Origin of the sequence: Serratia sp. JSRIV001 (genome assembly GCF_019968745.1) — a bacterium.
Classification (GTDB): domain Bacteria; phylum Pseudomonadota; class Gammaproteobacteria; order Enterobacterales; family Enterobacteriaceae; genus Chania; species Chania fonticola_B.
This window is the reverse complement of the sequence record NZ_CP074147.1, coordinates 2,472,945-2,588,287: the sequence shown is the minus strand read 5'-3', so window position 1 is coordinate 2,588,287 and position 115,343 is coordinate 2,472,945. Positions and strand designations below refer to the sequence as shown.

Genomic DNA, 115,343 nt, shown 5'->3' with positions numbered 1-115,343 from the left:
CGCAACAGGCGTTCAGTGAGATGGTTGCCGATAAAACCGTTCACGCCCAGGATCAGCACGCGGGTACGGCGCTTCATCACAGAGCTTGGCTTGGCAGCCAGACGTACGTCGCTCACCATGCCCATTTCCGCTGCCAAGCGGCTGCCTTGTACATACAAACCAGATTCGCTCTGGCCAGCCACGATTTCCAGCGCGCCTTCACCACAGGCAATCACCAATGGGGTGGTGCTCAGCACCGTGCCAGGCTGCTTATCATGCGCGGTGTCCAGCACGCGTGCGCGCCAAACGATCACTTTGCGCTGGCCCAGATAGCTGAATGCGCCCGGATAAGGTTCGGTGACAGCACGTACCAGGTTGTTGATTTCATGAGCAGACTTGTGCCATTGGATCTCACCGTCGGCAGCGGTACGGCGGCCAAAATAGCTGGCCTCCGCTTCGTTTTGCACCGTCAGGCTGGCCGTACCGTTTTTCAGTTTCGGCAACTGCTCTTTCAAGACAATCTGCGCCGCTTCCAACACTTTTTTGTGCAGCGTCAGCGCGGTGTCCTGCTCGGAAATCGCCACTTTATGCTGACCTACGATATCACCGGCATCCGGACGTTTGACCATCTTGTGCAGCGTAGCACCGGTCTCGGTTTCGCCGTTCACCAGCGCCCAGTTGATCGGCGCGCGACCACGGTAGCGTGGCAACAGTGAACCATGTAGGTTAAAACCGCCTTTAGGAGCCAGAGAAAGGATCTCATCGCTCAACATATTGCGGTAGTAGAAAGAGAAAATGATATCCGGCTGTAGTTCACGGATACGCTCAACCCACAGCGGATGATTGACATCTTCCGGCGCATACACCGGCAGCTCCAGTTCAGCACCCTGGCGAGCAACGGAAGAGAAGAAGTTGTTTTCACCTGGATCATCGGTATGGGTAAATACGGCCTGTACGTCATAGCCCGCTTCTGTCAGCGCTTTCAAACCTGCGCAGCCGATATCATGGTAAGCAAATACAATAGCTTTCATCATTCTTCTTCCTGATTATTTTGGGTTGGTTTGGCACCGACCACTTTCTGGACAAAATAGCGGGGACGAGCGCGGACGTCGTTATAAATCCGGCCGATGTACTCCCCTAACAATCCCATACCGACAAACTGTGCACCGATAAAGGTGAATAACACCGCAAACAGCGTGAACACTCCGCCTGCCGCCCATTCCGGCCCCAGGACCAAGCGCAGCACGATCAGCAACACCGCCAGCACGAAGCCTGACAGCGCAATCACGCTACCTACCACGCTGAGCAGACGCAACGGCGTGGTAGTCAGGCAAGTGATCAGGTCATACATCAGGTTGATCAGCTTCATCAGGCTATATTTGGAGTCACCGAACTCGCGCTCAGCGTGACGCACCTCGATCTCCGTGGTACGGCGAGCAAAGGTGTTGGCCAGGATCGGAATAAAAGTACTGCGCTCATGGCAGTGCAGCATCGCCTCAATGATATGGCGGCGATAGGCACGCAGCATGCATCCATAGTCGCCCATGGATTTACCGGTCGCGCGCTGGATCATCATATTGATCATGCGGGAAGCCGTCTTGCGGAACCAGGAGTCCTGACGGTTGGCACGCACGGTCCCCACCACGTCATAACCCTCTTCCGCGACGCTGACCAGACGGGGAATTTCCTCCGGCGGGTTTTGCAAATCGGCATCCAGGGTGATCACCAGATCGCCACTGACCTGATTGAAGCCCGCCATGATGGCGGAATGCTGGCCGTAGTTACGGTTCAGCAGCACGGCAATAATGCAACTATCAGGCTGTTCCGCCGCAGCGGTCAGCATGGCGGCAGAGTTGTCGCTGCTGCCATCATCAATCAGAATAATTTCATAAGGTTGCAATAGTTGTTTACAGGCGGCGGTGGTGCGCTCCAACAAGGCAGGTAAACTCTCCTGCTCGTTGTACACCGGGATCACCACCGAAACTTTGCTAATAGGTTCAGCGCGAGACACGGGAAGACTCCAATACGGAAGACAAGGCATTGACCACGCGATCGACATCGGCTTCGGTCATATCTGGGAACAGCGGTAAAGTGCACAGGCGTGCCGAGTTCCATTCGGTATTGGGCAGTGACAGCTGTGGGTAACGTTCGCGGTAGAATTTTTGCGTATGGGCGGCGCGGAAATGCAGACCGGTGCCGACCCCAACTTCTTTCAGCCGTTCCATCAGTTGATCGCGCCCAATGCCGCAACGTTGTTCATCAACACGCACCATAAACAGGTGCCAAGCGTGATCGTGCGGATAATCTGGTAACCCCAACGGCTGGAAAGGCGAATCTTGCAGCGCGGCCAGGTAACGTTCCGCCAGCACCTTGCGCCGGGCGTTCAACTCTGGCAAACGCGCCAGCTGCACCACAGCAATCGCCGCATGAATATCTGACAGGTTGTATTTGTAGCCAGGTTCAACCACTTCTGCCTGCGGCTTACGCCCCTGCAGTTGGCGGTCAAAAGCGTCAACGCCCAGGCCGTGGAACTTCAGGCAGCGGACGCGATCGGCCAGTTCATCGTCATCGGTCGCGATCAGGCCGCCTTCAGCACAGGTCAGGTTTTTGATGGCGTGGAAAGAGAAAATGGCAGTACCCCGCGCGCCCACCCATTCACCATCGAAACGGGTGCCTACGGCGTGAGCCGCATCTTCAATCAGGGGGAGGTTGTGGCATTCAGCCACTGCGCGCAGTTCATCCATCGGTAATGGTGCGCCCGCATAGTGAACGGGAATAATCGCTTTGGTACGTGGGGTGATGGCCGCCTCAACATCGGCTGCACTGACCATCAAAGTGTCCCGGTCAACATCGATCATCACCGGCGTAGCGCCAAGCAATTCGATCATGTTGAGGGTGGAAACCCAGGTTTGTGAAGGGGTAATGACTTCATCCCCTGGCCCGATATCCAGAGCCATCAGAGTGATGTGCATTCCCGCCGTTGCAGAGCAGACGGCAACCGCATGCTTGCAGCCGAAAGTTCGGCAAAACTCGCTTTCCAACTGCTGATTTTGCGGCCCGGTGGTGATCCAGCCAGAACGCAACACCTTTTCTACCGCCGCAATTTCTTCATCCCCAATGGCCGGGCGTGAAAAAGGCAGGAATTGATCCATAATTAAACCCCAAACGTCTCGATTTTCTTTAAACTACTGTAAGACTTTTACATTTAACGAATAGTAAACGTCGCAAAGAATGATCACTGGTGGATTAACTGCCAATGTACTTGGGCAAGCTTAACTAAACCTTAAGGGAGAAATTATTATCAGGAAACCTTCTGTAAAACTTCTTCATCAAGGAACTTATAATTAGTTGCATAATCATTGAGTTATACAGTTATATTTTTTTACTTATTTTTTTTCAACCCGATCAGCGTAGCAGGTAATCGTGGATTTTCCATCTTATTTTGTGAGCTTAACCAGAGAATTTGTCCCCATGCAGGGGAATTATATCGAGCACGTTTACTTTCCGTTTAACTTCTAATTAACCGATTAAAATAGCAGCTAAACATCGCTAGGCCGTTTTGGTCATAATCCAGCGCTGCTCTCCTACCGCCTGCAGATGAAAATCCACGTCATAAACCTTGGATAATAACCCCGGCTCCATGACCTCGTGGGTTCCCCCCTCGGCGACCAACCTTCCGGCTTGCAGCAACCAGACCCGATCGGCCTGTTGCAAGGTATGATTGAGATCGTGAGCGCAAACCAGGGCGCTGCGGCCACTTTGGCAAAATTCGCGCAACAGGCGATCGAGCGCCACCTTTTGCGCCACATCCAGGCTGTTGGTCGGTTCATCCAGCAGCAGTAATTGGCTTAGCGGGTTAACCGTTGGCCAAACCTGTAACAATACTGCGGCCAGCCGCACCCGTTGCCATTCCCCCCCAGAGAGTTGAGTCAACATGCGGGATAATTTATCCGCCAGCTTTAGGCTACGTGCCAAATACAGGATGGCTTTTTCCAGGTCACCTTCGTCCGCCCCGGCGGGCTGATGTAAGGCGAGATATTGAAATACCGGCATCAGCGCAACCGGAGGCTGCTGCTGGCACAGATAAGCCCGGTGTTTTGCCAGTTCATTCCCCGTATACGCTTCCAGCAAACGTCCAGACAGCCGAACTTCGCCAAACCCTGGCAGCATACCCGCCAATCTGGCCAACAGCGTACTCTTACCCGCGCCGTTTGGGCCGATCAGGTGCACCTGCAACCCAGCGGCGATCTGCCCAGAAAACGGCATCAATCGCCCTTCTACCCCTACCTCACTGAGCTGCAGCATGGTTCTGAACGCTCCTTTACTTGGCCAAAGCCTGTTTGATGGCCTCGGACACCTGTGGATCTTCTGGCGTCATATCCGGCGAGAAGCGTTGGATCACCTGACCGTCGCGGCCAATCAAGAATTTCTCAAAGTTCCACAGGATATCGCCGGTCTGCTTCGGCGCACGGCCCTTGCTGCTCATCCGCTCCAGGAAACCACTGCCTTCTGGTGCGACGGCCTGTGGCTGTGCGGCAATCAGTTCCCGATACAGCGGATGACGGCCCTCACCATTGACTTCAATTTTGGCAAACATCGGGAACTGGACGCCAAAGGTGCCACGGCAGAACGCCAGGATCTCCTCATTACTGCCCGGTTCCTGGCCAAGAAACTCATTGGAAGGGAAGCCCAACACCGCAAAACCCTGCTCACGCCAGGTTTCATAAAGCTTTTCCAGACCTTCATATTGCTTGGTCAGGCCGCATTCCGACGCTACGTTGACCACCAGCAGTACTTTGCCGGCATAGGCGTTCAGCGTGGTAGATTGGTTCTCAATGGTTTGCAGGGGAATGGCATAAATGGGGTTGCTCATCAGATGTTTTCCTTTGGTTTTATTTGCAGGTGAGACAGAAAAACGCCGCCGGTCATTACCGGCAGCCGGTTTACCTTACGCTTTTTGTCCGGGCCAGTAACCAGATAAAAAGAGGCGCTCCCAGCGTTGCAGTAACCACGCCGATGGGTAATTCTGCCGAAAACAGCGCAATCCGCGCCACCACGTCAGCCACTAACAGCACGCCCGCGCCCGCCAGCGCGCAGCCAGGTAACAGATAACGTTGGTTGGTCAAACCGCTGAGGCGCAAAATATGCGGGATCACCAGGCCGATAAAGCCAATCACACCCGCCAAGGCCACACTGGTGCCCACCAGCCAGCCGATGGCCAGCACCAGCAGATTACGCCATACGTGCAGGGAAAGACCCAACTGCCGCGCCTGCATTTCGCCAAGCGCCATCAAGTTCAGCACCTTGCCTTGCGCACATAGCCAAAGCAGCGCCGGCAACAGGGCTAACAACAGCCATTTCTGCCGCCAATCCACCCCGCCGAAACCGCCCATCATCCAGTACATCAGTTGCCGCAGGTCGAGGCTCGAACTGAAATACACGGCCCAGGTCATAATCGCGCTGCACACAATCCCCAGCGCTACCCCCACCAGCAGCAAACGTGCGTTGCTCAAGCGGCGACGGCGGGCAAAAATCAGCAACAGGAAGGTCATCACCAAGGCACCTGCGATGGCGTTCATGCTCATCAGCGCCACCGGCAGCAGGCCGTTGCCAAACAGCACCGTCAGCACCAGCGCCACTCCGGCACCGTTGGATACGCCAAGCAGTCCAGGCTCCGCCAACGGGTTCTCAAACAGAGCCTGCATCGCCGCCCCGGCCACCGCCAGGCTTGCCCCCACCAGCATCACCGCCAGCGCTCGTGGCAGGCGCAATTGCCAGACAAACAGCTGTGCAGGCTCCCCCAACCATTGCGCAGGCCAGATCCACAGATCCCCGGCGCTCAGGCTGAAGGAAAATGCCAGTACGACGCCCAGCGTCAGCCAGGCCAAATAGCGTTTATCACGGCGGTGTTGATGCTGTTGTAACAAAGTGAAGGTCTGACTGCTCGGCATAACTACACAACTTCCCTACTGGCCGATAGCGGCCTGAAAATAACGTCTTGCAGCAAATAGTAGGAGGTTCGGGCGTTTAGGGGAAGAACTGAGTGAACGAATGGTGGGGAAAGCAGCGGCTGGCAATGCCGATCATCGAGGTGATGATGGTAATAGATGGGAACAGCATGCAGCGCTGACCAGTTGAGGTTGGTAACCGCCCAAAGAAAAAGGCCGCTTGCGCGGCCTTTTTGGCGTTGTGTAACCTACTCTTTCGGGCTGGCGTTCTCCACCCGGCTTTTCAGTTTCTGTCCCGGACGGAAAGTGACCACGCGGCGCGCCGTAATCGGAATGTCCTCACCGGTTTTCGGGTTGCGTCCCGGACGTTGGTTCTTGTCTCGCAAATCAAAATTGCCAAAACCAGACAGCTTGACCTGTTCTCCGTTCTCCAAAGCTCGACGGACCTCTTCAAAGAACAGTTCTACCAGGTCTTTGGCATCCCGTTTGCTAAGCCCTAGCTTCTCAAACAGGTGTTCTGACATTTCAGCTTTAGTAAGCGCCATAGGTTCAATCCCTCAAGGATGCTTGGAATCGCTGTTTTAGAGCCTCTACACATTTTGCAACGGTAGCGGCAATCTCCTCTTCTTCCAGTGTACGGGCGGTATCCTGCAACACCAGACTGATAGCCAGGCTCTTATAACCCTCAGCTACGCCCTTGCCACGGTACACATCAAACAAGTTTACGCCAACTACCTGATTTGCGCCAACTTTCTTACACTCTGCCAAAATATCTTCTGCGGCGACGTTTTCAGCCACTACAACGGCGATATCGCGGCGGTTTGCAGGGAAGCGAGAAACCTCACGGGCCTGAGGCACGGCGCGGCTTGCGAGCTTGTTCCACTCCAATTCAAATACCACAGTACGGCCGTTAAGATCCAGTTTACGTTCAAGTTCTGGGTGAACCACACCGATGAAACCGACACGTTCGCCGTGTAAATAAATGGCCGCACTTTGCCCAGGATGCAGGGCGGGATTGGACTCTGCCTTGAACTGAATTTCGGATAATTTACCGGTCAGCTCCAATACCGATTCCAGATCCCCTTTCAAATCATAGAAGTCCACCGGCTTTCTTGCCAGATCCCAATGCTCATCATGGGTATGCCCGGCAATCACGCCAGCCAGCATGACATCCTGACGGATACCCAGATTTGCCGCAGTATCAGGCACAAAGCGCAGCCCGCTCTCAAACAGGCGCACCCGAGTTTGCTGGCGATTCTGGTTGTATACCACCGCCGAAAGCAGGCCAGTCCACAGTGACAGACGCATTGCAGACATCTCTACCGAGATAGGGCTTGGCAGGATCAGGGCTTCTTCACCTGGGTGCAGCAACGCTTGCACTTTCGGGTCGACAAAACTGTAAGTAATTGCTTCCTGATAGCCATGATCGACCAACATGGTCTTCACGCGCTTGAGGGTCAGATCGGATTCGCGGTGTTTAGTCATCACCAGATCGGCGCGCACTGGCACATCCGGGATGTTGTTGTAGCCATAGACACGGGCCACCTCTTCCACCAAATCTTCTTCGATCTCCATATCGAAACGCCAGCTTGGTGCCACCGCGAGCCAGTTGTCGCCCTGCTCGGTAACCTGGCAACCCAGACGTCGCAGAATATCGCTCACCTGCTCGCTTGGCACCACGTGGCCAATCAGACGGTCCAGCTTTTCACGGCGCAGCGCAATGGTGGCACGCTTCGGTAAGGTGCTCTCATCGCTAACGTCAATGATTGGGCCAGCCTGCCCACCGCAAATGTCGATCAGCAGGCGTGTGGCACGCTCCATCGCTTTATGTTGCAGTGCCGGGTCTACGCCACGCTCGTAACGATGTGAAGCATCGGTATGCAGGCCATGACGGCGAGCACGGCCAGTAATCGACAGTGGGCTGAAGAAAGCACACTCCAGCAGCACATCCTGGGTTTCATCATTCACGCCAGAGTGTTCACCGCCAAAGATGCCGCCCATGGCCAGCGCTTTTTGCTGATCGGCAATCACCAGGGTATCTGCCTGCAGTTTGGCTTCGTTGCCATCCAGCAGACGCAGGGTTTCACCTTCGTGAGCCATACGCACCACGATACCGCCCTCAATGCGATTGAGGTCAAAGGCGTGCATTGGCTGGCCCAGCTCCATCAGCACGTAGTTGGTCACATCAACCACGGCATCAATCGAGCGAATACCGGCGCGGCGCAGCTTCTCGCGCATCCACAGCGGTGAAGGTGCCTTCACGTTGATGCCTTTCACTACGCGGCCAAGGTAACGTGGGCACGCCTTAGGGGCTTCTACACGGATTGGCAGAGTATCGGTGATAGTGGCTGCTACCGGGCTCATATCCGGCTCGCTCAGCGGCAGTTGGTTCAGCACGGCAACGTCGCGCGCGACGCCAATGATGCCCAGGCAATCGGCACGGTTCGGCGTGACGCTGATTTCAATCGCGCTATCGTTCAGTTGCAGATAGTCACGGATATCGGTGCCGATCGGCGCATCTGCCGGCAGCTCAATGATGCCGTCATGATCGTCTGAAATCGCCAGTTCGGAGAACGAACACAGCATACCTTCAGAAGGCTCGCCACGCAGCTTGGCAGCCTTGATTTTAAAGTCACCTGGCAACACGGCACCGACGGTAGCAACGGCTACTTTCAGGCCAGCACGGCAGTTTGGCGCACCACAAACGATGTCTAACAGGCGTTCACCGCCCACATCGACTTTGGTTACGCGCAGTTTGTCGGCGTTCGGGTGTTGACCGCACTCCACCACATGACCCACGACCACGCCGTTGAACACGCCAGCCACCGGCTCAACGCCGTCTACTTCCAGGCCGGCCATGGTGATTTGATCGGATAATGCTTCGCTGCTGATGGCCGGGTTTACCCACTCGCGCAACCAGAGTTCACTGAATTTCATGTGATATTCCCGCCTTACTTAAACTGTTTGAGGAAACGCAGATCGTTTTCGAAGAACGCACGCAGGTCGGTGACGCCGTAACGCAGCATCGTCAGACGCTCCATACCCATACCGAAGGCAAAACCGGAATAGATTTCCGGATCGATGCCCACGTTGCGCAGTACGTTCGGGTGCACCATGCCGCAACCCAACACTTCCAGCCACTTGCCGTTTTTGCCCATGACATCCACTTCGGCAGAAGGTTCGGTGAACGGGAAATAGGAAGGACGGAAACGAACCTGCAGATCTTCTTCAAAGAAGTTGTTCAGGAAATCGTGCAGCGTCCCTTTCAGGTTGGTGAAGCTGATGTCCTTGTCGACGATCAGCCCTTCCATCTGGTGGAACATCGGGGTATGCGTCTGATCGTAGTCGTTACGATACACACGGCCCGGCGCGATGATACGGATCGGTGGCTGCTGGTTCTTCATGGTGCGGATCTGCACGCCAGAGGTTTGGGTACGCAGCAGGCGCGTCGCGTCAAACCAGAAGGTATCGTGATCTGCACGGGCTGGGTGATGCCCTGGGATATTCAGCGCGTCGAAGTTATGATAATCGTCTTCGATTTCCGGGCCGGTCTCTACCGAGAAGCCCAGTTCGCCAAAGAAGGTTTCGATACGATCGATGGTGCGAGTAACCGGGTGCAGGCCACCGTTCTCCAGGCGACGCCCCGGCAGCGAGACGTCGATGGTCTCCGCCGCCAGGCGAGCGTTCAGCACCGCAGACTCCAATGCGTTCTTACGCGCGTTCAGCGCATCCTGAACTTCCTGTTTTGCCTGGTTGATCACCGCCCCGGCTGCCGGGCGATCTTCCGCTGGCACTTCACGCAGGGACTGCATCTGTAAGGTAAAATGACCTTTCTTGCCAAAATATTCGACGCGTACCAAATCCAACGCGGCAACATCTTGGGCATCTTCTACGGCTGCCTTGGCGTTGGCAACCAGCTCTGCGAGATGTGACATTGCTTTCCTCTTCCTCTGGCCTTGTGGCCCTAAGTAATTGTTATCTATTATTCCAACACGCCTTTGGTTGATCTTCAAAGAATTTCAAGCCGTAGCCAGGCAAGTGCCGTGGGCCTGAAAGGCGCTGAAGGTGGCCAAAAACAAAAAAGCCTCCACTTGGGAGGCTTGGGCGCTACTTTCCGTTTCTTTTCTTACGCGCAAAGCCTCCTGAAGTCAGGCGCTAAAGTAAAAAAAGAAGCGGAAAATAACAGCGTTCATGTTGGTAGTACCTTGTCGATGGATTGGCAACCAGTGTGATAGCGCCAGCCGATAAAAGTCAATATCCGTATTGGGAACAAACAGTAAAAGAGGGAGCAAGCTCCCTCTTTTCAACCAGCTTACGCCAGTGCTGCTTTCGCTTTTTCAACCAGTGCGCCAAAGGCCACTTTGTCGAATACTGCGATGTCAGCCAGGATCTTACGGTCAATTTCAATAGAAGCTTTTTTCAAGCCGTTAATGAATTTGCTGTAAGACAAGCCGTTCTGACGAGCAGCTGCGTTGATACGTGCAATCCACAGCTGACGGAACTGACGCTTACGTTGACGACGGTCACGGTAAGCATACTGACCTGCTTTGATTACTGCCTGGAAGGCAACACGATAAACGCGCGAACGGGCACCGTAGTAACCTTTCGCTTGTTTCAGTATTTTCTTGTGACGTGCGCGTGCAATTACACCACGTTTTACGCGAGCCATATGCTCTCTCCTAAAGTCTTATTCTAGATTCAAAAAATATGGCTTATGCGTACGGCAGGCACGCAGTAACCAGGACCAGATCGTTTTTAGACACCATGCCTTTCGGACGCAGATGACGTTTACGCTTGGTTGCTTTTTTGGTCAGAATATGACGCAGGTTAGCATGTTTGCGCTTAAAACCACCGCTGCCGGTCTTTTTGAAGCGCTTGGCTGCACCACGTACAGTTTTAATCTTTGGCATGTTAATTAAATCCACTTCGCATTGTTAAACAACGAATCAGTGAGGCGAATAAAACCCACGCACGCTTGCACGGCATGGGTTCGATTACTTGGAAGCCTTACTGTTTCTTCTTGGGTGCGAGCACCATAATCATCTGACGGCCTTCGATCCTTGTTGGGAAGGATTCGACCACTGCCAGATCAATATCTTCACACAGGTCTTTACGGACGCGGTTAAGCACTTCCATACCGATCTGCTGGTGCGCCATTTCACGCCCACGGAAACGCAGGGTGATCTTGGCTTTATCGCCGTCTTCCAGAAAGCGAATCAGGTTGCGTAGTTTGACCTGATAGTCGCCATCATCGGTGCCAGGACGGAATTTGATTTCCTTAACCTGGATAACTTTTTGCTTCTTCTTCTGTTCTTTGGTCGACTTGCTCTTCTCGTAGAGGAATTTGCCGTAATCCATGATCCGGCAAACTGGCGGTTCGGCATTTGGGCTGATCTCTACTAAATCAACACCCGCTTCCTCAGCTTTTTCAAGAGCTTCATTCAGACTGACAATACCAATCTGCTCGCCATCGACGCCGGTTAGGCGAACTTCTTGCGCGCGAATTTCTTTGTTAATGCGATTTGGACGCGCCGGTTGAACTCGTTTTCCGCCTTTAATACTTTATTCCTCCAGTTGATGAAGACTTCGGCTGCGTATCTCATGTAGCAGCTTGTCTACGACTTCTTGTACGTCCAGGCTCCCCAGGTCTTTGCCACGGCGGGTACGAACGGCAACTTTGCCTGATTCGACCTCTTTATCACCGCACACCAACATGTATGGAACCCGTCGTAAAGTATGTTCGCGAATTTTAAAGCCAATCTTCTCGTTTCTCAAGTCCGCTTTTGCCCGAATGCCTGCATCTTGCAGTTTTTTGGTCAATTGCTGGACGTAATCAGACTGGCTGTCGGTGATATTCATCACCACTACCTGCACTGGAGCAATCCAGGTTGGGTAGAAACCGGCATATTCTTCGGTAAGGATACCGATGAAGCGCTCCATGGAGCCAAGAATAGCACGGTGTATCATTACCGGGACCACGCGTTCGTTGTTTTCGCCAACATACGACGCGCCTAAACGGCCCGGTAAGAAGAAATCGAGTTGCACGGTACCACATTGCCATGCGCGATCCAAACAATCATGCAAGGTAAATTCAATTTTTGGTCCGTAGAAAGCGCCCTCACCCGGCTGATATTCAAACGGAATCCCGTTTTCAGTCAGCGCAGCGGCCAGATCGTTTTCGGCTCGAGTCCACATTTCGTCAGTCCCAATGCGCTTCTCTGGACGGGTGGACAGTTTCACCACAATCTTTTCGAAGCCAAAGACACCGTACATATCGTAGACCATTTTGATGCAGTCGTTCACTTCGGAACGCACCTGATCTTCGGTACAGAAGATATGGGCATCGTCCTGGGTGAAGCCGCGCACACGCATCAGGCCATGCAGCGAACCTGATGGCTCGTTACGGTGGCAGCTACCGAACTCACCCATACGCAGCGGCAGGTCACGGTAAGACTTCAGGCCCTGGTTGAAGATCTGCACGTGGCCCGGGCAGTTCATCGGCTTGATGCAATATTCACGGTTCTCTGAAGACGTGGTGAACATGGCGTCTTTGTAGTTTTCCCAGTGGCCGGTTTTTTCCCACAGCACACGGTCCATCATAAACGGCCCTTTCACTTCCTGATACTGGTGCTCTTTGAGCTTCATGCGCACAAAGGCTTCCAGTTCGCGGAAGATGGTCCAGCCGTCGTTATGCCAGAACACCATGCCAGGGGCTTCTTCCTGCATATGATACAGGTCGAGCTGCTTGCCGATCTTGCGGTGGTCACGCTTGGCCGCTTCTTCCAGGCGTTGCAGGTAGGCATTCAGTTGCTTCTTGTCTGCCCAGGCAGTGCCGTAGATACGTTGCAGCATTTTGTTTTTGCTGTCGCCACGCCAGTAGGCACCGGAGGTTTTCTGCAGTTTGAAATGGTGGCAGAAACGCATATTCGGCACGTGCGGGCCACGGCACATATCCACGTATTCTTCGTGATGATACAGGCCTGGGCGATCGTCATGGCTGATATTTTCATCCAGAATCGCCACCTTGTAGCTTTCGCCACGGGCTGCGAAGGTGTCGCGGGCTTCCTGCCAGCTCACTGTTTTCTTGATGACGTCATAATCTTTGTCGGCCAATTCATGCATCCGCTTCTCCAGCAGATCCAGATCTTCCTGCGTCAGGGTATGGTCGAGGTCAACGTCATAGTAGAAACCGTTGTCGATCACCGGGCCAATGGCCATTTTGGTGTCTGGCCACAGCTGTTTGATCGCATGACCCAGCAGGTGCGCACAGGAGTGGCGCATGATTTCCAGGCCTTCGGCATCTTTGATGGTGATGATAGCCAGTTGTGCATCGGCTTCGATGACATCGTTGGCATCGACCAGTTCACCGTTAACGCGGCCAGCAATACAGGCTTTGGCAAGGCCAGGGCCAATATCACGGGCAACATCCATCGGGGAAACGGCATGGTCGTATTGACGCTGACTTCCGTCAGGAAGAGTAATAACAGGCATTCATAATTCCTTATCTACAGTGGTGACCCACACGACAGATCACATGCAGTACAGATATTTTGGTTAGTGTTGAGTCAGTTATGCGTCATATCTCGCCCACAATTGCCAGATTGACGCACAACTTGGTCCGTTAGTCACACGCGAACCTCCAGTGGCTGTTCACAGCCTTGCGAATAGTAACATTAAAACTGTAGAGGATAAATAAAGCGCAGTTTACTCTGCAGCAGAATCGATCTGGGCTTGACTTACCACGATGACTCGGTCAAATTACCCGGGTAAAATAATTTAACCCGGATATAAAACATGAAAACCATCAATACGCCAAGCTGCACCGCATTTTTGCAGCATCAACGGGTAGCCACCGGGTCTTATGCCGAAGTTGCACAAGCACTGGCTGCGCTGGATCTCACTGCCGGGGGGCTGTTAGTGTTTGATGATGCTACCGGCTCCCAAGTGGATTACCCTTGGCCAGCAGGCTACGTTTGGCCCCAGCCTGATGGCGATGTCACTGAGCTTGATGGCGAACCGGCAGCTCAGCCCTCGGTTGGGAGGCCCAAGCTCGGCGTGGTAGCCCGCGAAGTGACGCTTCTTCCCCGTCACTGGGAATGGCTGGCACAACAGCGTGGTGGAGCCTCTGCGGCACTACGTCGTCTGGTTGATGAAGCCCGGCGCACCTCGGTCGAGCAGGATAATGAACGCCGTATCAAAGAGAACAGCTATCGATTTATGAGCGCCATCGCCGGTTCTTTACCAGGCTATGAAGAAGCCACGCGTGCACTGTTTGGCCACGATGGCAAGCTGTTTGCCGAACGCATTGTGCACTGGCCTGCTGATATCCAGGCACATCTGGCCTGGATGACTCGCGATGCCTTCCCCCGGTGATAATAACCCGGCGGGCGCAGCATGCGGCGCCCCTACATATGAGTTTCAGTATCACTAGAGCTCTTTATACGTCTTTCAGGCGCAGGAAAAACGATTAAATGCAAACCCGTCCGCAGCACAAGCAGCCACCGCTTTGGCGCATCTATCTGATCTTTTTGGTGCCTATGGTGCTGTCCAACTTCCTGCAAGGATTTTCAGGCACGCTGAACGGCATCTATATCGGCCAGATGCTCGGCACCCCTGCACTGGCCGCCATCTCTGGCATGTTCCCGGTGGTGTTCTTCTTTATCTCACTGGTGATTGGCGTTGGTGCCGGTGCCTCGGTGCTGATTGGGCAGGCATGGGGCGCGAATGAACCAGAAAAAGTCAAAACCATTGCGGGTACGGCCTTGATGCTGGGCGTGACGCTTGGCTTACTGGCGGCAGTATTTGGCAGTCTGTTCGCTCGCCAGGCGCTACAAGCCCTAGGCACGCCAGCGGACGTGCTGGAAGAGGCGGTTTCTTACGCCCGCATCATGATGATGATTATGCCCTTGCTGCTGGTATTTGTGTTGTTCACCCAGTTGCTGCGCGGCGTCAGTGACACGATCTCCCCACTCTTGGCCCTACTGCTGTCTACCATCGTCGGCTTGCTGCTCACCCCGGCCCTGATCCGTGGCTGGCTGGGTTTTGCCCCCATGGGCATACAGAGCGCGGCTCTGGCGGGTATGGTCGGTAACGCAGTGGCGATGGTGTATCTGACATTGCGCCTGCGCCGCAAAAAACACGTGCTGGCCCCCGATCGGGCCATGCTGGCCGCGCTCAAGCTGGATACGGTGGTGCTACGCAAAGTGTTACGTATTGGCCTGCCCACCGGTTTACAAATGGTGGTAATTTCTATCTCTGAATTGATCATCCTGACGCTGGTCAACCGCCACGGTTCGGATGCCACGGCAGCCTACGGCGCCGTGACACAGATCGTTAACTATGTGCAATTCCCGGCCCTGTCGATTGCCATCACCGCCTCTATTTTGGGTGCTCAGGCCATCGGCGCTGGCAAAACCGAACGCATTGCCCCCATCTTGCGTACCGGGTTGTATATCAACCTCTGGTTGACCGGTTCGTTGATTATTCTGGTCTACCTGCTGTCACATTGGCTGTTGGGTCTGTTCCTGACCAGCCAGGTAGTATTGGCAGAAGCGGAGCATTTATTGCATATCATGCTGTGGAGCATGCTGGTATTTGGTTTCCAGGCGATTGTCGGCGGCATCATGCGCGCCAGTGGCGTGGTGTTGGTACCGGTGACAATATCCATTCTCTGCATCGTGGCCGTACAGTTGCCAGCGGCCTACCTGCTCAGCAATCACTTTGGCTTGGAGGGGGTATGGATGGCATTCCCTATCGCCTATTTGACAATGCTGGCATTGCAAACAACGTTTTATAGGTTGGTATGGAGGAACAGAAAAATTGAGCGTCTAGTCTGACACGGATAGCCACAGTACTTATTTGGGCGTAGTGACTGCGCCCCCATTTCATTCTTTTGCTGGGGTTTGTTATATGTCGAGTATTCTGCAGTTGTTTCAGGCCATCGGGGTTGGGCTGGCCCTACTGTTGCCACTGGCCAACCCGCTAACCACCGTGGCGTTGCTGCTCGGTCTGTCGGGAAATATGACCAACGAAGAACGCAACCATCAGTCGCTGATGGCTTCGGTCTACGTGTTCTGCATCATGACGGTCGCGTTCTATGCCGGTCAGCTAGTGATGAGCACTTTTGGAATTTCCATCCCCGGGTTGCGGATCGCCGGAGGGTTGATTGTCGCCTTTATCGGTTTTCGCATGCTGTTCCCACAGCAAAGTGCCGATGAAACACCGGAGGTAGAAACCAAAAGCAGAGAGCTGCACAAGAAAACCTCGGCCAATATCGCGTTTGTCCCGCTGGCCATGCCAAGCACCGCCGGGCCGGGTACTATCGCCATGATCATCAGTACCTCATCCAGCGTCCACGAAAATACCCTGGGCTTTGCCCACTGGGTGCTGCTGGCCGCACCGGTGGCCATTTTCCTGTCGATAGCGATCATTTTGTGGATCTGTTTACGCAGTTCCACGGCGATCATGAAACTGGTTGGTGAAAGCGGTATTGAGGCCATTTCCCGCCTGATGGGCTTCCTGCTGGTGTGTATGGGCGTGCAGTTTATTATCAACGGCGTGTTGGAGCTGATTTCTACCTACGTACCAATGACCTAACCCTACCGGCCCCGCTGTTGCGGGGCCAACTTGCTCCCTATGCCAAACCGTAAACCAAAGCGGAAAGCGCAATCAGCCCCATCACCAGCACAAAGACATTGCTCAATGCTCGATAACGGCGCATAGCCGGAACCGCGCGCACCGCATACATCGGCAGAATAAACAGGATCACCGCAATCAGCGGACCGCTGATGGTTTCAATGATATGCAAGGCGCTCGGATTCCAAACGGTGGCCGCCCAGGTCAGCAAGAACAGCACCACACCGGAAATACGATGGGTTGTGACTGCAGTGAGTGGCTTGCCAACGGCGCGTGTTAGCCCATCGATCAGACTGGTTGCCCCTTCGGTAACGCCTAATGAAGTGCCAAGATAGGATTTTGCCATCGCCAACATCGCCATCACCGGCCCAAGATAGGCAATCAGCGGGTTGGAAAATTTGTTGGCCAGGGTGGTCAACACCGTGATGTTCTGTGCTTTCGCCTGCTCCATCTCCTGGTGCGAAAGACTCAGCACGCAGCTGAACACGAAGAACAGCACGGTGACGCAAATCAGCAGGTAGCTGTAACGCATAATCCGCGCACAACGGCGCTCAGCGTTGTCACCATATAAGCTTTTCTGGGTGGAAGCGAACGACGAAATGATCGGCGCATGGCTAAAGGAAAATACCATTACCGGGACCGCCAACCACAACGAATGCCAGAGGTCGGGGCTGTCAAATTGGGTGTTGGCCAAACCACTGACAAAGTTCTCGGTCTGCCAGGTGGGTACCAGATACAGCGAAATCCCCATCAGAAACACCAGCAATGGGAATACCAGAACGCCCATCGCGGCCACGATCGTATCCTTTCCACGCAGCAGTACCAAATTGAGCACCACCACCACCGCCAAACTCAGCCAGATGCGGGGTACCGGGGCAAAGTGAAATTGATGGGTCAGAAAGCTGTCCAACGCGTTGGTGATGGAAATACTGTAGACCAGCACGATGGGGAAAAACGCCATCAGGTACAGCACCATAATGATCTTGCCGGCTAACACGCCGAAATGTTCGACCACCACGTCCTGAATGTTGCCATCGCGGCTGGAGCCGGAAAGGACAAAACGGGTTAGTGCCAAATGGGGTAAATAAGTCAGAGGGAAAGCGAACAGTGCCATCAATAGCAGCACCAATGGGCCATTCAGACCGGCATTGATCGGCAGAAACAGGGTGCCGGCACCCACGGCCGTGGCATAAAGCCCGAACATCCAGACGGTGTCGGTCTTGTTCCATTTGGCAGGTTGAGCAATGGCCAACCTGCCATGATCTGGAGAAATCGTACTCATGAGACAGCTTACCTTAATCTACAGCGCCAACGATTGCGCCCGACGGAAACTCCCTTCTCCGTAGAATGTTTATATAAAACAGGATATTAATGGCGAGAGAAATTCACCTACCTGATAAAAGGACGGCAAAGGATAAAGAAAATCTCTGGAATGGTCTATATTTCGGCGGTTAACTGCGCGCTTCGTGAGCAGCCTATGCCGCCCACGAGCCATAGGGAATGAAACAAAGCTTAGGCGCTGGCGGCGGCGACAAACCGGCGTATTTCGCCAATATACTGCGGGCCGTAACTACATTGCCCTACTTCTATTTTTGGCTTGTTACGCCCATGGAAGTCGCTGCCGCAGGTAACAAACGCCGAGCGGCTCAGGGCAAACTCATACAGCTGGCTGGCCAACTCCGGTGAATGATAGCTTGAGAACACCTCGACCCCCATCACACCAATCTTCAGCATGTCATCGATGACTTGAGTATGGTCCTGCTTAACGTTGGCACCGATATGCGCCAGGATCGGTATTCCCCCATTATGGCGGATCACCTCCACCATGCGGTTCATGGCGGGATAGGTGACCGGCATATAGCACACCTTTCCTGGGCCAAAGAAGTCCCAGTAGAAGTTGATTAGTGGCATATCGGCCCTTTCCCCCCCGGGTCGATAAGGCATCAGCAATGGATGCCCATCATTACGTGGATCGTCGAGTATCACCTCGCCCATCTGCTCTTCCTGCGGGATAGCGCCACCGCATACCTGCTCCAGGCGTTGCTCATCCAGATGGAATTTCAACCCGCGCAGCTTGGCAAACTTCTGCGGCGTCAGTTCCCGTTGAATGCTGCTGAAATTGTTATAGATTTCGACAAAGTCATTGCTGGGGGTAAACCCGTAGCCCAACAGGTGGAAGTTGCGCCCAGCGAAGGTGCAGTCGATCTCGATACCAGACAGGACATTGAGGCTGGACGATGCCAGCGCCTTGGCTTCCGGCACCGAATTGGCATTATTATGGTCGGTCACCGCCAACGTACTGATACCGTTGGCCAGGCAGCGTGCAATCAGCGTCTCAACCGGGAAGTCTGCATCATCGCTGTAGTTGGAATGCATATGCAGGTCGATTTTTTCCATGGCAATGTCCTTTGGCGAATGCTCAAACCAAGACCATACTAAAGCCGCCCTTGAATGCATACAGTGGATTTGACACTTTGTATCGTCAGGATCACAAAAGCGTGGGTCTGCTCACGGGATGTAGATCGACATGTTGACGAGATGGATAACGGTGCAGACTGTTAACAGGCATTGACGGTGCCAAATAGCTGTGGCTACTTGGTCATCCATCTAAAATGCCCCACTTTTCCAGGGCATCTCACCTGATGAAATCTGCTTTTTTGCCAAAGATGGCAAACCGCAACGCATCATGTTCGGAAAAGCAGCGTATCGATTAACCTCGCACATTTCCTTTTGAACTTGATGCGCTTTCTGTAGGTATATTTTCGACCAAGACTAATACAGATACGCTTACGCCTATCAACCTCAAAAGCGATGGAAATGTACACCACCATTAATAAAACTATTACCATCACGCCTATAGCCTCCCTTTAGTTTCAACGCTCCCCTGCGATTAACATTAATAACATTAATGAAATTTTTATTCACCAACAAATAAAATCAGAACAACCCAATCAATAACAGTGACATAGAACAAATATGAAGTGCAATATCTCGCAGAAAGGTAAAAAACTCAGGTCAAATAGTTTAAAGACCCAGGAATGGGCTGTTAAAGGTGATTAAAAATCACACACCATGAAATGATTAACAACTCTAACTTATTTAAGGATAATTGAGATAAATAAAGGGCCTCGAACGAGGCCCTTGTGAGGATTACTTGGCACCCACAGGCGCTGGCTCTGGGACAGTAGAACTGCCCATCGCCTTCTCATCGCGGATAATTGAACGATCCTTACGCACGTCAGCTACATCGGAAGCACTGATGGCTTTGGCATTATTACCCCAGCTGGAGCGGATAAAGTTCACCACGTCCGCAACCTGCTGGTCGTTCAAGCGCCAGCCAAACGGTGGCATGGTGAGGTTGGAAACCGCCCCCTTCACTGCTGGCGTGGTATTGCCGACCAGCACAATGTGGATCAGCGAGGTCCCGTCTTCGGTCTGCACCACCGGGTTGCCCTTCAGCGCCGGGAAGGCACGCTTGTAACCAACACCATCGGTACGGTGGCAAGCGGCACAGTTATCGACGTACAGCGCGGCTCCGGGCTTGCTGTCGTTACCACGCCACAAATCTTTGGCGACGCTGTCTTCAACCGGAGCGGCCTGCTGTTTACCGTCTTTCGGCGGCAAGGTTTTCAGATAGCGGGCGATCGCGGTCAAATCCTCATCGCTGAGATATTGCAGGCTATGTTCGACCACGTCGCTCATGCCCCCAAATACCACCGACTTATCGTTGCGGCCGGTTTTCAGGAACTCGGTCAGTTCGCTCTCGCTCCAGGTGCCTAAGCCATCTTTATTATCGCCACGCAGGCTGGATGCTACCCAACCGTCGATCGGCGCGTTACTGCCAGACAGGTAGTCATCCCCTTCCGTGTTGCTCAACGCCTTCTCTTGCATAGTCAGGCTGCGCGGCGTATGGCATGCCCCACAGTGCCCCAGCCCTTCGACCAGATAGCGGCCACGTTCGATAACCGGATCGGCGTTGGCGTTTGCCGCGAAATCGGCCGGTGTTGGTGCAAACATCGAACGCCAGATGTGTAGTGGCCAACGCATGGATAACGGCCAGGGAATATCGGAGTCTTGGTTCGCTTGTTTGACGGGTTGCACGCCGTGCATGAAATAGGCATACATGGCACGCATATCCTCCTCTTTCACCAGCGCAAACGAAGGATAAGGCATCGCCGGGTACAGGGTGCTGCCGCTCTTGGCGACGCCTTTGCGTACCGCATTGTCGAAATCTGCAAAACTGTAATCGCCAATGCCGGTGGTTTTGTCCGGGGTGATGTTGGTGGAATAGATAGTGCCAATCGGCGTTTCCATCGCCAAACCACCAGCAAAGGGCACACCGTTTTTACCATTGGTGTGGCAGGCCACACAGTCACCGGCACGTGCTAGATATTCACCACGTTTGAGCAATTCGCTGCTGACCGCCGCGTCCTGCGCCAAAACGGAAAAACTCAGTGCACTGAGAACCAGTGCGGGAACCAAAGCTTTCATCACTCGCATCCTCATGCCTGCACCAATGGGCCTGGGTTTTTCAGATACTGCTCGCGAATGGCGCGGGCAGACCAATAGGCCAACGCGGCAACGGTGCCGGTCGGGTTGTAGCCCAGCCCCTGCGGGAAGGCCGATGCGCCTATCGAGAACACGTTATGCACGTCCCAGCTTTGCAGATAACGGTTTACCGCGCTGGTCTTGGGATCTTCTCCCATCACCGCTCCGCCGTTCATGTGCGTAGTTTGGTAGCTGGTGGTATCGAAATGGCTGTTGGCGTTTTTCGGGCTGCCGGAAATCAGTTTCGGGTTCATCGCCTTGGCGATCGGGGCCATCTTGTTGAACATAAACTGCGCCATCTTGATGTCGTTTTCCTGCCAGTCGAAGGTCATGCGTAGCAGCGGTTGGCCAAAGACGTTCTTGTAGGTCGGATCGAGATCGAGATAGTTGCTACGATAGGACTGGTGCGCGCCATGCGCATCCATAGAGACATGGTGCGTATAGGCATCCGCCACCGCGGCTTTCCACTTGCTGCCCCAGGCTGGAGTACCAGGAGGCGTTGGCAGGCCGGAGATCGGTTTGGTACCCGCCTGGTTGACCCAGAACGGTGAGCCACCGACAAAGCCCTCCTTGCCGTGGTCAAAGTTATCCGCGTTGAAATCATCCACGCCGACGCCGTTACCGCCCGCGCCAATAAACGGGTTGGTATGGACGTCCTTATCAAAGAACGCCTTGATGGTAGTCATGTTCTGGTAGGCAAAATTACGCCCAACCACCCCTTCACCGGTCTGTGGATCGTAAGGTTTGCCAATACCGGAGAGCAGCATCAGATGCACATTGTGGAACTGGAAGGCCCCGAGGATCACCAGATCGGCAGGTTGTTCAATCTCACGCCCCTGGGCATCGATATAGTTCACCCCGGTCGCCCGGCTTTTGTCAGCTGTCAGGTTAACTTTCAGCACGTTAGCGTTGGTGCGCAGCTCAAAGCGCTTCTCCATCCGCAGTGCTGGCAAGATATTGACGTTTGGCGACGCCTTGGAATACATGTAGCAGGCATAACCGCTGCAGTAACCGCAGAAGTTGCAAGGACCCATCTGCGCGCCATAGGGGTTGGTGTAGGAATCTGACGTATTGGCAGAGGGCAGATTGTAAGGGTGATAACCCACCTCACGCGCCGCCTTTTCAAACAGCTGCGCGGAGAAGGTGTTCTTCTGCGCTGGCAGTGGGAAATGGTCGGAACGGTCTGGTGCAAAGGGGTTTCCGCCTTTGTCTTTACCCACCAACTGCCCCTTCACTGACCAGGCTGTGCCGGAGGTACCGAATACCTTCTCGGCCTTATCAAAGAACGGCTCCAGCTCGTCGTAGCTCACCCCAAAATCCTGGATCGTCATGTCTTTTGGAATAAAGCTTTTACCGTAGCGCTCTTCATAATGGCTGCGCATACGCAGCTCGATAGGATCGATACGGAAATGCACGCCAGACCAGTGCAGGCCAGCTCCGCCCACTCCGGTACCCGGCAGGAAAGCCGCCAACTGGCGATAAGGTACTGCGGTTTGGCTTGTGTTGTGACGGATAGTCACCGTACTTTTTGAAAGGTCCTGGAACAACTTGCGGCGGATATTATAGGTTAGTTCATCGATCACCTGCGGGTAGGAGCCGTCTGGGTAGGTATCGCGCATCGGGCCACGCTCAAGCGCCACCACGTTTAGCCCGGCCTCGGTCAACTCCTTGGCCATAATGGCACCAACCCAACCAAAACCGACGATCACCACATCCTGCTTCTTCATTACCGTTGCCATAATTACCCCCTCTCCCCACGAATCGATACCGGTGGGAAGGGATAACGTTCCCCTCGCTCAACCCAGTCCATAAAGTCGGCGCGCGCGCCCGGAAAATTAATCAGCTTCCATCCCACCATTTCTTTGTTACCGCCATGGATTGGATCGCTGAAAAAACCTTCACGGGTGTTTTGCAATAGGTAAGAGAAGAACAGCTTGGCAGGCAGTTGCGCAAACTCGGCCTCACCGGATTCAAACTTCTGCAACAGCGCATCCTGTTGTGCGCCATCCAGCTCGGCGAATACTTTACCTGCCGTTTTCTTGCTGTAGGCATCCGCGTCGCTGATACCCAGGTTATAAATCTGTTTCGGCACCAACGGCAGTTGATAACCCATTTCCGGTGCAACATCGGGATTGAACGGCCCTTGCATGTACCAGATTGAGCCGGTGGCATAAGGCGTATTCATCTGCCGATCGATAAACTCCGGCACGCCTGCTTCCAAAGCGCCCGGGCCGCGCTCGTCCGCAGGGATCAAACGCGCGACCGCCGCCTGGACAAAGGCCCACTCTTCGGGGGTAAAGAAGGTTGGTTGATAGTCAGCCTGCTTGGGGGTGTCGCTAGCGGCAAGCACGGGTGTGGGCGCCGTCAGGGCACTCACACCGCTGCCACCGATAACGGCTGCGGGGATCAGCGTCATCGACTTCAGCAAGAAATCACGCCGGGAGTTGTTGGTTTTATCGTTCGACATAGCACATTCCTTCCAAAAAAAATCACAACTATTTAACCTCAACCTCGCGTTCCATACGGAGTTTAAACATATATTGTTACGTAATTGTTTATTTTTTGAAGGTCAGAATGTGAGCTTTGGCAGCAATGTTACCGGTAACTATTTGATTGAGCGTAAAGTTTTCTTTGTTAATGTAAAATTAACAATTTGTGCGGTTTTTTAGTTCAAAAGGCGGGAGAACAACGGAAATGGGATGCAGAGCACATTTTTACCGGCAAGAAATAGCAAAACCGGCCCTTTATTGGGGCCGGCTGTAGGCAATCTGAGGCTAGTCAGCCATCGCTTGATAAGCAGTGGTAACCTTCCACAAGTAACGCGGCGCTTGCGGTGCCGGGTGTTTCTTCTGGATATGCTGATAAAACTCGTCCGGGCTCATCTGATTGATGCGGTTTACCGCCACACGTTTATCCGATGAGAAGGTCCGTAACATCGCGCCTGCCCCGTTCACATAGGAAACGATGGTGGCATAGCGTAACGTTTGTGGATTGGTGATCCCGGCTAGCTGCTGGCTTTGAAGAATATTGATATAGGCTGTTCCCAGATCAATATTGACCGCCGGATCCTTCAACTCACGTGAACTTGGCTGCCCGTTCTTTCCCTTCATACGGTAAGCATCGCGTCCAGCGGTTGAGGCTTTCAGCTGCATGAGCCCCACGGCATTCGAGGTGCTGACCACGTTCGGGTTAAACCCGGACTCCACCTGAATGATCGCCTTAATCAGCGTTTCGTCGACGCCATAGTTGCTGGCAGCCTGACGGATATAATCGTTATAAGCGACCGGTGTCCCGGTACGGTTGCTTGGTGTTTGCGGTGGAGTTTTTAGCCAACCGCCCGAAGTGCCACTGCCTGCCTGATTGCCGGTTGTTTGCGGATCTTTCGCACAACCGGCTAATAGTACGATTGCCATCAGGCAACCTATTTTTGTTTTCACAGAATCCCTCACTCCTTTCAATGAGTTGCGTAGCATATACAACGGGTAAGGATACCTGCATAACTTTTTTGGTCTATTCTCAGGCTATCCATATACCAAGAGGTGATTTATGAGTCAATCTTCGTCCATAGGATTTGTGGTGACTTTCACCTATCCGGAACAGAGCTTAACCGATTTAGCCAAATTAACCGGACAAATGACGCTGGCCGGTTTTTCCACCATGCTCAGCGACAGCGAGGGCGTTCCCCATGAGCTGGGGATCAACAGTTTTTCGCTAACAACGCCATTAAATCAAGAAGATGTCAAACAGTTGGCGCAAGGGTTGGGCGAGGTGGCATTGGGGGCAAAACCCGAAGTGGAGATAGTCACTGGCAGTGATTACTTTAAGCGGTTACATCCCGATACATAAAATGTTATAACTCACACGGCGGTACTATTTCATTAACAACAACATAACCCCTTGGCAAAGCTTGGTGATGCTTGACTTCCGCTCAATTGATATTGATAATCATTTTCATTTGAATAAGGAGACGTCATCATGCCAATGAAAAACAACGTATTTACTCGTCGTCGTTTTAGCTTGTCCCACTTTCGCCCCCTTGCCCTGCTCTGCATATGCCTTAGCGTTGTTGCTGTGAGCCAACCGGCTTCGGCAAAGGAAAAGCTGCGCGTGGTGACCACCTTCACCATTATCCAGGATATCGCCCAGAACGTGGCGGGCGACGCTGCCGTAGTGGAGTCCATCACCAAGCCTGGGGCGGAAATCCACGACTATCAGCCCACGCCGCGGGATATCGTTAAGGCACAGCACGCCGATCTGATTTTATGGAACGGGATGAACCTGGAGCGCTGGTTCCAACGCTTCTTCGAAAATATCAAACAGGTGCCCGCCGCCGTGGTAACCGAAGGGATCACCCCGCTGCCGATCCACGAAGGCCCGTATAACGGTAATCCAAACCCCCATGCCTGGATGTCGCCAAGCAATGCGCTGATCTACATTGAGAACATCCGCAAAGCGCTGGTGCAGCACGATCCTGATAACGCCGAAACCTATAACCGCAATGCCAAAGCCTACGCTGAAAAAATCGCGGCGCTGGATGCCCCGCTACGCGAGCGTTTGTCGCGTATTCCGGCAGCCCAGCGCTGGCTGGTAACCAGCGAAGGCGCCTTTAGCTATCTGGCCAAAGACTATCAGTTGCAAGAAGTCTACCTGTGGCCAATCAATGCCGACGAACAGGGCTCACCGCAGCAGGTGCGCCGGGTGATTGATACCGTGCGGGCCAACCACATTCCGGTGGTGTTCAGCGAAAGCACCATTTCGGATAAGCCTGCCAAGCAGGTGGCCAAAGAAACCGGCGCACACTACGGCGGCGTGCTGTATGTCGATTCGCTTTCTGCCGCCGACGGGCTAGTGCCCACCTATATCGATCTGCTCAATGCCACCGTGCAAACCATCGCCAAAGGATTCAATCAATGAGTGCAGAGACCTTTATCCGCCCCGAACTTAGCGTGGATGACGTATCGGTCACCTATAACAACGGCCATACGGCGATCCATAACGCCAGTTTTACCCTTAGCGGTGGTTCGATCTGTGCGCTGGTGGGGGTTAACGGCAGCGGGAAATCGACCCTCTTCAAAAGCATCATGGGCCTGGTAAAACCGACATCTGGCCAGGTGACGCTGAGCGGGCAGCCGGTTGTCGCCGCGCTGAAGAAAAATATTATCGCCTACGTGCCGCAAACCGAGGAGGTTGACTGGAACTTCCCGGTGCTGGTGGAAGACGTGGTGATGATGGGCCGCTACGGCAAAATGAACTTCTTGCGCATTCCTACCAAGGAAGACCGGCTGCGGGTCGATAAGGCGCTGGAACGCGTTGGCCTGACTGAATTACGTAGCCGACAGATCGGCGAGCTTTCCGGCGGGCAGAAAAAGCGCGTATTCCTGGCCCGTGCCCTGGCTCAGCAGGGAACTGTGCTGCTGCTTGATGAGCCTTTTACCGGCGTAGATGTCAAAACCGAGAACGCCATTATCGATCTGTTACGTTCGCTGCGCGATGAGGGGCACCTGATCCTGGTATCGACCCACAACCTCGGCAGCGTACCGGAGTTTTGCGATCGGGTGATCCTGATTAACCGTACCGTGCTTGCCGCCGGCCCGCTCGAGACCACGTTCACGCAAAGCAATCTGGAACTGGCGTTCGGTGGCGTATTGCGCCATATCAACCTCTCCGGGCCCGACCTGCACGATGACAACGATCCCCGCACCGTAACGGTAATCACCGATGACGAGCGCCCTGCGGTGTTTTATGGCCATACCAAGAGCGATCCTCCGGCGCAAAGTCAGCAAAAGGAGAATACTCCCTGATGCTCGAGATCCTGCTGCAACCGTTCAACTACAACTACATGGTCAAGGCGATGTGGGTCAGCGCCATCGTCGGTGCGGCCTGCGCTTTTCTGTCGGCGTATCTGATGCTGAAAGGCTGGTCGTTGATGGGGGATGCTCTTTCCCACTCCGTGGTGCCTGGCGTGGCCGGTGCCTATGCCCTCGGCCTGCCCTATGCAGCCGGTGCGTTTTTCACCGGCATGCTGGCCGCGCTGGCGATGACGTTGGTACGCCACGTTACCCGCCTGCGTGAAGATGCGATTATCGGCTTTATTTTCTCCACCTTTTTCGCCGTCGGCCTGTTGATCATTTCGCTCAATCCTACCTCGGTGAACGTGCAGTCGATCATCTTCGGCAACATTCTCGGCATCGCAGATGAAGACGTGTTGCAGGTGGAGATTATTATCGGCGTTTCGTTATTGATCTTATGCCTGGTGTGGAAAGACCTGCTGGCGGTATTTTTCGATGAAAACCACGCGGTGTCGATCGGGCTTTCGCCACTCAAGTTGAAGATACTGTTCTTTACCCTGCTTAGCGCCTGCACCGTGGCCGCGCTGCAAACCGTCGGCGCCATCCTGGTGATCGCCATGGTGATCACTCCCGGTGCTACCGCCTATCTGCTGACCGACCGTTTTGGCTGGCTAGTGATTATCGCCATCGCGATCGGTGCGTTGACCAGCGGCTTGGGTGCCTACCTCAGCTTCTTCGTCGATGGGGCCACCGGCGGCGTGATCGTCACGTTGCAAACGCTGGTGTTCCTGGCGGCCTTCCTGTTCGCACCGAAGCACGGGCTGTTAGCCTCAAAACGTCGCGTAAATCGTGGCAACTCTCCGGAGGGCAACTGATGGAATTCCTGTTGCAATGGCTCTCTGAGCCGTTCGCCTATCCCTTTATGCAACGCGCCATCATCGCGGCTATCGTCACCGGTGTCGTCTGCGCCGTGTTGTCTTGCTATCTGGTATTGAAAGGCTGGTCACTGATGGGTGATGCCATTTCTCACGCCGTGCTCCCCGGCATTGTGCTGGCCTTTGTGTTCGGTATTCCGCTGGTGATTGGCGCATTTCTTTCCGGCATTTTCTGCGCGGTCGCGACGGGTTATCTGAAAGAGCACAGCCGGGTAAAAGAAGACACGATGATGGGGATCGTATTCTCCGGCATGTTTGCCTTTGGGCTGGTGCTGTTTGCCCGCATCGATACCGATCAACACCTCAGCCATATCCTGTTCGGCAATATGCTGGGGATCACCGACGGTGAGCTACGGCAAACGTTGTGGATCGCCGGGATCACGCTGGCAATCGTGCTGCTCAAGCGCCAGGACTTCATGCTCTACTGTTTCGATCCCAATCATGCGCGCGTTATCGGCCTGCCGGTGAAGTTACTGCACTACGGCTTACTGTGCCTGCTGGCGTTAACCATTGTGGCCTCGCTACAGGCGGTGGGGGTGATCCTGGTGATTGCGATGCTGATCGCACCGGGGATTATTGCGTTCACGCTGTGCCGCAGTTTCAACCGGATGTTGATTGTTGCCACCATCGCTTCGGTTTTTTCCTGTGTGCTGGGTACACTGATCAGCTTTCATATCGACGGCGCAACCGGGCCGTGCATCGTGGTCGTACAGGCGCTGCTGTTTGTCATCGCCCTGCTCTATAGCCACTTCAAACCCGTGCAACGCAACGAAATCACCGTAGTTAAAAACCATTAAGCCGCCCTCACCCTAACCCTTATGTCTTGATCTTCTCCGCCTTAGCGGAGAAGATCCCCGACTGATCATCGGGAGATAGCCGGTGAGCTCCCCCTAACCCTAGTGCCTATGAGCCCGTGGGAGAGATTGTGCCCCGGCTGTCTATTTCCCTGTCGCCTTGTAGACCGAACGGTATCCTGTGCCTATGAGCACCTACATATAAGGATGGTCCGGCGATAAATTTCAGACATGGTTATGGAGTGCCATAATGCGTAGAACCCCTGTCGGCGTTGATATCGCTAAACACAAATTTGATGTCGCCGTACTGCTGGACAATCAGAAGTATAAAACCAAAAAGTTTGCCAATACCCCTTCTGGATGCCGCGAGTTCGCAGCCTGGTTGAGCCGCTTTGGCGACTGTCATGTCTGTATGGAAGCCACCGGGAGCTACAGCACGGAACTGGCCACTTATCTGGCAGACAACAACTACCACGTCAGTCTGATGAACCCGGCGTGTATCCATTCCTTCGGCAATACAGAACTGGCCCGGAACAAAACGGACAAAAGCGATGCAGCGATGATAGCCCGCTACTGCGCACTGCATCAGCCTGCCCCGTGGTTCCCAGCCCCGTTGAGCGAGCGCCAGTTGACCGCGTTGGTCAGGCATCTTAAGAACCTGGAAGAGATGCGTCAGATGGAAGAAAATCGCCTGGAGGTGGCCGAAGCAGTCATCGTCCCTTCACTCAATGAGCACATCGCCACGTTGGATGAACTGATACGAGAAACGAAAAAGAAAATCAGTCAGCACATCGATGATAACCCTGACCTGAAACGGGACAGCGAGTTGCTAAAAAGTATCCCTGGAGTGGGAGAGATGCTGAGCTCCAGCCTGCTGGCCTTCGCAGGAAACCTGCGTCGGTTCACCAGCAGCAAGGCCCTGGTAGCGTACGCAGGACTGAATCCACAGCGATGTGAGTCGGGGATGTTTAAAGGGAAAAGCCGGTTATCGAAAGTGGGGCACGGTGAGCTGCGAAGTGCGTTATACATGCCCGCGGTAGTGGCAGGCCAATACAATGTTGTGGTTAAAGACTTAACAGAAAGGCTGAAGTTGCGTGGGAAGTCGGGCAAAGAAAGAGTGTGTGCGGCGATGCGAAAGTTGCTGCAACTGGCCTATGGTGTGGTGAAATCAGGAAAGACATTTAATGCGGAAATACCGCTTGCCGGATAGCCGACAAGACGGTATCTCTCCCCCAGGAGAGGGAACAGAATGTGCCACTGTTGTGGTCTAGTAATATCGAACACCGATAAAGGTTTTTACGCCACCCGCTCCCTGTGGGAAAGAGAACAAAACGTGCCACAGACTGACTCCTGCACCTATCCCCGGCTCCGCTCCAGCCCCCTGTGGGAAAGAGAACAAAACGTGCCACAGACTGACTCCTGCCCCTACCCGCGGCTCCGCTCCAGCCCCCTCTCCCTGTGGGAGAGGGTTGGGGTGAGGGGAAAATCCCTACTATGACGTTTCCCGTGTAACAAGGAACTCGGCAAGTTAGCCTGAACCAAGCAGCATTCAGCATAAGCGTACTTAAATTAATCAATAGCGTATATACTTTGACCAGACACGCGGCGATGATTTTTTCGTCAATAGATGGCGCAGCTGTGCGCCACATCGTGTTTTCGCAGCAGGAAAGACGCTAACCTAATGAAATCGCAGGCAACACAGAAGGGGATTACTATGTGGCAAGCCGTTAGCCGTCTGTTGAGTGAACATCTTGGCAGCGCAGAAATCCGCGAAAGGACTGAACTGCCCGGGGGAGAAATCCACCCGGCGTGGCGCGTGAGTTACGGTGACAGCGAGGTGTTTGTTAAATGTGATACCCGCGAAATGCTGCCGATATTTACTGCGGAGGCCGATCAACTGGCCTTGCTGGCTCGCAGTAAGACCGTGCGCGTCCCCGAAGTGTATGGGGTTGGCAGCGATCGCGATTACAGTTTCCTGCTATTGGAGTATCAACCCCTTAAGCCGCTGGATGCGCACGGGGCGCACTGCCTCGGGCAACAACTGGCCCGCCTGCACCAGTGGAGCGAACAACCGCAGTTCGGCCTCGACTTCGATAACGACCTTTCCACCACACCGCAGCCCAATGCCTGGCAACGCCGCTGGGCGGAATTTTTTGCCGAGCAACGCATCGGCTGGCAGCTACAGCTGGCGGCGGAAAAGGGCATGACCTTCGGTGATATCGACGAAATTATTGACGTGGTGTATCTGCGGTTGCAACACCATCAACCTCAGCCTTCCCTGCTGCACGGCGATCTGTGGCCAGCCAACTGTGCTCAGGCCGCGGATGGGCCTTTACTGTTCGATCCAGCCTGCTACTGGGGCGACAGAGAGTGTGATTTGGCGATGCTGCCGCTTTATCCTGAATTGCCCGCCCAGATTTATGACGGCTATCAGAGCGTGTGGCCGCTGGAGACCGGGTTTATCGAACGCCAGCCGCTGTATCAGCTTTATTACCTGCTCAACCGCAGCAACCTGTTTGGCGGCCAACATCTGGTCATGGCGCAGCGGGCCATCGACAAGCTGCTCCATCCAGAGACGCTGTAATGTCATGGGCGCCGCATAGGGCGCCCGTTCTTTGCAGATCTACGCCACTCCGGCCATTTGCCCTAGCAGCTTGAGCACAAAATAAGCCACCACGGCGATCACCACCGGCAAGATATACAGCGGGAAGTATTGCAGCAATATGGTGTGGTGCGGCAACGTCACCCGCTCTTCCAATTGCTCACGCGTGTGCCCTTCGCTGCCCTTGGCCTGTTCCAGGATCATCTGATCTTCCAATCCTTCACGGATAAACTTCACCTGACGCGACATGCGCGCACCGGAAGTCTGCAATGCCAGGCCGACAAAAATCAGGAAATAGATAATGATAAACATCAGATTAGCGCCGCTAAACAGGCTCTTATCCACGTCCGGTACCGGTGAGTTGTACCAGAAAATATTCAGGAATGGCGTATTGAAGCGCACCATGTCGACCATGACGTGGACAAAATCCAGCATCACGGCGTTGATCCCTCTGGACTTCTCACTGTGTTGATAAACAAAACCCAGCAGTGAAACCAGCGTTGACAGTAACGCCGGGATGAAAACGACCCATCCGAAAATGCGTTTCAGTATGGCAACGCGCCCAGCCTGTTGATACGTCATGTGTTCCCCTTGTAAGCGACGCAATCGTTGTTGCGCTAAGTCTACCTGTAGTTAATGAAACTCGCCCACCGTTTTCTTTATCTTCCCCCCAGTTCCAGAGAGATCCTGTACTTTGGGAAAACACCCCGGGCCCGAAGGGTGCAGGCGCCTGAACAAAAATGATAGAGTGGCGAAAACATTTTCTTTTACTGGTGCTGCAGGAGTTAATTGTTAATGGCTTATTCGCAACGCATAGCAACCGCAATTTTTGATATGGACGGTCTACTGATCGACTCTGAACCCCTGTGGTTACAGGCAGAAATGGATATTTTCAGCTCATTGGGCCTGGATCTGTCCGATCGTCACAACCTACCGGATACGCTGGGTTTACGCATCGATCTGGTGGTACGAATGTGGTTCCAGGCCATGCCGTGGCAAGGGCCTTCTCAGGAGGAAGTGGCTGGCCGCATTATCGAGCGGGCCATCGAGTTGGTACGGGAAAAGCGCCCGTTGCTGCCTGGGGTGCAACAAGCGCTGGAACTGTGCCGTAGCCTGGATTTAAATATTGGGCTGGCCTCCGCCTCTCCGCTACATATGCAGCAGCAGGTGCTGAAGATGTTCGATCTGGAGAGCTATTTCGATCAGTTGGTTTCAGCCGAATACCTGCCGTACAGCAAACCGCACCCGGAAGTCTATCTGATCGCCGCCGAACGCCTGGGCAGCGATCCACAGCACTGCATTACTCTGGAAGACTCCTTCAACGGTATGATTGCCACCAAAGCAGCGCGTATGAAATCGATCGTGATCCCTGCGCACGAATACAGCCAGGATCCGCGTTGGGCCTTGGCCGACCTTAAGTTGCAAAGCCTAGAGCAGTTAACTGCCGCCCATCTGGCCTGATCTTGACGGCATCGGCCCCACCGGTGCCCTTTTCCCTCCCCCTGCACTCGAAAAATAAATAAAACACCATTTCATTTTTATTGAATTAAGACACCATTCAAATTATGCTAGTCGCATAAAGAAAACACCGGGCCATTAGGTGACACTGTCACTGCCACGCAGTTGCCATCGAAAGCCCGGTGCTTTCTTCCCTCACGGCAAGAGAGCAACGCTATGATTCTGAATTCCTTCGACTTAATGGGCAAAGTGGCGCTGATCACCGGCTGTAATACCGGCCTGGGGCAAGGCATTGCGATTGGGTTGGCGCAGGCCGGTTGCGACATTATCGGCGTGAACCGCAGTCAGCCCGTTGAGACCATGAGCAAAGTTACCCAGACTGGGCGTCGATTCCTGAATTTGAACGCCGATCTCGGCAATATCGACGCCATCCCTTCTCTGCTAGCCACCGCCGTTGAGGCGTTTGGCAGAATCGATATCCTGGTGAACAACGCAGGAATTATCCGCCGTGAAGATGCCCTGAATTTCAGTGAACAAGACTGGGATGAGGTGATGGACGTCAATATCAAGACCCTGTTCTTTATGGCACAGGCGGTGGCCAAACAGTTCATCAGCCAGGGCAGCGGCGGTAAAATTATCAATATTGCTTCGATGCTTTCTTTCCAGGGCGGCATTCGCGTACCGTCTTACACCGCGTCGAAAAGCGCGGTACTCGGCCTCACCCGGCTATTGGCCAATGAATGGGCACAGTACCAGATTAACGTTAACGCCATTGCACCGGGCTATATGGCCACCAACAATACCCAGCAACTACGTACCGATGAAGACCGCAACCAGCAGATCCTCGAGCGCATCCCGGCAGGGCGCTGGGGCACGCCGGATGACTTGATGGGCCCGATCGTCTTCCTTGCCTCGGCAGCGTCCGACTACGTTAATGGCTACACGCTCGCGGTAGACGGTGGCTGGCTCGCTCGCTGATCTCCACTGCGAACATATCCTTCCTCCGAATTTGAGCGGGCGCAGCATTTGCAGCGCCCCTACATTACCAGTCTTCCTGTATACCTCGTCCGTCATAAACACCGTTTCAACCCTTTGTAAAACGGCGTTAAATTAACAACTCGTTACAGGGTAACCGCTTCCGTAACTGTAAAAATTCCCATATACTGGATAAATTAACAGTTTAGTGGCCGGAATTTAGCAACATGACCGCGGAAGGACATCTCATATTCTCTGTTGCCTGCGCGATCTTTGCCAAGAAAGCGGAGGTGACACCCGTGCTCGCCGCTGGCGATTGGTGGCACATCATTCCCGCCGCGCTACTGACGTCACTGCTACCCGATATCGATCACCCTAAATCCATCCTGGGCCAGCGCCTGCGCTGGATAGCCATCCCGATATCTCGCGCCTTTGGTCACCGCGGTTTCACCCATAGCCTGTTGGCGATCGTCGGCGGCATGTGGCTATTTCAGCTAGAGGTGCCGCGCGGTTGGCCCATCCCCGCAGACGTGCTGCACGCCATGATTATCGGTTATTTCAGCCACCTGCTGGCCGATATGCTCACCCCTGCCGGCGTGCCGTTGCTTTGGCCCTGCCGCTGGCGTTTCTGCCTGCCAATATTGAACTCACAAAAAGGCAACCAGCTGGAGCGGGTACTGTGTATAGTTTTGGTGGCTTTCGCCATCTACTGGCAAGGGGATTACACCTTTCCCGTGCAGTCGTATTTTGAGCAAATAAAAAATATCCGGCTGTGATCACAAAAAACCGTCTATTTTCCCGCCTTTCCGCTTATTACATCGACGATTTCAAGCCAAAAGTTATATTAAATTCTTTTTAGATATAAGTGCGCTTCATCGCAAACTGTTACGATATTTACATCGCATTACATCGGTGCTTGGCACCTTTAATTATAAAAAACAAGATTGGAGACATTGGGGATGAATCTACCGCTCGTATTAAACGTGCTGGTTTTTGCCGCCCTCCTTTTGCTGTTGGCGCAAACCCGCCATAAGCAATGGAGCCTGGCTAAAAAAGTGCTGGTCGGCCTGGTACTTGGTGTGGTGTTCGGTTTGGCACTGCAACTGGTTTACGGCGCGGACAACCCGGTACTGAAAGCGTCTATCGGCTGGTTTAACATCGTCGGTAACGGCTATGTACAGCTGCTGCAAATGATCGTGATGCCACTGGTTTTCGCCTCTATCCTGAGCGCGGTAGCCAAGTTGCACAACGCTTCCTCGCTGGGAAAAATCAGCTTCCTGACCATTGGTACCCTGCTGTTTACCACGCTGATTGCCGCACTGGTGGGCGTATTGGTCACCAACCTGTTCGGGCTGACTGCAGAAGGTCTGGTCCAGGGCACACAAGAAACGGCTCGTTTGTCGGCGATCGAAACCAACTACGCGGGTAAAGTGGCCGATCTGAGCGTACCGCAACTGATCCTGTCATTTGTACCGAAAAACCCGTTTGCCGATCTGACCGGGGCTAACCCAACGTCAATCATCAGCGTGGTGATTTTCGCTGCCTTCCTGGGTGTGGCTTCGCTGCAACTGCTTAAAGATGACCAACCGAAGGGCCAGCGCGTGCTGGTAGCTATCGATACCCTGCAAGCCTGGGTGATGAAACTGGTCCGTCTGGTGATGAAGCTGACGCCTTACGGCGTACTGGCGTTGATGACCAAGGTCGTTGCAGGCTCAAATATTCACGACATTATCAAGCTGGGCAGCTTTGTGGTTGCCTCTTACCTTGGTCTGGCGATCATGTTCGTGGTTCACGGCCTGCTGCTGAGCTTCACCGGCGTTAATCCGCTGAAATTCTTCCGCAAAGCGTGGCCGGTGCTGACCTTTGCCTTCACCAGCCGTTCCAGCGCTGCCAGCATCCCGCTGAACGTCGAAGCACAGACTCGCCGTCTGGGCGTGCCGGAGTCGATTGCCAGCTTCTCGGCTTCATTTGGTGCCACTATTGGTCAGAACGGTTGTGCGGGTCTCTACCCGGCAATGCTGGCGGTGATGGTTGCGCCAACCGTAGGCATCAACCCTCTGGACCCACTGTGGATCGCAACGCTGGTCGGCATTGTTACCGTCAGTTCAGCCGGTGTTGCCGGTGTGGGCGGTGGTGCGACCTTTGCTGCGCTGATTGTACTGCCAGCGATGGGCCTGCCGGTAACTCTGGTCGCCCTGCTGATTTCGGTTGAACCGTTGATCGACATGGGCCGTACCGCGCTGAACGTTAGTGGTTCGATGACCGCAGGTACCGTCACCAGCCAACTGATGAAGCAGACCGACAAAGCCATTATGGACAGCGAAGACGAAGCGGAACTGGCTCACCGGTAACCCTAGACTGATTTGCAACTGAACCGGCGCCCAGGCGCCGGTTTTTTTTCGCCAGGACTGCCAATGATATCTCATTAGTATTAGTGTGTAGCAAATAGGATCCGTGGAACCCATTATGATTGAAACCCGCCTGCTACATCAGTTCATCGCCGTCGCCGAGGAATTGCACTTCAATCGCGCAGCGCAACGGCTGCATATGGCGCAGCCCCGTTGAGTCAGGCTATTCGTCGGCTGGAGCATGAGATCGGCGCTCCCCTGTTTGAACGCACCAATCGCAGCGTGTCGCTCACTCCTGCCGGAACCGACTTTCTGGCAACGGCAAGAAAGGTGTTGCGCCTGCTTGATGAAGGCGTCGAACAGACTAGGCGGGTAGCGCAAGGCATCGAAGGCCATCTCACGTTAACCTTCATCAATATCGCCCCCTATAACGCATTGCTAGGTGCATTGCAGCGCTTCCGCGCTGCATTCCCCGCCATCTCCTTCACGATGCGTGAGGCCACGACTCAAGAGCAAATCGAGGCTCTGGAACATGGCCGCGCCGAGCTCGGTTTCATGAGGCCACCGGGAAGGACAGCTCCGGAGCTGCACTTCGAGCGCATTCTGCGCGAACCCATCGTGATCGCTCTGCCAACCACACACCCTCTCGCGTGCCACGAAATCATTCCACTGACCGCACTGCGCGATGACGCCTTCGTATCGTCACCACGCCACCTGGGCCAGGGCTTCCATGACCAACTGGTTGAGCTTTGTGCAGCGGCGGGGTTCATGCCACGCATTGCCCAACAGGCGCGGCAGCTGCACACTCTGGTTGCGTTGGTGGCCAGCGGCTTCGGCGTAGCACTGTTGCCCGCGTCACTGGCGCAGGAGGGTCGCAAAGACGTGGTATTCCGACCAATCCAGGTCAATGCACCAGACGCACTGCGGCATGTGGAATTGCTGATGGCTTGGAACCCGCACAAGCCATCTTCAATTCGCGACAAACTGATCGATGAGGTGCGAGATGCCATGGCATCGGCCCCCCCTTGATTGAAACCTGATAAGTCTTGTTTCGCTACAAATAAGATATTTTACACTCAGGAGCGGTCACTCCATCATCGTGCCATTGCCAAACGGAGGTACATGATGACAGATCGACGCTCAGACGAGCTTTTCAAAGACAAGGTAGCTATCGTCACCGGTGCTGGCCGCGGGCTTGGCAACGCTTACGCCAAAGCCCTCCTGGAGCGTGGTGCAAGGGTGATCCTTAGCGACCTGGGTACCGGCCTGACCGGCGATGGTGCTGACCCAGACGTAATGAGCGAAGCGGTTCATGACTTGCAGGCCGACCCTGGTTCGTTCATCACCCACAACGGGCGCCTGGATAACGAGATGGGTTGCCAGCAACTTGTAGCGCTGGCCATCGAGCAATTCGGCGCGCTGGATATCCTGATCCATAACGCTGGTTGGGTCGGCTATCAGCCCATTGAGACACAGGAAGAGGTATTCCTTGAGCGCTCCCTTGGCATCAACGTGCGTGCGCCGATCTGGTTGAGCAAGCACGCCTGGGTGCATCTCAAACGTTCCCCATCACCTCGGATCGTGCTGACAACCTCTGACCGTGCCATGTATCAACGCTACGCGCAGCCAGGCCTGACGGCCTACGCCGCTGGCAAGATGGCCCAAGTCGGCATCATGAATGCCCTGAGCATGGAAGGAAAACCGGACGGCATCCTGGTCAACGCTATCTCTCCGGTGGCTAAAACCCGCATGTGGGGGATCACGCAGTCTCCCACAGACCTCAAGCCCGAGTGGGTGGTGCCAGGCTTGCTGTATCTGGCCAGCTCGTTATGTCAAGACACAGGCGTGATCCTGCGCGCCAGCAACGGCCAGTTCACCGCGACCCGCTTTTGTGAAAATCCAGACGTAACCTATCCTACGGATCTGGCGCGCATTGAGTGTAGCAGCGTGGAAGACGTCGCCCACAATTGGCAACGCATCAAGGAGTTTGGCGATGCGTGACGGAGGTCATCTGCACAAGATCGCGGAAGTCCGCGCCGACCTTGGCGAGAGTCCTGTCTGGGATAAAGACAACCGCCTTTTGTACTTCGTCGATATCTCTGGTGGCAAGATTAACGTGATGACCCCGCAAGCACGGGTGGCAACCGTTTATCAATCAACGGCACGCATCGGTGCTCTGGCCCTCACGGATAGAGGCAATCTGATCTTCACCGAAGACGCGCGGGTTGCCATTCTTGATCCCAAACAAGGAGTGGTCCGCACGCACTCCAGCGCAGTCCATAACCAAGCCAGTTATCGGTTCAACGATGGGGCCTGCGATCCGCAAGGACGCTTTATCACCGGCCTGATGCACGAGGGGCCGAACCGTGAGGCCGGAGCGCTGTACCGCTATGACAGTGAACTAAACGCCCAAGCGATCCAGAGGAATATCGCACTGCCTAATGGCCTGGCCTGGTCGGAAGATGACCAAACGCTGTTCTTTGTCGATTCCATCGCACAATCAATATTTCGGGCCGCTTATTCGACCTGCGGGGAACTGGAGGCCGTAATGCGCTTCGCCGAAACCTCGGCAGAACTGGGACGTCCCGATGGTATCGCCCTGGATCGAGCCGGAGGGCTGTGGGTCTGTATGTTCAACGGAGGATGTTTGCTGCGCTACGACCGTAACGGCAGCCTGAGCGGGCGCGTCGCCATGCCCGTACCGCGCCCCACCAGTTGCTGCTTTGGCGGGGAAGGTCTGGAAACCTTATTCATCACCACGGCGCGCTTTGCCATGACGGCTTCAGAACTGGCTGAATACCCTGATTCTGGGGACCTCTTTGCTATTCGTCCAGCCATTGCCGGTGTTCCACGTCACTTGTTCAAAGAGTGCAAGATAGGCGGATAGCAGAGTAGTTGGATTTTATAAACCGAGGAGAGATTTCGAAGGCTGGGCGAGAAAGCGTAGGGGCGAAGCTATGCTCAGCCCCCTACAACTTCGGCAAGCTTAAAACGGATAGTCGTGATAACCCATTTGCGCTGAAATCAGACGAGCGGCGGTATGTAACTGCGCCACGTAGCCCTCTTTGCCTTCTTCAGAGAAGCGGATGGTCGGGAAGGAGATGCTCAAGCCCGCAATCACCACGCCAAAACGGTCAAACACGGGCACCGCGATGCAGCGCAAGCCTTCTTCCTGTTCTTCGATATCTTCGCCAAACCCCTGCTCACGTACCTTATCCAATAGCGGCAGTAACTCTGCAGCGCTGGCGATGGTGTGCGGAGTGCTGCGGGTAAACTCGACATGGGACAGGATTTCTTCCACTTCGCCGCGATCGCGCCAGGCTAGCAAGACTTTACCAATCGCGGTGCTGTGCAGCGGGTTACGGCGACCGATGCGTGAATACATACGCAGGTTATACATGGAGTCGATTTTGTGGATATAGACGATGCTGTCTTCATCCAGCGCCCCCAGGTGGATGGTCTCACGCGTCTGGTTAGACAGTTCACGCATCTGGATGTCTGCACTGCGGATCAAATCGACGTTTTGCAGGGATTTGGCACCCAGTTCAAACAGCTTGAGGGTCAGCGAATATTTCTCGGACTCCCCTTCCTGTGAGACATAACCCAGCGACTTCATGGTTTGCAGGAAACGGTAAACGGTACTTTTGGACATCATTACCCGCTGTGAAAGCTCGGTAATGCCGATCTCGCGCTCATCACCCAGTGCCTGCAGTATGCCAAACACTTTCAGCACTGATGAAACGGAATCCGGTTGTTTGTCTAGATCTGCGTTAGCCATGGTTAATACCTTAACTTAACTATTTTTGTTTTAGGAAATTTGAACAAGAGTTTCAGTATAATCGGAACATTTCACCCCATGCAATGGAAGTTGCGCAATATTCGCCATTATTGATGGGATTAGCGGCAGACATCCCACTACTTTTACATTTAGCACAGAAACGGCGGGTGCAATCGGCGGGAAATATGATTAGCATTGTAATATTCCCCCTGTTTAATAACTACCTCCATGACAACGCTTGCAAATTCCGACGGCTTACCGGTCCCGCAACGCTACGGAGCAATCCTGGCCATTGCGCTAGGCATTACCGTTTCAGTGCTTGACGGAGCGATCGCCAACGTGGCCTTGCCGACCATCGCCCGCGATCTTAACGCCAGCCCGGCCAGCTCGATCTGGGTGGTCAATGCCTATCAGTTGGCGATCACCATCTCGCTGCTATCGCTGGCTTCCTTGGGCGATCTGATTGGCTATCGCCGCATCTATCAGGCTGGTCTGCTGGTATTCAGCATTACCTCGTTATTCTGCGCACTGTCCGATTCGCTATTAACACTGACGATTGCCCGCGTGCTGCAAGGGTTTGGTGCCGCGGCGATTATGAGCGTCAATACCGCCCTGATCCGCATTATCTACCCGCAACGCTTTCTTGGCCGTGGCATCGGCATAAACTCGTTGATCGTAGCCTTCTCCTCCGCCGCCGGGCCTACGGTCGCCGCCGCCATTTTATCGGTGGCCTCCTGGCAGTGGCTCTTTGCCATCAACCTGCCGATCGGCATCGTCGCACTGATGCTGGGAATGAAATACCTGCCGGCTAACAGCCAGAAAAGCAGCAATCAGCGCTTTGACCCTACCAGCGCGGTGATGAATGCCCTGACGTTTGGCCTGCTGATCACCGCCATCAGCGGTTTTGCCCAAGGCCAAAGCCTGCTGCTGATTGCCGCTGAAATCGCGGCGTTGCTGGTGATTGGTTACTTCTTTGTGCGCCGTCAGTTGCGGCAGACATCCCCTTTACTGCCGGTGGATCTGCTGCGCATCCCTATTTTTGCGCTGTCGATGGGCACCTCGATTTGCTCTTTTGCCGCCCAGATGCTGGCCATGGTGTCGTTACCCTTCTTCCTGCAGGCCTCTCTGGGCCGTGACGAGGTGGCGACGGGTTTGCTGTTAACTCCCTGGCCGTTGGCCATTATCGTGATGGCGCCGATTGCAGGCCGCCTGGTGGAGCGTGTTCATGCGGGGTTACTGGGAGGGATTGGTTTGGCGACCTTCGCGCTCGGCTTGTTCTTGCTAGCGCTGTTGCCACATAACCCGACGGATCTGGATATCATCTGGCGCATGGTGCTGTGCGGTGCGGGCTTTGGGTTATTCCAATCGCCCAACAACCACACCATTATTTCTGCCGCCCCACGCCACCGCAGCGGCGGAGCCAGTGGCATGTTGGGCACTGCACGATTATTGGGGCAAACCTCTGGCGCGGCGCTGGTGGCTCTGATGTTCAACCTGTTCCCCACCAGCGGCACACACGCTTCGTTGGTGTTGGCGGGGATCTTCGCCAGCGTCGCTGCCGTAGTGAGTTGCCTGCGTATCACTCAACCCCGTGCGAATCTCGCTGAACCTGGCAAATAGCTTATCGGACGCAGCATGCGTGTTATCTGCGGCGCCCGCTTGAATAGCAAAAACCCCGGCGAGCCGGGGTTTTCGTTTGATACCGGGTTATTTCAGATACTGGCCGGAACGCAACGCTTCGATACGCTTGTCCAACGGCGGGTGTGACATAAACAGCTCGCTGAACGACTTGGATTTGCCGTTGATGCAGAAAGCCATCAGGGTGCCCGCTTCCTGCGGTTCATAGCTGGTTTTCAAGCGTTGCAGCGCAGCGATCATCTTCTCGCGGCCGACCAGTTTGGCTGAACCCGCATCGGCGTGGAATTCACGATGACGTGAGAACCACATGGTGATAATGCTGGCCAGAATACCAAATACCAGCTCCAACACCATCGAAACACCGAAGTAAATCATCGGGTTGCCGTTACCTTCGCCTTCCCCATCACGGTTGCCTAGGAAACCGGCGGCCACCTGGGCAATCAGGCGCGACACGAAGATCACGAAGGTGTTCACCACCCCTTGGATCAGCGTCATGGTCACCATGTCGCCATTGGCAACGTGGCTGATTTCGTGGGCGATCACCGCTTCCGCCTCATCACGGCTCATGCTTTGCAACAGGCCGGTACTGACCGCCACCAGCGATGCATCGCGGCGAGCGCCGGTCGCAAAGGCGTTGATGTCCGGTGCCTGGTAGATGGCCACCTGCGGCATGGCGATACCCGCCTGCTGCGATTGGCGACGCACCGTGTCCAGCAGCCAGCGTTCGGTTTCGTTACGCGGCTGCTCAATCACTTCCCCACCGACGGAGCGTAGCGCCATCCATTTGGACATCAGCAGTGAAACAAACGCACCGCCAAAACCGAACAGACCGGCCATGATCATCAGGCCCTGAACGCTACTGGATTGGATCCCTGTCAGGCTAAGCACCAGCCCGAAAACCAACATCACCGCCAGGTTGGTGAGCAGGAACAAAGCTATACGCATCATAGAATGTTTACTTCCTCGTTATTTGTTAACAAAACGCGACCTCAGATACCCAGATCTTATGGGCATTGGTCACAATTTCAAGATTGGCAGGCCATTAAGCCACTAAAAATACGTAACTTTACAAAGTCACGAAGAAACAAGGGTTTTACAAAGTGTAAACGATTTCTGAGCCCAGAGTGGAGACCTCAACAGAAATTTTAGTGCGGGTATGGCAAAAAAAAAAGCGCACCCGAAGGTGCGCTCGATAGCGTTAAACCCGCAAATAACTTACTTGGCGGCGGCCGTCTGTTGCGATGGCTGCTGCTTTTCGTTATTGGCCAGATCCAGTGCAATCTTGACCGTTTCATCCAGATACGGATCCGGCTCCTTGTAGTCCTTTGGCAGATCTTCCAAGGACTTCAACGGTTTCTTACCCTCACGCTCCAGACGCTCATTAATACGCTTCAGGCGCGTAGCATCATCGTCATGGTTCTCTTTCTCACGGGTAGCCAGATTGAGAGAAACGATGTTGCGCTTGTCTTTCAACGCCTTGTAATGGGCAATATCCTGCGCGATGTATTGGAACTCGGGATCCTTGGCGATACGCTGCGCATGGTCTTTCAGCAGTTGCGGTTCAAACGGCTTCAAATCACCGGTTTTGGTGTAGGCAGCTGCATTAATGCTATCCCACGGCATGGCGTTATCTTCGAAGCTCTCGCCGGTTTCTGCCGGATCGATCCCCGTTGGCATCAGAATATCTGGCGTAACGCCTTTACGCTGGGTACTGCCACCGTCAACGCGATAGAACTTCTGGATGGTGTACTGGACAGAACCCAGTGCAGGCCATTCAGGACGCAGCATCTGATCGTAAATCCGGTTCAGTGAACGGTACTGCTGCACCGTGCCTTTACCAAAGGTAGGCTCGCCCACGATCAGCGCACGACCATAGTCTTGCATTGCCGCAGCAAAGATCTCGGAAGCGGAGGCGCTGAAGCGGTCAACCAGCACCACCAGCGGGCCTTTGTAGTAGACTACGCCGTCGTTATCCGCATCTTCGCGGATCTTGCCGTTGTTATCACGTACCTGAACAACCGGGCCACTTGGGATAAACAGACCAGAAAGCGATACCGCCTCGGTCAATGCCCCACCGCCGTTGCCACGCAGATCGATAATCAGACTGTCGACGTTCTGCTTGGCCATCTTTTGCAGCTGGACTTTGACGTCATCGGTCAGGCCGACGTAGAAGCCAGGGATGTCCATCACTGCGACCTTCTGCTTGCCGACGGTCTTGATAGTCATTTTAACTGCGCGATCTTCCAGGCGTATACGCTCACGAGTCAGCGTAACTATCCGGGTTTTGGTGCCTTTACCTGCCGGCAGGATCTCCAGGCGAACCTTGCTGCCCTTCGGCCCTTTGATCTGCGAGACGACGTCGTCAAGACGCCAGCCGATCACGTCCACCATCGGTTTGCCTGCCTGGCCAACGCCGACAATACGGTCGCCCACGGCGATCGCCTTGCTCTTGGCTGCCGGGCCGCCTGCCACCATGGAGTTGATCACGGTGTAATCATCATCCATCTGCAACACGGCACCAATCCCTTCAAGCGAGAGACTCATCTCGGTATTGAACTGTTCGGTATTGCGTGGAGACAGGTAGTTGGTGTGCGGATCGATTTCGTGGGCAAACGCGGTCATGATCAGCGAGAACACGTCTTCGCTGTTGCTTTGCGTCAGGCGTTTGATCGCAAACTGATAACGCTTGGTCAGTGTGTCACGGATCTCTTTATCCGTTTTGCCGGTCAGCTTCAGGTTCAACTGATCGTATTTGACCTTGGCATCCCACAGGCGGTCCAATTCTGCCTTGTCTTTCGGCCACGGCGCTTTGCTGCGGTCGACGTCAATGGTGTCGTTGCCGGTGAAGTTCATCGGCTTGTCGAGCAACGATAGCGCATACTGATAGCGCTCAAAGCGGCGTTTTTGCGCCAGATTGAACAGCGCATAAGGCGTAACCAGTTTGCCGGATTTCAGCTCTTCACCCAGCGTGCTGCGTTTGTCGGCAAATTGCGCGACGTCAGAGGCCAGCAGCACATTGTGGCTGTAGTCCAGCATATTCAGGTAGCGATCGAAGATCTTGCCTGAAAAATCCGCATCCAGAGCAAACTGGCGATAATGAGAGCGAGTGAAGCGCGAGGTTACGCGCTCACTCACGGTTGCATGTTCAGCTTCCTGCTCAAGCTTGGGCAGTTGATCGATGCGGATGTTGGCTGTATCCGCTCCGTAACTGACACCCGCCCACAGCAAAGCCACAACTGCGGTTAATCTGACAAATTTGTTCATGCCTTGGTTGGCCTCCGTATCAGAACTGCAAGTGTTCTGCGCGCACAATCATCGCCAGACCGGAGGAGAGCTGTACACGAACGCCATCTTTGGCGATTTCGAGTACGGTTGCGTCCATCGCGCTCTGACCTGCTCTGACTTTGATTTCCTGGCCAATTTGCAGTTTTGAGATGTCTGTGACTGGCACATGACGCGGCTGGCTAGCCTCTTTGGCTACACGAGGTTCACGAGCTTGCTGTGGGCGTGCTTGTTGTGGGCTCGGCTTGCGGTTCTCTGCAACAGCTCCGCCTTCACGACGTACGGCTGGCTTTTTGCCGGCAGGACGCGGACGACGAGGCTCGGCAGTGGCAGACTCACCAGCAGCTTCACGTTTTTTGGCATTCTGTTCGGCACGCTGTGCCTGAACGCGCGCTTTGGCTTCTTCAAGCTGCTGGCGAGCATGATCGACATGCTGCTGTTCCAGCTCTCCGCACGGGTTACCGTCCAGGTCTACACGCTGGGCGCCAACTTTGACACCGTACAGGTAACGCCAGCTTGAGGTATACAGGCGCAAAGCTGAACGCAGCTGCGTTTTGCTGAGGTTCTCTTCCCCTTGTACACGTTCTACCAGATCCTGAAAAATACCGATTTTCAGCGGGCGTGCTTCGCCTTCGGCGCTAAAGCAGAGCGGGAAACGCTCGGCAAGAAAAGCAATGACTTCTTTAACTGTGTTCAACTTGTGTTGATTTTCCATGAAATTTCCTGATTACAACGGGTTGCCAACAAGCCGCAGGCATGAACAGGCGTCATTATAATGACGCCATCGCTAAATGCCACGTTAACCGTAGATCAACTTGCCGCTACAGTGACATATTTCGCAAAATTGCTCTGTGCCAGCCGTGCGCAAAGCCCCGCCACCACTGCTTTCAGGCCGATTTCGTCCTGTTCATCGAAGCGTTGATAAACTGTGCTGTCGATATCCAGAACACCGATGACCTGACCACTGACGTCTAACGGCAACACAATTTCCGCGTTGCTGGCGGCATCGCAGGCGATATGTCCAGGAAATGCATGAACATCGCCAACGCGCTGCACCTGATTCTGCGCCGCTGCCGTACCGCACACGCCCTTACCCAACAGGATCCGCACGCAGGCAATCTTGCCTTGGAACGGACCTAGCACCAGTTGATGGCCTTCCATCAGGTAAAAACCGACCCAGTTCACGTCATCAAGACGCTCATTGAGTAGCGCACTGGCGTTAGACAAGGCGGCGATAAAATTATCTTCCCCATCCAGCAATGCGCTCAAATCGCGTTTTAATTCCGCGTAGAATGATTCTTTAGTCATGATTAACCGTTCAAATACTCAAATAGCTTCGACTTAACCCGTATAAAATAAGCATTAAATGCGTATAGCCACAAGGTTAATCATCTGTTGCTTCACAAAACACGGTACAACAGGGTATGTTTGCCGTCTAAAAATCATTTGTAACCTGCGATGCTAATCCCTTTTTACCGGTTGATAGCATTGACGGGTTGGTTTTCAAGCTACGCTAAGTAGACCTCAGGTCGCCAAACAGCATTCATGATGAAGATACTCGCCATTACCGGCCCGCTCTCCAAGGCTCGCCACCAACGCTGTTGTGAATGCGATTTGCTGTTCACGTTGCCGCCGTTAACCCGCAATCAGGCCGCCTACTGCCCACGTTGCAACGCCAAAGTGGTGAATGGCCGCGACTGGTCAATGACCCGCCTGACCGCGGTAGCCGTCACCATGCTGTTACTGATGCCCTTTGCCTTTAGCGAGCCGTTGATCAGCATCCGCCTGCTCGGCACGAAGATTAACGCTAGCCTGTTGGAAGGCATCTGGCAAATGAGCAGCCAGGGGGATCCGTTTACCGCCAGCATGGTCGCCTTCTGCACCATCGGCGCGCCGTTGACGCTATCTCTGTCATTGCTGTACCTGTGGTTTGGCCATGCGCTCGGCATGAACCTGCGGCCAGTGCTGCTGATGCTGGAACGCCTGAAAGAGTGGATCATGCTCGATATTTACCTGATCGGTATGGTGGTCGCGGCGATCAAGGTCAAGGAATATGCAGATATTGAACCCGGCAGCGCCCTGATTGCCTATCTGGCATTGACCCTGCTCAGCCTGCTGACGCTGATCCACATGAACCTGGAGCAGATGTGGGAACGCTACTATCCGCAGGAACAGCCAGAGGGCAAACCAGAGGCATTACACGTCTGCCTCGCCTGCCATTTTACCGGTTTTCAGGATGAGCGTGGCCGCTGCCCCCGCTGTCATGTGCCGACGTGTCATCGCCAACCTTACAGCCTGCAAAAAACCTGGGCCGCGCTGATTGCCGCCATCGTGCTGCTGATCCCCGCCAACCTGCTGCCGATCTCGGTGGTCTACGCCAACGGCGCGCGTATGGAAGATACCATTTTCAGCGGCGTCGTTTCGCTGGCCAACTCGGGCAACATGCCAATCGCCGCCATCGTATTTATCGCCAGCGTCTTGGTGCCCTTTACCAAGGTGATCGTACTGCTGGTGCTGCTGTTCAGCATTCATTTCAAAACGTCGCACAGCCTCAAAACCCGCATCCGGTTGCTCCGGCTGGTCACCTGGGTTGGCCGCTGGTCGATGCTCGATCTGTTCGTGATCTCGTTGATGATGTCGCTGATCAATCGCGACCAACTGTTTTCTTTTACTATGGGGCCAGCAGCTTTTTACTTTGGGTCTGCGGTTATTTTAACTATCCTTGCCGTACAGTGGCTGGACAGCCGATTGATTTGGGATGCACATGCAACAGGAAACGCCGAATACGCCGACTGAGGCGCGGGTCAAAAACAAGCGCCGAATCTCGCCATTCTGGTTACTGCCGTTTATCGCCCTGCTGATTGCCGGGTGGCTGGTCTATACCAATTACCAGGAGAGCGGCAATAGTGTCACCATAGACTTCCAGTCTGCGGCGGGTATTGTCGCTGGCCGTACGCCGGTACGTTACCAGGGTGTGGACGTGGGCACCGTGCAAAGCATTTCGCTGAGCAAGGATCTGCGGAGTATCGTGGTTGAAGCCAGCATCAAGAGCGATCTGGAAGACTCACTGCGGGAAGGCACACAATTCTGGCTGGTCACGCCCAAAGCCTCGTTGGCTGGGGTGTCCGGCCTGGATGCACTGGTCGGTGGTAACTACATCGGCATGATGCCGGGCCGTGGCAAACCGCAAACCCACTTCACCGCGCTGGATACGCAGCCGAAATACCGCCTGAATACCGGCGAGTTGATGATCCACCTGCAAGCAGACGACCTCGGTTCCCTGAACACTGGCTCGCTGGTCTATTATCGCAAGATCCCGGTCGGTAAAGTGTATGACTACACTATTTCGCCGGGTAACAAGGGCGTGATCATCGACGTGCTGATCGACCGCCGCTTTGCCAATCTGGTGAAGGACAACACCCGTTTCTGGAACGTTTCCGGTTTTAAAGGCGATTTCAGCCTGTCCGGCGCCAGCGTGCAGATGGAGAGCCTGGCCGCGCTGGTAAACGGTGCGATAGCCTTTGACTCCCCGCTAGACGGCAAGCAGGCCAAGGCCGATCAAAACTATACGCTGTATCCGGATCTGGCCCGTAGCCAGCGTGGGGTTAACATCTCACTGGACCTGCCCGACGGCAATAGCCTGAGCGAGGGCCGTACGCCGCTGATGTATCAAGGATTGCAGGTTGGCACGCTGACTCGCCTGGCCCTGCAACAGGATAGCAAGGTCACCGGCGAACTCACCATCGATCCTTCGGTAGTCGATCTGATGCGCAGCGGCACGCGCATTGAGATGCGTAGCCCAAAAGTCAGCCTTAACGACGCCAAGCTGAGTCAGTTGTTAACCGGCAACACCCTGGAATTGGTGCCGGGTGAAGGCGAACCCCAGCAGCACTTTACCGTGTTGGACAGCAGTAAAACGCTGCTGCAACAGCCTGGCGTGGTGACGGTCACCTTGAATGCCCCGCAAAGCTACGGCATCGACGTTGGGCAGCCATTAATCGTGCACGGTATCAAGGTCGGGCAAATCCTGACCCGTACCCTGACCGACGGCGGTGTGACCTTTACGGCAGCGATCGAAGCTCAGCACCGCAGCTTGCTGCATAAAGACAGTAAATTCGTGGTCAACAGCCGGGTGGATGTCAAATTCGGGCTGGACGGCGTGCAAGTGTTAGGTGCCAGCGCTCAGGAGTGGCTAGACGGTGGCGTACGCCTGATCCCCGGAGGTAAAGGCGAGCCGGACGCTCAGTATCCGCTGTACAGCAACGTGGAAAAAGCCGCCGAGGGCATCGTCGGCAACAGCCCACTGCCCACCTTGACGCTTACCGCCACCAGCCTGCCAGATGTGCAAGCCGGCTCGGTGGTGTTATACCGCAAGTTCCAGGTGGGGGAGATTGTCAACGTACGGCCCAAGGCCAACGAGTTTGACGTTGAGGTTTATATCAGCCCGGAATACCGCAAGCTGTTAACCAGCGAAAGCATTTTCTGGGCGGAAGGCGGTGCCAAGGTGCAATTGAACGGCAGCGGCCTGACAGTGCAGGCTTCCCCGCTCAACCGCGCGCTGAAAGGCGCTATCAGCTTTGATAACCTGCAGGGCGTAACGCTGGATAAAGGGGCCAAACGCGTGCTGTACGCCTCAGAAACCGCCGCTCGCGCCGTGGGTAGCCAGATCACGTTACGCACCTATGATGCCAGCAAACTATCCCCTGGCATGCCAATACGCTATCTGGGCATTGATATCGGCCAGCTTGAATCACTGAAACTGGCACCGGAGCGTAACGAGGTGTTGGCAAAAGCAGTATTGTACCCAGAGTATGTGAAAACCTTTGCCCGTCTCGGCAGCCGTTTCGCCATCGTTTCTCCGGAGATTTCTGCCGCTGGGGTCAATAATCTTGACTCCCTGTTGCAGCCCTATATCAACGTGGAACCCGGCCACGGCGGATCAATGCGCACTTTTGAACTGCAGGAAGCCAGCATTACCGACTCCCGCTACCTGGATGGCCTGAGCGTGATCCTGGACGCCGCCGAGACAGGTTCGCTGCAAATCGGCACGCCGATCCTGTTCCGTGGCATTGAAGTGGGTACCGTGACCGGTTTCTATCTGGGGGCGATGTCAGATCGCGTGCACGTCTCGCTGCGAGTCAGCAAGAAATACCAGCATCTGGTGCGTAACAACAGCGTCTTCTGGCTGGCCTCTGGCTATAACCTGCAGTTTGGCCTGACGGGCGGCGTGATCAAGAGCGGTACCTTCCAGCAGTTTATTCGCGGCGGTATTGCCTTTGCCACCCCACCTAGCATTCCACTGGCCCCTAAAGCCACGCCGAACAAACACTTCCTGCTGAATGCGGAAGAGCCGAAAGATTGGCGCGAATGGGGCACCGCCATCCCAAGGGACAACTGATAGCTCTCGGCAGGGTTCAATGTTCTGAGCCCTGCCGCTCCCCCCAAGATAATCCATACCATTACTGCTTTGCCATTCATCCCATTGATCGAAACTTGCCGGTATTCTCAGGCAGGCAGTTTATGGTAAACTAACCCCTTCGATTTTTTTCCGCCCTGAGAGCTCCCTGTGGCTAAACCTGCCCCTGCTTTTTTGCCTCCTGCTTTTCTCGACGCAACTCGCGCCATCATGCCTGACCATTTATCCATGGATGACTTCATCGCTATTTGCCAGCAACCCTTGCGGCGTAGCCTGCGGGTCAACACGCTGAAAATCAGCGTTGCGGACTTTCTGGTGCTGGTCAAAGACTACGACTGGCGGCTGGAACCCATCCCCTGGTGCCCCGAAGGATTTTGGATCGAGCGCGAGGACGAAGCATTACGGCTGGGCAGCGCGGCGGAGCATCTAAGCGGCCTGTTCTACATTCAGGAAGCCAGCTCCATGCTGCCGGTGAGCGCCCTGTTTGCCGGGCGTGAAACCCCGCGCCGAGTGCTGGATGTCGCCGCAGCGCCGGGTTCCAAAACCACCCAGATCGCCGCGTTGATGGGCAATCAGGGCGGCATTGTCGCCAATGAATATTCGGCCAGCCGAGTCAAGGTGTTGCATGCCAACATCAGCCGCTGCGGCGTCAAAAATACGGCGCTGACCCATTTCGACGGCCGGGTGTTTGGCGCAGCCTTACCGGAAAGCTTTGATGCCATCCTGCTGGATGCGCCCTGCTCTGGTGAGGGCGTGGTGCGTAAAGATCCGGATGCCATGAGCAACTGGTCGCCAGAAAGCGTAGCCAGCATCGCGCAAACCCAGTGGGAACTGATCGACAGCGCCTTCCACGCCCTGGCCCCCGGCGGCGTGATGGTTTACTCCACCTGCACGCTGAATGCCCAGGAAAATCAACAGGTGATACATCAACTGTTGGCAACCTATGGCGACGCCGTCAGCATTGAGCCGCTGGGTGACCTGTTCCCACAAGCGCAACTGGCCCTCACTCCAGAAGGCTTCCTGCACGTATTCCCACAGATTTATGACAGTGAAGGCTTCTTCGTCGCCCGGCTACGCAAAAATCACAGCGTTCCGGCATTGGCCAAACCGAGCTATAAGCTGGGCAAGTTCCCTTTCGCCCCACTTTCGGCCCAGGAGTCCGCACTGGTGGCGCAGGCTGCCGCAGCCTCGGGTTTGGTCTGGGATGAAACCAGTAAATTATGGGCGCGGGATAAAGAAATCTGGCTGTTCCCAGCCGCGCTGGAGCCTTTGGTCAGCAAAGTGCGTTTTTCACGCATTGGCGTTAAGTTGGCGGAACGCTTCCCAAAAGGGTTCCGCTGGCAGCATGAGGCGGTGATCGCCTTGGCGGCCAGTGGCAACCCACAGACTTTTGAGCTCGATGCAGCACTGGCCCAGGAATGGTTCCATGGCCGCGATCTCTACCCCTCGCAACCCCCACAGAGCAATGAGTGTATCGTTACTTATCAGCATCAGCCGCTAGGGCTGGCCAAACTGATCGGCAGCCGGATTAAAAACAGCCTGCCCCGCGAACTGGTGCGCGACGGAGTACTGGATTTCCATCAATAACGTCTAATAGGCGACGGTAACCGTGACAGTGTCACTATAAGTCCCCGCTGGCTGGTTGTTTTGCGACAGGTTAACCGAGGCGGTATAGGGAAAGGATTGCGAGGTGCCCGTGCCCGTCGCGTTGCTATTGGTGGCGGCGGTCCAAACGGTGCTATCCCCCTTGAACAGCTGATACTGAATATAGCTGGTGGTGCCGTTTACCGTAGACGCCATTTGCCGATATTGCCCCGAACTGGCGACGCTGCTGGTCAGGTTGACCGAGTAGCTGGCGTTGAGGGTGCAACGTACGCTGATGGTATTGGACACGACCGTAGTGAGGCCAGACGGCAACGCCGCGCTACCGAACCCGACATTTGGCGCGCTGTCGATATAGCAAAAATTGGTGACAACCAGCGACAGGCTGATATTGGCGCCGGACGTTATACTCCCGGTGTCCGCGACACAAATGGGGCCAAGCGCAATCGAGCAGATGCTCCAGTCCCAAGCGATCGGAATGGTATCCGTATAAGTGCCAGCAGCCAGATTAGAGTTCATTTGTGGCCGGATAAAAATCGGCAGCGTGCTGTTTGGCCCGGTAAACAGGCCTAGTAAATCCAGTGCAGTAGTACTGGTCCAGGTAATGACGCTGCCCTGATTATACAGGGTGCTACAGCCACCATCCTTGCACAGACTGTATGGCAGATACTGGCCGGTTGCCGCACTGTATAAACGCGGCTGGTTGCCAACTGGATGTAAAGTCGCACCGATGGTGGCCTTAATGGTGTTAGTACCGCCAATATTAAGCAGCGAGCCGGTACATTTCAGCCCGCTACTGACAGAGGTGGTTAACGGAGTCGTGCTGACGTCAAAGGAATTTTGTGTGCCCAGGCTGCCCGCGGTTGCAGGGGCGGTGCAGCCCGCCCAACCGAATGGCATAACCCCCACTAACAGCAGCAATGCCAATCCGGCTCGCATCCATCGTAATAACATAATCATGATTTTTTCTCTTCGGCACTGCCTTGGCAGACCAGCGGCCCGACCTGTTCAATGCTGTGATAATTGGGGTTCAGGTCGAAATCCACACGGCACATTGAGCGGTCGTCCTGCTGAATACTTAACTGGCCGTGGGATTGTAAATGTGAGAAGTACACCAGCCCGTCATAGCCGACAACGGTGGTTTGTTGCGTGGTTTGTTCCGTGACCAACGTGCCCAATTTCAGCGGTTGCCCGGCGGTGTCATGCAACGTGATATTGGCCGAGAGGACTTTTTGTACCGGGAATTTCACCACCATCCCGCTGCCTTGCTTAACGGCAATGCGATTGTTGACCTGGTTAGCCACCACGTCCGCCGGTAACGGCAGTGTGTCGATCTCGACCTTGGCCGGATAGTACGAACTGATCGACGGGATCAACAGGTGCCCATTGCTGTCGGTGGTGCCCATCTTCTGATTCTCATACAGCACCGAAACCCCGGCATAATTATCGGTATCCACCACGATAAACGCGTCGTTGATCTTGTCCGACAGGAACCAGGAGTTAGCCATGAACACCACTGAGCCGCTCAGGTCTGCCCAGTTGGTATATTCTCCTTGTGGGCCGAAGATGCCGCCTTGCAGCGTGGCATAGCGGGTTTTCCAGGTGGCATCGGCCTGTTGATAGGCATCGCCACCACCGCTGTAAGCCAGGTTCCAGCCCATGCCGCCATCCGTGGGAGCCGCCTTGCTGGCCCCCACCTGATGCTGATAATGCCCATTATTGTTACGTGCTAACCCTGCATTGAGGCTGACATCACTACCCAGTGGAATAATGAATTGCAGCTGCGCACTGTAACCGTTATCCCCCAACGTTTTATTGAGTGAGACAAACATGCTGCTCTGGCCCCACAGGGCACGGCTGTAAGAGAAGTTCACCAGGCGGGTATGCGAGTTGTCATAGGCCTGCACGTCGTAATAGCCCAAGCCCAAGGTGCCATTACTCGAGCCAAACGGCGAAGCGCTGAAGGTGGCCTGATCGGATTGGCGGCTCAGGCGGGTATTGCTGGTGTAAGACGTGAGATCCTGATAACCCACGGTGCGCGAAGCACGTTGTGCCGAAAAGCTAAATAACGTCGAATTATAGGAGTAGCCCAGTGTGTACTGGCTACCGTCTTTTTTGTCCGTCACGTTAGTGCCCAGCGGATTGTCTATATTCTGATTGGGGTCGGGCATACCTGGCGTATTCGGCCGGACAATCTGGTCGTTCACCACGTCGCTGGTCGCCACCGGCGGATGATTAGCCTTGCTCTGGCTGGCAGACAGGCTGAGCGTACCCCATGTTCCCACCGCGATATCGGCCCCCAACCCGCCGAGTGCCAGCCCTTGCGTGGCCTCGCTGTGCCCGGAAAGCGTCAGATAATTACTCAGCCCGTAGCGGTAAATCCCGCTGAAAGCCGCGTCGGAATAATCGCCGTTGGAGATGCCATAATCCTGGCGCACCGCGCCGAATGACACATCAAAGTCGCTCAGATTTTTACGCAACAGGGTGTTGGAAACATAAAACGGCACCGTGGTCGATACCTGGCGCCCGACCGCATCGGTGGTGACGATCGTCGCTTCACCAGCCCCGTTGATGTAAGGCACATTGGTGAGGGTAAACGGCCCGGAGTTCAGATTATTGCTGCTGGCCTTAAAGCCGTTGAGAAATAAATCCACGGTGCTGGGGACCCCTGCGGTACCGCTATATTGCAGCAGCGGATAGGTCACCAGATCCGGGCGCAGGGCAAAATTGCGGCTGATGCGTAATCCCCCCATGCGGGCCGAATTACTCCAGGTTAGCGAGTTGCTGACAAAATCCCCCAGCTGGTAGCTGATCAAATCTTGTTCATCGCTATAACGCCAGAACGTATCGTAGCGCAGATAGCGGTCTTGTACGGCACTGCCGCCCTCGCCCGATGCGGTGTCGATATTGTAGCGATAGGTCCCAGTGTTACTGATAAACCCCAGGTTGCTAAACAAACGCTGCTCCATCCAGGTGGCAACCGATCTGGAGCCTTCGTGGGGGTCGGTATAATAGGAGTCGTAGTTTAGCAACAGACCGGTGCTGCTTTGGGCCATCGTGTAATTCATCAGCTCGCCGCCGCCGACGTCCTGTTTTGGCAGCCAGGCATCCGGTACCTGAAAAATCAGCTGCTGGGCGGCAGAATCATATTTCACCTTCACCCCAGGCAACTCCTCGACCTTAATCAACCCTTGCTGACCCTTGGTCTGCACGTGGTTCTTTGCCAGCACGCCGGCCTCCACGTAATACGCATTGTCCCGATAGGTCACAGGAACCACCTGCCCGTCGCTCTGACCATTGACGACCAGGGTCAGGTAGAACATCGCATTGGTGATCACCGGTGCCGCACGCGGGGCATCGGGCAATGATGAGTATTCCTGCGCCTGAACGCAGAAGGTACTCAGGCAAAGCAGGCACAGACCGCCCCGGCAATTCAGCGGATACTGATGACCGGAACGAGTAATGGCTCGGATCGGCATTAGTCGCGCTTCCTGCCGCTATTCGCCGCGTGGAATGACGATGGGTTTGGTGTTATCGGCAATTTGCGCATTGAGTTGCGCACCAGGGCTAACCCCGGCAGGAACCGGCCAGCGCATCGACTGCCCAGGCAAGACGTAGCCCATAAAACCCGCGATCATGGTTTTCACGCCCTGCTGTTGGTTGCCTTTCTCTGACCAGAACACATTACTCAGCCGCGCATGCACAATGCCGCTATTACGCACCTGCAAATAGGTTTTTCCGCCGTCATTGACCGTATGCCATTGCAACACTGGGCGCGTCGCCGTGGCGGCATCACGTTTGATATCGCTACGTTCGTTGGTCCATAAGCCGCCACCATCCATAAACAGCGGCAGCAGATAGCGCATCTGTAACTGCAGCCCGACCACCGCCTTACTTTGCCCCCCGGCAGCGCCGTTGATCGGCGACGGGATTTCATCAACGATGATGCGGTAGGCCTGCTCGGTATTGGCCGGTACCGGCGTATTGCGGATCAGCCTGATCAGTTGGCGTTGCCCCGGCGGTACGGTGGCAAAAGGTGGGCTGGCGACCACGTTATTCTGATCGGCATAGCGCTCGTTAAAATTTTCCTGTTTCCACGCCAGCACCCGCACCTGTAGAGAAACGGGTTCTGCCCCGCGATTTTCCAGCCATAAGGCGGAACCGTTCTGATCGGACTCAATGATTTGATACACCGGCCAGACCAGCACCGAGCTGGCGGCTTGTGCCGTGATTGAAGCACACAGGGTGTAACTCAGTACTACAGCGCTGATAATACGGGTAAACAAGGTAGACATGGCTCATATCCTGATGATTCAATAAGTTAATGTTACGGTGACCGTATCGGTATAAGTGCCTGCCGAAGGCAGTGTGGTCACGGCGTATAACCGGGCATAAACCGGGTAAGTTTGTGTGGTGCTGGGAAAACTGGGGATAGACATCACCAATGCGCCATTGCCCCAGACCTGACTACGGTTGGCATCGCGAAACAGCTGATAACCCAGCGTGTCGCTATTGGCGCTGTTTTGCATAAAACGCCGGGTAGCGCTGCCCCCGTGGATGCCGTAATCCATGGCTATGCTGACAGTCGCTCCCGGCGTACAGGTTACTACCACCGAACCGGCACCGGCGGTGCTCACGGTATCGACATTACTGGCAAGGGTCGTCATGGTGCCAAAATTGATGGTGCCGAGGTTGGATGTGGGGCTGGAAAACGAGCTGCCAAAAGCACAGCCGTTGGTCAGGGTTGCCGTCACGGTAAAGGTGGTGGTAGTTGGCGTGGCAGCACGTAGCGCACCGCACATCATCAACGGCAGCATGAGCAAGGAGACATTGCGCATCAATGCCCCCGCTACCAGGACACGGTGACATTCACCGTATCCAGATAAATACCGGCTGCCGGTGTGGTTTGCGCCGGAACACGGCCATAGACGGTGTGCCATTGATCGGCTCCGTTGCCAGTGTCACTCAACCCGGTGGTGTTATCCCAAATCGTTCCACCAGGTTGGTTGGTGTAAAGGTTGTACAACACGCTAGCCGAGCTATTGGTGGTATTTACCATTTTGCGATTCGTAACCACGCCGCTGCTGCCCCCATCCAGCAAGATTTTATAACTCAGACCACTGACGCATTTGACACGGATTGAGCCGGCCAACTGGGCGCTGGTCGCGTTGATCACAGTGTTCACAGCGGCAAAATTGCCGAAATTCATCGTGCCAAAGCTGGTATTGCCAGACGTCGTTGTTCCCGCTTCACAGGCGGGCAGCAACGTAGCCGCAATACCGATCGTCGCCGCCTGGCCTAAGGAAATGTTGAGCAGCAAAGACTGCGACAAGATCGCTGGCAACAGCAGCAATACCCTGATCCCCATGCTCATTCCTTCCCGTATAGAAAACCAGCCAGGGGCTGATTCGCCCCCGACGGAATAACAGCCTTACCAGGAAAGCGTGGCGACTACGGTATCGTTGTAAGTCCCTGCGGTTGGTGTGGTGCTGAGTTGGTCGCCAGGTAATACGCGGCCATAAATCGGGATGTTTTGCGCCGTGGTGCCCGTCGTTAAAGCAATCGGTGTATTAATGGCGATTTCCGTGGTACGTGCACTATCAGAATAGAGGCGATAAGGAATGGTGTCGCCGCCGGAACTCATGGCGCGCAGCCCGCCCGTTGCCGCCAGACCGCCATTGAGCGACAGCGTCGGGCTAAGGCCGTTGCTGCAGGTGATGGTGACCGCGCTGGAGCCATTGGCACCAAACACCGTACCGTTGATTACGCTGGTCAGATCGGAGTAACTGCCAAAGTTCAAGGTCCCCCATTGGTTGGTGCCGCCAGTCGCGCCGCCATTACCCACGGTACAGCCGCTACCGATCGTCAACTGAATACCGACTTGCCCTGTCAAGGTCCCCGCCGCCTGCACACCAGAAGCCAACGTCAAGGTTGCAGCAGCCAACAAGGCCAGTAATAAACGTTTTTTTTCGCCCATGATAACTCCCAATAACAACTTACACCGATGTGTATTCATGCAACCAGGTTGCGTATGGAAATTCTCTGGTGGACTCACGCACTGCCAAAAACTGCCAAAGGAAGACGCTCAAGCCGGGTTCTGTTTTTTTGCAAGGGAACCCTGACGGTAACAACCTGATGAAACAGGCTATCGTGGTTAAATATAGATTAATAAATTTAGCTTAAGCGGAATTTATCTGCTTTGAATGAAATAAGAATAAAAAACCATTTTCCATGTTATTAACAAACTTTACTCCAGCAAAGCGCGCTATACCTCGACTTTAAAATTGTTAAGGAGTGCGATAGTGAGGAACGTTAATATTTATCGTGACTATTAAGTAAGCATTGATGGTTGGGTCTAGTGCCACGGCAGCGTCCCGCGGACCAATGGCTACTTTTTTTGTGACTTTTTCGCCTGTTTGTCTATGCTTATTGGGTGGTCACAACTGGTCACACCTCATACCACTAGTTTCAGCAAGGAGTTCCAATGGGCAAAACCGTCGTGAAAATAGGCAGCTTCGAGGTTGATGACGCGCATTTAACGCCAGCATCTGAACACGCCGAAGGGAAAAGCACCCTGGCGATCCCCTGCAAATCGGACCCCGACCTGTGCATGCAGCTAGACGGTTGGGACGAGCACACCAGTATTCCGGCTATGCTGGATGGCCAACAGTCGCTGCTGTACAAACAGCATTACGATCGACATGCGGATGCCTGGGTGATGCGGCTGGAGTAGAGAGGTTCAGGAGAAAGGACGCGCCGTGTTCCCATTGGGCACGGCACGTTGTTTTATACGATGGCGATACCGCGCCCGGCAAAGAAGCGGCCAAAATCTGCCAGTGACATTGTCACCTTCTGGCGACTGGCAAGGCTATCACCGGAAGGATTATGAAAGGTAACGCTATGCCGATCTGCAGCGAACACCAACACTAGATGCCCACCCCGCGCTGGCGGCTGTGCCGCTGGCTGCCGGATACTCGGATGCACCGAGGCGATAAAATAGCGGTGTTGCTCCAGCAACTGCGGCAACTGACGTTCATCGAGATTGACTCGCACCTCTGCCGTTAGCGCAAACTGTTCACGCACAAACACCACAAAGGGCGCATAAATCAGCCCCTTGATCCGTTCGCCGTCGCGCACATAGGCCCCGTAAGGCATGCTGCGGCGTGCCAGCTCCAGCAAGGGCGGCGCCGTGCCATCCCGGTGCGTCAGCACCATTTTCAGACAGGCCATGCCGCACACGTGGTTGGCCCACTCGACATATTCCGCCTGGCTGGCCGCCCCGCTCAGCACCCAGTTGGCATCATCCGCCAACGTGGCACGCCCGGCAATCAGATCGGCAGCCAGCTCTGGCGTCGCCCATTGGCACACGTAGGGCACTTCAGGCTGAGACATCACTCAGAATTTTTCGATAACCTTGAAATGCATCAACACCAGCGTCATATCCGGTGAGAACAGTTCATACTCTTCGAAGAAGCGTTTGTGCTCTTTGCGCCAGTAATCCAGCGAGCGATCGCCTTCCCCCTCAGCCAGAGCATGAGCAGCATCCACTTGCTCATAGGTGCTCATATCCACCTTCGTCAGCTCAATGGCGCACACCGGCTCATTCTTGCCGTCCACCACCACAAAGACATCGCCAGGCTGCGGAATACCTTCGCCATCCAGATTGGAACAGGTGGCGGTTTTGACGCCATCCAGCACCAGCTTCACCAACTCATCCGCCTGCTGTTCGGTATCACCAAACGCCCAACGTTCTACATTTTCATACTTTTCAGGAATGGCCATTGCTTTACCTTTATTGATTGAGTCACAGGTGCTCAGGCAATATTACACCGTATTCCCTCACGTCTGCATCCATCACGTTGCCGCACCGGCTCGCAGCCCCTGCTTTTTACCTGACTTTACGGTAAAGTTCTGTGCGTATCGCAGTGCAGCATTCATACTGTGGATCAACATGTCCTCAATGGCAGCCAACCTGCCAGGGCAATAAAATGAACCAGGCAGAGCAAGATCCCGATGACACCTTCAGTGATTTACTGAAAATCATCACAGTTATAGCCATCATCCTCATCGCTCTGGGTAGTTGGTACCTCTGCGTCTAAAGAAAAATAAGGAACCCCGAATTGCCAACCAAGCGTATGCGTACCAAGCACTGGAAAATGTTTGTGATCCTGGTGCTGATCTGTCTGGCCCTGCTGCTATTGCGCTGGGCAGCTATCGTCTTCGGCTAATCCTGCATTTTGTTAACCGCCTCTCCCGCTCGGGTAGGAGGCGCTTTGGCCACTGGCTCCAACAGCTCACGCAAATAGGCGATGCGGGCCTCCCCCTGTGGTAGCCACCAACGGCACCAGCGGTTTTTCACTTCGGCATCTCGGCTAAGTTGATAATAAGCCGCTAATTGTTCGACCAATTTCATGGTTGCGCCCCTCTCGTTGATTTGACCAATCCAGTATTGAATATAAAAACCAGAAGAAACACTGATGGGATAATTTTTATACTTCCGGTTTTATTTTCTCTATGGCCTGACGGCTGGCGTAGCCGGTTGGCAACTGCTACATTGAGCAAAAATCACCCAGCCGAGGTTAGCGATGAAGTTCTCGGAACAGGAGATCAAACCAGTATGGGATGAGGTTGCCCGATTGATTGGCGACAGCGTGATGCAGTTGCGTCATCGAGGCGAGGAATTGTCGGTGGAGAGCCTGTCCAGGCAGTTGGCGCAGCATCTGGCGGAAAGCCACGATATCGAGCAGCGCATCCTGATCGGTGCAGCGATCAACATGCTGAAAGAGGGAAAGTGAATCGCCAACCGAAATGGTTGGCGATCCTGTAAGAGCCCAAGGTATGCAAGCCCGGCCTCTCTTGGTGTTATATTCTCACGTCAGCCCTGGCAGAGTAATCGGAATAGTCCAGATTGGTGACAAAGAATGCGCAGGCTCGGCCTACAGCCCCCTATAACAGCGTGGCAGGCACGATATCGGCCCATAAGGCCCGCGCATCATTGCCCTGAGCCACCAGCCTTAGCGGGCCATCCCCTGGTAGCCACCAGCAACCCTGTCGTGCGGCCAGCAACTTGCCGTCTGGCAACTGCCATTGCCCTCGCAGCACATACAACACACCGGCATGCTGTAGCGATAGCCCGATGGTTTCAGCAATGCGTTGCACCTGCGCCTGGTAGTGACCACGCCGCGTCATGATGTTGAAGTCCTGGCTGCTGCCGCCCAATAATCTGGCCTCTAGCGACACATCCCCAGAGAAAGCAAACGGCTCACCGATGCGCTGCAACCGGTGATCGATCAGGCCTTCGCTGAACAAATGTACGCCATCGCCTTCCAGCAAAGTGATGGACCGGTCAATGCCGTTAAAGGCCGAGAAAGGCCCATTCTGCGCGATGGTAGCAATGCTGGCACGCCAGCCGAATTCGGTGTTGCCCGGCGGTTGGCAGGTAATTTCGCGAGTTTCTCCGCCGCCATTACGCCAAGGGCTCACCGGCAGCTCGGCAAAATCGAAACGGTTCAGTTTCATCACGCCTCCTGTTGGAACGTTTTCAGCACCTGTAGGAACTCAGCGCTGCTTTGCTGTTGCAACGCGTGACGCCCCTGCTCAATCACCTGCCGGCCTGCAACAAATACGTCGCGGATCTGCTCTTTGCCCCCGGCAAACAACCAGCGGTTGAGGATAGAGGCATCAGGCGCAGATGCCAGATACGGGTCCTCACCATCCAGCACCAACCAGTCCGCACGATAGCCTACCGCCAGCTTGCCAATTGCCGTACCACAGGCCTGAGCACCGCCCCGTAGTGCCTGTTGATAAAGCACGTCTGCCACAGCGGGTTGCTCTGGCGTGGTCAGGCGGTTACGGCGCTGATCGCGCAGCCGCTGCCCATACTCAAACCAGCGTAACTCTTCCACCACGTTTAGGGAAACATGGCTGTCCGAACCGATCCCCCAGCGCCCCTGGTGGTGCAAATAACTGTCGCCTGGGAAAATGCCGTCACCCAGGTTGGCCTCGGTAGTCGGGCATAATCCGGCTACCGCTTTGCTGCGAGCCAGTTGCTCAAGCTCCTCACGATCCAGATGAGTGGCATGCACCAGACACCAGCGGCTATCCACCGGCAAATGTTCATACAGCCAGGCCACCGGGCGTTGACCGCTCCAGGCCAGGCAGTCGTTGACCTCTTTTTGCTGCTCGGCGATATGAATATGTACCGGCAAGGCCTGGTCAGAGGCCGCCAGGATCTGCTGCATCTGCCCCAGTTCAACCGCCCTCAGCGAATGGAAACATAACCCCTGATTCTGCAATGGCTGGCCTGCCAGTTGGCGGGCTATCACCTGTTGCTGTTCGAGGTAGCTCTCCGCACTCTGAATAAAGCGCCGTTGCCCCGCTTGCGCAGGCTGAGCACCAAACCCGGCGTAGCTGTAAAGCACCGGCAACAGGGTCATGCCAATGCCTGCCTGAAGCGCTGCCTCACTGAGGCGACCTGTCATCTCGCCCCGGTCGGCGTAAGCTTTTCCTTCCGGTGTGTGATGCAGATAATGGAACTCGGCAACCTGGGTGTAGCCGCCCTTGAGCATTTCGATATACAGTTGACGGGCGATAACCCCAACCTGCTCCGGGGTTAAGCGCTGAACCAGGCGATACATCAGATCGCGCCAGGTCCAGAAGCTGTCTTGTGGGTTGCCCGCGACTTCCGCCAGCCCCGCCATCGCGCGCTGGAAGGCATGAGAGTGCAGGTTCGGCATGCCCGGCACCACGTCGCCGTGCAGACGCAGGCAGCCGTCTGAGTCAGTATTGGGGGTCACTTGGGCCAATTGGCCGTGAGCATCGACTTCAAGCCGTACGTTATGGGCCCAACCGGTCGGAAGCAGTGCGCGAGAGGCAAAATAAGCAGGCATAGCAGTATTCCAAAGTAGGTGTAACGGCTAAGAACGCACGACTGTCACGCCGCGCAGGTAAAAAATTTGTAAACCAGTTTCATTCATCTGGTGAACGGACGCTTACTTGTATATACATATACATATCTTCAACATCAACAGTAAACTGGTGTTATTATTTTTTTATTTGACGAGGTTAACGTCGTGGTAGATCAACAGACCGTGTTGCAGCTGGCTGCAGCAATGAGCGAAACCCCCGCCCCGATCTATCAACGGGTCAAACAGGCCATCGTAAGCCAAATCCGTGCGGGCCACTGGCAGCCGCACCAACGCGTTCCCTCGGAAAGTGAACTGGTCAGCGAGCTGGGCGTCAGCCGCATGACCATCAACCGGGCCTTGCGTGAATTGACCAGCGAGGGCTTTTTGATCCGCATGCAGGGCGTTGGCACCTTCGTGGCCGAGGCCAAGGCACACACCGCGTTGCTGGAAGTGCATAATATCGCCGATGAGATCGCCGCCCGAGGGCACCGCCACAGCAGTAAAATTTTGCAGCTGACCGCCCGCCCGGCCAGCGCAGAGGAGGCGACGGCATTGGGGATCCCGCCGGGCCAGCAGCTGTTCTACTCGCAGATTGTGCATTATGAAAATGACGTGCCGGTGCAGGTGGAAGATCGCTGCGTCAATCCGCTGGCGGCCCCAGATTATATGAAGCAGGATTTCGATCGGGTCACGCCCTATATTTACCTGACCCAGTCCGCTCCGCTGACCGCAGGTGAACATATTGTCGAAGCCGTGGTGCCAACCAAGCAGGAGCGCGAACTGCTGCAATTGGAAGACCACGAGCCAGGCCTGCTGATCCATCGTCGCACCTGGTCTGGCAAAATGGTGGTGACCTCTGCCCGCCTGCTCTATCCAGGCAGCCGCTATCAGCTGTTTGGCCGCTTTACCAATCAGGTTTGATGTAAAACGAACGTGCTACCAAGGGGGCGCAGCGTGCAACGCCCCCCTACGGTCGATTCCAGTGACGTTAAACCCTGCCTTTTTCGCGTTTCATCACATCTCGGTAACAAATCTTTGTCCCCTCTCTTGTCGCAGCCCGGCGAATGCGCTAGGTTGTTTTTAATTGTATATACAACCATGTGGGAGCGGGAACACCATGACGTCTGAGATCCACTGCGACAGCCTGTGGCACGGGGCCGATATCGTCACCATGCGTGACGGCAAGTATCACATCATCAGCAACGGGGCGATCGCCGTACGCGCAGGCAAGATTGTCTGGATGGGTGAACAGGCCGCCATGCCTGCCTTGGCCGCGACCAAAACGGTGAAGCTTGACGGTGGCATCATCACCCCTGGCCTGGTGGATTGCCACACGCACCTGGTGTTTGGCGGTAACCGCAGTGGTGAGTTTGAACAACGACTAAACGGGGTAAGCTACGCAGAGATTGCCGCTCAGGGCGGAGGGATTATCTCCACGGTCAAGGCCACGCGCGATGCACAAGAAGAGTTGTTGCTGGAACAAGCCTTGTTCCGCCTGCGGCCATTGCTGGCAGAGGGTGTCACCTGCGTAGAAATCAAATCCGGCTACGGCTTAACGCTGGCAAGCGAATTGAAAATGCTACGTGTCGCACGTCGTCTGGCAGAAATATTACCTGTCGAAGTGAAAACCACCTGCCTGGCCGCTCATGCCCTGCCACCGGAATATGCCGGACGCAGCGACGACTATATCGACCTGGTGTGCAGTACCATCATCCCTGAAGCCGCAGCAGCAGGCCTGGCAGATGCAGTAGACGCATTTTGCGAACATCTGGCCTTCTCCCCTGAGCAGGTTGAGAGGGTTTTCGCAGCCGCAGAACAAGCTGGCCTGCCGGTGAAACTGCACGCGGAGCAGCTTTCGGCTCTGGGTGGCAGCACATTGGCGGCACGGCATCATGCCCTTTCCGCCGATCACCTGGAATATGCCACCGAACAAGATGCAATGGCGATGGCAGCGGCCGGAACCGTGGCGGTACTGTTACCGGGGGCCTACTACTTGTTACGAGAAACGCAGTGCCCACCGGTTGAGCTGTTCCGCAAACACGGCGTCAAGATGGCCATTGCCAGTGATGCCAACCCTGGCACCTCACCCGCACTATCGCTGCGTCTGATGATTAATATGGCTTGCACCCTGTTCCGTCTTACACCGGAAGAAGCGCTGGCAGGCGTCACGCTGCATGCCGCCAAGGCTCTGGGCCTGCAGGAAACCCACGGCTCACTGGAAGTGGGCAAAGTGGCCGATTTTGTTCACTGGCCGCTGGCACGCCCGGCAGAGCTGGCTTACTGGTTGGGCGGCCAACTGCCCTGCACGGTGATTTTCCGAGGAGAAGTCCGTAAATGATGATTCGCGATCCTTTCGAGTTCCAGAGCGGCCAGCTGCCGCTGTTGATCAGTATTCCCCATGCAGGTACCCGCTTGACGCCAGCGGTTGAGAAAGGGCTCACCGATGAGGCCCGCCCCCTGCAAGACACCGACTGGCATATTCCACGGCTGTACGATTTTGCCCGTGCCATGGGTGCCAGCATCCTGGTGGGTAACTATTCGCGCCTGGTGATTGACCTCAACCGGCCGGCAGATGACAAACCGCTCTACACCACTGCCACCACCGGTCTGTTTCCGGATGTGTTGTTCGATGGCCGCCCCAGTTTTCTGCCAGACGCCGCCCCTTCAGACGAAGAACGGGCCGGATACCTGCAGAACATCTGGCAGCCCTACCATCAGCAACTACAGAATGAGCTGACACGGCTAAAAGCCCAACACGGTTACGCCTTACTGTTTGACGCCCACTCGATCGCCTCCGTGATACCGCGCCTGTTCGACGGCAAGCTACCCGATCTCAACCTGGGCACCAACGGGGGTGAAAGCTGCCCTTCTTCACTGAGTGACAGGCTGGTCACCTGTTGTCAGCAACAACAGCAGTTCAGCCACGTGCTCAACGGGCGCTTTAAAGGGGGCTACATTACCCGTGCCTATGGTCAACCGCAGGAAAACCAGCACGCGGTGCAGCTGGAGCTGGCGCAGGTGAACTATATGTCCGAGCAGACATTTGAGTTTGATGCCGCCCGTGCAGCACCTTTACAACGCCTGTTGCAGCAGATGATAGAAAGCATGCTGGCCTGGGGCGAGCAACAACGCTAATCCGCCACAACTCCGGTGCCGCTATTGCGCCGGAGTCAATCTTGCCCTCACCGATATCCCCTCCTGTCTTTCATACCCTTCCATGACGATTTGAGCACTGCATCCCAATTTTGATGGAAAGGTTGCCCACTGGTCTGAACAGCGCACAAAACAGCGGCCCGTGACTTTTGCCTTGCGCCACAATTGGGCCTCTTTCATCCCATGCCCACCCGTTGCTGGCCAGAGATCAGGGATTGAAAGACCACCCTTGCCTTACCCGCCATCCACGTCTCTATCGTGGCTGTGGTAGACACTCGTGTGTTGTCGGCCACGGTGATGTGTGGCGTTCGTTATCTCAGGAGGAAACTATGTCTGACACCCCGCTAAACTGGCGCGCCGCACAGGCAACCGCCGCTCAACTGTTGGCAGGCTGGCAAACCGCAGGCCAACCCGGTGGGGCTATCACCCTGTTTGACACTGATAACACCCAGGCAGTGGTGTGTGCTGGGCTGGCCGATCTGGCACGCCGCGATCCTTTCACTGCTGATACCGTGGTGCGCTATGCCTCCATCACCAAACATATTTTTGCCGCGCTGGCGCTTAATGCCACCGATAACGCTCTGCAGCTTGACGATCGCCTTGGCAGTCTACTGCCCGAATTGCAGGGACAATTGGCGGAGGTGACGGTTGGCCAGGCTTTGGACATGACCAGCGGGCTACCCGATATTCGGCAAACGCTGGGGCTGCTTGGCGTCTCGGTCAACACCGTCAGTGAGGCCCAGCCAGTAATGGAGTTTATCCATGGTTTAACCCGGCTCAACTACCCGGTAGGCAGTGAGATCACCTACACCAATACCGGCTACCGCCTGGTAGAAGCGGCGCTGAAGACTAAAGGGTACGCTTTTGATGATCTGGTTCAGCAGCATCTGGCCCGCCCTCTGGACGTACAACTACAAGCACCCGAAAGCTGGTTTGATGTGGTGTCTGGGCTAGCTCCCGGCTATTGGCATACGGCCAATGGTTGGCAACAGACCAGCGCCGGCTTGCATCTCTCCGCCTCTGGCAGCCTGACAGGGAGCGCCAACGCCCTCACCCGCTGGTTGCAATGCCTGCTGGCCAATAACGGCCCTGGCAAAGGGGTCCTGACGCAGCTAAGTGCCCCGCGTCGGCTCAGCCAGGGCCAAGTCAGCCGTTACGGACTAGGGCTGGCGCAAACGCCGCTTGGCAGCCAGATATTGCTCGGCCATGGCGGTTCTCATGCCGGTTATAAGACCTATTTTCTGCTAGCGCCTGACCGGCAAGCAGGTGCCCTGCTGGTCGCCAACCGTGAAGATTGTGACAGCTTTGCCATCATTTTACAGGTGATGGCGGCGCTGTTGAACGAACCGCTGCCCCAACGCAGCACGGCGATCCCAGATGGCATCTACGCCACCCGGGCGGAACCCTATTGGTTGGAAGTTAAAGGGGGCAACGTGGCCTATCTGGGCTCCAACGAACCGCTGTATCAAAGTGAAGACGGTTATGCAGTATCGCTCTCGGCCCATCAGCCAATGCGCCTTAAGTGGACAGGTGAAGCCATAGAAGGTGAAGTTGGCCACGTTGCACGCCGCTTTCTGCCGGTCGCTAGCGAAACGGTTTGTCTCAAGCAGGTTCAAGGGCACTGGTATCATCCACAATACCGCACCGCGTTTGAAATTTGCGGCAACCAGATCCACATCGGGGTCGGCCCGGCGGTGCAAACCGGCACCCTAAGTTCGCTGGGGGATGGGAGGATATTGGTTGAAAGCAACGATGGGCCCAACCTGAATCGGTTTTGTCTGTATTTCCGGGGTTACCAGGTCGATCTGATCGCCAGCCGCAGCCGTGTACTCACGTTCAAAAAGAACATCTGCGCCCGAGCGTAAAGGTTCGCCGTGCCATGACGGGGCGCTGCATGCTGCGCCCGCCTATCAGCCCGACATATCATTCACACCAATTATTAAAAAACAGATCGTGGCTATCAGGCAAAAAATTGTTCACGCGCAAAACTACTCATGATATCCGAGTAAATGCCGTAGATTTTTCTTGCGGCAAAATAAGCCATCCAGTAATTTTAGTCGGCCACAGAAATGAGTAAACCTGCTCTTTTTCGTTGCACCTCAAAACCCATCTTATGTCATCGATAAATGATACTACTCAATTTCCCGCCGTCCCGTGCGGGATTTCTTTTACTACTTTTCGCTACTATAACGCCACTTTTTAGTCTTTTTTGTTGCTGTTTTGTTGCGAATAATTTACCTTTAGGCCTTGAAAAGCTCAACCACTCAGCGTGGCGAAACCGCTATTTCTGGGCGTTTAGGAGTTATAACCATGCACATGACGTTGATGGAGTACATCCAGCTGCACTTCAATGGTGATATTTATCGCTATGCGCAATTTGAAGGTGTCAGCCGTGAGCAAATCCTCAAGTGGATCGACAATGAGTGCTACGTTATCAAAGGTAAATTGGTTATGCCGGTTAAACATTTACCCGCGGAAAGTTAGCCATAATGATGAAAAAAAACCCCGCCAACGCGGGGTTTCCTGTTTCTGATACCACGAAAAATCAGAAGTTATAACCGGCAACCAGGTAGTAACCCCAGCCGGTAGACTTGATTGGCCCCTGCGGCGTACCGATGTCCACCCCATCATTCCATTGACCACCGTTATGGAAGTAACGTGCCACGAAAGAGTAATGCCAGTGATCGTAGTTCAGCGCCAAAATGTGGCTGGAGGCGATAGAGTTGCTGGTACGTGCCTGACGGCCATCCACCACGAAGTTGTCGCTGCCCAGATCGGAATCAAAGTCAAAGTTGGTGAAACCGATATAGCTCAGGTTGCCGCCCCACATTTCGGTCAACGGCACAAAATATTTCACCTTGAAGCGATAGCCGTCCCAGCTGTTCTCGTTGGATGCACCATAGTTCTGCCATTGGTATTTGGCATAAATGTTCATCGACAGGCTCATCGGCAGACCGGTTTCGATATCGGTGCCTAGGCCCATATACCAGGTGCTTTGACGGGAGGCGTTGTTACGCCCCATGTCGTAAATGTAGTTGTTGGCAAAATACCACTCTTTGAACGGCCCAAAGCCCAGGTTGGTGCCGGTCAGTTTATCGATGGAGAAGCGCGGTTCGATCTCCATAAACAGCGGTGAACCTTTATCCCAGATACCACGGTTTGGCGTGTTACCGGTGCCGAAGAACTTTGGCACATCCACGTAGCCATAGAAATCCAGCCAGTCTTTCTTGGCAAAGGCTTCATACTCCAGATACACGTCATTGTTCAGCTGCGGCCCGAAGCGGGTATGGTAGCTGCCTACTACGTTGACACTCTGATGCCACCAGTCTGAAAGATACTGGCTGTCTTTGCTTTCTGCCGCCATGGAAGCGGGGCTGAAAGACGCGGAAAGAAGCACACCTGCTGCGAGAGCTATTTTCTTCATTTTATTACCACATGCTGAGTGGGCCAATTCCCTGCCCGTTGGAATGATATGTGTCTGGCGACGCCTGCTGTAAACGAACGGTTACCTATTGCCGTTAGCCGTGCGCATTATAGAAAGCTCTCACTGTAATAATCTGTGATCCAGTCAGGCATTTTACCATCGCGTAATCGATTGCGTTCTCATTTTTTAAAATAAATTGCAGTACAAAACATTTTTGATGTGATTTTCATCATGTCGATAAGTTTCAAATGACGATTTTTGGTGTCTTGGTGTACAACACCAAATTTTAACCTGGGGTTAAAAAGCGCGTAAAAAAGCCGACGCTTATGTCGGCTTAGTGGCAGGCGGGCGCAGGATACGGCCCCCTTATATGGCGAACCCGTTGGTTTTTTTTCAGCGGGCTCCGGGTACGGCCTTGGCAATGTTCTCTTGCCGGAATATCACCTCATCACCCGTGGCAATTTCCCATTGGCTGACCGGGATATCGACTTTCGGCGAGGCCACGACTACCGAGCCGTGGATCAGCTTATCGTCACGGCGCAGGATCATCACATCCAACTGGTATTCATGCGGCAGGTTAGCGGTGGTCAGGCGAACGATATCGCCGGTGCTGAAACTATGGCCATTTAGCGCTGGCTGCTGAATAAATTGAATATCTTTTCTCATTTTCCCGTTCCTTCTGGCAGAACACTTACCTTGAGATTAGCTCGAAATTCATTATTCTGCCGCCTGCGCAGGTAAAAAATAGGCCTCAGTCGGCGCGGGTGGCCCGCCAGCAAATCAGCGATCCTAGCGTGACCATCATCACCCCTTGCCAGAAGTTGAGGGTCAGCGCGGTGCTGAGTACCACGGCGGCAAACACCGATGACAATACCGGGGTAAAGTAAGATACGGTCGCCAGCAGCGTCATATTGCCATGCAGGATCCCGACGTTCCAAGCGGCATAGCCAGCCCCCATCGCCGTCCCCACGCACAGCAACGCCACCACAACCGGCAGGCTAAAGTGCATGCCGCTTTCATTACTGAAAGGATATATCAGCCACAGCGCCAGCGCGGTCAGCGAGATAAACAGCACTACCGCGTTTTTGCCCTGGGCGATCCTCTTGGTCACGTTGCAATAGATGGCCCAAATCACCGCACCGCTGAATGCCAGCCCGTAACTCAACGGATTACTGCGCACGTTGGCCAGCATTTGTGCCGGTGACCAACCGCCGCTGCCACTCATGATCCAGCCAATCCCGAACAGGGAAAGCAACAAACCAGGCACCACCCACCATTTGGCCTTTTGCCCATTGAACAGAATGGCCATCAACACGGTAAAACAGGGCCAAAGGTAGTTGATCATCCCCAGCTCAATGGCCTGCATACGGTTGTTGGCATAGCCCAGCGACAGCGAGAGGCAAATCTCATACAGCACAAACAGCAGACTGCCGAGGATCAGATAGGAACGGCGGAACTCGCGCAGCTTGGGAATGCCCATCACCCCCAGCAGAAACAGCGTGCCCACGCTATAGATCATCGCCGCCCCGCCGACCGCCCCCAACCCTTCGCTGACGCTGCGGATCAGGCCAACCACGCTGCTCCATAACACAATGGCCAGCAGGCCGAGCAAGGTAGCTTTATGGGAAGCAGACAACGGAGGCATTAGCGTAGGATCCAATTGGTTATTTTTATACGATTTTTTACTCTACTGCCCTACCAGGGAAAAAGAAAGGGCGCAACGTTGCGCCCATGCCTTTACTGCTGAGGTTGGCGCTCCAACTGCGGCGGCGGCTGGCGGAAACGACGGGTAAGATAGGCTAGATAGCCAAACCCGAGCGCCGCCCACAGCAGCCCCATGGTCAGGGAGCTTTTTTCCAGGTTCAGCCACAAGATCCCTACCGTCAACGCACCCACCAGCGGCAGGATCAGGTAATGGAAGCGGTCTTTCCAGCTCTTGTTGCGCCCTTGTCGAATATAGAAGTGGCTGATCACCGAAAGGTTGACGAAGGTAAAGGCCACCAGCGCGCCAAAGTTGATCAGGGCGGTCGCCGTCACCAAGTCGAAGGATAATGCCGATAACGCCACCAGACCAACCAGCAGCACGTTAAGCGCTGGCGTGCGCCATTTAGGATGCACGTAACCAAAGAATTTTTCCGGGAACACATTGTCGCGCCCCATCACATACAGCAGCCTGGACACGCTGGCATGGGAAGCCAGGCCAGAAGCCAGGGTGTTGATAAAGGTGATGCACAGGAAGATCGACTGGAACAGCTTGCCGCCCACATACAGCGCGATTTCCGGCAGTGCCGCATCAGGCTGTTTGAAACGCTCCAGCGTCGGGAAGAACAGCTGAATAAAGAACGACACGGTGATAAAGATCACCCCACCATAGAGTGCAGTAAGGAAGATAGCGCGCGGGATCACACGGGCGGCATCGGGCGTTTCTTCACACAGCGTAGTGACGGCGTCAAAACCCAGAAACGAAAAGCACAGGATGGTGGCGCCGGTAATAATCGGCAATAAATGGGCGTTTTCACTGATAAAGGGTTGCAGACTCCACACCTGGCCAACCCCTTCGCCATTGTGCAACCCTCGTACCACCAGGAAGATAAACACCACGATAATCGCCACCTGCGCCACCACAAACAGGGTGTTGAAGTTTGCCACCAGGCTGACGCTTTTCAGATTGATCGCGGTGATCAGGATCACAAAGCCTACCACCCAGACCCACGGCGGAACCTCTGGGAACAGGGCCGTAAGATAGATTTTGGCCAATAGCGTATTGATCATCGGCAAAAACAGGTAATCCAGCAGCGATGACCAGCCAACGAGGAACCCCACGTGCGGGTTGATAGCCTTTTGCGCGTAGGTGTAAGCCGAGCCCGAGGTCGGGAACTGGCGCACCAGCTTGCCATAGCTGATGGCGGTAAACAGCACCCCGGCCAATGCCAACAGGTAGGACGCCGGAACGTGCCCGTCTGTCACGCCAGAAACGATACCGAAGGTGTCAAACACCGTCATTGGCGTCAGATAGGCCAGGCCCATCATCACCACTTGCCACAGTTTCAATGTCTTGCGCAGTTGCGGTTTGCCCGCGCCATTATCGTCGATGGCACTTATCGTCATTGGGTTATTCCTCACCGGCGTCCTGTACGCCAAGTTGGAAGAAGTCATCACCGTCGCGCACGGCTTCGCCAGGCCACAGGTAGCCCGCGGGAATGCGCCGGCGCGCGGTAGGATCGGGCTGAGGACGTCAGGCGTTTTTCAGCATCCACTCGATTTCGGTTTCGGTGATCAGCCGCTCAAACTGCTGCAGCTCATCGGTCTTACAGGCCAGATAGACGTGGCTGAAACGTTCGCCCAGCAGCGCATTGAGCACCGGCTGGTGTTCGAACTCATACAGCGCATCGCTCTGGCGGATCGGGAAAGGTAGCCCCTCTTGCTCCAGCCCGTTGCCGGTGACTGGCTCAAGCAGCGGTAACTGAGTGTCGAGGCCGTAGACAATCCCGGCCAGAATGGTTGCCATCACCAGATAAGGATTGGCATCGGCACCCGCCACGCGATACTCCACGCGGTGGCTGTCGCGATCGCCACAGGGAATACGTAACGCTACGGTGCGGTTGTTATGGCCCCAGGATGCCTGGGTAGGAACGTACATCCCCGCCTGGAAGCGGCGGTAAGCATTAACGTTAGGAGCCAGCAGCGCCATAGAGGCAGGCATCAAGGCGATCATGCCAGCCAGCGCCTGCTTCAACAACGCGGAGTCTTCGCCATCCGCATCGGCAAAGACGTTGTTACCTTGCTTGTCCAGCATGCTGATATGCACATGCATACCGCTGCCCGCATGTTCCTCGTAAGGCTTAGCCATGAAGGTTGCATGCATATGGTGTTTCTCTGCCACCATGCGTACCAGCCGCTTTAACGCCAGGGCATGGTCACAGGCCTGCAATACATCATTGGTGTGATGTAGATTAACCTCAAACTGGCCCGGTGACGCTTCCGCTACCGCACCGTCGGCCGGGAGCCCTTGCAGGCGAGCCAGTTCGTCGATTTCGCTCAGCACGTCGGCAAAGTGGTTGAGGTTATCTACCGAATAGACCTGGCTCTGGGTGTTACGTTCCTGGGTGCCGGGGGCGCAAGGGGGTTGCAAATAACCTTCCGGATCGCGTTGGCGATCGATGAGATAGAACTCCAACTCTACCGCTACTACGGGGAATAACCCGCGCTGACGCAAACGCTGCCACACTCGGTTCAGCACATTGCGCGGTTCAACGTCAAAGGGAGTACCATCTTCATCCAGCATGGTGAGCAGTACCTGGCCCAGATATTGCGGATCGGCCGCCGATGGCGTCAGGGTTCCGGCTACCGGCACACAAATATGGTCCGGCTCACCCATGTCCTGCCCCAAACCCGCCTCTTCCACCACGTTGCCAAGAATATCCATCGCGAACACCGAGGCTGGGAAGTAACAGCCCTTCTCCAGTTTACCCAACCCGCTCACCGGAATGCGCTTGCCGCGGAAGCTGCCGTTGAGATCGGTCAGCAGCACGTCGATATGCTGGGTTAACGGATAACGTTCCAGATACTTCTTCACTTCGCGCTGGAACGTGCTACTTCGCCTTTCTTCATTATGTTGCACAAAGTTTTCGACTTCTACGATGTTGGTTTGCATGTTTCACCCGCCGTTATGTTTGGTCTGTGGTTCTCACACTTACTGGCTTCGATGTTTTGACCATCCTGCTCAATATAATGTCCACCAATGAAACATAGATGCAACAAAAATGTTTTGCAAGTGTTAATTTTGGTTTGAATATTGGCCATCCGACTGCTAGATTTAGTGAATATTGAACAAAAAAGGCGATTAAACGGCTTATCGGTCATAATTTCGAACAACCTGTAGGGGATAGCATGGGCAATATATTTAACAGACCAATCGTCGGCGTCGTGATGTGCAGGTATAGGTTAAACCAGCACCTCACCCAGACCTTGCAAGAAAAGTACCTAAATGCAGTATTAGCTGCCGGAGGATTACCGATCGCCCTGCCGCACGCGCTGGCAGAGCCGGAAATGCTGGCAGAGTTGCTGCCCCACCTCGACGGCATCCTGCTGCCGGGTAGCCCCAGTAATGTGCAGCCGCACCTTTATGGTGAAAACGGCGATGAGCCTGACGCCGATCCTGGGCGCGATGAATTGAGCCTGGCGCTGATCGGCCAGGCACTGAGCAGGCGCATCCCCCTTTTCGCCATTTGCCGCGGTATGCAAGAGCTGGTGGTCGCGACGCAAGGTACGCTACACCGTCGTTTATATGAACAACCCGAGCTACTCGAGCACCGTGAAGATCACGATCTGCCGCTGGAGCAGCAATATGCCCCGGCTCATGAAGTTACCGTGCAAGACGGAGGATTGCTGGCGCAGCTGCTGCCGGATTGCCACCGATTCTGGGTGAATTCCCTGCACGGCCAAGGAGCCAAAACCCTCGGCCCAAGCGTGCGTGTTGAAGCCTATGCCGCCGACGGCCTGGTGGAAGCCCTCAGCATTCGCGATCAGCCCTTTGCCTTAGGGGTGCAGTGGCATCCTGAATGGAACAGCGATGAATACGCCCTGTCCCGTCTGCTGTTCGAAGGATTTATTAACGCCTGTCAGCACTATCAGAAGGAAAAACGCCTATGAGCGACGTCAGCTTGGCTCCAGGGAAACGCTTGTCGCAGATCCGCCAGCAGTTAGGGCTATCACAGCGCCGGGTAGCCGAACTGTCTGGCTTGACGCACAGCGCCATCAGCACCATTGAACAGGACAAGGTCAGCCCGGCCATCAGTACGCTGCAAAAGCTGCTGACTGTATATGGGCTGTCGCTATCGGCTTTCTTTACCGAACCGGAACAGCCGAATGAGCCGCAGATCGTGATCGACCATGACCATCTGATCGAAATCGGCAGCCAGGGGGTTTCGATGAAGCTGATCCACAACGGCGATCCCAACCGCACCCTGGCAATGATGATCGAAACCTACGATCCGGGCACCACCACCGGTGAACGGCTCAAACATCAGGGGGAAGAGATTGGCACCCTGCTGGAAGGCGAAGTGATGCTGCAGGTCAACGGGCAAAGCTTTCACCTACGGGCAGGCCAGAGCTACGCCATCAACACCGCGATCCCCCATAGTTTCAGCAACACCTCGGCGCGCATTTGCCGAATTATCAGCGCACATACGCCGACGACATTCTGATTAACGGAGCAAGGTATGGACTTCCACCACCTGGAATATTGGCAACAACGGGCACAGGCCCTGAAGATTGAAAACCGGCTGTTTATCAATGGCCGCTACCTCCCGTCGGCAGAAGGGGAAACCTTTAGCATTCAGGATCCTGCCGGGGCTCGTGAACTGGTACAGATGGCCCGTGGCAGCCACATTGATATCGATTTGGCCGTCAAGGCGGCTCGCGAGGTGTTTGAACGCGGCGACTGGTCGCAAGCCTCCCCTGACAAACGTAAGGCAACGTTGTTCAAACTCGCCAGCTTGATGGAACAACACAGCGAAGAACTGGCACTGCTGGAAACGCTGGATACCGGCAAGCCCATCCGCCACAGCCTGCGCGACGATATTCCAGGGGCGATCCGCTGTATCCGCTGGTACGCCGAAGCCATCGACAAGGTGTATGGCGAAATTGCCCCAACCGGCCATGATGCGCTCGCCCTCATCCAGCGGGAGCCCATCGGCGTGGTGGGTGCCATCGTGCCGTGGAACTTTCCGCTGCTGTTAGCCTGCTGGAAGTTAGGCCCGGCGCTGGCGGCCGGTAACAGCGTAGTGCTTAAACCCTCGGAAAAATCACCGCTCACCGCGGTTTATCTAGGCGCTTTGGCACAGCAGGCAGGATTACCCGATGGCGTCCTGAACATTATTCCTGGTTTCGGCCACGATGCGGGCAAGGCGTTGGCACTGCATAACGACGTTGACGCTCTCACCTTTACCGGCTCCACCCAGGTGGCCAAGCAGTTGATGAAGTACGCCGGTGAATCCAACATGAAGCGCGTGTGGCTGGAGGCCGGTGGCAAGAGCGCCAACATTATCTTCGCCGACTGCCCGGACCTGGATAAGGCGGCGCAAGGCGCGGCGGCCGGGATCTTCTATAACCAGGGCCAGGTGTGCATTGCCGGTACGCGCCTGCTGGTAGAGGAAAGTATTCAGCAGGCATTTCTACAAGCGTTGCAGCGACATGCAGCAGCCTTCGCACCGGGCAATCCGCTCGATCCGCAAACGCTGATGGGTACGCTGATCGACCAACAGCACTGTGAAAAAGTCACCGGCTATATCGAACAGGGTTTGAGCCAGGGAGCCTCGCTGTTCCTTGATGGGCGAGCTCATCCGCAAGGCGATCATCACGGCTATCTCGGCCCTACTATTCTCACTCAAGTGGATAACGCGATGCACGTCGCGCGGGACGAGATTTTTGGCCCTGTCTTGGCCGTCACGACCTTCAACGGTGAGCAACAGGCACTCGCATTAGCCAACGATAGCGAATATGGGTTGGGTGCGGCCGTCTGGACCCGCGATCTGTCACGGGCACACCGCATGGCCCGCCAGTTGAAAGCGGGCACCGTGTTCGTCAACAACTACAACGACGGCGATATGACCGTACCGTTCGGCGGCTACAAGCAAAGCGGTAACGGCCGCGATAAATCGCTGCATGCGCTGGATAAATTTACCGAACTGAAAACCACCTGGATTTCACTGGAATAAGGAATTGATGATGACTGAACACGTAAAAAGCTACTATGCGGCAACGGCCAATGACCATCAGCCTTATCCGCAGTTGAATGAATCGATCGACTGTGACGTCTGTATCGTGGGGGGTGGCTACACTGGCCTGTCATCGGCGCTGTTTCTGGTCGAAGCCGGTTATAACGTGGTAGTGCTGGAGTCTGCCCGTATCGGCTTTGGTGCTAGCGGCCGCAACGGTGGCCAACTGGTCAACTCCTACAGCCGCGACATCGACGTGATCGAAAGCCGTTACGGTGCAGAAAGCGCCAAGCTGCTGGGTAGCATGATGTTTGAAGGCGCAGAGATTATCCGCAGCCGCATCAAGCGCTATGCCATTGACTGTGACTATCGCCCCGGCGGGATCTTCGCCGCGCTGAACAATAAGCAGTACCACGCGCTGATCGAACAAAAGCAGCACTGGGAGCGTTACGGCAATACGCAACTTGAACTGCTGGATGCCGACCGTATCCGCCAGGAGGTCAGCAGCGATCGCTATGTTGGCGCGTTACTCGATCACAGCGGCGGCCATATTCATCCACTCAACCTGGCATTGGGCGAGGCCGAGGCCATTCGCCTACAAGGAGGACGGATATTCGAACAGTCCGCAGTCACCAATATTCGTCACGGAGAACCCGCGGTGGTCAGCACCGCCAACGGCCAAGTCACCGCTCGTTACGTGATCGTGGCCGGGAACGCCTATCTAGGCGATAAACTGGAGCCAAGGCTGGCCAAACGTAGTATGCCGTGCGGGACTCAAGTGGTCACCACCGAGCCCTTGGCTCCAGAAGTGGCAGCCTCACTGATCCCACAAAACTATTGCGTGGAAGATTGCAATTACCTACTGGATTATTACCGTTTAACCGGTGATAACCGACTGCTGTACGGCGGTGGTGTGGTATATGGCGCCCGAGATCCGGATGATATCGACAACCTGATCCGCCCCAAGCTGCTGAAAACTTTCCCGCAACTGAAAGGCGTACGCATTGATTACCGCTGGACCGGCAATTTCTTGCTGACGCTATCACGCATGCCGCAGTTTGGTCGGTTGGAAAACAATGTCTACTACATGCAAGGCTACAGCGGGCACGGCGTGACCTGCACCCATCTGGCGGGCAAGCTGATAGCAGAGCTGATGCGTGGCGATGCCGAACGTTTTGACGCCTTTGCCAAACTGCCGCACCTGCCGTTCTTTGGCGGCCGTAACCTGCAAATCCCCTTCACCGCCATTGGTGCTGCCTACTACACTCTGCGCGATCGAATTGGGGTTTAATTCATCGCTGCCTCCGCACAAATCTGTTACTTAAATTGATACATTTTTCTAACTAGGCTGATTCTTAGAGGTCGGACTAGTTAGAACCTTTGTTTAGCAAAATTATCAGTAAGTTAGCGATCTTAATTTTTATTAAATACCGGTTAATATTTTACAGGCCATTTACTTAATATTAATAACTGCCGTTACGAAATAGAGCGGATTTTAAACTGAAATTTGCTGGTTACACTATATTTTATATTGCTTCTTTGTTGCTCTACCGACAAAAAAACAATATTATAAGACTTAGGATTAACGTTAATTAAGTTAATTACACTGTCTGACATGGAGTGAATCAGCATGACAAAGCCTCAATATCTCATCGAAGGAGATGTCCTTTTCTGCCCGAATAGCGTCGGTTTTTATCATCAGGAACTTCAGGAAGAAATCGTCACTATTTCCTCGTCTGCAGCTCGACTTTTCTCCTTTCTTATTAAAAATAAAGGAGAAATTGTTGAGAGAGAAGTGCTACTGCAAAAAGTGTGGGATGATTACGGTCTACAGGCCAGCAATAATAATCTCAACCAATGCCTGAGCACGCTACGGCGGATCATCAAGAGCATGGGTATTGATAAAAACATCATAGAAACCATACCAAAAGTAGGGTTAAGAATAGCTAGTGATGTCGCCATTGAAGAGATCGCAATTAATCAGGGCGAGCCTGAATTACCTCGTAAAGAGAAAAAGAATTTTCTGAGCAAAATTAAAATCACTTACGTTTTAATTGCGTTGGTGATTATATTAACGGTGACTACCGTGGTGCATATATTTCACATCTACCAGCACTACTACCAATCAGATGCGAACTATACCGCTATGACGTGGAACAATCCGGGCTGCGAGTTAACTGCAGATCCGTCAGTAGGTCATATGCCTAAGCTGTCCTCTTTTGCTAACACAGGCAGTCACCTATTAAAAAGGGAGCTGGTAAGCTCCCTGAAACTCTAGACATTCTCGCCAAGTAGCGGCGCAGTATGCTGCGCCCGCTGATTTAACCGATAGGCTCTAGCTCACATCGCTACGCCGATAAAGCGCAACACCTACGGCCAATACGCCAAGCATGCCAGCACAGCTACGGTTTACCCAGCGCATCACGTTCGCCGAGAATTTACGCATCGCATGGCGGCCGCCGTAGGCATAGATCGTCATCATCACGCAGTCGATCATCGCGCTGACCAATGCCAGGATCAGGTATTGCATGGCGATCGGCTTTTCTGGCTGAATAAACTGCGGCAGAAAGGCCGAGAAAAACAGCAGGCCCTTAGGGTTGGACAAACCGACCATCAGGGAACGCAGGAATGCCGTTTTCCCGGTCGCAGCGGCGGCGCTAGCGTTTACCGCCAACGCCTTTACCGGCGCTCGCCACAGCACCCAGGCCAGGTAGACCAGATATAACGCACCACCCCATTTCACCACGGCAAACAACTGCTCAGAGGCCTGCAACAACGCCCCAAGTCCGCAACCGACGGCGCCGATCAGCAACAGATCGGCCAATACCGCCCCCAGGAAACCGTAACTGGCAATACGCATACCGTGGATTGCACCATTGTTTAGCGCCAACAGCATGGACGGGCCAGGCGTCACCATCACCGCACTGACGGCAATCACGTAAAGCAAAAGCGTAGTTAACTCCATCAACAACTCCGGACAAATGTAAAACTCTCTGCGCCGCTGCATCGCAACACGACAACTTCGTTATGGTGGGGAATATAGGGGATCTGGCCGATGTGATTCAAGTCACATTCTGTCCGGAACGGAGTGATGGAGCAAGAAACCATCCCCCAAGCCATCAATTCAACAAAAAATAACCAGCATGCCGACTTATTGCTCACAAATAGCGAATAAATTCACAAAATGTATGAATAAAGCCAAATACATACAAATTAATTAACTATAATGTTGCAATAATGCAGCAATTTATTGATGAACTCTCGTCTCAAAAAACATATAGTAATAGCAGATTAATCATCAATGATTTCCCTGGTGTTGTTGTGTTTGCCCCTCATTTTTTGCGGGGCTTTTTTCTTCCCCCTGACCCGTCATCCCACTTGTTACTCCCTTTTTAGCGTGCGGCTAGCTTCGTCTCTACCAGTGGTTTACCAATCTATGTGGAGCTATCACCGAGCGATAAAGGTACACTGAACTCCTCCTACCTCTACCCGGTGAAAAAGATGTCTTTCTTTGATGCTTTTAAGCTATTCGGTGACGCCCCCGTTGATGTCACCTGCCCTGAATGCGCAAAAAGTTCGCCGCAAAATCGCAGCAAGGTGAAAAAAAACGTCACGCTGATCTGCCCCCACTGTGGACATTATTTCCGTAAACGCGAAGATTGAGACCTTCAACGCGCCTCCCTTTCCAGGTTAATGTTTAAGCTACCTGCGCGGTAGTGAGCGAAAGCCGCTCTAACTTTCTCAGGGGTAAACCCTTCTAAGCTGCCTATTCGGCAGTGAACAGGCCATCCGTGCTATCGGCATCAGAATCAAATTTCTAAGCTGCCTATACGGCAGTGAACTTTGCGACCTCTGGGCTGTGCTTGAAGGTTCGTTTCTAAGCTGCCTATACGGCAGTGAACAGGAAATGGCCACAGCAGACGGTGGCGGCGGTTTTCTAAGCTGCCTATACGGCAGTGAACGGGGGATACGTCGCGTTCCTGGCTACGTTCCTTTTCTAAGCTGCCTATACGGCAGTGAACTGTTACATGCCAGCGGTAACTAACTGTTAATAAAATAGAATCAAGCCACTTAACGCAAAAACCTTTTTCTAAACATGACTGACGCCAACTTTTAAAATCAATAGGTTAGAATCAGTCACTAAATTAGGGTTAAAACCACGGGATGGTTGCTGTTGCGCTTAGACCATAAGCACTAAATATCCCCCCTGTTGCGTTATCGCAAATCTTGCCCTGTTCGATAAACAACAAAAAGGTTTGCTCGCTGGATAGACTTTTTAAACAAACAAATGGCAACGCTGAGCGTTTCTCAACGGCGTCAGGAATACGCAGGCGAGCCTCTTCTTCAGTCACCCATCCCTTGCGAACAGAACGACGACGTAATCTCTCTGCGCTGCTTTTGATCTGCACTCGTCGCACTGTACGGTATTTTACATTGGCGGGTACTGGCAGAATTTCGCCACATTCCGTGTAATCCCGTAATCCTTTACGCCAAGGTAAAGTCTCAAAGGCCGTGAGCACCGCTAGCGAGCCATGTAGCCGTAACCTATCGCCCAGTGTTTTACCGGCAGAGGGGAAACTGACGCCTATTTTTCCCTGGCCTTCGTTGCCCAATGCCCTATGCAGCTTGGCAAAGAGTGCTTCCAGTAATTCCGTCGTTGAGAACTCCGGATCCGGCAGCACGCGAATCTCGAGGTAATGATCCATACGTCGCCCCTTTATTCGCCTTTCTCGCCAAATACGCCGCCACGGATCAGAATGGCCATGACATAGTGTTGTTGCTCCACTTCTGGCACCTTCCCTTTAGTCACCCAGTTATCCAGCAGCGTATAAAAATCCATTTTTTGTTTCGGCTGACGATAGGCTTGCCCCCTGCTGGTCACTGAGCCATAGGGTTCCACCGCAATTGGCCCTAACGCCAACTCACCCGCATCGGGGTACCAACTATCGACGGTACGCAACGCATTGCCGATTTTCTGCGAGTGCATGGCAGCAATATCATACACCTGATACAGCACCTTGCTTTTCTTACTGTTGCTATCCAATACCAGTTCCTGCGATGGGAAAATCTCTTGTCCTTTGCCCAATCGCACACAAGCTTCCACGCTAAAGAAAGCAAAGCTTTCCCCTGCCAAGCCTTGTTCAATTTCCTTGGCCAACTCCGCTAAATCGCCTTTCGGTTGGCTAAACGTACGCAGGCTGTAATCGCTGGCGTTAAATTGCCAGGTTTTCTCCTTCCCCTTAACGGTAATAGCAATCTCATCGGCTCCAACGCGGTTGCGCCATAGGAAACGACCATTTGCCAGATTTTCAGCATAACGCCCGGCCAGTTCTTTAAACCCATGCTCTTTGATATAACCTTCGATCACCTTCGCCAATTCGGCTTGGTAATCTTGATCGTTACATACCGAAGGCTGCGATAAATTACCCAACACACGCAGGGTAAAGCTGACTTTCAAAGTATCAGTGTCGAACGGCAATGCTGCGACATCCACACGCTGCAAGTTTGGCTTTTGGATTTCGGCATCCAGTTTAGCCGGATCGCTGGCAATCGCATTTTTCAAACGATTGGAAATCGTGCCACGCACCGCTTTCTCTTGGATCGCAATCGGCGTCCATTCAGGTTGTTGCCAGTTACCAGCAAACATGATGGCATCGGAGTTTGCCAATTTACGTTCGAAAGCCAAGACAGATGCAGTCTTTACAGTAGCCATATGAATAATCCTTTAAGTTAATCTTCTTCGTTAAATTGATAGTCTTCCGTGATGACCGGCACCGCACTGCGGCAGAGGTAGTCATCGCCTTGATGATGGTATTGCCATAACAACTGATTCAAATCGGTAACGCGGTGAAGACTTCGCCACTCGCCAATACCATAGACAGGCTCGGCAAAACGAAAAGGCGTTGTTGGATCTCGTGATTTCTCGACTTCACCCGGTGCATAGAGTTGCGAGATCGCACGATACCCAGTCTGAAGCGGCACCAGATAACCAGCAGCAGGTTTTGGCTGGTAGCACCATTGAGGATTTTGTTCATCCTGCGCCTGATATTTCAGCGCCGCAAAGTCTAGCCATGCGTCAATTAGCTCCGCCTGTGGGTTACTCTCGCGCAACGTTTGATAATGACTGGTCAGTAACTCAGAACGATCGAGCAAAGCAAATCCGGGTAACAAACGGCGCATCAGCCTACGCAGATCTTCTGGTTTGTCAGGAGTACCCATCACCTTAATCGCGCCAATGTCGGTGATCACGCCGCCGGCCAAGCGCTGGGTTGGACACACCTCGGCAAGGTGCGCTTCCAACGCTTTAGCGCCTTGATCGCCGTTAACGATGGTGCCGAGGCACTCCATCAATAACGAAACCGTGATATGCATCCGCCCTTCCTCGTTGAACGCTGCCGTTTTCGCCTCTTTCGTCAATGGGTTGCGCGTCAAGGCAAAAGCATAATCACGCCCGGATGAATACGCATGGAGCTGCTGCTGATGGCAGACCACACCGCAGTTTGCCAAGGTTAAACCATGGCTCTGCTGCAATTTGCGGGATAATGCATGGCTGTAGCCGAGAAAGTGAGTGATAGCAGGAAAACCATAGGTCAGCCCGGCGATGGCATTGGCGTTCTCCACCCGAACGTGACGTAATACGATCAGCGCGCTCATGCGAAGTCCTCCTTAAACTCTTGCTCAAACTCACGCAGGCGACGTTTAAACAAAGACGTGGTAGACCATTCACGGCGTTCAACCTCGCTAAACCTCATCTCTTCGGTTTTTAACTGGTGATTTAGCCAGACGCCGAAGTCGATAGCGATTTGCTTTTTCCAATCACCACCTTCACGCTCGAACTGGAAATCTTCATCCTGTTTAATCCGCCATGGATCGAGCCACAACTGCTGAGCACGCGAGAGCTGGCACCCTTCTTCCATGCTCCAGCATTGCCAATCTTCCCTGTTTTGGATACCGGCCACATAGCTAAACAAAGTATCGACAATCTCATCCACGAAGGCAGCACGCTGCTGTCGGATCTCTACATTTCGATCCTGCGGATTAAGGCTGCGCAGGTATTGTTTCAACTGCCACACAGCGTCTCTCGCCATAGCCGAGAATGCTTTACGCTCTTGGAAAATAGAGTTCTGGTTCAACGGCGGCTTATTCTGGCTTTGCCATATCGGCGCAGCGCAAGGCAGTAACAAAGCTCGGCCACCGCGTACGCTGTTAAGGTAGGAGATATTTTGCGGCTTGGTCCCCCCCATATTTACCACTGCCGTTTTGGGATAAATCACACGGGGATCAGGGTGCCAATCACCAGTTTTGAAGGCTTGGTATATCTCTTTGGAAGCATCGCTAAAGCGCGCTTCGCTGATTCGGCTGTGCATTGCATGAGCCAGCGAGGAAGAGAACAACGGACTCAGTAAATGGTATTCGCCCGGCCCTATCGGGAAATAGATCTGCTTGGCCAAAGTGTGAGAAGAGAGATGTTTATCGGTTAATACCTGCTTGAACCCTGTTACCCACTGTTCCAGTTGTTGAGGATTTTCTGCCAATTCCGCCAGCGGCACAGTGTTGTCGCGACCCAAGCAAGCAATCAGCGACTCACCTTCATATTCCAACTGTAGCAATTTTGCCACGTCCAATGCCGCCGCGTTGCCGACCGCATCAACAGCAGGTTGCGATAATGAGGAAGTAGAAAGAGTATTCGTTGTCTGCTCCTGCGCCCCCGAACTGTAAATACTGCTGCCCTTGGCATCGCTGTGAGTAAATTTCAGCGCATGCGTCACCAAGCTGATTTGCCCGGCACGGCCAGCAGCATCGGTCAGCCAATTGCGTGGTGCATAGTTTTTCTCTAGCTCCTGCCGCTGCTCTAATGCCGTTTGTTTAGCAACTGCGATCTCTTCGGGATCAGCCAGCCCTGCCAGTTTTTTTGCCGTCTCTTTCTCCAGCGCCTCCAACTTGGGCTGCTTGCGACTGGCGATATATTCAACAATTAAAGCGGTTAATCCGTTCTGACTCATACGCCTCCTTACCTCAATGTTATTAGCTTATTTATTCGAGTGCGCCAAACACCCCTAACAACGGGTGGAAATGCCATTGATCTGCCTTGTTTTTTCGTAGATTTATCTCACCGAATTTCTGACTCACCTCGGGTAGTTCCATACCCAGCATATCGGCCAGCCCTTGGTAAATTGTGGGGTAGTCCTCCGTGATCCATGCACCAATCCCTTCGGCGAAAACCACTTCAATCTCGCGAAATTTATCGCTGGGCTTCCACTGGCCAGGGACAATATCTGGGAATTTAAAGCGCGGCCTATCCACTTCATCTTCCATCCACAGATAATGCGGTTCTTCCTCAGTAGATTGCCGAAACGGGCTCACTCGTTGCTGCTCTGCGCACCAGGTGGCCTGTTTCCGCCACCAGATCGCAGCGTAATATTTGTCCTCAAGATCCTGTCGCCCCTGCAACACGCTGCGTAAACAGGCATGCTCCAGATCGACCAAATTGTCGTGAGCTCTCAGTTTCAAAGATTCCTGTACTCGGGGAATTGCACTGATCGTTTCATATTGCGCGGGCTGCAAAATCTCCGCCAGATCGTGACTGTTGAGCTGTAACCGGTATTTCTCAGACTCAAACCCTGGCTGATAATAAGCCGGTTTATTACCCTGCAATGCCCTCACGTTTTTTTGCAATATATGCAGATTTGGCGACGTACAAGGCTTCTGCCTATGGCGTTGAATTCGCCCTGCCAATTGGATCAACGAACGCATTGAACTTGGTTCGGCAATGGCCCAATCGTAATCATGATCTCTCCCCACCTCGGCAACGGATGTTGCCAGCACCACAAACAGGTGATGCTGTTCTGGATAATTCGCCAATGCATTTTTTATTTCTAAGATTTGCCACAGCGCCGTTTCACAATAACGCGTCAGGGTTTCGTCCAACCGGCGCTCGATATGTGAACGCATCGCCAATGGATGTTGGCTGTGATAAACACAATAATGAATTCGAGTATTCTCTGGCGCTGGCATGCGTAATAATCGCTGAGCTACCGCCACCAACGGATTAATGTTTGCCATGCGGATCACCCCCAACGACACGGTTTTACCCTCGGGGTGTTCTTGATGATGAAGCGTATGCAACTGCCGCATGGCGACCGATAGTGTTTCCGCCACGCTATCCAGTACCGTACTTTTCCGCTGGTTTGCCGGTTGCACCGCAATCAACTGTGCACGTCGCAATACCGCGATGTTTTGCAGTTTTGCCACCCTTTGAGCAACAAACGCCTCATGCGCAGCTTTAAAATCTTTCGTACCTTGAATATCGTGCTGTTCGGCTTCGTTCTCATCAAACCAGGCACAACAGATATTTAATGGCGTATCTGGCTGGCCACACACTTGCTGATAATCTGCCCGGCCCGCTTTATAAGCATTAAACAACGCCTGAACCAGCGCAGGGGGTAAAGTGGCGGAAGAAAGCAGCACGCGGGAACCTAACATTCCAGCCCAGTTGACCAGGCGGCATAACGCAGGAAGATCGGCAATATCAAAATCGTCCGGTTCATCCAACACCAGATCGGCAGTCATAAGGCGCAACATCGGTGCGATTTGCTTACCACCGCGCACACCTTCGGTCGCACCAATCAGATGGTCGATAGTGGTCACTAATACCGGCGCACTCAATAGCTTGTGCAAGTTGCCACTACCTTGCAACCAACGGCTTAAGCGACCATCGTCCAGGCTGCCACCGTAGCTGACATAGTGATGTTCGGCGAACAACTCCTCTGCCGAGGCACTGCCTGTACCACGCAGTTCAGCTTTATCATTATTGAGTTGATGCAGTTCCCGCACAGCAGCAGAACCCACTAATACGGCTAGATCGTCATCATCCAACATTAATCTGGTTTTAAGCGCATCGCCGGTTTGTAAAGTTAAAGTGCGAAGCCCCAAAGCAACGGAAAAGCGGCAGCCTGACTTTTCATCGGCCAAGCCATACATAATTCGCGCATTAGCAAACGTTTTGCCGCAGCCCGTTGAAGCCATGTTAACACCAAAGAAACCTTGCTTAACCGTGCGTTCACGCGCGGCACACGCAAGTTCATAAGCTTTATCCTGCCAACGGAATTGCTCTGTCTTACTTCGCTGTTTGAAACCTTTATGACGTGTGATTGCCGGTAATGTGGTGCGGATATGCGGCAAACTACGCCCCAATAACAACGCGTTCTGCCCCACACCGATATTGTGCTCATCCAGTTGTTGCTTCAATCCACCGGTTAGTCGATCGGTATTGGCATACGCTTTATAATCAACACCTTGCCAACCTGCTGTCGGCGCTAAGGATGAATAATGATGATCTGCCAACATCAACACCAAGCGTGCCATATGACTGGTGAAACGTTGATCCAACACGCCAAATTGCATCAATGAGGATAATTGCAACGCACGTTCGGCAAATTTGCGCGCTTTTTCCCGCCAGATAGCACTGCGCATTGGTGTGCCGTGCGGGAAATCCCATGCGGCCTGGTGTTCTTCAGTTGTCCAACCTTCAATTAGACTATTCGTGGAATTCCACTCAGCAACCAATTGTGTTGTTAACCAGCTGTCCATATCCTTAAACTCTGGCGGACTCCCACTTTCCTGATCCCTTTTTGGATAAGCAGGCAAACGGTGATGGGAGACAATCAACCAGGCAATGGTTGTTGCCAGCGGTGGCAAAGAGAGAAATGGATTAATAAAAACGTCGACGGAGTCCTTTACCAGCGTGGATATCATCTGGCTTTCATCGCTCTCGTCGATCGCCGCCAACGCCATTATCCATTGTTTATCGCTACGTTCTCCTACCCAAGCACAAAACAGCCTCAATGAAACCCATTCATGCCGATAAGGTTGAAAATGTTTCCCTTTGCCACGTAATCCATTCTGGAATAAGAAATTAGCCTTACCGAAATCATGAAAAAGCCCGGCGATCCCCGCCATCAACGCAATCGCTTCTACGCTATGCCAGCTATTTTCATCCTGGCTACGCAGCACATCGCGCTCGGTTATATTAGTCGGCACCGAACCCTCGGAGTTAAAACGCCGGAGATTGCCCACGATCCATAGCAGTTCGGTCTGATTACCGCCTTTTATCCAGTGACAAGCCACCGCAGTATTGCGCCTGGCGGTTTTACGCAGCAGTTTTCTCAGCGTATTTAACCCTTCCAGGGTTATAGCCGTTTGCCAGGTTCTATCACCTTTGCGTTCGGCGAACTGATCTAAAATGCGGCGTGTTTCTACCAATGCCTTTTTATTGCACTGGGCAATCAGCAAAATATTCACTTGCCCACCAGAGATAGACTTTCCGCCGTTTCTTTCAGCGTATCAATCATCACATCCAACGCATCCGCTTGCTGAAATCCGCGCAAGCAGCGCTGGCGAAATTCCTGCTCATCCTCCCCTGCCATTGCGGCAATAAAGGCCTGCGGCAGAATCAAAGCATCCTTAATCAGATCGGCGATATCAAATACCAGGCCACCACGTCGGGTTTTGCCATGCAGTATCGACAATCCATGTGGCAAACCAATGACCCAAGCCGCTGTAGCAGCAAGCCCATACGCCAGATAATTGCCATGGTCCAAAAACCGGTTAGCGATATCGACCCCACCACCGCGCTTAGCTCTGCTAAACTCGCCGTAATTCACACCATTGGCCGCCAGTTTATAGAGCGCCTTGGTCATAACGGCCTCTTGCACCAGGACATCGTTGCTATTTTGGCAGGAAGATAAACGTTGCATAAAGCTGTCTAACGCTGGATTAAGCCGTGCCGCATCAATATCGAATCCTTGCTCGCGCTGCATCCGTGCAGAAAGCCAATGAGTACGAATTTGAGTGATACGCTGTTGCTGAAAAGCAATCGCCGCCGCCAGGCGCTTATCATCATCAAACCAGAAGCTGACCCAGTGTTGTAAATATTCTGTAGGCCGGTATTCGCTTTGCGAGGTTAACCACGAGACATCTACCTCCACTTCATTGGCTGCAAATAAAGGTGTACCACCGCCGCCACAAAATCCAACCAGCACCCCGGCTTTAGCAAACTCCCTCATTGCCGCTTGAGTAACAGAAGTTCCCGTCCCCAACATTACAGCGGTGGTATTGGCGATCGGGATGTTCCAATACAAGGATTGCTTACCTTCATCCGTGACATACTCCACCCTGCCGCCGTTGACCAAGATCCTGCAATGCTGCAGGTAGTAGAGATTGGCACGCTTTGAATGCAGAATGGTTTTTAGATCTGATGGCGAAAATTGATTTTGCATTAAATGAAAACATCCCTGCTTTATGCCATAAAATCATCCAAGACATGATTACCTATGACAGATACCAACGCGATATTGTTGTTTTAACATAATAGGCTCACTGTAGAGAGTGATTGATGTTAGATTTTCATTTAATTTATATTGATGATGAATCATAGAGATAGATACAAATTATGAATCATTTATATCAGTTAGCTTAATAATAAAAAAAAGCTTGGGGTGGAAAGTTGACGGTGAGCCAACCTTCCAAACTGCTTGTACGGCAGTGAACAGTAGCGGTGAGGCCCATCATGAAGAGTAACATTTCTAAGCTGCCTGTACGGCAGTGAACTGTACCGGTTCACGATCCGGCTGTGGTTCAAATTTCTAAGCTGCCTGTACGGCAGTGAACTTAACTGACGCGCAGTTAGATCGGCGCTTGCATTTCTAAGCTGCCTGTACGGCAGTGAACTAGCTTTGCTTCCTCCTGGGCGTCACGTAACATTTCTAAGCTGCCTGTACGGCAGTGAACCCAGGGGTGTTCTGCCTGAGCAAAGCGAAGGATTTCTAAGCTGCCTGTACGGCAGTGAACGATGCGTGTCCACGTCTTGCCATCATCCGCTATTTCTAAGCTGCCTGTACGGCAGTGAACGGCTTTGCCACAAGAGGCTAACGACATCACCATTTCTAAGCTGCCTGTACGGCAGTGAACCCGCATTGTAGAAAGAGAACTATTTTTATCGTTTTCTAAGCTGCCTGTACGGCAGTGAACGGGCATTTTTCAATATGCAAACGGCCAGCTATTTTCTAAGCTGCCTGTACGGCAGTGAACGCCTGCGGCGACGCTGTTGATATTACTTTCTTTTTCTAAGCTGCCTGTACGGCAGTGAACCCCGCCAGGCGCGGCAGCTTTTCCGGGCACTTTTTCTAAGCTGCCTGTACGGCAGTGAACTTGAAACGTATCGTTGTGCCTGAGTGCCGCGTTTCTAAGCTGCCTGTACGGCAGTGAACTACCACTGAAAGAGTGATTGCTGATGTTCTTTTTTCTAAGCTGCCTGTACGGCAGTGAACCCCGCAAGCGAAACAGCGCCAGGGATTCACCATTTCTAAGCTGCCTGTACGGCAGTGAACTCGACATGGTCAACGATTACGTGATGACCCAATTTCTAAGCTGCCTGTACGGCAGTGAACTCACTGGCCGCGCCTTGCGCCTCAATCGAATATTTCTAAGCTGCCTGTACGGCAGTGAACATCGAAGAAGCGACCGTGTTTAAGCACCCCCTTTTCTAAGCTGCCTGTACGGCAGTGAACTTTCTTTCGGTGCAAATAATCCCTCGCCACGTTTTCTAAGCTGCCTGTACGGCAGTGAACGACGTCGTGCCGATGGTCTTACGGTTCACCGATTTCTAAGCTGCCTGTACGGCAGTGAACGCCCACATAGATTTCAGCCTCTTCTATCGTGTTTTCTAAGCTGCCTGTACGGCAGTGAACTTAATGGTGCCACATCAGTTGTTGCCGTAGCTTTTCTAAGCTGCCTGTACGGCAGTGAACTCGCAGTGTGATAACGGCATCCCTCAAACTGGTTTCTAAGCTGCCTGTACGGCAGTGAACATCATGGCCGGAATCCATCCTGGTGCGACGCTTTTCTAAGCTGCCTGTACGGCAGTGAACGTAAAGTCTCTCAGCAAGTGAGCGCTGCTCATTTTCTAAGCTGCCTGTACGGCAGTGAACTTGCCGCTGGCGTCTGCTGATAGCACGAACGTTTTCTAAGCTGCCTGTACGGCAGTGAACATTGCTGGATTACGCCGAGGGGCGGCAACGCATTTCTAAGCTGCCTGTACGGCAGTGAACTTCTCAGCATCTTCGTTGTATTCCAGTCTTACTTTCTAAGCTGCCTGTACGGCAGTGAACATCTCATCCGGCACCGCAGGCGCAGGCGGGACGTTTCTAAGCTGCCTGTACGGCAGTGAACGCAGCGAACAACAGGTTCGGGCTCAGCATGTGTTTCTAAGCTGCCTGTACGGCAGTGAACCAAACCGATGGCGGACAAATGGCCATCAAAATTTTCTAAGCTGCCTGTACGGCAGTGAACAACAGCATATCGCTAACCTGCCGGATCGTAATTTTCTAAGCTGCCTGTACGGCAGTGAACTGTTACATCCTAGCGCTAATTCTCTGTTACTTAAACAATAACCTTGGAACCCTCCGGAAAACCCTTTTTCATCTACTCACTATCCTTATTTTAAAATCAATGGGTTATGAATGGCTTCAAAATTAGGGTCTAGAGGGACACTACGAGTATCAGGGATAGATACTGGTTCGCAGGATGATTACAGAGCTACCAAGGGACGAATGCAGCTCTTTTGTATACCACCGTGCGGAAGAGTTTCAGTGAGGGAAAAGGAGATGAGAGCCATAGCTCCCGTCAGATTGATGGCTAAGACTACGGTTCTCTATTGGCAAACTGAATCAAAGACCTGGATCGCCGAAACGGGACTGTTTTTTGCCTGCGGCATCAGCATATACCCCACAGTACATTGCATTTCACTACCGGCGCCCCATTTCACAATCAGCTCTCCTTTGTCTTCCGCTACACGAGCATACATTTGCCCACCTTGCCCCACTGAACCCACATTGTTGCCTTTACTATCAAAGATATCGGCGCCGAACGGTACCGGTTCCCCCTGATAGGTCGCATTCACCAGAATCGCCGTCCCTTGTTTAGTGTTGTAATTCAATTTCACCACCGCCCCGGAATACGGTGCAACTTTCTGGCTGGTGTTATCCAACTCAACATCCGCTGCGGTGCCTTTCGGATCAATACTGATTTCGTTCATCTGGTAGGGATTCAGGTAAGGCACCATCGCATAGCCGCGGGAGTTAACGTTCACCCCAGGATACGACGACACGCTGGCCCCTTCTGCTCCCTTGGCTTCTACCAGGGCAAAGGTGTCTGAGGTGTAGGGAGTAAAGGTGATCCCTCCTGCGTGGGCGATCACCGTCCCTGTCATACCGGCAGAGCCGCTCTGGTAGCCTTTCCCGGTGCTGTAGGTTCCACTCAGTGCGCTGACCCGGCTGCGATAGTTACCATTCACCGAACCGCTGGTCCCCATCCCCTGGTTGGCGTTCATCGCAGTTATGCCATAACTGAACTGATTCTCCACGCCGGAGGTACCAGATACCGTGGCCTGCTGGCCATAACGCCCACTGCTGTCATGAGACAGGTCCATTCTCAGCTGTGGCGTGTGGAGTTCGTCATTCCGGCCCAGTGGCAAGCTGAAGCTTAGCAGGTAGTTGGTTTGCATCTGCCCGATGCTCGAGTGACTGCGGTTGGCACTGATGCCGTAGGACAGGCTTTTATAACGGTTGTTATACCCCACCTGATACTGTATATCGCTGCCATCCTGATTCCAGTAGTCCTGCACTGAACCACTGACATACAGTTGCCCCCAGTTATCCGGCAAGCCTTGCCCGGCGGTCAGCGTCAGGCGGTTTTTAACTCGTGATATGGAGTCCAGAAAATCCCCCTGTTCCGCCGCATCACGGGTTTGCGCAGCGGTCAGAAAATCCAGATAGTTTTGGGAAGAAGATCGATGGAATACCGCCGAAAGGTTGCTGTTGGTTTCGCTGATAAGCTTGCTGTAGCTCAGTTGGTAACTCTGCCCGCTTAGGGTGCCGCCTGGCTGGCTCCGCCCGTTCGCATCGGTGCTATCACCCAGTTTCGTGCCGGCCTGAGTGACGTCAAAGGCCAGTGCCCCGATAGGGATCCCCAATGCCGCCCCTACCTGCACCGCATAATAATCCTGGCTGATTTGCAAGCCACCATAGCCGGTAATGGCATTGGTCAGGCCATATTGATAAGTACTCTGGAATAGAGTCGGTTCATCACGCAGGTTTTCGCTACGCAATTGACCCGCAGTGACGGAATAGCGCGATGACCCCGGGCGCAGCAGTTGTGCCACCGAAGCATAAGGCACACTGAAGGTCTGTTCGGTGCCATCGGACTCACGCACGGTAACCACAAGATCGCCGCCGTAACCGGTCGGGTAAAGGTCATTAATCAGGAACTCCCCCGGCGTCACTGTGGTTTCATATAAAACCTGGCCCCCCTGAGTCACCGTCACCCGAGCATTGGTGCGGGCGATCCCCCGGATTTCCGGCGCATAGCCACGCAAGGATTCCGGTAACATCCGCTCGTCGCTGGCCAGTTGAGCCCCGGTAAAAGGCAAGGTATCAAACAATTGCCCAGTAGTATTCGATTCCCCCAGCAACATTCGCCCTTTCAGTAGCGGAATGTCGCGCTGTAAATAGGTATTAATACTGCTGTATTGGCTGGGCCCGTCACTCATCTGGCTATAAGAGCCGTTGTGACGCAAATACCAAGCCCCCACGTTCAGCCCGGCGTTCACCCCGGCGAACAGCGAGTTAAAGGTGTTGCCGTGCGATTCGCTGGTGTAACCATTAACGTTGTAACCAAGCAGGAACGCCGGGATACCGCTGTCCCATAATTCCGGGCTCACGGTGCCCCGGGCAATATTGAGCATGTAAATCTGAGGGATAATGATATCCAGGCGTTGTTCATTACTGTCGAAATTCACCTGGGCTTCAGGCAGCTTATTTTGCAGATCCATACATAGGGCGCCGCTAGACTGCTGTTTTAAAAAGTCGGCGGGCAGTTTTTCGTAGTTGAACGCAATATTTCTAATAATGTCGCTAGTCAGGCAGGGATAGACCGACTTATCGGCCCGAGACTTGAATTCAATATCGGTATTACTGATTAGTTGATCGTTAACATACAGCGCGGTTTTGTAAATTCCGGGCAACCCGGAGGCGCCTTCAGCGAAACGACTGAGATCGACCGACTGAACGTCATCAACGTTCAAAAAAGACGAGTCGAACTCCAGGCTCTTGGCACTGGTTTGCGGTGCGTTTTCAGTTGCTGCGTTGACACTTCCCGCCACAAATATCGATAACGCCGCTACCGCCAAAGAGGCGAACGGCTCACGAATAGCGTAGCGCAAAAATTTTGACATCCCGCCCCCTCAAGAGCTTGATACCGGGTCTATCACTAAGACTTAAATATAAAAATAGTGATAGATATTATTATGTTACTTTATTACAGCATCGAAGGGGTTGACCGCACCATAGTCATTAACAACACTCCCACTGATTTTGTTGCCCCCATTGCCAGCCAGATTCAACACCATGCTTGAGCGCGGTGCCACCATGGCGTTATCGAGTTTTTTGCCGTTGACTGACAGGTTCACAAAGTTGACATAAAACGGCGTGGGATTGGTTGCCTGTACTTTGCCGCCTTGCGTGTTCCAAGTTACCGCTTTAGAAGCATCATTGGCATTGCCTTGCAGGCCCGCCGGACGATAGAACAGCTTGATCCGGGTACGGAAAGCCATTTGCAGACGGTTTTCGTTCGTTTTGGCTTCGCTCTTGGCCGGAACTTCCAGCACATTCAGCCAGAACACCGATTCCTTATCCATTGGCAAGCTTCCGCCAGCATAGCTGATACGTAGTGTCTGGCCCTTACCCTGCTCAACCCGGTTCATAGGTGGAGTCAGTACAAAGGGAACTTTGATTGCCGCAGGTTTGGCATTGGGATCGCCATTATCTATCCAGCTCTGCAGCAGTACCGGCGAGGGACCGACATTATTGATTTTGACGCTGACTTCTTTGGCGTCCGACGGATAAATCACACGAGTGCCGCTGAGTACCACGCTGGCCAGACTGCTGCCACTGAAAAGGGCAATCGCGGCAAGAGTGCAAACCTGACGCGCAGTATTTAGAGGAAAAAGTTTCATAAAAAACTCCTAACCCTACGGGAGATAAAGGGGGATGACTCCCCCCTTCTAAAACTGCTTATTGATACTGAATAGAATAGACTACATTGCTGATCACAGTGCCAGCAGTAGTGGCTCCTTCAGCATAATAACGCACTGCATAAGGCAGGGTAGCGCTACCGCTGGTAACATCTTGATAAGTGGTGTTGGTCACCTGGTTCGCGTTACCGGCCTCGATCACTGCCCGAGACGTGCTGGACGCATCCAGCAGTTGCAGACTGACGTTTGAAGCTGTGCCTGTCAGATTTTTCAGGCGCCCAGTAACGGAATCTACCGAAGCACCCGCTTCAAAGAAGGCTGAGGCAGTCTGCAGTGTGCCTGAACAGTTGTTCAGTGCCATCACGAAACCTGTTTCACCTGCGGTTTGGGTCGCGCCGTTTAACTGGCTGGTGCCGACGGTTGGCAGCACAACAGTGGCGTCTGCCGTCTGACCATCGACTACGACATCACAGGTGTTGGCGGTCAGTTCACCGTTGAAGGTAATGGTACCGGTAGAAGCGGCCTGAGCCAGACCCACTGAACCAAATACCGCAACCAGGGAAGCTACAACTGTTAATTTTTTCATATTTATTCCTAGTGACCTTACGTCATTAAACTAATAGGTTACCCACAAAATGTGGGTATATTTATGCAATACATAACTCTATAAATATGACGAGTACATATCGGCAATAACACAGCATTGAAAATGCAGGACAATAACTGGCGCAATAAAATCAAATAGAAATACATTCACAAGATATCAATGAATGGTAGTTCCGTGTTGAAAGCCTTTTCAGCGAACCTTTATCCCTTACTCCATCACGAATCATTCGTTCGGTGTTGCATACTGCCTTGCTGTTGGGATAAATATTATCGCCAAGAACAGAATATTCTTAGTGAAGTAGTCTAAAATGCAGGGTAAAACATTTATTACTATTAAAATCAATAGATTAAACAACGTTCTTATATGAAAAACCGGATTTCTTTATTGTTCTAACAGCACTGCACTTCCATATAAGAAAACCATGCAACAAATTGATATATAACAAAAAAACAATAAAATGGATTTTGGCAGCGATACGCAGATAGCTTCGCTTACCCATAAGTTACTTACTGTTCTGCAGCAAAGGTAAAGCTCATCGGCGTTTGGCTGCTGATCTGTTTTTGAGGAAAACAAAAGGGAGCCATAGGCTCCCGATACTCAATAGTGAATTTTTAGTTATTGGAATTTCAGCATGAAACCAGCCGCAACCTGATAATCACCCGCTTGAATATTTTCCGGCACACCATCTCCCTGAAGGTAAACGGTAAAAGGAAGGGTGTTATTACCATTCTGGAGCGAAAAGTTTTTGCTGGGTTTTCCCAGCTCAAGCACATTTCCTGAACCATCGGTCAATGCAACACTGGCACCGCTAGCTGTACCTGTAATGCCAAGACGACCATCCTTTCCCTCCGCGCCAACAAAAGTAACGGTTACGCTATTACCTGCAGAAACCTCACAATTTTCCAATTGAATATTGAAATGTTGCGGAGCCGACTTACCAGAGCCATTGTTTTCAAGCAGTGCGGCATCTGCCACCTGCCCTAACACAACTGTCTGGTCAATGGACTCAGGTGCTAGAGAGCAGGATGCTTGCGTCTTAATAATGCTGCCTGACACGGTCATTCTTCCACTACCTTCAGCCATTACCGCCGAGCTAAAAACGAAGGTTGTTAAAAATAGTACAGCGAACAAGTTTTTAACTTTCATCATAAAATCCCTTATTAAAAAACAATTGCACCGAATGTGCATGTCAATAATCGCATTTCATCAGAAAATTAAAATTCATTTACGTTGTGTCAGCGACAGGCAAAAATTAATTTAATTCAGCCTGGCTCCGTGCGTTTTTTTAGTCAATTTAATATAACCTAAAACGTGGAGGGGCAAAATGTATGGAGGGCAGTCGCGGCTACTGGTGTACCCACTCGTTGAACGCAGGCCCCCCATGAACCTTCATCACAATTGAACTTACTACTCCCTTTTTATATATCACCGGGAGAGCGACATAACGGCTATAACAGATTCGTAACCATTTTTTACCAACAGGTTTCAGTAAGCTAAACACCTGCACTCAATAATAACGATGCAAAGATTGGCAATAGCAAATAGGTATGGTTGGAATAGATTCGTCAAAATGGTAGTTCAAGTTATGCCAGAAAAAGGCGGAACATTCGAAATGCAGTTAACTGATCCGACATCGAATTCTGGCTTTTTTTCATACAGTTTTGCAGAAGATTTTTTGAAGGGGAAAAAACAAACGGGAGCCATAAGCTCCCGTTATCATCAAACGCTAAAACACACTTACATGTGTTTAACGATGGCGTCACCAAACTCGCTACATTTCAGCAGCTTAGCGCCTTCCATCAGGCGTTCGAAATCGTAGGTCACGGTCTTGGCAGCGATAGCACCTTCCATGCCCTTCACGATCAGGTCAGCAGCTTCGAACCAGCCCATATGACGCAGCAGCATATAGCTGGGTAATCATAACCCATTGATTATTATATCGTACATTCCAATTCACGTCGGTAAAAATCGGCCTTAGTGAGCCTTGATTGGTGCTGGTTTGAGTTGAGTTTTGCAGAAAGAAATTTATGCATTGATCGCATTTTATTATGACCGGTCACCGTTATTTCTAACAAGTGCCGCAGCATCTCGGCATACCCCTTTATGAAGTCTGTTCCCTACAGCCCTACGTTTCGATTCCAAAGCATTAACGATAGCCATTCTGTCGACAAGCTGTCCAGCATGGACCAGTTCAACAACCACCGCCCCGATTTCTGCGACTATCATCCCGCATCTTTCCTCATCCAGTTCCATAGATACCTCCGGTTATTTTTCACCCAGATTAGCATGGTGATATCTGGCTGGATAGTTTGCCGGAATTTTTCCCGGCGTTGTAAATCACTCCTTGATTTTTTCGATAGGTACAGGCGTTTCACCTGGAACCTATTCTTTAAAACCTTCCTACTCGAAAAATTTTCCGCTTTGCAAAAATCCATATTGAACAAAGAATAATTTAGCTGTACAAATAAACAGTTAAATCGTGGAGGGCTAAATCATGCTGCATATTGAAGTGACTATCGATAAGAAAAAGAAACTGCCAGCATGTGCTGCGTCTGCTCTGGCCATTGAACTGAACAAGCGCCTACAGCGTAAGTTTCCTGATGCTGTGGCCACCGTTCGGATGGCTGGCATGGATGGGCTATCAGTTGGCAGGGCGACACCGGCAGATAGAGAGGCGATCGAGGAAATACTGCAGGAGACGTGGGAAAGTGCTGATGACTGGTTTCAGTCGTGAAAATTGCAAATTAATGTGTAGCAGCTATATTTGCTAAATTAATCCTATCAAAGAGCTTTAGCGTGAAAAAAGGACTCGACAAAGATGCGTTATTCACAATTATCCTGCTCGTTTCAGCGGTATCCTTTTTTGTCTTAACGTTCCTAGTATGGCGTTGACAATTCATATTATGGCCGAACTACACATAACCGCTTGCGGAACTGACAGATAGCTATCGAGTACAGAATACTGCCCCAGTATCGTTATTGAAAATTCAGCACGCATTGCCAAAATGATACAGGGGCAGCACTATTAAAATTTACTTCTTGGCACTTTCTGCATCAGCAGCCATGGTTTTTTCATGAGCAACTTTAGAGCGTTCCATTGCTGAAGCTGATTCTTTCTTGGCTTCTTCGTGCTTTCCTTCTTTATGATGCTTAGCAGCCTTCTTGTGGTGCTTCGCGGCGGTTTTATGCTTAACCGCTGCGTCTTCATGTTCCATAGTTGTAGCATCGGCAGCAATCGAAGCGAAAGAAGGTAGACCCAGAGCAAACATGGAAATAATTAAGCCTTTATTAGTCATAACAATTCCTTTGATTTAAATCATAACCAGACTGCGCCAGTAAACCTAGTCGATAACTCAGAAATTGCAAACCGGTATTTACCCTAGCCTAGTTTTCACTTCCTGGGTTCTTAGATAGGGACTGGCGTTTCACCCTGTGAAAACTCCGAATACAGCTCATCTACGGCGGCATCTCGACACGCAGATCAATCCAGCGACAGCCTGGGATATCCATTGACTAGCCTGACTTTTTAGTCAGTTAGTGCTGACTCTGGTATGGGGATTGAATCATCCGGAACATATTCGGCGAATTGACTGTTTGGAACGTTTAGGCGAACCATTAAAAACTTACCTTCAGGGATGTCGATGCTGTCACCATTGGCGTAACCGTCAATGTTATTCTGCAACGCAGAAATGGGACAATCATTTGTCCTGTGGTACGTCTTGAATATAATTGAGCCGTCCTTTTTCACTTCATAGTCCACCCACAATAATGCACTGCCGTTTTCGTCCTTGGGTACTTCGAATTTCCAACCATTATCGTTATAAAAACCCAAACACCCATCAACGTGATAAATGCCTACATCAAGCCGCTTGCAGGTAACCCCTTCCGACTCCATATTGTTTTTGCAGGTGCCATCCCGATAAATACTCGTTATTGGCGAGGCTTTCTTAATAAATCCATTACCATCAACAACTGTATTAAAACTATGCCAAATGACTTTGTGCATTACCCAGCCTTCGCGAAGGTTGCCACATGATACTGATAGATGGTTTGCTGTTGATGCCATGTTAAACGCAGCATAAACGTCTTCTGTTCGGCACCATATCGACGGTCCCCAAGCAGGAGTATACCATCCGTCACCGTTGTCATTTATTGGCGCATTGTTTCTAAAGGCTGTAAGGCCACGCTCGCCAAGTTCATTAAGTAGGTAATTAACATTATTGCTATTAATGGTTTTAAATCCTTTATAGCTCCCCCCCAGCCCCCATGCGCCATTTAACATGATTTGATTACTATTGGCACCTACGTTAGCCGTTGCTGCTGTTCCCAGGCCAAGGCTAGTACGAGCGGCGACTTTATCGCTTAAGTCAGATAGATTTTTATCTTTTGCTAACTTACCTGCGGTTGTCTCCGCTACTGTATTAATATCATTTCTTAGAATAGATAATTGTCCTGCGTAACCTCGCCATGCTGGCCCGGTGAACGTGCTGCCATCGGGCAACTTGACCGTTACATTACCCGTGCCGCTGAATACCTGCTGCCAATTGTCCTTGTCATAGTTTAGCCCGCGTATCGCTCTTGATGCTTCAGCGACGAGCTGTGCGGTGATTGAGTTCTGTGTTTCACGCGGCACGGCTGACCATGCTGCTCCGGCTTGCGTAGGGCCATCGTAGACGCGGATTAGCGTCACCTGTATCGCGTTATCGACGGTTTTCACCGGCAGCGTATACGTAACACCACCGACAACCGCTACAACAAAATCGCCGGGCTTCAGTTCTGTTATGAACGCCGTACCCGCGCCTTTAACGATCGCCGAGTTGGTCGTGAGCGTGATAGTTCCTGCTGGCATAGCCTGCCCCTTATTTAAAGACTAAAATAATCTGCGGCGTCCAGTACGGGCAGATTGATTGTTGTCAGCCGATACTGAATATTGATTTTGCTATGGTCGTAACTGTTGATGTATCTCGTGCGCCAGGCAGTAACGCCACCGCCAGCCATTCGCATTCCAGCATGGCGATAATCAAGATAGTTATTCGATAGATTCATACCATCATGAATACCAAGGCGGCAGAGTGGGACCAGCGGCTTTGCTGTCGCCATGAGGGGGTATGCATAGTTACCCGGTATGCGCTGCGTGTTTAATGAATTACCGCGATAGAGCATGGGAGCATTATCAGAGGAGAATGTGCATTGCCCTGCGGCATTCCAGATTGCCAACCCGTAACGCGGAGGAACCGGATAAGAGCCGTTCGAAAAGATGCATATCCACATCTGGCAATCTGCACTGCCGTCGCTGATGATATCTCTACCTGCCTCTCTATAGACATTCACAGTCATGCTTTCACGGTCAAAATCCACAGCGCGATCACCACGATCCCAGTAAGCAAAAACAATCGCATTGGCACGATCAGGAATATCGGGGATTGCCCAGGCACCGCGCACGGTAACAACACCACGCCAGACGCATTTCCCCGCAACAGCCAGATCGTTAAATTCACTGTAGTCTGTCGCGTCGATAAGCTGGAGTCCATAGCGAGGTACACCTCCAGCGCCTGATACCTGAAAGGCATCAAACTCGATGGGTCGCCTGCCTTTGTCCTGCCTGGAATTAAATCCATCAAACCAGGCATGCACTGTACCTCCCGATATTTGTACACCACTGCATGATATTACTCTGGGAGCCGCGCCTGTTTGAATAATGGCAACCGTTCTTCTTGGGACAATAAATAATGAGGCTCCAGGCGAGAGGTCGGGGTATGACCATGTTTCTCCGTTTTGGTCAAACTCTGGGTTAAAAAAGCCACGATAGGCGCAGGCTTTAGAACCGTTGCTGATATCAACACCCGCACCACCGTCTTTGGGATAAACTACAAGTCCGTATCGGCTCAATATATCCTCCCGAGCTTTGTTCTTATTTGCCCTGCACCGTCGTAAACTGCCACACCATCGTTATTGACAACAGTCCTTCCAAGACCAGGCACTGAACCATTGATTTCAACATATCCATCCCTGAACCCCAGTTTCATACCAACGCCCCCCGGAGAGTAATTATCTGACTGGAGATAATCCGTAATTTGAGCGCCACCGATTGAGGCGTTTTTTATTTTTGCTGAGGTAATAGAACCATTCTGAATAAAGGCATCACTGATAAATACCTGCCCATTAACCACAGCAAAAGGCGAATATTGTTTATCCCCGCTACCGCTCATCAGTACGAACTGATTGGCGTTAAATCCGATGCGAGTTACTACTGGCTGGCCAGCTTGCGCCAATACCGCAATAGACATCCCGGCGCTGTAATACACGCCATTAATACGCACACCGGCTTTCAACGTATGCACCGCTGTTGCGCCAGTAGCATCAACAGTAGCTGTTAGCTTGTCTTCCAAAGCCGCGGTAACGTCACCGATCTGCGCCTGCACTTGCGTGGACATTTCAGCAAACGCTTTATCAACCTCGGCTATCGTGGTTTTTACAACCAGAATATCGGCTCGTACTTCGCCGTATTGCGCCCACTGATGGTCAACCGTCGCGTTATTGGCCAGGGCGTTCTGCAGGATGGCGTCGATGTTGGTATCGATCTGGCCAGAAAGCCGATCACCATCAGCAGACGACATAAAACCATCGCCAATCACATGAAGATAGTCATCAGCATCGCCGTTAGACTGCCCGCGCACCCAATCAATCCAGTCACCCTGATTGCCAGTGCGATCGACGAGCCGCGCACGATACCAGAACTCTTGCCCCGCCTGTAATCCGCTCTGCGTATAGCTACGTTGCGGGTAAGGCACATCTGAAAGCAACATGGCGTTATTGCCTGCGGCATTATCAGCATATTGAATTTCGGTTTTCAGTGTGTCCCCGGCTCCGGCAGGAAAATTCCATGAAAGCCCTATTCCCCACAATAAGGGCGTTGCTGCGAACCCTACTGGCTTAGGTGGTTTCCCTTCCTTGCCATTTAGCCGAGTTTCCTTTGATGTTCCCCAGATAGAGGAAACATCACTGGCATTTATGGCCCGGACCCGCACCAGATATCGCCCGGCAAAAATATTCTGCACTTCGAATCCCAGGGCCGATGTGCGCGCCATAGAAACCCAGTTGCTATCGTCTCGCCGCCATTCGGCTTCATACGCCACAGCATTATCAACAGCATCCCAGTTGGCTCGCATCGTAGTGATTGCAATCCCTTGGTTAATCTGCGTAAAACTGCTGACCTGTATATTGGTTGGAGGCGCTTGCACACCAGGCGGGATCACTGATATCGGCCGCTCATCCAGTCGGGCACCAGTATCGATCGCATCGTATTTGCCCGGACTATGCCAAACAGCAGAAATGGTAAACGTGCCGTCATCATTATCAGTAACGTTTGAAACCCGATACTGTTGGACTGCCAGATCGCCAGCATCGACAGACCACACGGCCTCCGGTTCTGGATTTGGGTTATAAGCAGTGCTGACCGTGACGTTGGTACCACTGACGACGGAAACAGTGCGTGCCTGGGAGCTGCCGTTCGGTAAATTGATAATCAGCCGATCACCCGGCGATACATCGGCAACCCGATCCAATTTAATCACCCGGCCATTAACTGCCGATATGCGGCCGCCTAATACACGCCCAGCCAACATCTGATCTGCAACGCCAATGATGCGCCCAGGCAATGGAATGTAACCATCCAGCCCAGTTGAGAACGATATTGTGCGGTCGTTGCTATTCGTGAGTAGCGCCCAGCGCCCGCGCCTGTTTGCCTCCGTTTGCCGCGTGCAACCTATGGCGGAAATTTCCGTCTGATTGATGCCGTAACGCTCAACCAGTGCATTTTCCATAACCGCTTCGACTTCATCTTGATAATGATTGTCAGGGTTTGACCAACTCACCATCGCGCTTGAATAGCGGTTTCGATAACTGCCGCCTTGGTAGTGAAATTTTCCATCAATGACGTTTGCTCGAGTGTATGTAAAATCCATATCCCTCGGCATATCAGCCAACACGCAAACTTGGTTATTGGCCCAATACGTCATGCCACGAAAAATCGAAGCCAGATCGCGCAGTACGGTAAAAGCTTCATTCTGAGCCTGAATATAAACGTCACACACAAATCGTGGTTCTGTACCGGAGCCGCCACGCCCATCGGGTACACGTTGATCACAGTATTGTGCTATACGATACAGTTCTACCTCATCAACTTGGGTTGCATCCAAGCGATCACCAAGGCCAAACCGCTTATTCAGCAAAATATCGTAGAATACCCATGCTGGATTGTTGGAGTAGGCCCATTTAAAACTGCCGTCCCATGTGCCGCTGTATGTCCGGCTTTCCGGGTCATATGTTGTCGGAACGCGAATAACCCGCCCTTTCGGCTTACAACTGATCTGCGGAATGTTTGGGAACTGTTTCGCATCGAACGAAACGAATAACAACGCCGTGTTGGGATAACGAAGCTTGGCATCGATCACTTCAGTGATCGCCATCACACGCGTAAGATCCACGACATTGCTGGATGTTGAGTCAGGGGTAATCCTGCGCAGGCGGATTTGCCAGCCTGTTGTTGCTGCCGGCAGATTCACACGGTGACTACGCTCAAAAAGTGACGTAGTTTTGTCGTTTATCACACTGTTTAAAACGGTCTGATATGCGCCGCCATCAGTAGAGAGATCGATCGCATAATCAACCCGAGTACCCACGCGATCCCCGTTATCCTCTTGCCTTACCAGCGTCTGCCAGCCAAGGCGAACTCTGACAGCAGATAACTGAGTATTATTTATCGCTCTCACCCAAGGCTGCGTAGCTTTCAGATCGACACCAACACTAGCTTCGTATTCAGCACCTGGCATTCCCTGAATATAATTCTGCATCTGGGTGCCCGGACGGAAATCCCACTCAAAGCCGGGATAGTTCAGGGTTCCATCTGGCGAAAAAACCGGGGTGCCATCGAGGAAAATATTTTGCCCATCCAACCCGCCAGCAAATTCCCCCTCACCCAGCGCCAGTAAAATCTTCGCCCTCGCTATCGACTGGATGCTGTCCGGGGACTCTGTCGGGGTATGGCTACTGCCACCGCCACCTTTGCGACCTTGGATCACGTCTGTCATAGTTTCGCCCATAAAAAAAGCTCGCCTGAGCGAGCCTGATTGAACACTGATATTTTTACTGCTGATCTTCTGCGTAGATCCCCGCCGATATCACTGCACCGCCGATTTCTCGACTGCCGTATAGGACACCAACTGGATTGCCCTGGGTCGTCGAGTTAACCGGGCCACCAAACGCGTATGAAGGTTTGTTCTCAGCGTTCTGACCGACCGACAAGCCACCTGGCTGCGGTGATAACATTTGCACTACTCCACCAAACATCATCGATGCACCGGCCATCCGAAGATAGGGAGATATCGGAGCCAAAAACGGGATAAAAGAAGCTGCGATAAGGGCGGCACCAAGGACAGTTTGAAAAACACCACCACGCTTACTACCAATAATGACCGGGATAATCCGTATATCGCCATTGCCCTTAGTCATGTCGATCTCTTCTTCACTGACATTCTTACGGCCGACAAAAACAGCAAAAGTCAGCCCCTGGATTTGAGCCTCGTTCATAAAACGTTCGAAACCGGGAAACTGCCCCTTAAGCGCCCTGATCGCGTGAGGTATATCTCTGGCACGATAAGTAAATTCCTTGACGAATTTCTTTCCGAGAATGCCGCCAAGCCTGATTGTTCTGATTGGAATGTCACTCATTTGAAAAAGTCCTTAAAGCGCAGGATTTTTATCATTCTTTCCTGAAAATAACCGCCGTATGGGATCCGCTGGCTCAGTTGCCCATAAGGATGGTGCAGTAGCATGTTGCCTTCCAACAGGATCCCCGCGTGATTGGGTACCGAAGCCGAGATCTGCATAATGACCATATCGCCCGGTTGTGGTGACCCGTAGAACTCCCGAAAGCCGCATTCATACCAGTTGTCCATATACAGGTTTTCACCTTCATCCCACCAGTGGCGCTCCACACTGTAATTAGGCAGAGTAATGCCGTGCTGTTGCCGGTAATAATCCATAATCAACGACCAGCAATCGGCATGCCCAAATACGAACTGACGACCTTCCAACGGGCGATCACCGCGTGGGTTAATCGTCCTGATATCACCCTCAGGCCACGAAGCGATCACCCACGGCAATTCCGTAACGTCACACTGCAGCATGTCCAGTTCGCTGGGCTGCGTCGTGGCCCCATCGCCAGTGTGGCTATGTACGATAGCTGCTACGGTTCCCCACTCTTCGGCTTCCGCATAGTCCAACGGGGCCAACTCAAAATGTTCTGTAGGCTTGGGGGAAAGATTGGCACAGGGAAAATAACGCTCTACGCGCCCTTTCTGGGCGATGACGCCGCAGCATTCAGCCGGGTGGCAACTCTCAGCATGAGCCAAGATTGCATCGATAGTTTTTTGTCGCATGGTTACCTCCGAACCAACGCAGAGCCTGGGAAGCCACCGAAATCAAGTTCGTTATTTTCGCCAAAGCGTTTTTTGCAATCCGTCAGCAGCCCCCCACACTCATCTTGCGAAGGATCTGCAGTAGGATTCCCTTTCTTATCAAACCAGCCGTTTTGCCCCGCATAGGCGCATCCGTCACCGGTTTTATAAAGCCCACGCATACACCAAGTGCAAAGTGCCGTAATTTGCCGCGTTGGGATCTGCCGCCCTTGCAATGACATTGGATCGGACAGCGTAAACTCAATAACCTCGTTGTCTTCCGCGCTTTTGCTGTCGATGTAGAAAACCTGCTTAAATTCTTGGGCTGGGTCTGCTTTGGGGTTTCCACCGGCAAAGTTTTTGGCATCGAGGTAATGTGCGAAAGTATCGTGGATGGTTACCTTGGCCTGAAGCATATCGTCAAAACGCAAACACAGCGCGGTGATCAGGCTGTCGATATTTGACACCGCCAATTTCGGTGTTGCACTGGCCCCATCGCTGGATGATTCTAGCCCCTTTAACTCATACGGAAATGCGCCGTATTCTTTCCCCTGCCACCAAACGCTTTTTGGCTTTAACTTGGCTTCATCGCCACCAGACGCGGCGATCTCCGTTGGAGTATGAGGTATGGTTTCGTTGTGAAAGCGCAGGATATCGGCACCGAACTTTGTACCGTCGACTTCGATTAACCGGATCCGGTTACCGGGTTCCAGTTTTTGCACGTCATTTGTGATTGCCACATGGTCTCCTTATGGCGCGAACGCTTGTTCAAATGTCGCAGATACCGTCATAACAGGGCCGCCAACCGGAGTCGCCTTGATGGAGTCAGCAACCACGCGATATAGGCCCTTTACCCCGTAGGGTGGTGTCCAGAAGAATGATTTAGTGGTGTGGGACCGGACGAACTCTAACAGCGGGAGCATCTGAGCTTTTTGGCCGGTGAATGACAGCGGCCAGGTCTGGGTTTCAATGTTGAGGCCATTACCGGCTACCTGCTTATAGCCATCACCGAACTGTGCCGTTCTCACCCGCTGGGCATAGCTGCCCTCTGGCTGCCCCTGAATGCGCCAGGTGAATGTGTCGATTGCCATGTTTTCTCCGTGCATAAAATCCGGTGCAATGCCCACAGAAATGTCGGGCATTAAAAACCCGCAGTTAAACGGGTTAGCTGACGTCCACAAATTAAAAAGCCACCCGAAATAGGTGGCTGAATAAAATCAATCCAGTTATCTATTTACAGTCAATGACAGCCCTTTCAATTTTATTGCTGGTCATAGATGGCATACGCTCAAATAAGACGTAATTAGTTTTTCCTGCATGCTCTCTTACATCAAGAACAGCATCAGCACCTGCACCACTGCTGCTCAGTATTTGGATGGAAAAACCATCAGCTAATGGAACTGATGTTGCATTATAATAAGTCTGGTTCCATTTCTCCGCAACGCACGCAGACATGACCTGTGCCGTTTTTTGTGACTGCCCAGTTGATACAGGTTCCCCTTCCAGTAATTCTTGTACAGTAGCACAACCTGCCAACGCAACCATTATCACGAAAAACCCCAGTGCTTTCATTTGATTATTCCTTTTAAAAAAAGTAGCAATATCCAATTATCACGCTTCATTGTTTTTTAAGGATTCGGAGCATTCCCTCAAGTTCTGCTTCAAAGTTTTTCCTGAGGTTTTCCGGGAGACTATCTCTAAGTCGGCGAATCACTGGCTCGTGTGTCACCATTACCGAAAGAGCTGAGTTTTTCGGCATTTCATTATGTAGTTGGTTCGCAAAAGCTTTAATGCCATCATAATTAAGAACAACATCACCGTCCTGGTCTTCAGTAACAAAATCACTGGCAACAAGCACTTTCGCACTTCCAACAACCCTGCCTGCGCTAAGAGCACTAACGTCACTCCCACAATGTTTACATTTGATTGCTTCAGCTCTAATTAACTCAGCACAAAGTGGACACCGTACCATCCCTTGGTTTAGTTGTATATTTTCAATATCCTGCTTGCTGCCACTAAGGCAAAGAGAGTGGATTAAAGCGACAATGAACAGCAAGAAACCATACAACCACCACGCCCCGAATGACCTACCCTTGCTTTGTGCAATAAAAGCAGGTATTAGACCAAGAAAGGCCGCAATTATCAGAATCTCCACACCGACTTCTCCGTAAATTACAAGTGGCAACATCCTATCACCACTTACAGTCATCAGGCATATCAAGACATCACATTTTCTGATGATTACCTTGAATTCTGTGCATACCAAATCTGTCCTCCCGGCCTCAACTCCCTCGCGATCCCCTCCCTAACGGATACGTCGATCACCTGCTGATAGGCCTTAGCCACGGCATCACCATTCCCTGATTGGCTTTGCTGCTGCCCTTGCTGATTGATGGTTACAGGAGCATTGATTGTTAGCTGAGAACCTTCGGAACTGCGTAGCCCATGCATCGGCGCAGAACCAGAAACCGTATTTCCGACCAACCCGCCGTTGGCATAACCGCGCATCATGGCATACAAATTATCAACACCAATGCGATCCGTGGCTTCTTTGGTCATGACAAACTCACCACGATGCACGACACCGGCTGGCTCGTACTTCCCACCATCACCGGTATAACCGCCCGTATCAAAGCTGAAAATTTTCCCTAAAGCTGAAGTAATCGAACCACCACCCTCGCTTTCTCCTAACATGCTCTTGACCGCGTATGCCACCAATAGCTTGTTGATGATATCAATGATCATCTTGAGGATTGACGTCGTGAAGTCGCGAAATGATGCTTTGCCGGTGGTGACCAAGTCAGTCATCATATTGGAGATGCCACTCAACGCACTCATAGCCACGTTTGACACCGAGCTATAAACATCAGTGGCTTTCTCCAGATACTCATTCAGCCCATTGAGCGCACCAGCTTTCCAGTCTTGTTCTAACCTATCCCGCTCCGCATAAGTTTCATCAAGGGATGACAATACCTGCTTTTGTGCACCCGGGTTATCCGCATATTCAGTGGTGAGCCGGTCCCTTTCGGATTGTCTTTGGGAATCCCTGGCTGTAGCCCCCGTTGCAAGAAAGGCGATCTCAGCACGTTTTGCCTGCTGCTGCCGATCAAACTTTTGAGCAGCATCCAGCAATTTGTTGAGCCGTTCCTGCTGTACGACTTCATCACCGAGAACCGCCAGTCTTTCCTTATGTGCCAGAATGCTGTCTTTACTATTGAGAAGTGATTTTTCTTGAACCTTTAATTTGCGATCTTTTGCCGCCTGCTCCAAAACAGTAAAATCGGCTTGGGCCTTCCAAAGATCCTTTCGCTGTTGGCTGATTTTATCGTTTAAGCCGGTATGCTGACGCAATACATCCAACTGGGATTGAAGCGCCAAGAGATCGGCTTGCGCTGACTCATCGGCACTATCTCCTGCTGGCGGTTGATACTTTGGTCCTTTAGGAATCACAGGGTCTTTGTGCTTCCTTAATATTTCTGCCCGATATTCTTTATATTGGGCATCCGTTAAAGCCCATCGATCTGCATCAAGTTTGGCTAATTCCTCTTTTCTTTGTGTAGCCTTACTAGCGTATTGCTGATTGTATTTTTCGCCAATTTTTATCCTGTTTTTGAGCCGCTCTTGCTCGTCTCGCTCCTGCTTTGCCCGCCCGGCAGCAAGCCCCTCATCAGTCAGCGACTTTTGAAGTTTCTCGTATTCTTTGGTCAGGTTGCCAACCAGAGTCCTTTGATTTACCAGCGCCTGGCTCTGTTCTCTAGACGAAAACGAATCATTTTGCCGACCGTAGCCATAGCCAGTAGTGTTTACAGCCGGTGTAGCCTCCAGGCGCTCAAGATTCTTACGTGCAACCTCAAGTTGTTTTCTTACCCCCTCAACCTTGCTGCTAAGACTCCTTTCTCTCCCAACATCAAGCATGGCATCCCATGCACCAGAGGCTGCATCCTTCACATACTCCCATGCTGTTTCCAGTGTGCCGAGATTATTTTTAACCCCGATAGACCGACTGCTCATTGAAGATGCGTAAGATTCCATCGCGATTTTTGCTAAATCGGCGGTGCGTCCCTGTTTTTCGAGGGAAATCATTTGCTCAAGTTGGGTGGCAGTAAGAAAATGGAGGGTTCGATCCAACTCCATTACGGCCTTTACTGGCTCGTCCTGTAGGCGCTTGAAATGCTGGATCGTTGTATCAATTGATTGCCCGGTAGCGTCTTCAATTTCTGCGGCAACCCGCGAGACCATGCTGATCGCACCAGAAGAGAATTCCCCGCTACCGACCACTTTCGCAATCGAACTCGCGAATGCACGTTGTGTCAGTCCATTTTGTGACAGTGAGCGAGCCAAATCCTGCAACTGAGAGGCTGTTTTTCCAGCATATCCGCCTGTCAGTATAAGCTGCTTGTTATACTCCACGGCTTCTTGCGAGCCTTTGTGCCATGCGGTGACAAGTAGGCCAGCCACACCAACCAGCCCTGTAATGGCAAGACTTGTTGGCGATAGTATTCCGGCAAGCCCCTTCGCATGTTCAGCATTTTCGGCCAACGCATTGGCATTTTCTGAAAGCGACCCTGATGATTCGTCAGTTGCCTCTTTCAAGCCAAGGATCTCCTCCTTTATGTAGCGTAAGATCCCACCCAGCCCACCGAACGAGTCACTGATCTGGCCGCCCTGTTGAAACAGAACCAGCCACAGCGGCATTCCACCTGCAATAGATGTGAAAATATCGGTGAATTGAGCAGGCAACATCCTCAACGCTTGTCTGTACCGAGTGGCGGAGATCGTGCCAATCTTCCACTGATTATCTTGCTCACGCAGTTTGGCAATAAGCGGTGCTGACTCAGCCGACACCCCCAGCTTTGCCGCTTTCAGCTCCAGCAACTGGGTACGCGTTTTACCAATAGCGTTTACCTGGTCCTGCAGCGAATCGATGAATGATTTACGTGTGGACTCAGCACGCTTGGTTTCCGCTGCGGCTGACCGCTCTGCGGCCTCCTGCTCTTTCAGGGCTTCCTTCAAGCCCCTGGAAGCGATCGCTGCGGCCCGTTTCTGATCGGCCTCGCGTCTTACCGCCTCCTCTTGCTGGCGCATTGCAGCAATCAGCGGTGCGGCCTCCTGGCTTATACCTAACTGCGCTGCTCTGTATGCAGCGGCATCAGAGGCCGATGCCTTATAAAGTGCGCTCTGTGCTTGGAGTTTTGATAAAAATGCCTCTTTGGCTGCGGTGGCGGCTCGTTCCTGTTGCGCAGCTGCGGCAGCGGCTTTTCCTTCCTCCGTTCGGGCTGTGGCCGCACGTTCCAATTGAATGCGGGTCTGCTGGATGGTACGGGAAGCCTCGGCAAATGACTCAGGATCAATAATCCCTTTTGCGTTGAATTTCGATAACTGGCTTTCCATGTTATCGAGTCGTTCGAACGCCGCTGTAACCGGGTTAATTTGCGTCAGTAAATCGCGCAATTCTTGCCGTTGCTGCGCTGTCGCCTGCGAATGGTTTTTTGCTTCCGTCTGCGACTTATTCAACGCTGCAGCATATTCAGCAACACGGCGATGGGTATCTTCAATCTCTTGCGCGATCTCCTTCGATACCTTCGCCGTATTCTTCCCGGAAGCATTGAAACCATCGGCGGCACCGGCCGCTCCGGTAGCTTTCTGCTGGAATTTATCCAGCTCTTGGTTACCCCGCTGCAAATCGCCGGTATCGACGCGCAGGGAAAGTGATGCAATGTCTGACATGCTGTATCTCCATGCAAAAAAGCCAGCACAAGGCCAGCATGATCAAATATCAGGGTGTTGTTGGCGAAAACTAAAGGTTATCTTGAGTGTTCAGCTCGCCCATGTAGGAGCATGGGCGTCTAAATCAGAGGGATAGCTGATTAACTCTGGATGAGGTAAAAATATGCAACGTATGGGACCTGGAATTCCTAGAGAATTACAGCCGCTTGATGATAAGGCTCAAGGTGGAGTGGATGCTGTAACTGCAATTATCGCATTCCTTATTGAAGAATCGGCAAATGCTGAGGAAACAAAGGAAAAATTAAACCGTTTTACTCAGTAAATATGGTTCATCATCAACGCTAGTGCACCTTGGGAAGCGCGTAGCCAATCTACTTAAGTAACAAACTGCGGCGTGCTTATTGTACGCCGCATTGCAATTGTTTAATGATTTTTTTCGAGTGTGCTATCGCCCGCTGCTCATACTCAGCAAACGTTGATGATTCGTCATAATCTTCAACGTAATTGATTGTTAAAATTACCTTACCCTCAACTAAAGCATATATATCACCTCCAATCTGAGATACAGCCTTGGCGCTGAGCTTCCTAATTGCAGATCCATTTTCATGCGCCACATCGCTAAATCTAAGCCCTTTAGCCTGAGGAAAATTTACATTGAATTCCATTTTTAACTCCTGCCTTTCGGCCTCATTTTTTGTGAATGATGGTCAGCGCAGACGCTTCCATCACCCTGATATCAGTTAATGCGGTTGCCTCATCCTCTACGCCGTGCAGCTTCATGACCCAGGGCAAGCAGTTGTAATCCAAACCAGTGACGCCACTCATGCCCGTGCGCCACTGTGTGGCCATAGCGCGGAACACTTCAAAAGACGGCCACACATCGGGCAGGATTTCCACTGGGTCAGAATCTATATCGTCCAGAGTCAACCCGAACGCGGCCAGTTCTTCCGGTGAGGGTTCAGGCGTATAGAATGCCGAGGCAACCGCTGTTAGTTTTTTTCACGCAACGCCATCAGTTCGCGGGTATATGCCAACGCGATCGAGTCAAAGGCCCGCGGGTAGTTTTCCAGCAGTACCATAACGTTTTCTTTCGTGAATTTTTCCGGCAACGCCCAGCCAATGGCAATTTCGCAGACAAAATCTACCATCGGTGCATTGGTGTGCTTGCCCGTTTCGCCAAGCTTCTCGGACTCTTCACGCAAGTTTTTTTCCAACGCTTCCAGATCGGCACGAGTTTTATGCTTGAACGTGAATGTCAGAACGCCATCCTCGGCCCCGGCACGGGGAATGGTCACATCAATTTTAAAAGTAGGGTTAGGGATAAGAGTAAATTTCATGTCGACACCTTTGATTAGTAGGGCGCAGCTGCCGCCCCAGTGAATTATTTGTCTTTGTAGAACGTCATGGTGCGGGATTGCACAGCGATAGATACCTGGACGGTTTCTACCTGGTTTACCGCTGTGGCCGGTTGCGGATCGAACGATGCCACACCAGACCAATAACGTTTCTCTTTGGCTTTAGGCACATACATGTAAAATGGCAACGTATCGCCGGAGCGATCACCAGCAAGTAGAACGTTATAAATCGCCAGCGATGAATCATGCGCAAAGGTAAATGTCTGGTTTTTTGCGGCACGGAACGTGGCAAGGTTACGCTGGCGATCATCCTCCAGAAATTGCACCTGAACATATTGCTGATCACCACCGGAGGCACCCACTTCAGTAATTTGCGGGATCTGCATCCAATCAGTGATTTTCATTAATGACCCTACGCCCGCACCAGCAGGGAAAAAGTTTGTATCTGACGTGTCGAGGGAACCAATCGTAATTGCCGTTGCGGTCGCAATGGTCACCTTAGCAACCAGATTATCAACCAATCCCCAGCCGGATTTGATTAAAACAATGTCGTCAACAGCCAGTGTGCTGCCAGTAACAGTAAACACAGCCCCCTTTGCGTTGCTGACTGCTGTTGCAGGCAACGCGGCGGCCATTTTGGACCCCACAAATACCGTGGCGCCGTTAGGCAATGCAAATCCCATAGGATTCTCCAATTCAGGACATAAAAAAACCGCCGAAGCGGTCAGTGAGTGATGATGTCAGCTCGGTAATTCATGCTGACGGGGATTGTGTAGCGCGTATCCGTTGTTATGCCGCGGTAAACCGTGGGCGGCGTGCTGATGTAGCAGGTTAAGCCACCTTCAGTCAGCATCATCCCCAAAGGGAACAATGCGGAGATCTGGTCGGCCAAGTCCCTTGCAGGGCCGATGCCATCACCAGCAGGCACAACAACGTTGATTTGCCAAACACCCGGCAAAACATGCAGCTTTTCCGCAAGGTCGATTGCTGTTGTGGTTGCGGGCATGGCGTAGGCTTGCAGATACAGGCCATCGGGCGGATCCATTGGGGTGTTTTCCCAGGCAACAGGAATATCATGCGCGTCAGCCCATTCGCCCAGACAGGACTCAAGCAACGCAGCTATGCGGGTGTGGCTCACGGTTCAATCTCCGATACGGCGGCGCTGAAATGCCGCTGGAAGTCTGCGGCAGTGATACGGACCATGCCGCCTGGCGCTTGGGTGGAATGTCCAAATTCCAGTGGATAGGCATAAGGGACGTTATTCACGAAATAAATGGCCTGCATGCCAATGCGGAATTGCTCTATCACCAGGTTTCCCGCAGCCAGCGTCGCACCGCCTGATTTATCGATCCGACCTGTTTCACCATCAGCCGGCGAATCAAAAGACACCTGCCAATTGCCGCGAAACCGGCCCCCGCTATAACCTGGTGGCGCCCGGATCCCCATACTGTCAGAAACCCGAGCGCGCTTTTTCAATTTCCCGGTGGGGGTGAGGTTGGCAGAGTCTTGTCGCAGGGCCTCATTGTGATCAAAAACAGCCTGGTTGTAAGCTACCGCCGTGTTATTCACTTCCCATAACTCAGGATTGCCAACAGGCGACATCTGCACAAGTTGCGCCAGTATCCGGATACTGGTCGCACGCACCACCTGCGCTTGATTGGCCTTTGCCTTATCGACAAACGCCGTTATCGTCTGCATAAAGGCATCATTTTCGGACATATTACGCCCTCAGTTGTGCCCGGTAACAAATCAGGATGGAACCAGGCTTTATCGGATGAGGATGCACTACCCGATATTTTTTACCGTCAACCTCGATCTGGTCATCTATACGGATTTCCGTTTCATGTGTGGCCACTAGTTGCACATCACCGCCCTGAATCAAAGTGCCGTCGATCTCGTTCGGTTTGTACTCGGTTTTTACACCGATTACCGTGCCGTTAACCTCCGGCTCCCTCACTTCCTTACCAGCTATGCGGCTGACTGTACCGCCGCGGGTATGCGGGTATTCAGATCCGTTCTCGGTCAATGTGTGAGTTGCCCTTTTCTGGGCGCCCAGATAATCGATAGCCATCCTTTCCCCCGAATCAAGATCTCGTTGCGATCGCGTTAATGGCAAACCCACCACCGACAACAAAGCCGTTTAATACCGCCATTACCGCCGGATAGGTCTGCTTGAAAGT

109 protein-coding genes, 2 pseudogenes, 2 CRISPR repeat arrays and 1 other annotated feature (2 of these 114 cut by a window edge) are annotated in these 115,343 nt (G+C 53.0%); of the genes and pseudogenes, 38 read left to right on the top strand and 73 right to left on the bottom strand.

Features of this window, described 5'->3' with window-relative positions:
* The 14 genes from arnA to thrS form a co-directional block, all read right to left on the bottom strand.
* Window positions 1–1,010: the 5' portion of a bifunctional UDP-4-amino-4-deoxy-L-arabinose formyltransferase/UDP-glucuronic acid oxidase ArnA gene (arnA, locus tag KGP17_RS11830; RefSeq protein ID WP_059202021.1), read on the bottom strand. It extends 973 nt beyond the left edge of the window; 1,010 of the gene's 1,983 nt are visible here — the first part of the coding sequence; it begins with the start codon at window positions 1,008–1,010; its stop codon lies beyond the left edge, outside the window.
* Entirely contained in the window at window positions 1,010–1,990 is a 981-nt protein-coding gene (arnC, locus tag KGP17_RS11825) for an undecaprenyl-phosphate 4-deoxy-4-formamido-L-arabinose transferase (protein ID WP_021804588.1), read from the bottom strand. Before arnC ends, arnA begins: the two co-directional genes overlap by 1 nt.
* Window positions 1,977–3,131: a UDP-4-amino-4-deoxy-L-arabinose aminotransferase gene (gene arnB / locus KGP17_RS11820; protein WP_223499404.1), complete on the bottom strand. Its 1,155-nt coding sequence runs from the start codon at window positions 3,129–3,131 to the stop codon at window positions 1,977–1,979. Before arnB ends, arnC begins: the two co-directional genes overlap by 14 nt.
* Window positions 3,132–3,528: 397 nt before the next feature.
* Window positions 3,529–4,284 (bottom strand): vitamin B12 ABC transporter ATP-binding protein BtuD, encoded by a 756-nt coding sequence (btuD, locus tag KGP17_RS11815; protein WP_209523573.1) that lies wholly within the window; start codon window positions 4,282–4,284, stop codon window positions 3,529–3,531.
* A 16-nt stretch (window positions 4,285–4,300) separates the two neighbouring features.
* Window positions 4,301–4,852, bottom strand: coding sequence for a glutathione peroxidase (locus tag KGP17_RS11810; protein WP_021804591.1), 552 nt, complete (start codon window positions 4,850–4,852; stop codon window positions 4,301–4,303).
* A gap of 70 nt (window positions 4,853–4,922) precedes the next feature.
* Entirely contained in the window at window positions 4,923–5,930 is a 1,008-nt protein-coding gene (btuC, locus tag KGP17_RS11805) for a vitamin B12 ABC transporter permease BtuC (RefSeq protein ID WP_021804592.1), read from the bottom strand.
* A 245-nt stretch (window positions 5,931–6,175) separates the two neighbouring features.
* Window positions 6,176–6,472, bottom strand: coding sequence for an integration host factor subunit alpha (gene ihfA / locus KGP17_RS11800; RefSeq protein ID WP_004943604.1), 297 nt, complete (start codon window positions 6,470–6,472; stop codon window positions 6,176–6,178).
* Between the two features lie 4 nt (window positions 6,473–6,476).
* Window positions 6,477–8,864 (bottom strand): phenylalanine--tRNA ligase subunit beta, encoded by a 2,388-nt coding sequence (gene pheT, locus KGP17_RS11795; RefSeq protein ID WP_223499402.1) that lies wholly within the window; start codon window positions 8,862–8,864, stop codon window positions 6,477–6,479.
* A 14-nt stretch (window positions 8,865–8,878) separates the two neighbouring features.
* Window positions 8,879–9,862, bottom strand: a complete 984-nt coding sequence (pheS, locus tag KGP17_RS11790) for a phenylalanine--tRNA ligase subunit alpha (RefSeq protein WP_021804595.1) — start codon at window positions 9,860–9,862, stop codon at window positions 8,879–8,881.
* A 139-nt stretch (window positions 9,863–10,001) separates the two neighbouring features.
* Window positions 10,002–10,126: a sequence feature (Phe leader region), on the bottom strand.
* A complete protein-coding gene (gene pheM, locus KGP17_RS11785; RefSeq protein ID WP_153071450.1) occupies window positions 10,076–10,120 on the bottom strand; it encodes a pheST operon leader peptide PheM in 45 nt (14 codons plus the stop codon). (Overlaps the previous feature by 45 nt.)
* A gap of 113 nt (window positions 10,127–10,239) precedes the next feature.
* Window positions 10,240–10,596 carry a 50S ribosomal protein L20 gene (rplT, locus tag KGP17_RS11780; RefSeq protein WP_004963673.1) on the bottom strand — a complete coding sequence of 119 codons (357 nt, stop codon included), beginning with the start codon at window positions 10,594–10,596 and terminating at the stop codon, window positions 10,240–10,242.
* Between the two features lie 43 nt (window positions 10,597–10,639).
* Complete coding sequence (gene rpmI, locus KGP17_RS11775; RefSeq protein ID WP_004931418.1) at window positions 10,640–10,837, bottom strand: 50S ribosomal protein L35; 198 nt, start codon at window positions 10,835–10,837, stop codon at window positions 10,640–10,642.
* Between the two features lie 97 nt (window positions 10,838–10,934).
* Complete coding sequence (infC, locus tag KGP17_RS11770) at window positions 10,935–11,486, bottom strand: translation initiation factor IF-3 (RefSeq protein WP_071683678.1); 552 nt, start codon at window positions 11,484–11,486, stop codon at window positions 10,935–10,937.
* A 3-nt stretch (window positions 11,487–11,489) separates the two neighbouring features.
* Window positions 11,490–13,418, bottom strand: coding sequence for a threonine--tRNA ligase (thrS, locus tag KGP17_RS11765; RefSeq protein ID WP_218519414.1), 1,929 nt, complete (start codon window positions 13,416–13,418; stop codon window positions 11,490–11,492).
* Window positions 13,419–13,721: 303 nt separating this feature from the next.
* On the opposite strand from thrS, the gene KGP17_RS11760 reads away from it, so the two are divergent.
* The 3 genes from KGP17_RS11760 to KGP17_RS11750 all read left to right on the top strand — a co-directional run bounded on the left by KGP17_RS11760 (window position 13,722) and on the right by KGP17_RS11750 (window position 16,523).
* A complete protein-coding gene (locus KGP17_RS11760) occupies window positions 13,722–14,300 on the top strand; it encodes a DUF2239 family protein (protein WP_179251477.1) in 579 nt (192 codons plus the stop codon).
* Window positions 14,301–14,398: 98 nt separating this feature from the next.
* Window positions 14,399–15,763 carry an MATE family efflux transporter gene (locus KGP17_RS11755; protein WP_223499400.1) on the top strand — a complete coding sequence of 455 codons (1,365 nt, stop codon included), beginning with the start codon at window positions 14,399–14,401 and terminating at the stop codon, window positions 15,761–15,763.
* A gap of 73 nt (window positions 15,764–15,836) precedes the next feature.
* The gene (locus KGP17_RS11750) at window positions 15,837–16,523 is read left to right on the top strand and encodes a MarC family NAAT transporter (protein WP_209523569.1); all 687 of its coding nucleotides are present in this window, start codon (window positions 15,837–15,839) and stop codon (window positions 16,521–16,523) included.
* 37 nt (window positions 16,524–16,560) lie between these two features.
* Here the strand turns inward: KGP17_RS11750 and KGP17_RS11745 are convergent, their stop codons facing one another.
* The 6 genes from KGP17_RS11745 to KGP17_RS11720 form a co-directional block, all read right to left on the bottom strand.
* Window positions 16,561–17,844, bottom strand: a complete 1,284-nt coding sequence (locus KGP17_RS11745) for a serine transporter (RefSeq protein WP_021804601.1) — start codon at window positions 17,842–17,844, stop codon at window positions 16,561–16,563.
* 230 nt (window positions 17,845–18,074) lie between these two features.
* On the bottom strand, window positions 18,075–18,959 hold the full coding sequence (locus tag KGP17_RS11740; protein WP_223499399.1) for a PHP domain-containing protein: 885 nt from the start codon (window positions 18,957–18,959) through the stop codon (window positions 18,075–18,077).
* Window positions 18,960–19,712: 753 nt separating this feature from the next.
* Window positions 19,713–21,053 (bottom strand): cytochrome c, encoded by a 1,341-nt coding sequence (locus tag KGP17_RS11735; protein ID WP_021804603.1) that lies wholly within the window; start codon window positions 21,051–21,053, stop codon window positions 19,713–19,715.
* Between the two features lie 11 nt (window positions 21,054–21,064).
* On the bottom strand, window positions 21,065–22,849 hold the full coding sequence (locus tag KGP17_RS11730) for a GMC family oxidoreductase (RefSeq protein ID WP_021178195.1): 1,785 nt from the start codon (window positions 22,847–22,849) through the stop codon (window positions 21,065–21,067).
* A 2-nt stretch (window positions 22,850–22,851) separates the two neighbouring features.
* Window positions 22,852–23,577: a gluconate 2-dehydrogenase subunit 3 family protein gene (locus KGP17_RS11725; RefSeq protein ID WP_021804604.1), complete on the bottom strand. Its 726-nt coding sequence runs from the start codon at window positions 23,575–23,577 to the stop codon at window positions 22,852–22,854.
* A 307-nt stretch (window positions 23,578–23,884) separates the two neighbouring features.
* Window positions 23,885–24,547 carry a transglycosylase SLT domain-containing protein gene (locus KGP17_RS11720; RefSeq protein WP_021178197.1) on the bottom strand — a complete coding sequence of 221 codons (663 nt, stop codon included), beginning with the start codon at window positions 24,545–24,547 and terminating at the stop codon, window positions 23,885–23,887.
* Between the two features lie 109 nt (window positions 24,548–24,656).
* Here KGP17_RS11720 and ghoS point away from each other — a divergent pair, with 109 nt between their 5' ends.
* The 7 genes from ghoS (at window position 24,657) to KGP17_RS11685 (ending at window position 31,212) form a co-directional block, all read left to right on the top strand.
* Window positions 24,657–24,956, top strand: a complete 300-nt coding sequence (gene ghoS / locus KGP17_RS11715; protein WP_059200612.1) for a type V toxin-antitoxin system endoribonuclease antitoxin GhoS — start codon at window positions 24,657–24,659, stop codon at window positions 24,954–24,956.
* Between the two features lie 129 nt (window positions 24,957–25,085).
* A complete protein-coding gene (locus KGP17_RS11710) occupies window positions 25,086–26,024 on the top strand; it encodes a metal ABC transporter substrate-binding protein (protein ID WP_305801158.1) in 939 nt (312 codons plus the stop codon).
* On the top strand, window positions 26,021–26,911 hold the full coding sequence (locus KGP17_RS11705; RefSeq protein ID WP_223499397.1) for a manganese/iron ABC transporter ATP-binding protein: 891 nt from the start codon (window positions 26,021–26,023) through the stop codon (window positions 26,909–26,911). The genes KGP17_RS11710 and KGP17_RS11705 overlap by 4 nt, the downstream gene beginning before the upstream one ends.
* Window positions 26,911–27,774 carry a metal ABC transporter permease gene (locus tag KGP17_RS11700; RefSeq protein WP_223499395.1) on the top strand — a complete coding sequence of 288 codons (864 nt, stop codon included), beginning with the start codon at window positions 26,911–26,913 and terminating at the stop codon, window positions 27,772–27,774. The genes KGP17_RS11705 and KGP17_RS11700 overlap by 1 nt, the downstream gene beginning before the upstream one ends.
* On the top strand, window positions 27,774–28,631 hold the full coding sequence (locus tag KGP17_RS11695) for a metal ABC transporter permease (RefSeq protein ID WP_223499393.1): 858 nt from the start codon (window positions 27,774–27,776) through the stop codon (window positions 28,629–28,631). The genes KGP17_RS11700 and KGP17_RS11695 overlap by 1 nt, the downstream gene beginning before the upstream one ends.
* Before the next feature lie 247 nt (window positions 28,632–28,878).
* On the top strand, window positions 28,879–29,838 hold the full coding sequence (locus KGP17_RS11690; protein WP_059199085.1) for an IS110 family transposase: 960 nt from the start codon (window positions 28,879–28,881) through the stop codon (window positions 29,836–29,838).
* A gap of 504 nt (window positions 29,839–30,342) precedes the next feature.
* Window positions 30,343–31,212 carry a fructosamine kinase family protein gene (locus KGP17_RS11685; RefSeq protein WP_223499391.1) on the top strand — a complete coding sequence of 290 codons (870 nt, stop codon included), beginning with the start codon at window positions 30,343–30,345 and terminating at the stop codon, window positions 31,210–31,212.
* Window positions 31,213–31,251: 39 nt separating this feature from the next.
* Here the strand turns inward: KGP17_RS11685 and KGP17_RS11680 are convergent, their stop codons facing one another.
* Window positions 31,252–31,812, bottom strand: a complete 561-nt coding sequence (locus KGP17_RS11680; protein WP_021178205.1) for a YniB family protein — start codon at window positions 31,810–31,812, stop codon at window positions 31,252–31,254.
* 213 nt (window positions 31,813–32,025) lie between these two features.
* Here KGP17_RS11680 and hxpB point away from each other — a divergent pair, with 213 nt between their 5' ends.
* The 8 genes and pseudogenes from hxpB to KGP17_RS11640 all read left to right on the top strand — a co-directional run bounded on the left by hxpB (window position 32,026) and on the right by KGP17_RS11640 (window position 38,898).
* Window positions 32,026–32,691 (top strand): hexitol phosphatase HxpB, encoded by a 666-nt coding sequence (gene hxpB / locus KGP17_RS11675; protein ID WP_021804612.1) that lies wholly within the window; start codon window positions 32,026–32,028, stop codon window positions 32,689–32,691.
* Between the two features lie 213 nt (window positions 32,692–32,904).
* A complete protein-coding gene (gene kduD / locus KGP17_RS11670) occupies window positions 32,905–33,666 on the top strand; it encodes a 2-dehydro-3-deoxy-D-gluconate 5-dehydrogenase KduD (protein ID WP_223499390.1) in 762 nt (253 codons plus the stop codon).
* Window positions 33,667–33,890: 224 nt separating this feature from the next.
* Window positions 33,891–34,439 carry a metal-dependent hydrolase gene (locus KGP17_RS11665; protein WP_021804614.1) on the top strand — a complete coding sequence of 183 codons (549 nt, stop codon included), beginning with the start codon at window positions 33,891–33,893 and terminating at the stop codon, window positions 34,437–34,439.
* A gap of 183 nt (window positions 34,440–34,622) precedes the next feature.
* On the top strand, window positions 34,623–36,014 hold the full coding sequence (locus KGP17_RS11660) for an L-cystine transporter (protein WP_021804615.1): 1,392 nt from the start codon (window positions 34,623–34,625) through the stop codon (window positions 36,012–36,014).
* Between the two features lie 115 nt (window positions 36,015–36,129).
* Window positions 36,130–36,254: pseudogene (locus KGP17_RS11655) on the top strand (LysR family transcriptional regulator); the annotation flags it as partial.
* A gap of 39 nt (window positions 36,255–36,293) precedes the next feature.
* A complete protein-coding gene (locus KGP17_RS11650; RefSeq protein ID WP_371822194.1) occupies window positions 36,294–37,040 on the top strand; it encodes a LysR family substrate-binding domain-containing protein in 747 nt (248 codons plus the stop codon).
* A 93-nt stretch (window positions 37,041–37,133) separates the two neighbouring features.
* The gene (locus KGP17_RS11645; protein ID WP_223499389.1) at window positions 37,134–38,012 is read left to right on the top strand and encodes an SDR family NAD(P)-dependent oxidoreductase; all 879 of its coding nucleotides are present in this window, start codon (window positions 37,134–37,136) and stop codon (window positions 38,010–38,012) included.
* A complete protein-coding gene (locus KGP17_RS11640; RefSeq protein WP_223499388.1) occupies window positions 38,005–38,898 on the top strand; it encodes an SMP-30/gluconolactonase/LRE family protein in 894 nt (297 codons plus the stop codon). Before KGP17_RS11645 ends, KGP17_RS11640 begins: the two co-directional genes overlap by 8 nt.
* 99 nt (window positions 38,899–38,997) lie before the next feature.
* On the opposite strand, the gene kdgR is transcribed toward KGP17_RS11640, so the two are convergent.
* On the bottom strand, window positions 38,998–39,789 hold the full coding sequence (gene kdgR / locus KGP17_RS11635) for a DNA-binding transcriptional regulator KdgR (protein WP_021178210.1): 792 nt from the start codon (window positions 39,787–39,789) through the stop codon (window positions 38,998–39,000).
* Between the two features lie 228 nt (window positions 39,790–40,017).
* Here kdgR and KGP17_RS11630 point away from each other — a divergent pair, with 228 nt between their 5' ends.
* Entirely contained in the window at window positions 40,018–41,409 is a 1,392-nt protein-coding gene (locus tag KGP17_RS11630; protein ID WP_223499387.1) for an MFS transporter, read from the top strand.
* Window positions 41,410–41,496: 87 nt separating this feature from the next.
* Here the strand turns inward: KGP17_RS11630 and htpX are convergent, their stop codons facing one another.
* The 4 genes from htpX to KGP17_RS11610 all read right to left on the bottom strand — a co-directional run bounded on the left by htpX (window position 41,497) and on the right by KGP17_RS11610 (window position 46,017).
* Entirely contained in the window at window positions 41,497–42,375 is an 879-nt protein-coding gene (gene htpX, locus KGP17_RS11625) for a protease HtpX (protein WP_021178212.1), read from the bottom strand.
* A 267-nt stretch (window positions 42,376–42,642) separates the two neighbouring features.
* On the bottom strand, window positions 42,643–44,691 hold the full coding sequence (prc, locus tag KGP17_RS11620) for a carboxy terminal-processing peptidase (protein WP_094981816.1): 2,049 nt from the start codon (window positions 44,689–44,691) through the stop codon (window positions 42,643–42,645).
* A gap of 19 nt (window positions 44,692–44,710) precedes the next feature.
* Window positions 44,711–45,424, bottom strand: a complete 714-nt coding sequence (gene proQ, locus KGP17_RS11615; RefSeq protein ID WP_223499386.1) for an RNA chaperone ProQ — start codon at window positions 45,422–45,424, stop codon at window positions 44,711–44,713.
* Window positions 45,425–45,519: 95 nt separating this feature from the next.
* Window positions 45,520–46,017 (bottom strand): GAF domain-containing protein, encoded by a 498-nt coding sequence (locus KGP17_RS11610; protein WP_223499385.1) that lies wholly within the window; start codon window positions 46,015–46,017, stop codon window positions 45,520–45,522.
* Between the two features lie 240 nt (window positions 46,018–46,257).
* Between KGP17_RS11610 and yebS the strand changes: the two genes are divergently transcribed.
* The 3 genes from yebS (at window position 46,258) to rsmF (ending at window position 51,712) form a co-directional block, all read left to right on the top strand.
* Complete coding sequence (gene yebS, locus KGP17_RS11605) at window positions 46,258–47,505, top strand: membrane integrity lipid transport subunit YebS (protein WP_223499640.1); 1,248 nt, start codon at window positions 46,258–46,260, stop codon at window positions 47,503–47,505.
* A complete protein-coding gene (locus KGP17_RS11600) occupies window positions 47,474–50,107 on the top strand; it encodes a PqiB family protein (protein WP_021804623.1) in 2,634 nt (877 codons plus the stop codon). The genes yebS and KGP17_RS11600 overlap by 32 nt, the downstream gene beginning before the upstream one ends.
* Before the next feature lie 168 nt (window positions 50,108–50,275).
* Window positions 50,276–51,712, top strand: coding sequence for a 16S rRNA (cytosine(1407)-C(5))-methyltransferase RsmF (rsmF, locus tag KGP17_RS11595; RefSeq protein WP_223499384.1), 1,437 nt, complete (start codon window positions 50,276–50,278; stop codon window positions 51,710–51,712).
* Between the two features lie 3 nt (window positions 51,713–51,715).
* Here the strand turns inward: rsmF and KGP17_RS11590 are convergent, their stop codons facing one another.
* From KGP17_RS11590 to KGP17_RS11565, 6 genes are all read right to left on the bottom strand, one after another.
* A complete protein-coding gene (locus KGP17_RS11590) occupies window positions 51,716–52,687 on the bottom strand; it encodes a spore coat protein U domain-containing protein (protein WP_223499383.1) in 972 nt (323 codons plus the stop codon).
* The gene (locus KGP17_RS11585; RefSeq protein WP_223499381.1) at window positions 52,684–55,206 is read right to left on the bottom strand and encodes a fimbria/pilus outer membrane usher protein; all 2,523 of its coding nucleotides are present in this window, start codon (window positions 55,204–55,206) and stop codon (window positions 52,684–52,686) included. Before KGP17_RS11585 ends, KGP17_RS11590 begins: the two co-directional genes overlap by 4 nt.
* Window positions 55,207–55,224: 18 nt before the next feature.
* Window positions 55,225–56,022: a molecular chaperone gene (locus KGP17_RS11580; RefSeq protein ID WP_021804627.1), complete on the bottom strand. Its 798-nt coding sequence runs from the start codon at window positions 56,020–56,022 to the stop codon at window positions 55,225–55,227.
* Window positions 56,023–56,040: 18 nt separating this feature from the next.
* Window positions 56,041–56,565 carry a spore coat U domain-containing protein gene (locus KGP17_RS11575; RefSeq protein WP_021804628.1) on the bottom strand — a complete coding sequence of 175 codons (525 nt, stop codon included), beginning with the start codon at window positions 56,563–56,565 and terminating at the stop codon, window positions 56,041–56,043.
* Window positions 56,566–56,576: 11 nt separating this feature from the next.
* Window positions 56,577–57,095 carry a spore coat U domain-containing protein gene (locus KGP17_RS11570; protein WP_021804629.1) on the bottom strand — a complete coding sequence of 173 codons (519 nt, stop codon included), beginning with the start codon at window positions 57,093–57,095 and terminating at the stop codon, window positions 56,577–56,579.
* Between the two features lie 63 nt (window positions 57,096–57,158).
* Window positions 57,159–57,704, bottom strand: a complete 546-nt coding sequence (locus KGP17_RS11565; RefSeq protein WP_021804630.1) for a spore coat U domain-containing protein — start codon at window positions 57,702–57,704, stop codon at window positions 57,159–57,161.
* Between the two features lie 507 nt (window positions 57,705–58,211).
* Here KGP17_RS11565 and KGP17_RS11560 point away from each other — a divergent pair.
* Window positions 58,212–58,460: a DUF1480 family protein gene (locus KGP17_RS11560; protein WP_021178226.1), complete on the top strand. Its 249-nt coding sequence runs from the start codon at window positions 58,212–58,214 to the stop codon at window positions 58,458–58,460.
* Window positions 58,461–58,513: 53 nt separating this feature from the next.
* On the opposite strand, the gene KGP17_RS11555 is transcribed toward KGP17_RS11560, so the two are convergent.
* Together KGP17_RS11555 and KGP17_RS11550 are read right to left on the bottom strand one after the other, a co-directional pair.
* On the bottom strand, window positions 58,514–59,119 hold the full coding sequence (locus KGP17_RS11555; protein WP_223499379.1) for a hypothetical protein: 606 nt from the start codon (window positions 59,117–59,119) through the stop codon (window positions 58,514–58,516).
* 3 nt (window positions 59,120–59,122) lie between these two features.
* Window positions 59,123–59,509 carry an ASCH domain-containing protein gene (locus tag KGP17_RS11550; protein ID WP_021804633.1) on the bottom strand — a complete coding sequence of 129 codons (387 nt, stop codon included), beginning with the start codon at window positions 59,507–59,509 and terminating at the stop codon, window positions 59,123–59,125.
* A 338-nt stretch (window positions 59,510–59,847) separates the two neighbouring features.
* Between KGP17_RS11550 and yniD the strand changes: the two genes are divergently transcribed.
* Window positions 59,848–59,955 (top strand): small membrane protein YniD, encoded by a 108-nt coding sequence (gene yniD / locus KGP17_RS11545; protein WP_223499378.1) that lies wholly within the window; start codon window positions 59,848–59,850, stop codon window positions 59,953–59,955.
* Here the strand turns inward: yniD and KGP17_RS11540 are convergent.
* Window positions 59,952–60,140, bottom strand: a complete 189-nt coding sequence (locus KGP17_RS11540; protein ID WP_059200596.1) for a hypothetical protein — start codon at window positions 60,138–60,140, stop codon at window positions 59,952–59,954. The genes yniD and KGP17_RS11540 overlap by 4 nt on opposite strands.
* A 172-nt stretch (window positions 60,141–60,312) precedes the next feature.
* On the opposite strand from KGP17_RS11540, the gene KGP17_RS11535 reads away from it, so the two are divergent.
* On the top strand, window positions 60,313–60,522 hold the full coding sequence (locus tag KGP17_RS11535) for a DUF2767 family protein (RefSeq protein ID WP_021804636.1): 210 nt from the start codon (window positions 60,313–60,315) through the stop codon (window positions 60,520–60,522).
* Window positions 60,523–60,673: 151 nt separating this feature from the next.
* On the opposite strand, the gene KGP17_RS11530 is transcribed toward KGP17_RS11535, so the two are convergent.
* Window positions 60,674–61,246, bottom strand: a complete 573-nt coding sequence (locus KGP17_RS11530; protein WP_094981823.1) for a HutD family protein — start codon at window positions 61,244–61,246, stop codon at window positions 60,674–60,676.
* Entirely contained in the window at window positions 61,246–62,616 is a 1,371-nt protein-coding gene (locus KGP17_RS11525) for a formimidoylglutamate deiminase (RefSeq protein WP_179248107.1), read from the bottom strand. The genes KGP17_RS11530 and KGP17_RS11525 overlap by 1 nt, the downstream gene beginning before the upstream one ends.
* Before the next feature lie 183 nt (window positions 62,617–62,799).
* On the opposite strand from KGP17_RS11525, the gene hutC reads away from it, so the two are divergent.
* From hutC to KGP17_RS11500, 5 genes are all read left to right on the top strand, one after another.
* On the top strand, window positions 62,800–63,555 hold the full coding sequence (gene hutC, locus KGP17_RS11520) for a histidine utilization repressor (protein ID WP_021178234.1): 756 nt from the start codon (window positions 62,800–62,802) through the stop codon (window positions 63,553–63,555).
* Window positions 63,556–63,751: 196 nt separating this feature from the next.
* A complete protein-coding gene (hutI, locus tag KGP17_RS11515) occupies window positions 63,752–64,972 on the top strand; it encodes an imidazolonepropionase (RefSeq protein WP_223499377.1) in 1,221 nt (406 codons plus the stop codon).
* Window positions 64,969–65,769 carry an N-formylglutamate deformylase gene (hutG, locus tag KGP17_RS11510; RefSeq protein ID WP_209522103.1) on the top strand — a complete coding sequence of 267 codons (801 nt, stop codon included), beginning with the start codon at window positions 64,969–64,971 and terminating at the stop codon, window positions 65,767–65,769. Before hutI ends, hutG begins: the two co-directional genes overlap by 4 nt.
* Window positions 65,770–66,116: 347 nt before the next feature.
* Entirely contained in the window at window positions 66,117–67,652 is a 1,536-nt protein-coding gene (locus tag KGP17_RS11505) for a serine hydrolase (protein ID WP_218519425.1), read from the top strand.
* Window positions 67,653–68,097: 445 nt separating this feature from the next.
* Window positions 68,098–68,271, top strand: a complete 174-nt coding sequence (locus tag KGP17_RS11500) for a hypothetical protein (protein ID WP_021178238.1) — start codon at window positions 68,098–68,100, stop codon at window positions 68,269–68,271.
* Between the two features lie 61 nt (window positions 68,272–68,332).
* On the opposite strand, the gene KGP17_RS11495 is transcribed toward KGP17_RS11500, so the two are convergent.
* The 5 genes from KGP17_RS11495 to KGP17_RS11475 form a co-directional block, all read right to left on the bottom strand.
* Complete coding sequence (locus tag KGP17_RS11495) at window positions 68,333–69,211, bottom strand: nucleoside-specific channel-forming protein Tsx (RefSeq protein WP_021804643.1); 879 nt, start codon at window positions 69,209–69,211, stop codon at window positions 68,333–68,335.
* A 393-nt stretch (window positions 69,212–69,604) separates the two neighbouring features.
* The gene (locus tag KGP17_RS11490) at window positions 69,605–69,877 is read right to left on the bottom strand and encodes a hypothetical protein (protein ID WP_021178240.1); all 273 of its coding nucleotides are present in this window, start codon (window positions 69,875–69,877) and stop codon (window positions 69,605–69,607) included.
* Between the two features lie 85 nt (window positions 69,878–69,962).
* Entirely contained in the window at window positions 69,963–70,856 is an 894-nt protein-coding gene (gene yddG / locus KGP17_RS11485; RefSeq protein ID WP_021804645.1) for an aromatic amino acid DMT transporter YddG, read from the bottom strand.
* A 92-nt stretch (window positions 70,857–70,948) separates the two neighbouring features.
* Complete coding sequence (locus KGP17_RS11480) at window positions 70,949–72,319, bottom strand: APC family permease (protein ID WP_021804646.1); 1,371 nt, start codon at window positions 72,317–72,319, stop codon at window positions 70,949–70,951.
* A gap of 127 nt (window positions 72,320–72,446) precedes the next feature.
* The gene (locus tag KGP17_RS11475; protein WP_021804647.1) at window positions 72,447–73,865 is read right to left on the bottom strand and encodes a glutamine synthetase family protein; all 1,419 of its coding nucleotides are present in this window, start codon (window positions 73,863–73,865) and stop codon (window positions 72,447–72,449) included.
* A gap of 236 nt (window positions 73,866–74,101) precedes the next feature.
* Between KGP17_RS11475 and puuD the strand changes: the two genes are divergently transcribed.
* The 5 genes from puuD (at window position 74,102) to KGP17_RS11450 (ending at window position 79,207) form a co-directional block, all read left to right on the top strand.
* The gene (gene puuD, locus KGP17_RS11470; RefSeq protein ID WP_021178244.1) at window positions 74,102–74,863 is read left to right on the top strand and encodes a gamma-glutamyl-gamma-aminobutyrate hydrolase; all 762 of its coding nucleotides are present in this window, start codon (window positions 74,102–74,104) and stop codon (window positions 74,861–74,863) included.
* A complete protein-coding gene (puuR, locus tag KGP17_RS11465; RefSeq protein WP_021804648.1) occupies window positions 74,860–75,417 on the top strand; it encodes an HTH-type transcriptional regulator PuuR in 558 nt (185 codons plus the stop codon). The genes puuD and puuR overlap by 4 nt, the downstream gene beginning before the upstream one ends.
* A gap of 15 nt (window positions 75,418–75,432) precedes the next feature.
* Window positions 75,433–76,929, top strand: a complete 1,497-nt coding sequence (gene puuC, locus KGP17_RS11460) for an aldehyde dehydrogenase PuuC (RefSeq protein ID WP_223499376.1) — start codon at window positions 75,433–75,435, stop codon at window positions 76,927–76,929.
* 10 nt (window positions 76,930–76,939) lie between these two features.
* Window positions 76,940–78,220: an FAD-binding oxidoreductase gene (locus KGP17_RS11455; protein ID WP_021178247.1), complete on the top strand. Its 1,281-nt coding sequence runs from the start codon at window positions 76,940–76,942 to the stop codon at window positions 78,218–78,220.
* 339 nt (window positions 78,221–78,559) lie between these two features.
* Window positions 78,560–79,207 carry a winged helix-turn-helix domain-containing protein gene (locus KGP17_RS11450; protein ID WP_051363671.1) on the top strand — a complete coding sequence of 216 codons (648 nt, stop codon included), beginning with the start codon at window positions 78,560–78,562 and terminating at the stop codon, window positions 79,205–79,207.
* Window positions 79,208–79,264: 57 nt separating this feature from the next.
* Here KGP17_RS11450 and KGP17_RS11445 read toward each other — a convergent pair whose 3' ends face one another.
* Window positions 79,265–79,894 (bottom strand): LysE family translocator, encoded by a 630-nt coding sequence (locus tag KGP17_RS11445; protein ID WP_021804652.1) that lies wholly within the window; start codon window positions 79,892–79,894, stop codon window positions 79,265–79,267.
* Between the two features lie 536 nt (window positions 79,895–80,430).
* Here KGP17_RS11445 and KGP17_RS11440 point away from each other — a divergent pair.
* Complete coding sequence (locus KGP17_RS11440) at window positions 80,431–80,592, top strand: YnfU family zinc-binding protein (RefSeq protein ID WP_021178250.1); 162 nt, start codon at window positions 80,431–80,433, stop codon at window positions 80,590–80,592.
* 91 nt (window positions 80,593–80,683) lie between these two features.
* Window positions 80,684–80,951: direct repeats of the CRISPR family, unit length 28 nt; unit sequence TTTCTAAGCTGCCTATACGGCAGTGAAC.
* Window positions 80,952–81,080: 129 nt separating this feature from the next.
* Here KGP17_RS11440 and cas6f read toward each other — a convergent pair.
* The 11 genes and pseudogenes from cas6f to KGP17_RS11385 form a co-directional block, all read right to left on the bottom strand.
* The gene (gene cas6f, locus KGP17_RS11435) at window positions 81,081–81,635 is read right to left on the bottom strand and encodes a type I-F CRISPR-associated endoribonuclease Cas6/Csy4 (RefSeq protein WP_223499375.1); all 555 of its coding nucleotides are present in this window, start codon (window positions 81,633–81,635) and stop codon (window positions 81,081–81,083) included.
* Between the two features lie 11 nt (window positions 81,636–81,646).
* Window positions 81,647–82,648 (bottom strand): type I-F CRISPR-associated protein Csy3, encoded by a 1,002-nt coding sequence (csy3, locus tag KGP17_RS11430; protein WP_223499639.1) that lies wholly within the window; start codon window positions 82,646–82,648, stop codon window positions 81,647–81,649.
* 11 nt (window positions 82,649–82,659) lie between these two features.
* Window positions 82,660–83,583: a type I-F CRISPR-associated protein Csy2 gene (gene csy2 / locus KGP17_RS11425; protein WP_209554535.1), complete on the bottom strand. Its 924-nt coding sequence runs from the start codon at window positions 83,581–83,583 to the stop codon at window positions 82,660–82,662.
* Window positions 83,580–84,932, bottom strand: coding sequence for a type I-F CRISPR-associated protein Csy1 (gene csy1, locus KGP17_RS11420; RefSeq protein ID WP_209554537.1), 1,353 nt, complete (start codon window positions 84,930–84,932; stop codon window positions 83,580–83,582). The genes csy2 and csy1 overlap by 4 nt, the downstream gene beginning before the upstream one ends.
* 31 nt (window positions 84,933–84,963) lie before the next feature.
* Entirely contained in the window at window positions 84,964–88,230 is a 3,267-nt protein-coding gene (cas3f, locus tag KGP17_RS11415; protein ID WP_223499374.1) for a type I-F CRISPR-associated helicase Cas3f, read from the bottom strand.
* Window positions 88,227–89,207 (bottom strand): type I-F CRISPR-associated endonuclease Cas1f, encoded by a 981-nt coding sequence (gene cas1f, locus KGP17_RS11410; protein WP_223499372.1) that lies wholly within the window; start codon window positions 89,205–89,207, stop codon window positions 88,227–88,229. Before cas1f ends, cas3f begins: the two co-directional genes overlap by 4 nt.
* Window positions 89,208–89,450: 243 nt before the next feature.
* Window positions 89,451–91,338: direct repeats of the CRISPR family, unit length 28 nt; unit sequence TTTCTAAGCTGCCTGTACGGCAGTGAAC.
* A 301-nt stretch (window positions 91,339–91,639) separates the two neighbouring features.
* Complete coding sequence (locus KGP17_RS11405; RefSeq protein ID WP_223499370.1) at window positions 91,640–94,219, bottom strand: fimbria/pilus outer membrane usher protein; 2,580 nt, start codon at window positions 94,217–94,219, stop codon at window positions 91,640–91,642.
* Window positions 94,220–94,294: 75 nt separating this feature from the next.
* Window positions 94,295–94,999, bottom strand: coding sequence for a fimbria/pilus periplasmic chaperone (locus tag KGP17_RS11400; protein WP_223499368.1), 705 nt, complete (start codon window positions 94,997–94,999; stop codon window positions 94,295–94,297).
* A 58-nt stretch (window positions 95,000–95,057) separates the two neighbouring features.
* On the bottom strand, window positions 95,058–95,603 hold the full coding sequence (locus tag KGP17_RS11395) for a fimbrial protein (RefSeq protein WP_021804664.1): 546 nt from the start codon (window positions 95,601–95,603) through the stop codon (window positions 95,058–95,060).
* Between the two features lie 636 nt (window positions 95,604–96,239).
* Complete coding sequence (locus KGP17_RS11390; RefSeq protein ID WP_223499366.1) at window positions 96,240–96,773, bottom strand: fimbrial protein; 534 nt, start codon at window positions 96,771–96,773, stop codon at window positions 96,240–96,242.
* Between the two features lie 588 nt (window positions 96,774–97,361).
* A pseudogene (locus KGP17_RS11385) lies at window positions 97,362–97,541 on the bottom strand (isocitrate/isopropylmalate family dehydrogenase); the annotation flags it as partial.
* A 580-nt stretch (window positions 97,542–98,121) separates the two neighbouring features.
* Between KGP17_RS11385 and KGP17_RS11375 the strand changes: the two are divergent.
* Window positions 98,122–98,358, top strand: coding sequence for a DinI-like family protein (locus tag KGP17_RS11375; RefSeq protein ID WP_223499638.1), 237 nt, complete (start codon window positions 98,122–98,124; stop codon window positions 98,356–98,358).
* A gap of 298 nt (window positions 98,359–98,656) precedes the next feature.
* Here KGP17_RS11375 and KGP17_RS11370 read toward each other — a convergent pair whose 3' ends face one another.
* The 11 genes from KGP17_RS11370 to KGP17_RS11320 form a co-directional block, all read right to left on the bottom strand.
* Window positions 98,657–98,920, bottom strand: coding sequence for a hypothetical protein (locus KGP17_RS11370; protein ID WP_223499363.1), 264 nt, complete (start codon window positions 98,918–98,920; stop codon window positions 98,657–98,659).
* A 230-nt stretch (window positions 98,921–99,150) separates the two neighbouring features.
* On the bottom strand, window positions 99,151–100,473 hold the full coding sequence (locus KGP17_RS11365; RefSeq protein ID WP_223499361.1) for a phage tail protein: 1,323 nt from the start codon (window positions 100,471–100,473) through the stop codon (window positions 99,151–99,153).
* Window positions 100,474–100,487: 14 nt separating this feature from the next.
* Window positions 100,488–101,513, bottom strand: coding sequence for a DUF6453 family protein (locus tag KGP17_RS11360; protein ID WP_223499359.1), 1,026 nt, complete (start codon window positions 101,511–101,513; stop codon window positions 100,488–100,490).
* A complete protein-coding gene (locus tag KGP17_RS11355; protein WP_223499358.1) occupies window positions 101,510–104,713 on the bottom strand; it encodes a host specificity protein J in 3,204 nt (1,067 codons plus the stop codon). Before KGP17_RS11355 ends, KGP17_RS11360 begins: the two co-directional genes overlap by 4 nt.
* Before the next feature lie 55 nt (window positions 104,714–104,768).
* On the bottom strand, window positions 104,769–105,353 hold the full coding sequence (locus KGP17_RS11350) for a tail assembly protein (RefSeq protein WP_223499356.1): 585 nt from the start codon (window positions 105,351–105,353) through the stop codon (window positions 104,769–104,771).
* Window positions 105,350–106,063, bottom strand: coding sequence for a C40 family peptidase (locus tag KGP17_RS11345; protein WP_223499354.1), 714 nt, complete (start codon window positions 106,061–106,063; stop codon window positions 105,350–105,352). The genes KGP17_RS11350 and KGP17_RS11345 overlap by 4 nt, the downstream gene beginning before the upstream one ends.
* 2 nt (window positions 106,064–106,065) lie before the next feature.
* Window positions 106,066–106,821, bottom strand: a complete 756-nt coding sequence (locus KGP17_RS11340; RefSeq protein ID WP_223499353.1) for a phage minor tail protein L — start codon at window positions 106,819–106,821, stop codon at window positions 106,066–106,068.
* Window positions 106,822–106,830: 9 nt separating this feature from the next.
* On the bottom strand, window positions 106,831–107,172 hold the full coding sequence (locus KGP17_RS11335; protein WP_223499351.1) for a phage tail protein: 342 nt from the start codon (window positions 107,170–107,172) through the stop codon (window positions 106,831–106,833).
* 139 nt (window positions 107,173–107,311) lie between these two features.
* Window positions 107,312–107,653, bottom strand: coding sequence for a hypothetical protein (locus KGP17_RS11330; RefSeq protein ID WP_223499349.1), 342 nt, complete (start codon window positions 107,651–107,653; stop codon window positions 107,312–107,314).
* 46 nt (window positions 107,654–107,699) lie between these two features.
* Window positions 107,700–108,269: a zinc ribbon domain-containing protein gene (locus tag KGP17_RS11325; RefSeq protein ID WP_223499348.1), complete on the bottom strand. Its 570-nt coding sequence runs from the start codon at window positions 108,267–108,269 to the stop codon at window positions 107,700–107,702.
* Between the two features lie 53 nt (window positions 108,270–108,322).
* Window positions 108,323–111,808, bottom strand: a complete 3,486-nt coding sequence (locus tag KGP17_RS11320) for a phage tail tape measure protein (RefSeq protein ID WP_223499347.1) — start codon at window positions 111,806–111,808, stop codon at window positions 108,323–108,325.
* Window positions 111,809–111,971: 163 nt separating this feature from the next.
* Here KGP17_RS11320 and KGP17_RS11315 point away from each other — a divergent pair, with 163 nt between their 5' ends.
* Complete coding sequence (locus tag KGP17_RS11315) at window positions 111,972–112,130, top strand: hypothetical protein (protein ID WP_223499346.1); 159 nt, start codon at window positions 111,972–111,974, stop codon at window positions 112,128–112,130.
* A gap of 76 nt (window positions 112,131–112,206) precedes the next feature.
* On the opposite strand, the gene KGP17_RS11310 is transcribed toward KGP17_RS11315, so the two are convergent.
* From KGP17_RS11310 to KGP17_RS11275, 8 genes are all read right to left on the bottom strand, one after another.
* A complete protein-coding gene (locus tag KGP17_RS11310) occupies window positions 112,207–112,473 on the bottom strand; it encodes a hypothetical protein (RefSeq protein ID WP_223499345.1) in 267 nt (88 codons plus the stop codon).
* Window positions 112,474–112,495: 22 nt separating this feature from the next.
* Window positions 112,496–112,735 (bottom strand): DUF1799 domain-containing protein, encoded by a 240-nt coding sequence (locus tag KGP17_RS11305; protein WP_371822140.1) that lies wholly within the window; start codon window positions 112,733–112,735, stop codon window positions 112,496–112,498.
* A gap of 62 nt (window positions 112,736–112,797) precedes the next feature.
* On the bottom strand, window positions 112,798–113,145 hold the full coding sequence (locus tag KGP17_RS11300) for a phage tail assembly chaperone (protein WP_223499344.1): 348 nt from the start codon (window positions 113,143–113,145) through the stop codon (window positions 112,798–112,800).
* A 44-nt stretch (window positions 113,146–113,189) separates the two neighbouring features.
* A complete protein-coding gene (locus tag KGP17_RS11295) occupies window positions 113,190–113,846 on the bottom strand; it encodes a phage tail protein (RefSeq protein ID WP_223497858.1) in 657 nt (218 codons plus the stop codon).
* Window positions 113,847–113,887: 41 nt separating this feature from the next.
* Window positions 113,888–114,301: a DUF4128 domain-containing protein gene (locus tag KGP17_RS11290; protein ID WP_223499343.1), complete on the bottom strand. Its 414-nt coding sequence runs from the start codon at window positions 114,299–114,301 to the stop codon at window positions 113,888–113,890.
* Window positions 114,298–114,882, bottom strand: a complete 585-nt coding sequence (locus KGP17_RS11285) for a hypothetical protein (RefSeq protein WP_223499342.1) — start codon at window positions 114,880–114,882, stop codon at window positions 114,298–114,300. The genes KGP17_RS11290 and KGP17_RS11285 overlap by 4 nt, the downstream gene beginning before the upstream one ends.
* Before the next feature lies 1 nt (window position 114,883).
* Window positions 114,884–115,234: a hypothetical protein gene (locus KGP17_RS11280; RefSeq protein WP_223499341.1), complete on the bottom strand. Its 351-nt coding sequence runs from the start codon at window positions 115,232–115,234 to the stop codon at window positions 114,884–114,886.
* A 13-nt stretch (window positions 115,235–115,247) separates the two neighbouring features.
* A protein-coding gene (locus tag KGP17_RS11275; RefSeq protein WP_223499340.1) for a DnaT-like ssDNA-binding protein crosses the window boundary here: on the bottom strand, window positions 115,248–115,343 show its final stretch. The gene runs 387 nt beyond the window's last position; only the last 96 of its 483 coding nucleotides appear in the window; its start codon lies off the right edge, out of view; its stop codon occupies window positions 115,248–115,250.

What these genes read in the sequence shown, in the direction of transcription:
- arnB (WP_223499404.1), bottom strand. Translation starts at nt 3,131, where the DNA reads ATGGATCAATTCCTGCCTTTTTCACGCCCGGCCATTGGGGATGAAGAA.
- btuD (WP_209523573.1), bottom strand. Translation starts at nt 4,284, where the DNA reads ATGCTGCAGCTCAGTGAGGTAGGGGTAGAAGGGCGATTGATGCCGTTT.
- KGP17_RS11810 (WP_021804591.1), bottom strand. Translation starts at nt 4,852, where the DNA reads ATGAGCAACCCCATTTATGCCATTCCCCTGCAAACCATTGAGAACCAA.
- btuC (WP_021804592.1), bottom strand. Translation starts at nt 5,930, where the DNA reads ATGCCGAGCAGTCAGACCTTCACTTTGTTACAACAGCATCAACACCGC.
- ihfA (WP_004943604.1), bottom strand. Translation starts at nt 6,472, where the DNA reads ATGGCGCTTACTAAAGCTGAAATGTCAGAACACCTGTTTGAGAAGCTA.
- pheT (WP_223499402.1), bottom strand. Translation starts at nt 8,864, where the DNA reads ATGAAATTCAGTGAACTCTGGTTGCGCGAGTGGGTAAACCCGGCCATC.
- pheS (WP_021804595.1), bottom strand. Translation starts at nt 9,862, where the DNA reads ATGTCACATCTCGCAGAGCTGGTTGCCAACGCCAAGGCAGCCGTAGAA.
- rplT (WP_004963673.1), bottom strand. Translation starts at nt 10,596, where the DNA reads ATGGCTCGCGTAAAACGTGGTGTAATTGCACGCGCACGTCACAAGAAA.
- rpmI (WP_004931418.1), bottom strand. Translation starts at nt 10,837, where the DNA reads ATGCCAAAGATTAAAACTGTACGTGGTGCAGCCAAGCGCTTCAAAAAG.
- thrS (WP_218519414.1), bottom strand. Translation starts at nt 13,418, where the DNA reads ATGCCTGTTATTACTCTTCCTGACGGAAGTCAGCGTCAATACGACCAT.
- KGP17_RS11760 (WP_179251477.1), top strand. Translation starts at nt 13,722, where the DNA reads ATGAAAACCATCAATACGCCAAGCTGCACCGCATTTTTGCAGCATCAA.
- KGP17_RS11755 (WP_223499400.1), top strand. Translation starts at nt 14,399, where the DNA reads ATGCAAACCCGTCCGCAGCACAAGCAGCCACCGCTTTGGCGCATCTAT.
- KGP17_RS11750 (WP_209523569.1), top strand. Translation starts at nt 15,837, where the DNA reads ATGTCGAGTATTCTGCAGTTGTTTCAGGCCATCGGGGTTGGGCTGGCC.
- KGP17_RS11745 (WP_021804601.1), bottom strand. Translation starts at nt 17,844, where the DNA reads ATGAGTACGATTTCTCCAGATCATGGCAGGTTGGCCATTGCTCAACCT.
- KGP17_RS11740 (WP_223499399.1), bottom strand. Translation starts at nt 18,959, where the DNA reads ATGGAAAAAATCGACCTGCATATGCATTCCAACTACAGCGATGATGCA.
- KGP17_RS11735 (WP_021804603.1), bottom strand. Translation starts at nt 21,053, where the DNA reads ATGAAAGCTTTGGTTCCCGCACTGGTTCTCAGTGCACTGAGTTTTTCC.
- KGP17_RS11730 (WP_021178195.1), bottom strand. Translation starts at nt 22,849, where the DNA reads ATGGCAACGGTAATGAAGAAGCAGGATGTGGTGATCGTCGGTTTTGGT.
- KGP17_RS11725 (WP_021804604.1), bottom strand. Translation starts at nt 23,577, where the DNA reads ATGTCGAACGATAAAACCAACAACTCCCGGCGTGATTTCTTGCTGAAG.
- ghoS (WP_059200612.1), top strand. Translation starts at nt 24,657, where the DNA reads ATGAGTCAATCTTCGTCCATAGGATTTGTGGTGACTTTCACCTATCCG.
- KGP17_RS11710 (WP_305801158.1), top strand. Translation starts at nt 25,086, where the DNA reads ATGCCAATGAAAAACAACGTATTTACTCGTCGTCGTTTTAGCTTGTCC.
- KGP17_RS11705 (WP_223499397.1), top strand. Translation starts at nt 26,021, where the DNA reads ATGAGTGCAGAGACCTTTATCCGCCCCGAACTTAGCGTGGATGACGTA.
- KGP17_RS11700 (WP_223499395.1), top strand. Translation starts at nt 26,911, where the DNA reads ATGCTCGAGATCCTGCTGCAACCGTTCAACTACAACTACATGGTCAAG.
- KGP17_RS11695 (WP_223499393.1), top strand. Translation starts at nt 27,774, where the DNA reads ATGGAATTCCTGTTGCAATGGCTCTCTGAGCCGTTCGCCTATCCCTTT.
- KGP17_RS11690 (WP_059199085.1), top strand. Translation starts at nt 28,879, where the DNA reads ATGCGTAGAACCCCTGTCGGCGTTGATATCGCTAAACACAAATTTGAT.
- KGP17_RS11685 (WP_223499391.1), top strand. Translation starts at nt 30,343, where the DNA reads ATGTGGCAAGCCGTTAGCCGTCTGTTGAGTGAACATCTTGGCAGCGCA.
- KGP17_RS11680 (WP_021178205.1), bottom strand. Translation starts at nt 31,812, where the DNA reads ATGACGTATCAACAGGCTGGGCGCGTTGCCATACTGAAACGCATTTTC.
- hxpB (WP_021804612.1), top strand. Translation starts at nt 32,026, where the DNA reads ATGGCTTATTCGCAACGCATAGCAACCGCAATTTTTGATATGGACGGT.
- kduD (WP_223499390.1), top strand. Translation starts at nt 32,905, where the DNA reads ATGATTCTGAATTCCTTCGACTTAATGGGCAAAGTGGCGCTGATCACC.
- KGP17_RS11665 (WP_021804614.1), top strand. Translation starts at nt 33,891, where the DNA reads ATGACCGCGGAAGGACATCTCATATTCTCTGTTGCCTGCGCGATCTTT.
- KGP17_RS11660 (WP_021804615.1), top strand. Translation starts at nt 34,623, where the DNA reads ATGAATCTACCGCTCGTATTAAACGTGCTGGTTTTTGCCGCCCTCCTT.
- KGP17_RS11645 (WP_223499389.1), top strand. Translation starts at nt 37,134, where the DNA reads ATGATGACAGATCGACGCTCAGACGAGCTTTTCAAAGACAAGGTAGCT.
- KGP17_RS11640 (WP_223499388.1), top strand. Translation starts at nt 38,005, where the DNA reads ATGCGTGACGGAGGTCATCTGCACAAGATCGCGGAAGTCCGCGCCGAC.
- kdgR (WP_021178210.1), bottom strand. Translation starts at nt 39,789, where the DNA reads ATGGCTAACGCAGATCTAGACAAACAACCGGATTCCGTTTCATCAGTG.
- KGP17_RS11630 (WP_223499387.1), top strand. Translation starts at nt 40,018, where the DNA reads ATGACAACGCTTGCAAATTCCGACGGCTTACCGGTCCCGCAACGCTAC.
- htpX (WP_021178212.1), bottom strand. Translation starts at nt 42,375, where the DNA reads ATGATGCGTATAGCTTTGTTCCTGCTCACCAACCTGGCGGTGATGTTG.
- prc (WP_094981816.1), bottom strand. Translation starts at nt 44,691, where the DNA reads ATGAACAAATTTGTCAGATTAACCGCAGTTGTGGCTTTGCTGTGGGCG.
- proQ (WP_223499386.1), bottom strand. Translation starts at nt 45,424, where the DNA reads ATGGAAAATCAACACAAGTTGAACACAGTTAAAGAAGTCATTGCTTTT.
- KGP17_RS11610 (WP_223499385.1), bottom strand. Translation starts at nt 46,017, where the DNA reads ATGACTAAAGAATCATTCTACGCGGAATTAAAACGCGATTTGAGCGCA.
- yebS (WP_223499640.1), top strand. Translation starts at nt 46,258, where the DNA reads ATGAAGATACTCGCCATTACCGGCCCGCTCTCCAAGGCTCGCCACCAA.
- KGP17_RS11600 (WP_021804623.1), top strand. Translation starts at nt 47,474, where the DNA reads ATGCAACAGGAAACGCCGAATACGCCGACTGAGGCGCGGGTCAAAAAC.
- KGP17_RS11590 (WP_223499383.1), bottom strand. Translation starts at nt 52,687, where the DNA reads ATGATTATGTTATTACGATGGATGCGAGCCGGATTGGCATTGCTGCTG.
- KGP17_RS11585 (WP_223499381.1), bottom strand. Translation starts at nt 55,206, where the DNA reads ATGCCGATCCGAGCCATTACTCGTTCCGGTCATCAGTATCCGCTGAAT.
- KGP17_RS11580 (WP_021804627.1), bottom strand. Translation starts at nt 56,022, where the DNA reads ATGTCTACCTTGTTTACCCGTATTATCAGCGCTGTAGTACTGAGTTAC.
- KGP17_RS11575 (WP_021804628.1), bottom strand. Translation starts at nt 56,565, where the DNA reads ATGCGCAATGTCTCCTTGCTCATGCTGCCGTTGATGATGTGCGGTGCG.
- KGP17_RS11570 (WP_021804629.1), bottom strand. Translation starts at nt 57,095, where the DNA reads ATGGGGATCAGGGTATTGCTGCTGTTGCCAGCGATCTTGTCGCAGTCT.
- KGP17_RS11565 (WP_021804630.1), bottom strand. Translation starts at nt 57,704, where the DNA reads ATGGGCGAAAAAAAACGTTTATTACTGGCCTTGTTGGCTGCTGCAACC.
- KGP17_RS11560 (WP_021178226.1), top strand. Translation starts at nt 58,212, where the DNA reads ATGGGCAAAACCGTCGTGAAAATAGGCAGCTTCGAGGTTGATGACGCG.
- KGP17_RS11555 (WP_223499379.1), bottom strand. Translation starts at nt 59,119, where the DNA reads ATGTCTCAGCCTGAAGTGCCCTACGTGTGCCAATGGGCGACGCCAGAG.
- KGP17_RS11550 (WP_021804633.1), bottom strand. Translation starts at nt 59,509, where the DNA reads ATGGCCATTCCTGAAAAGTATGAAAATGTAGAACGTTGGGCGTTTGGT.
- KGP17_RS11540 (WP_059200596.1), bottom strand. Translation starts at nt 60,140, where the DNA reads ATGAAATTGGTCGAACAATTAGCGGCTTATTATCAACTTAGCCGAGAT.
- KGP17_RS11535 (WP_021804636.1), top strand. Translation starts at nt 60,313, where the DNA reads ATGAAGTTCTCGGAACAGGAGATCAAACCAGTATGGGATGAGGTTGCC.
- KGP17_RS11530 (WP_094981823.1), bottom strand. Translation starts at nt 61,246, where the DNA reads ATGAAACTGAACCGTTTCGATTTTGCCGAGCTGCCGGTGAGCCCTTGG.
- KGP17_RS11525 (WP_179248107.1), bottom strand. Translation starts at nt 62,616, where the DNA reads ATGCCTGCTTATTTTGCCTCTCGCGCACTGCTTCCGACCGGTTGGGCC.
- hutI (WP_223499377.1), top strand. Translation starts at nt 63,752, where the DNA reads ATGACGTCTGAGATCCACTGCGACAGCCTGTGGCACGGGGCCGATATC.
- hutG (WP_209522103.1), top strand. Translation starts at nt 64,969, where the DNA reads ATGATGATTCGCGATCCTTTCGAGTTCCAGAGCGGCCAGCTGCCGCTG.
- KGP17_RS11505 (WP_218519425.1), top strand. Translation starts at nt 66,117, where the DNA reads ATGTCTGACACCCCGCTAAACTGGCGCGCCGCACAGGCAACCGCCGCT.
- KGP17_RS11500 (WP_021178238.1), top strand. Translation starts at nt 68,098, where the DNA reads ATGCACATGACGTTGATGGAGTACATCCAGCTGCACTTCAATGGTGAT.
- KGP17_RS11495 (WP_021804643.1), bottom strand. Translation starts at nt 69,211, where the DNA reads ATGAAGAAAATAGCTCTCGCAGCAGGTGTGCTTCTTTCCGCGTCTTTC.
- KGP17_RS11490 (WP_021178240.1), bottom strand. Translation starts at nt 69,877, where the DNA reads ATGAGAAAAGATATTCAATTTATTCAGCAGCCAGCGCTAAATGGCCAT.
- yddG (WP_021804645.1), bottom strand. Translation starts at nt 70,856, where the DNA reads ATGCCTCCGTTGTCTGCTTCCCATAAAGCTACCTTGCTCGGCCTGCTG.
- KGP17_RS11480 (WP_021804646.1), bottom strand. Translation starts at nt 72,319, where the DNA reads ATGACGATAAGTGCCATCGACGATAATGGCGCGGGCAAACCGCAACTG.
- KGP17_RS11475 (WP_021804647.1), bottom strand. Translation starts at nt 73,865, where the DNA reads ATGCAAACCAACATCGTAGAAGTCGAAAACTTTGTGCAACATAATGAA.
- puuD (WP_021178244.1), top strand. Translation starts at nt 74,102, where the DNA reads ATGGGCAATATATTTAACAGACCAATCGTCGGCGTCGTGATGTGCAGG.
- puuR (WP_021804648.1), top strand. Translation starts at nt 74,860, where the DNA reads ATGAGCGACGTCAGCTTGGCTCCAGGGAAACGCTTGTCGCAGATCCGC.
- puuC (WP_223499376.1), top strand. Translation starts at nt 75,433, where the DNA reads ATGGACTTCCACCACCTGGAATATTGGCAACAACGGGCACAGGCCCTG.
- KGP17_RS11455 (WP_021178247.1), top strand. Translation starts at nt 76,940, where the DNA reads ATGACTGAACACGTAAAAAGCTACTATGCGGCAACGGCCAATGACCAT.
- KGP17_RS11450 (WP_051363671.1), top strand. Translation starts at nt 78,560, where the DNA reads ATGACAAAGCCTCAATATCTCATCGAAGGAGATGTCCTTTTCTGCCCG.
- KGP17_RS11445 (WP_021804652.1), bottom strand. Translation starts at nt 79,894, where the DNA reads ATGGAGTTAACTACGCTTTTGCTTTACGTGATTGCCGTCAGTGCGGTG.
- KGP17_RS11440 (WP_021178250.1), top strand. Translation starts at nt 80,431, where the DNA reads ATGTCTTTCTTTGATGCTTTTAAGCTATTCGGTGACGCCCCCGTTGAT.
- cas6f (WP_223499375.1), bottom strand. Translation starts at nt 81,635, where the DNA reads ATGGATCATTACCTCGAGATTCGCGTGCTGCCGGATCCGGAGTTCTCA.
- csy2 (WP_209554535.1), bottom strand. Translation starts at nt 83,583, where the DNA reads ATGAGCGCGCTGATCGTATTACGTCACGTTCGGGTGGAGAACGCCAAT.
- csy1 (WP_209554537.1), bottom strand. Translation starts at nt 84,932, where the DNA reads ATGAGTCAGAACGGATTAACCGCTTTAATTGTTGAATATATCGCCAGT.
- cas1f (WP_223499372.1), bottom strand. Translation starts at nt 89,207, where the DNA reads ATGCAAAATCAATTTTCGCCATCAGATCTAAAAACCATTCTGCATTCA.
- KGP17_RS11405 (WP_223499370.1), bottom strand. Translation starts at nt 94,219, where the DNA reads ATGTCAAAATTTTTGCGCTACGCTATTCGTGAGCCGTTCGCCTCTTTG.
- KGP17_RS11400 (WP_223499368.1), bottom strand. Translation starts at nt 94,999, where the DNA reads ATGAAACTTTTTCCTCTAAATACTGCGCGTCAGGTTTGCACTCTTGCC.
- KGP17_RS11395 (WP_021804664.1), bottom strand. Translation starts at nt 95,603, where the DNA reads ATGAAAAAATTAACAGTTGTAGCTTCCCTGGTTGCGGTATTTGGTTCA.
- KGP17_RS11390 (WP_223499366.1), bottom strand. Translation starts at nt 96,773, where the DNA reads ATGATGAAAGTTAAAAACTTGTTCGCTGTACTATTTTTAACAACCTTC.
- KGP17_RS11370 (WP_223499363.1), bottom strand. Translation starts at nt 98,920, where the DNA reads ATGACTAATAAAGGCTTAATTATTTCCATGTTTGCTCTGGGTCTACCT.
- KGP17_RS11365 (WP_223499361.1), bottom strand. Translation starts at nt 100,473, where the DNA reads ATGCCAGCAGGAACTATCACGCTCACGACCAACTCGGCGATCGTTAAA.
- KGP17_RS11355 (WP_223499358.1), bottom strand. Translation starts at nt 104,713, where the DNA reads ATGACAGACGTGATCCAAGGTCGCAAAGGTGGCGGTGGCAGTAGCCAT.
- KGP17_RS11350 (WP_223499356.1), bottom strand. Translation starts at nt 105,353, where the DNA reads ATGAGTGACATTCCAATCAGAACAATCAGGCTTGGCGGCATTCTCGGA.
- KGP17_RS11345 (WP_223499354.1), bottom strand. Translation starts at nt 106,063, where the DNA reads ATGCGACAAAAAACTATCGATGCAATCTTGGCTCATGCTGAGAGTTGC.
- KGP17_RS11335 (WP_223499351.1), bottom strand. Translation starts at nt 107,172, where the DNA reads ATGGCAATCGACACATTCACCTGGCGCATTCAGGGGCAGCCAGAGGGC.
- KGP17_RS11330 (WP_223499349.1), bottom strand. Translation starts at nt 107,653, where the DNA reads ATGAAAGCACTGGGGTTTTTCGTGATAATGGTTGCGTTGGCAGGTTGT.
- KGP17_RS11325 (WP_223499348.1), bottom strand. Translation starts at nt 108,269, where the DNA reads ATGTTGCCACTTGTAATTTACGGAGAAGTCGGTGTGGAGATTCTGATA.
- KGP17_RS11320 (WP_223499347.1), bottom strand. Translation starts at nt 111,808, where the DNA reads ATGTCAGACATTGCATCACTTTCCCTGCGCGTCGATACCGGCGATTTG.
- KGP17_RS11315 (WP_223499346.1), top strand. Translation starts at nt 111,972, where the DNA reads ATGCAACGTATGGGACCTGGAATTCCTAGAGAATTACAGCCGCTTGAT.
- KGP17_RS11310 (WP_223499345.1), bottom strand. Translation starts at nt 112,473, where the DNA reads ATGGAATTCAATGTAAATTTTCCTCAGGCTAAAGGGCTTAGATTTAGC.
- KGP17_RS11300 (WP_223499344.1), bottom strand. Translation starts at nt 113,145, where the DNA reads ATGAAATTTACTCTTATCCCTAACCCTACTTTTAAAATTGATGTGACC.
- KGP17_RS11295 (WP_223497858.1), bottom strand. Translation starts at nt 113,846, where the DNA reads ATGGGATTTGCATTGCCTAACGGCGCCACGGTATTTGTGGGGTCCAAA.
- KGP17_RS11285 (WP_223499342.1), bottom strand. Translation starts at nt 114,882, where the DNA reads ATGTCCGAAAATGATGCCTTTATGCAGACGATAACGGCGTTTGTCGAT.
- KGP17_RS11280 (WP_223499341.1), bottom strand. Translation starts at nt 115,234, where the DNA reads ATGGCTATCGATTATCTGGGCGCCCAGAAAAGGGCAACTCACACATTG.